Annotated in this window: 88 protein-coding genes (1 of these 88 cut by a window edge); 42 read left to right on the forward strand and 46 right to left on the reverse strand. The window is 71.3% G+C overall.

What is annotated here, in order from left to right:
• Positions 1 to 516, reverse strand: the 5' portion of a protein-coding gene (locus ACS5PV_RS02525; RefSeq protein ID WP_455393791.1) for a glutathione S-transferase family protein. The gene continues 108 nt to the left of window position 1, outside the view; only the first 516 of its 624 coding nucleotides appear in the window; it begins with the start codon at positions 514 to 516; its stop codon lies off the left edge, out of view.
• Positions 517 to 666: 150 nt separating this feature from the next.
• On the opposite strand from ACS5PV_RS02525, the gene ACS5PV_RS02530 reads away from it, so the two are divergent.
• Together ACS5PV_RS02530 and ACS5PV_RS02535 are read left to right on the forward strand one after the other, a co-directional pair.
• Positions 667 to 978 carry a hypothetical protein gene (locus ACS5PV_RS02530; RefSeq protein WP_455393792.1) on the forward strand — a complete coding sequence of 104 codons (312 nt, stop codon included), beginning with the start codon at positions 667 to 669 and terminating at the stop codon, positions 976 to 978.
• Between the two features lie 250 nt (positions 979 to 1,228).
• A complete protein-coding gene (locus ACS5PV_RS02535; RefSeq protein WP_455393793.1) occupies positions 1,229 to 1,582 on the forward strand; it encodes a hypothetical protein in 354 nt (117 codons plus the stop codon).
• A 195-nt stretch (positions 1,583 to 1,777) separates the two neighbouring features.
• Here the strand turns inward: ACS5PV_RS02535 and trxA are convergent, their stop codons facing one another.
• The 5 genes from trxA to ACS5PV_RS02560 form a co-directional block, all read right to left on the reverse strand.
• Entirely contained in the window at positions 1,778 to 2,098 is a 321-nt protein-coding gene (gene trxA, locus ACS5PV_RS02540) for a thioredoxin (protein WP_109959135.1), read from the reverse strand.
• Between the two features lie 139 nt (positions 2,099 to 2,237).
• Positions 2,238 to 5,693, reverse strand: coding sequence for a double-strand break repair helicase AddA (gene addA, locus ACS5PV_RS02545; protein WP_455393794.1), 3,456 nt, complete (start codon positions 5,691 to 5,693; stop codon positions 2,238 to 2,240).
• A 449-nt stretch (positions 5,694 to 6,142) separates the two neighbouring features.
• Positions 6,143 to 7,450, reverse strand: coding sequence for an HlyD family type I secretion periplasmic adaptor subunit (locus tag ACS5PV_RS02550; RefSeq protein WP_455393795.1), 1,308 nt, complete (start codon positions 7,448 to 7,450; stop codon positions 6,143 to 6,145).
• Positions 7,450 to 9,399: a type I secretion system permease/ATPase gene (locus ACS5PV_RS02555; RefSeq protein WP_455393796.1), complete on the reverse strand. Its 1,950-nt coding sequence runs from the start codon at positions 9,397 to 9,399 to the stop codon at positions 7,450 to 7,452. Before ACS5PV_RS02555 ends, ACS5PV_RS02550 begins: the two co-directional genes overlap by 1 nt.
• Before the next feature lie 359 nt (positions 9,400 to 9,758).
• Entirely contained in the window at positions 9,759 to 11,081 is a 1,323-nt protein-coding gene (locus tag ACS5PV_RS02560; RefSeq protein ID WP_455393797.1) for a carbohydrate-binding domain-containing protein, read from the reverse strand.
• 916 nt (positions 11,082 to 11,997) lie between these two features.
• Between ACS5PV_RS02560 and ACS5PV_RS02565 the strand changes: the two genes are divergently transcribed.
• The 5 genes from ACS5PV_RS02565 (at position 11,998) to ACS5PV_RS02585 (ending at position 21,596) form a co-directional block, all read left to right on the forward strand.
• The gene (locus ACS5PV_RS02565; protein WP_455393798.1) at positions 11,998 to 17,172 is read left to right on the forward strand and encodes a DUF4082 domain-containing protein; all 5,175 of its coding nucleotides are present in this window, start codon (positions 11,998 to 12,000) and stop codon (positions 17,170 to 17,172) included.
• Between the two features lie 141 nt (positions 17,173 to 17,313).
• Positions 17,314 to 17,613 (forward strand): hypothetical protein, encoded by a 300-nt coding sequence (locus tag ACS5PV_RS02570; protein ID WP_455393799.1) that lies wholly within the window; start codon positions 17,314 to 17,316, stop codon positions 17,611 to 17,613.
• Positions 17,614 to 17,639: 26 nt separating this feature from the next.
• A complete protein-coding gene (locus ACS5PV_RS02575) occupies positions 17,640 to 19,778 on the forward strand; it encodes a peptidase domain-containing ABC transporter (RefSeq protein ID WP_455393800.1) in 2,139 nt (712 codons plus the stop codon).
• Positions 19,775 to 21,226 (forward strand): HlyD family type I secretion periplasmic adaptor subunit, encoded by a 1,452-nt coding sequence (locus tag ACS5PV_RS02580; RefSeq protein WP_455393801.1) that lies wholly within the window; start codon positions 19,775 to 19,777, stop codon positions 21,224 to 21,226. Before ACS5PV_RS02575 ends, ACS5PV_RS02580 begins: the two co-directional genes overlap by 4 nt.
• A 157-nt stretch (positions 21,227 to 21,383) precedes the next feature.
• A complete protein-coding gene (locus ACS5PV_RS02585) occupies positions 21,384 to 21,596 on the forward strand; it encodes a DUF4287 domain-containing protein (RefSeq protein ID WP_455393802.1) in 213 nt (70 codons plus the stop codon).
• Between the two features lie 195 nt (positions 21,597 to 21,791).
• On the opposite strand, the gene ACS5PV_RS02590 is transcribed toward ACS5PV_RS02585, so the two are convergent.
• From ACS5PV_RS02590 to ACS5PV_RS02600, 3 genes are read right to left on the reverse strand one after another with little or no spacing between them, the layout of a single operon-like run.
• Positions 21,792 to 23,258, reverse strand: coding sequence for an oligosaccharide flippase family protein (locus ACS5PV_RS02590; protein ID WP_455393803.1), 1,467 nt, complete (start codon positions 23,256 to 23,258; stop codon positions 21,792 to 21,794).
• A gap of 27 nt (positions 23,259 to 23,285) precedes the next feature.
• Positions 23,286 to 24,179 (reverse strand): glycosyltransferase family 2 protein, encoded by an 894-nt coding sequence (locus ACS5PV_RS02595; protein ID WP_455393804.1) that lies wholly within the window; start codon positions 24,177 to 24,179, stop codon positions 23,286 to 23,288.
• Between the two features lie 5 nt (positions 24,180 to 24,184).
• Complete coding sequence (locus ACS5PV_RS02600; protein WP_455393805.1) at positions 24,185 to 24,835, reverse strand: NeuD/PglB/VioB family sugar acetyltransferase; 651 nt, start codon at positions 24,833 to 24,835, stop codon at positions 24,185 to 24,187.
• Between the two features lie 316 nt (positions 24,836 to 25,151).
• Between ACS5PV_RS02600 and ACS5PV_RS02605 the strand changes: the two genes are divergently transcribed.
• Positions 25,152 to 26,411: a glycosyltransferase family 4 protein gene (locus ACS5PV_RS02605; protein WP_455393806.1), complete on the forward strand. Its 1,260-nt coding sequence runs from the start codon at positions 25,152 to 25,154 to the stop codon at positions 26,409 to 26,411.
• Between the two features lie 142 nt (positions 26,412 to 26,553).
• Here ACS5PV_RS02605 and ACS5PV_RS02610 read toward each other — a convergent pair whose 3' ends face one another.
• Together ACS5PV_RS02610 and ACS5PV_RS02615 are read right to left on the reverse strand one after the other, a co-directional pair.
• The gene (locus ACS5PV_RS02610; protein WP_455393807.1) at positions 26,554 to 27,018 is read right to left on the reverse strand and encodes a GtrA family protein; all 465 of its coding nucleotides are present in this window, start codon (positions 27,016 to 27,018) and stop codon (positions 26,554 to 26,556) included.
• A gap of 109 nt (positions 27,019 to 27,127) precedes the next feature.
• The gene (locus tag ACS5PV_RS02615; protein WP_455393808.1) at positions 27,128 to 27,913 is read right to left on the reverse strand and encodes an SDR family NAD(P)-dependent oxidoreductase; all 786 of its coding nucleotides are present in this window, start codon (positions 27,911 to 27,913) and stop codon (positions 27,128 to 27,130) included.
• A 153-nt stretch (positions 27,914 to 28,066) separates the two neighbouring features.
• Between ACS5PV_RS02615 and carB the strand changes: the two genes are divergently transcribed.
• The 6 genes from carB (at position 28,067) to ACS5PV_RS02645 (ending at position 34,075) form a co-directional block, all read left to right on the forward strand.
• A complete protein-coding gene (gene carB / locus ACS5PV_RS02620) occupies positions 28,067 to 31,540 on the forward strand; it encodes a carbamoyl-phosphate synthase large subunit (RefSeq protein ID WP_455393809.1) in 3,474 nt (1,157 codons plus the stop codon).
• Positions 31,541 to 31,664: 124 nt separating this feature from the next.
• On the forward strand, positions 31,665 to 32,141 hold the full coding sequence (gene greA / locus ACS5PV_RS02625) for a transcription elongation factor GreA (RefSeq protein ID WP_455393810.1): 477 nt from the start codon (positions 31,665 to 31,667) through the stop codon (positions 32,139 to 32,141).
• 101 nt (positions 32,142 to 32,242) lie between these two features.
• Positions 32,243 to 32,746, forward strand: a complete 504-nt coding sequence (locus ACS5PV_RS02630; RefSeq protein ID WP_455393811.1) for a hypothetical protein — start codon at positions 32,243 to 32,245, stop codon at positions 32,744 to 32,746.
• Positions 32,747 to 32,820: 74 nt separating this feature from the next.
• Positions 32,821 to 32,934, forward strand: a complete 114-nt coding sequence (locus ACS5PV_RS02635) for a type II toxin-antitoxin system RelE family toxin (RefSeq protein ID WP_455393812.1) — start codon at positions 32,821 to 32,823, stop codon at positions 32,932 to 32,934.
• Between the two features lie 10 nt (positions 32,935 to 32,944).
• Entirely contained in the window at positions 32,945 to 33,316 is a 372-nt protein-coding gene (locus tag ACS5PV_RS02640; RefSeq protein WP_455393813.1) for a helix-turn-helix domain-containing protein, read from the forward strand.
• A gap of 246 nt (positions 33,317 to 33,562) precedes the next feature.
• A complete protein-coding gene (locus tag ACS5PV_RS02645; RefSeq protein ID WP_455393814.1) occupies positions 33,563 to 34,075 on the forward strand; it encodes an AAA family ATPase in 513 nt (170 codons plus the stop codon).
• Positions 34,076 to 34,115: 40 nt separating this feature from the next.
• Here the strand turns inward: ACS5PV_RS02645 and ACS5PV_RS02650 are convergent, their stop codons facing one another.
• The 3 genes from ACS5PV_RS02650 to ACS5PV_RS02660 form a co-directional block, all read right to left on the reverse strand.
• The gene (locus tag ACS5PV_RS02650) at positions 34,116 to 34,967 is read right to left on the reverse strand and encodes a peptidoglycan-binding domain-containing protein (RefSeq protein WP_455393815.1); all 852 of its coding nucleotides are present in this window, start codon (positions 34,965 to 34,967) and stop codon (positions 34,116 to 34,118) included.
• Positions 34,968 to 35,073: 106 nt separating this feature from the next.
• Positions 35,074 to 36,915, reverse strand: a complete 1,842-nt coding sequence (locus ACS5PV_RS02655; RefSeq protein WP_455393816.1) for an ATP-binding protein — start codon at positions 36,913 to 36,915, stop codon at positions 35,074 to 35,076.
• A 160-nt stretch (positions 36,916 to 37,075) separates the two neighbouring features.
• A complete protein-coding gene (locus ACS5PV_RS02660) occupies positions 37,076 to 37,306 on the reverse strand; it encodes a heavy-metal-associated domain-containing protein (RefSeq protein WP_455393817.1) in 231 nt (76 codons plus the stop codon).
• A 199-nt stretch (positions 37,307 to 37,505) separates the two neighbouring features.
• Between ACS5PV_RS02660 and ACS5PV_RS02665 the strand changes: the two genes are divergently transcribed.
• The 3 genes from ACS5PV_RS02665 to ACS5PV_RS02675 all read left to right on the forward strand — a co-directional run bounded on the left by ACS5PV_RS02665 (position 37,506) and on the right by ACS5PV_RS02675 (position 41,962).
• Positions 37,506 to 39,083 (forward strand): EAL domain-containing protein, encoded by a 1,578-nt coding sequence (locus ACS5PV_RS02665; RefSeq protein WP_455393818.1) that lies wholly within the window; start codon positions 37,506 to 37,508, stop codon positions 39,081 to 39,083.
• 173 nt (positions 39,084 to 39,256) lie between these two features.
• Entirely contained in the window at positions 39,257 to 40,933 is a 1,677-nt protein-coding gene (ade, locus tag ACS5PV_RS02670; protein ID WP_455393819.1) for an adenine deaminase, read from the forward strand.
• 132 nt (positions 40,934 to 41,065) lie between these two features.
• A complete protein-coding gene (locus tag ACS5PV_RS02675) occupies positions 41,066 to 41,962 on the forward strand; it encodes a TIGR01459 family HAD-type hydrolase (protein WP_455393820.1) in 897 nt (298 codons plus the stop codon).
• Positions 41,963 to 42,123: 161 nt separating this feature from the next.
• On the opposite strand, the gene ACS5PV_RS02680 is transcribed toward ACS5PV_RS02675, so the two are convergent.
• A complete protein-coding gene (locus tag ACS5PV_RS02680) occupies positions 42,124 to 42,708 on the reverse strand; it encodes a protein phosphatase CheZ (RefSeq protein WP_455393890.1) in 585 nt (194 codons plus the stop codon).
• A gap of 190 nt (positions 42,709 to 42,898) precedes the next feature.
• Positions 42,899 to 43,282: a response regulator gene (locus tag ACS5PV_RS02685; RefSeq protein ID WP_048452414.1), complete on the reverse strand. Its 384-nt coding sequence runs from the start codon at positions 43,280 to 43,282 to the stop codon at positions 42,899 to 42,901.
• A gap of 256 nt (positions 43,283 to 43,538) precedes the next feature.
• Between ACS5PV_RS02685 and ACS5PV_RS02690 the strand changes: the two genes are divergently transcribed.
• The gene (locus ACS5PV_RS02690; protein WP_455393821.1) at positions 43,539 to 44,534 is read left to right on the forward strand and encodes a bifunctional riboflavin kinase/FAD synthetase; all 996 of its coding nucleotides are present in this window, start codon (positions 43,539 to 43,541) and stop codon (positions 44,532 to 44,534) included.
• A gap of 48 nt (positions 44,535 to 44,582) precedes the next feature.
• Here the strand turns inward: ACS5PV_RS02690 and ACS5PV_RS02695 are convergent, their stop codons facing one another.
• A complete protein-coding gene (locus ACS5PV_RS02695) occupies positions 44,583 to 44,819 on the reverse strand; it encodes a hypothetical protein (RefSeq protein ID WP_455393822.1) in 237 nt (78 codons plus the stop codon).
• Between the two features lie 145 nt (positions 44,820 to 44,964).
• Between ACS5PV_RS02695 and ACS5PV_RS02700 the strand changes: the two genes are divergently transcribed.
• The 6 genes from ACS5PV_RS02700 (at position 44,965) to ACS5PV_RS02725 (ending at position 53,303) form a co-directional block, all read left to right on the forward strand.
• Positions 44,965 to 45,576, forward strand: coding sequence for a cadmium resistance transporter (locus ACS5PV_RS02700; protein ID WP_455393823.1), 612 nt, complete (start codon positions 44,965 to 44,967; stop codon positions 45,574 to 45,576).
• Between the two features lie 251 nt (positions 45,577 to 45,827).
• Positions 45,828 to 48,800 (forward strand): isoleucine--tRNA ligase, encoded by a 2,973-nt coding sequence (gene ileS / locus ACS5PV_RS02705; protein WP_455393824.1) that lies wholly within the window; start codon positions 45,828 to 45,830, stop codon positions 48,798 to 48,800.
• A 30-nt stretch (positions 48,801 to 48,830) separates the two neighbouring features.
• Entirely contained in the window at positions 48,831 to 49,328 is a 498-nt protein-coding gene (gene lspA, locus ACS5PV_RS02710; RefSeq protein ID WP_455393825.1) for a signal peptidase II, read from the forward strand.
• 131 nt (positions 49,329 to 49,459) lie between these two features.
• Complete coding sequence (locus ACS5PV_RS02715) at positions 49,460 to 50,119, forward strand: hypothetical protein (RefSeq protein WP_455393826.1); 660 nt, start codon at positions 49,460 to 49,462, stop codon at positions 50,117 to 50,119.
• Positions 50,120 to 50,543: 424 nt separating this feature from the next.
• A complete protein-coding gene (locus ACS5PV_RS02720; protein WP_455393827.1) occupies positions 50,544 to 51,914 on the forward strand; it encodes a M16 family metallopeptidase in 1,371 nt (456 codons plus the stop codon).
• A gap of 81 nt (positions 51,915 to 51,995) precedes the next feature.
• Positions 51,996 to 53,303 carry a M16 family metallopeptidase gene (locus ACS5PV_RS02725; protein ID WP_455393828.1) on the forward strand — a complete coding sequence of 436 codons (1,308 nt, stop codon included), beginning with the start codon at positions 51,996 to 51,998 and terminating at the stop codon, positions 53,301 to 53,303.
• 226 nt (positions 53,304 to 53,529) lie between these two features.
• Here the strand turns inward: ACS5PV_RS02725 and ACS5PV_RS02730 are convergent, their stop codons facing one another.
• The 15 genes from ACS5PV_RS02730 to ACS5PV_RS02800 all read right to left on the reverse strand — a co-directional run bounded on the left by ACS5PV_RS02730 (position 53,530) and on the right by ACS5PV_RS02800 (position 69,210).
• Positions 53,530 to 53,793, reverse strand: a complete 264-nt coding sequence (locus ACS5PV_RS02730; RefSeq protein WP_455393829.1) for a BQ00720 family protein — start codon at positions 53,791 to 53,793, stop codon at positions 53,530 to 53,532.
• A gap of 90 nt (positions 53,794 to 53,883) precedes the next feature.
• Entirely contained in the window at positions 53,884 to 54,318 is a 435-nt protein-coding gene (locus tag ACS5PV_RS02735) for an Hsp20 family protein (protein ID WP_455393891.1), read from the reverse strand.
• Between the two features lie 153 nt (positions 54,319 to 54,471).
• Positions 54,472 to 55,134 carry a DUF2939 domain-containing protein gene (locus ACS5PV_RS02740; protein ID WP_455393830.1) on the reverse strand — a complete coding sequence of 221 codons (663 nt, stop codon included), beginning with the start codon at positions 55,132 to 55,134 and terminating at the stop codon, positions 54,472 to 54,474.
• Positions 55,135 to 55,168: 34 nt separating this feature from the next.
• On the reverse strand, positions 55,169 to 55,702 hold the full coding sequence (locus ACS5PV_RS02745) for an RNA pyrophosphohydrolase (RefSeq protein ID WP_455393831.1): 534 nt from the start codon (positions 55,700 to 55,702) through the stop codon (positions 55,169 to 55,171).
• A 183-nt stretch (positions 55,703 to 55,885) separates the two neighbouring features.
• A complete protein-coding gene (locus ACS5PV_RS02750) occupies positions 55,886 to 57,091 on the reverse strand; it encodes a divergent polysaccharide deacetylase family protein (protein WP_455393832.1) in 1,206 nt (401 codons plus the stop codon).
• 134 nt (positions 57,092 to 57,225) lie between these two features.
• Entirely contained in the window at positions 57,226 to 58,566 is a 1,341-nt protein-coding gene (locus tag ACS5PV_RS02755; protein WP_455393833.1) for a S41 family peptidase, read from the reverse strand.
• Positions 58,566 to 59,873, reverse strand: a complete 1,308-nt coding sequence (locus tag ACS5PV_RS02760; protein ID WP_455393834.1) for a murein hydrolase activator EnvC family protein — start codon at positions 59,871 to 59,873, stop codon at positions 58,566 to 58,568. The genes ACS5PV_RS02755 and ACS5PV_RS02760 overlap by 1 nt, the downstream gene beginning before the upstream one ends.
• Positions 59,870 to 60,358 carry a 23S rRNA (pseudouridine(1915)-N(3))-methyltransferase RlmH gene (rlmH, locus tag ACS5PV_RS02765; protein ID WP_455393835.1) on the reverse strand — a complete coding sequence of 163 codons (489 nt, stop codon included), beginning with the start codon at positions 60,356 to 60,358 and terminating at the stop codon, positions 59,870 to 59,872. Before rlmH ends, ACS5PV_RS02760 begins: the two co-directional genes overlap by 4 nt.
• 48 nt (positions 60,359 to 60,406) lie before the next feature.
• Complete coding sequence (rsfS, locus tag ACS5PV_RS02770; RefSeq protein ID WP_455393892.1) at positions 60,407 to 60,706, reverse strand: ribosome silencing factor; 300 nt, start codon at positions 60,704 to 60,706, stop codon at positions 60,407 to 60,409.
• Positions 60,707 to 60,988: 282 nt separating this feature from the next.
• A complete protein-coding gene (locus ACS5PV_RS02775) occupies positions 60,989 to 61,612 on the reverse strand; it encodes a nicotinate-nucleotide adenylyltransferase (protein WP_455393836.1) in 624 nt (207 codons plus the stop codon).
• Between the two features lie 39 nt (positions 61,613 to 61,651).
• Entirely contained in the window at positions 61,652 to 62,953 is a 1,302-nt protein-coding gene (locus tag ACS5PV_RS02780) for a glutamate-5-semialdehyde dehydrogenase (RefSeq protein WP_455393837.1), read from the reverse strand.
• 187 nt (positions 62,954 to 63,140) lie between these two features.
• Positions 63,141 to 64,946 (reverse strand): translation elongation factor 4, encoded by a 1,806-nt coding sequence (lepA, locus tag ACS5PV_RS02785; RefSeq protein WP_455393838.1) that lies wholly within the window; start codon positions 64,944 to 64,946, stop codon positions 63,141 to 63,143.
• 472 nt (positions 64,947 to 65,418) lie between these two features.
• Complete coding sequence (locus tag ACS5PV_RS02790; RefSeq protein ID WP_455393839.1) at positions 65,419 to 66,504, reverse strand: NAD(P)/FAD-dependent oxidoreductase; 1,086 nt, start codon at positions 66,502 to 66,504, stop codon at positions 65,419 to 65,421.
• 97 nt (positions 66,505 to 66,601) lie between these two features.
• A complete protein-coding gene (locus ACS5PV_RS02795; protein ID WP_455393840.1) occupies positions 66,602 to 68,212 on the reverse strand; it encodes a phosphoenolpyruvate carboxykinase in 1,611 nt (536 codons plus the stop codon).
• Between the two features lie 230 nt (positions 68,213 to 68,442).
• Positions 68,443 to 69,210 (reverse strand): HugZ family pyridoxamine 5'-phosphate oxidase, encoded by a 768-nt coding sequence (locus ACS5PV_RS02800; protein WP_455393841.1) that lies wholly within the window; start codon positions 69,208 to 69,210, stop codon positions 68,443 to 68,445.
• Between the two features lie 311 nt (positions 69,211 to 69,521).
• Between ACS5PV_RS02800 and ACS5PV_RS02805 the strand changes: the two genes are divergently transcribed.
• The 5 genes from ACS5PV_RS02805 (at position 69,522) to ACS5PV_RS02825 (ending at position 73,573) form a co-directional block, all read left to right on the forward strand.
• Entirely contained in the window at positions 69,522 to 70,238 is a 717-nt protein-coding gene (locus tag ACS5PV_RS02805) for a response regulator transcription factor (protein ID WP_048430384.1), read from the forward strand.
• A gap of 133 nt (positions 70,239 to 70,371) precedes the next feature.
• Complete coding sequence (locus ACS5PV_RS02810) at positions 70,372 to 72,120, forward strand: stimulus-sensing domain-containing protein (RefSeq protein WP_455393893.1); 1,749 nt, start codon at positions 70,372 to 70,374, stop codon at positions 72,118 to 72,120.
• On the forward strand, positions 72,121 to 72,570 hold the full coding sequence (locus ACS5PV_RS02815) for an HPr kinase/phosphorylase (RefSeq protein ID WP_455393842.1): 450 nt from the start codon (positions 72,121 to 72,123) through the stop codon (positions 72,568 to 72,570).
• Positions 72,571 to 72,658: 88 nt separating this feature from the next.
• Entirely contained in the window at positions 72,659 to 73,060 is a 402-nt protein-coding gene (locus ACS5PV_RS02820; RefSeq protein ID WP_455393843.1) for a PTS sugar transporter subunit IIA, read from the forward strand.
• 183 nt (positions 73,061 to 73,243) lie between these two features.
• Positions 73,244 to 73,573, forward strand: a complete 330-nt coding sequence (locus tag ACS5PV_RS02825) for an HPr family phosphocarrier protein (protein WP_099904387.1) — start codon at positions 73,244 to 73,246, stop codon at positions 73,571 to 73,573.
• A 33-nt stretch (positions 73,574 to 73,606) separates the two neighbouring features.
• Here the strand turns inward: ACS5PV_RS02825 and ACS5PV_RS02830 are convergent, their stop codons facing one another.
• Together ACS5PV_RS02830 and ACS5PV_RS02835 are read right to left on the reverse strand one after the other, a co-directional pair.
• A complete protein-coding gene (locus tag ACS5PV_RS02830) occupies positions 73,607 to 74,566 on the reverse strand; it encodes a hypothetical protein (RefSeq protein WP_455393844.1) in 960 nt (319 codons plus the stop codon).
• A gap of 99 nt (positions 74,567 to 74,665) precedes the next feature.
• Entirely contained in the window at positions 74,666 to 75,772 is a 1,107-nt protein-coding gene (locus ACS5PV_RS02835; RefSeq protein ID WP_455393845.1) for a CobW family GTP-binding protein, read from the reverse strand.
• Between the two features lie 163 nt (positions 75,773 to 75,935).
• Between ACS5PV_RS02835 and ACS5PV_RS02840 the strand changes: the two genes are divergently transcribed.
• Together ACS5PV_RS02840 and ACS5PV_RS02845 are read left to right on the forward strand one after the other, a co-directional pair.
• On the forward strand, positions 75,936 to 76,226 hold the full coding sequence (locus tag ACS5PV_RS02840; RefSeq protein WP_455393846.1) for a type II toxin-antitoxin system RelE/ParE family toxin: 291 nt from the start codon (positions 75,936 to 75,938) through the stop codon (positions 76,224 to 76,226).
• 9 nt (positions 76,227 to 76,235) lie between these two features.
• Positions 76,236 to 76,568, forward strand: coding sequence for a HigA family addiction module antitoxin (locus ACS5PV_RS02845; protein ID WP_455393847.1), 333 nt, complete (start codon positions 76,236 to 76,238; stop codon positions 76,566 to 76,568).
• On the opposite strand, the gene ACS5PV_RS02850 is transcribed toward ACS5PV_RS02845, so the two are convergent.
• Positions 76,528 to 77,343 carry a hypothetical protein gene (locus ACS5PV_RS02850; RefSeq protein ID WP_455393848.1) on the reverse strand — a complete coding sequence of 272 codons (816 nt, stop codon included), beginning with the start codon at positions 77,341 to 77,343 and terminating at the stop codon, positions 76,528 to 76,530. The two genes, ACS5PV_RS02845 and ACS5PV_RS02850, sit on opposite strands and share 41 nt — an antisense overlap.
• A gap of 68 nt (positions 77,344 to 77,411) precedes the next feature.
• Positions 77,412 to 78,902 (reverse strand): D-alanyl-D-alanine carboxypeptidase family protein, encoded by a 1,491-nt coding sequence (locus ACS5PV_RS02855; RefSeq protein WP_455393849.1) that lies wholly within the window; start codon positions 78,900 to 78,902, stop codon positions 77,412 to 77,414.
• Between the two features lie 370 nt (positions 78,903 to 79,272).
• On the opposite strand from ACS5PV_RS02855, the gene queE reads away from it, so the two are divergent.
• The 8 genes from queE to recF all read left to right on the forward strand — a co-directional run bounded on the left by queE (position 79,273) and on the right by recF (position 86,040).
• Positions 79,273 to 79,905 carry a 7-carboxy-7-deazaguanine synthase gene (gene queE / locus ACS5PV_RS02860; protein WP_455393850.1) on the forward strand — a complete coding sequence of 211 codons (633 nt, stop codon included), beginning with the start codon at positions 79,273 to 79,275 and terminating at the stop codon, positions 79,903 to 79,905.
• 96 nt (positions 79,906 to 80,001) lie between these two features.
• Positions 80,002 to 80,358 (forward strand): 6-carboxytetrahydropterin synthase QueD, encoded by a 357-nt coding sequence (gene queD / locus ACS5PV_RS02865; RefSeq protein WP_099906393.1) that lies wholly within the window; start codon positions 80,002 to 80,004, stop codon positions 80,356 to 80,358.
• Entirely contained in the window at positions 80,355 to 81,029 is a 675-nt protein-coding gene (locus tag ACS5PV_RS02870; protein ID WP_455393851.1) for a nucleotidyltransferase family protein, read from the forward strand. The genes queD and ACS5PV_RS02870 overlap by 4 nt, the downstream gene beginning before the upstream one ends.
• Positions 81,030 to 81,532: 503 nt before the next feature.
• On the forward strand, positions 81,533 to 83,026 hold the full coding sequence (gene dnaA / locus ACS5PV_RS02875) for a chromosomal replication initiator protein DnaA (protein ID WP_455393852.1): 1,494 nt from the start codon (positions 81,533 to 81,535) through the stop codon (positions 83,024 to 83,026).
• Between the two features lie 149 nt (positions 83,027 to 83,175).
• Positions 83,176 to 84,297 (forward strand): DNA polymerase III subunit beta, encoded by a 1,122-nt coding sequence (gene dnaN / locus ACS5PV_RS02880; RefSeq protein WP_455393853.1) that lies wholly within the window; start codon positions 83,176 to 83,178, stop codon positions 84,295 to 84,297.
• A 43-nt stretch (positions 84,298 to 84,340) separates the two neighbouring features.
• Positions 84,341 to 84,589 carry a type II toxin-antitoxin system ParD family antitoxin gene (locus ACS5PV_RS02885; RefSeq protein ID WP_455393854.1) on the forward strand — a complete coding sequence of 83 codons (249 nt, stop codon included), beginning with the start codon at positions 84,341 to 84,343 and terminating at the stop codon, positions 84,587 to 84,589.
• Complete coding sequence (locus ACS5PV_RS02890) at positions 84,586 to 84,882, forward strand: type II toxin-antitoxin system RelE/ParE family toxin (RefSeq protein WP_455393855.1); 297 nt, start codon at positions 84,586 to 84,588, stop codon at positions 84,880 to 84,882. The genes ACS5PV_RS02885 and ACS5PV_RS02890 overlap by 4 nt, the downstream gene beginning before the upstream one ends.
• 12 nt (positions 84,883 to 84,894) lie before the next feature.
• Entirely contained in the window at positions 84,895 to 86,040 is a 1,146-nt protein-coding gene (gene recF / locus ACS5PV_RS02895) for a DNA replication/repair protein RecF (RefSeq protein WP_455393856.1), read from the forward strand.
• Positions 86,041 to 86,046: 6 nt separating this feature from the next.
• Here recF and ACS5PV_RS02900 read toward each other — a convergent pair whose 3' ends face one another.
• Both ACS5PV_RS02900 and ACS5PV_RS02905 read right to left on the reverse strand, forming a co-directional pair.
• The gene (locus tag ACS5PV_RS02900) at positions 86,047 to 86,448 is read right to left on the reverse strand and encodes a type II toxin-antitoxin system VapC family toxin (protein WP_455393857.1); all 402 of its coding nucleotides are present in this window, start codon (positions 86,446 to 86,448) and stop codon (positions 86,047 to 86,049) included.
• A complete protein-coding gene (locus tag ACS5PV_RS02905) occupies positions 86,448 to 86,687 on the reverse strand; it encodes a type II toxin-antitoxin system VapB family antitoxin (protein WP_048465327.1) in 240 nt (79 codons plus the stop codon). Before ACS5PV_RS02905 ends, ACS5PV_RS02900 begins: the two co-directional genes overlap by 1 nt.
• A gap of 86 nt (positions 86,688 to 86,773) precedes the next feature.
• Between ACS5PV_RS02905 and recQ the strand changes: the two genes are divergently transcribed.
• Complete coding sequence (gene recQ / locus ACS5PV_RS02910; protein ID WP_455393858.1) at positions 86,774 to 88,621, forward strand: DNA helicase RecQ; 1,848 nt, start codon at positions 86,774 to 86,776, stop codon at positions 88,619 to 88,621.
• Positions 88,622 to 88,898: 277 nt separating this feature from the next.
• Here recQ and ACS5PV_RS02915 read toward each other — a convergent pair whose 3' ends face one another.
• Both ACS5PV_RS02915 and ACS5PV_RS02920 read right to left on the reverse strand, forming a co-directional pair.
• A complete protein-coding gene (locus tag ACS5PV_RS02915; protein WP_455393859.1) occupies positions 88,899 to 90,818 on the reverse strand; it encodes a M48 family metalloprotease in 1,920 nt (639 codons plus the stop codon).
• A gap of 12 nt (positions 90,819 to 90,830) precedes the next feature.
• Complete coding sequence (locus ACS5PV_RS02920) at positions 90,831 to 91,400, reverse strand: LemA family protein (protein WP_455393860.1); 570 nt, start codon at positions 91,398 to 91,400, stop codon at positions 90,831 to 90,833.
• Positions 91,401 to 91,563: 163 nt separating this feature from the next.
• Here ACS5PV_RS02920 and ACS5PV_RS02925 point away from each other — a divergent pair, with 163 nt between their 5' ends.
• Positions 91,564 to 92,220: a PspA/IM30 family protein gene (locus ACS5PV_RS02925; protein ID WP_455393861.1), complete on the forward strand. Its 657-nt coding sequence runs from the start codon at positions 91,564 to 91,566 to the stop codon at positions 92,218 to 92,220.
• A complete protein-coding gene (locus tag ACS5PV_RS02930) occupies positions 92,220 to 92,528 on the forward strand; it encodes a hypothetical protein (RefSeq protein WP_455393862.1) in 309 nt (102 codons plus the stop codon). Before ACS5PV_RS02925 ends, ACS5PV_RS02930 begins: the two co-directional genes overlap by 1 nt.
• A 218-nt stretch (positions 92,529 to 92,746) precedes the next feature.
• Here the strand turns inward: ACS5PV_RS02930 and ACS5PV_RS02935 are convergent, their stop codons facing one another.
• The 6 genes from ACS5PV_RS02935 to ACS5PV_RS02960 form a co-directional block, all read right to left on the reverse strand.
• Positions 92,747 to 93,064 carry a hypothetical protein gene (locus ACS5PV_RS02935; protein WP_455393863.1) on the reverse strand — a complete coding sequence of 106 codons (318 nt, stop codon included), beginning with the start codon at positions 93,062 to 93,064 and terminating at the stop codon, positions 92,747 to 92,749.
• A complete protein-coding gene (locus ACS5PV_RS02940; protein ID WP_455393864.1) occupies positions 93,061 to 93,831 on the reverse strand; it encodes an RlmE family RNA methyltransferase in 771 nt (256 codons plus the stop codon). Before ACS5PV_RS02940 ends, ACS5PV_RS02935 begins: the two co-directional genes overlap by 4 nt.
• A gap of 110 nt (positions 93,832 to 93,941) precedes the next feature.
• Positions 93,942 to 95,051, reverse strand: coding sequence for a Ppx/GppA phosphatase family protein (locus ACS5PV_RS02945; RefSeq protein ID WP_455393865.1), 1,110 nt, complete (start codon positions 95,049 to 95,051; stop codon positions 93,942 to 93,944).
• A 160-nt stretch (positions 95,052 to 95,211) separates the two neighbouring features.
• Positions 95,212 to 96,066, reverse strand: coding sequence for an ABC transporter ATP-binding protein (locus ACS5PV_RS02950; protein WP_455393866.1), 855 nt, complete (start codon positions 96,064 to 96,066; stop codon positions 95,212 to 95,214).
• Between the two features lie 4 nt (positions 96,067 to 96,070).
• Positions 96,071 to 96,886 (reverse strand): ABC transporter permease, encoded by an 816-nt coding sequence (locus tag ACS5PV_RS02955; protein WP_455393867.1) that lies wholly within the window; start codon positions 96,884 to 96,886, stop codon positions 96,071 to 96,073.
• 16 nt (positions 96,887 to 96,902) lie between these two features.
• Complete coding sequence (locus tag ACS5PV_RS02960) at positions 96,903 to 97,892, reverse strand: ABC transporter substrate-binding protein (protein WP_455393868.1); 990 nt, start codon at positions 97,890 to 97,892, stop codon at positions 96,903 to 96,905.
• Positions 97,893 to 97,961 lie beyond the last annotated feature (69 nt).

Genomic DNA, 97,961 nt, shown 5'->3' on the forward strand with positions numbered 1-97,961 from the left:
AAGGCGCAGGTTGTGGAAAGTCGTCACGACCGAGATGTCGGCGAGGCTGAAGGCGCCGCCGACCAGGAACGGTCCGTCGATCACCCCCTCGAGATAATCGAACAGCCGCGGCAACTCCTCGCCCATGCACTTGGCGACCACCGCCTCGTCGCCGGGCTTCTTCATCATGCGCGGCAGGAAGACCCGCTGCACGAAGGGCTTGATCAGCACCGGAAACAGCTCGCCGTCGCCGAACTTGTCGAACCACACCGCCCGGCCGAGGTCCCGGGCTCCCGTCGGCAGCAGGGCCGGCGCCGGATGCGCGCGATCCAGGTAATGGATGATCGCCGAGGAATCGGCGAGGCGGAAGTCGCCGTCCTCGAATGCCGGGATCTTGCCGCACGGGCTCGCCGCCTGGAAGTGCGGGTCGGGATCGTGGAAGATCAGCGGCACGTGCTCGGCCTCGATGCCCTTCTCGGCGAGGGCGACGAGGACCTTGCGGACGAAGGGCGACAGGCTGGTGCCGTAGAGTTTCATCGGGTCGTTTCTCCCACGCGGCCGATCGGCAACCGCCGGGGCGGATATCGGGCCGGAGCGGCCGGTTGGCACCCCTCCCCCGCCTGGAATCCGCGCGCGTGCCAGCCCATACTGCGGTCCGGCCGTTCCCGGCCCGGACGAGGCCGAACCGTGGACGATACCTTCGACTTACGCGAGCGCCTGTCGCGCGCCTGGCGGGCGGTGTTCGACAACGCCGTCGAGGCCGGCAGCCCGCCCGAGGCGGTGGTCGAGACGATGACAGCGGTGGCCCATGCGCGCTTCGCCGAATTGTTCGGCACCGCCGCGGCGGCGAGCTACCTCGCGCTGCTCGCCGAGCAGATGCGCGACGTCGACCACGACGAGGCCGAGACCCTGATCCGCGGCGAGGCGCCCGGCCCGGCGCCCTTCGACGAGGACATGACGGCGATGGACCCGGCCTGGATCGAGCGGGATCCGCCGTGAGAGCGTATCGGGGCTGGAGCCTGCAGAGTTGATACCCCGCATGTCGTCCCGGGCCGCGCTGCGGAGCCCGGAGTGACGCAGAGGGATGTCAGCCTACCGTCTGAAACGGCGACGCAACCGATCGGACATACACCGGCACCGTAAAGCTTCGTGCGCTCGCGCACATGACGGAGCGCACGAGCGGGAACATGGGTCGGCGCCGGCAATTTTTCGACGCAGGATCACCCCGTGCCCTTGCACGAGCGCTGCCATGATTATCCGGCCTCTCATCGTCGCTGCCGCTTGGGCAGCCTTCTGCTTCACCGCCCAGCCGCACCGCGAGCAGGCCTCGCCCCAGGATCCGGTGCTGCTCTCCGGCATCGAGGCCGATCTCGCCAGCCGCCGCTGCGACGGCGTGCGGATCGATGCCGAGCATTTCCGGGCATTCTCGTCGCAGGTCCACCTCAACCACGCCGACTTCTTCCAGAAGCCCCGCTCGGTCAGCCTCCAGGCCGCCCTCGACGACCTCGACGGCCGGCTGCGGAGCGACAAGCAGTCGGCCTGCGAGGCGATCTGGGTGGCGTACGGGCCGGGAAGCCCGTTGCAGCTGCTGCGGCGGGGGTGAGGCTGCCCGTTCGTCGTCCTTTGCCGATCCCACGCCCTCGTGGTCATTTCGGGACCGAGCAGCGGAGCCCGGAATGACCCTGGGAGGCGGAGGCCGAGATGCGATTCGACGGACGATCTCCGCCGCCGTCCGACCAGACGCAAGAAAGCCCGGCCTCACGGCCGGGCTCCCCAACATCGATCGATCCGGCGCCGGTCAGGCGCTGGTTTGGATCCAGCGCGACAGCTCGCCCTTCGGCTTGGCGCCGACCATCTGGCCGGCGAGCTCGCCGCCCTTGAAGATCATCAGGGTCGGGATCGAGCGGATGCCGTACTGGGAGGCGATGCCCGGGTTCTCGTCCACGTTGACCTTGGCGATCTTCACCCGGCCGTTCATCTCGCTGGAGATCTCCTCCAGGGCCGGGCCGATCGCCCGGCACGGGCCGCACCACTCGGCCCAGAAATCGACCACGACGGGCTCGGCCGATTGCAGCACGTCCTGCTCGAAGCTCGCGTCGGTCACCTTCACGGTTGCCATCGCCACATTCCTTTCGTCATGAAGCCGGCCGACGGCGCGGACCGGTTCGCGTGAGGGGGAAAGTAAGAACCGGGCCGGTGGCGATCAAGCGCGACGGCCAAGCCGTCCCCGCTCTACTCGTGTGCTCCCGCACCTCCGCTCACGCCAGCGTGCCGAGGGCGGCGCTGCACTCCTCCGGCGTCAGGCGGCGGATCACCGGGCCGGCGGTCCAGATCAGGAGCGGCACCAGGGCGCGGCCCGGATAGATCGCGCCGAGGAGGCGGGCGTAGAGCGCGACCTGCGCCGCCTGGCCCCGCGGCGTCGGCGCACCGGGCGCCGGCGGACGGCCGGTCTTGAAGTCGACGAGCCAGACCGCCTCCTCCGTCACCGCGATGCGGTCGACCCGGCCATGCACCGGGCGCAACACGCCACCGAGCGCGATGCTGCCGGCGAGCGTCACCTCGGCCTGCGCGAGGGGCCCGAACAGCACCGCGAGGTCGGGATCGGCGAGGAGCCGCAGCGCCTCCGCGGCGATGGCGGCGCGCCTGTCCGCGTCGAGCCCCGGGGCGCGGGCGGCGACGAAGGCCTCGGCCGCGGCCGGGCGCCGCTCGGGCGCGAGGCCCGGCAGGTGCTCCAGGAGGGCGTGGACCAGGACGCCGCGGCGGCGCGCCGCCGGGTCGCTGGAGCGGGCATCCGAGCGGCGCGGCTCGTCGGCGGCGCCGAGGCCCGAGGGGCGCAGCGGCGGCAGCGGCTCGGCCTCGGGCACGACCGGGCGGTGCAGCCAGTCCGGCACAGCCTCGGGCTCAGGGATCGGCACGGCGGTGACGGGGGTCTCGGGGAGCGCCGCGCCCTCGCGCCAGCTCTCGGCCGGACCGTAGGGCATCTCCGCCACCTCGACGCCTCCGAAGGCCGCGACAAGTCCGCGGCGGATCATCTCGCACCACGCCTCGGCCGGCGTCTCCTTGTCGTTGTTGGCGTAGGGCGCGACGACCAGCCGGTCCTTGGCCCGGGTCATCGCGACGTAGAGCAGGCGGTTGTGCTCCTCGCCGGCCTTGGCGTGCACCGCGTCGCGGGCAACCCCGATCGCCGGACTGTCATGGGCCTTGGCGCTCGACCAGACCGGCACGGTGCTGCCGTCGGGCAGCCGCATCGGGATCAGGGCCGGGTCGCGGCTGACGGCATCGCAGCCGTCGAGCACCAGCACCAGCGGCGCCTCCAGGCCCTTGGCGCCGTGCACCGTCATCACCCGCACCTCGTCGCGGGCGGAATCGAGGTCGCGCTTCACCGTATGGCCGCCGGCATCGCGCCCACCGCTGAGGGCGTAGCGGGAGAGGAAGCCGGTGAGCGAAGGCGCGTCGGGCCCGGCCTCGGCCTGGGCGGCGGCCGTCAGAAAGACGTCGATGGCGTCGCCCGCCTCGCCGCCGAGGCGCTGCACCAGGAGCGCCCGGCCGCCGCGGGGCCCGAGAAGCTCGGCGTAGAAGCCGAACGGCCCGTGCGCCCGGGCGAGCGCCGTCCAGCCGTCGAGGGCGGCGATGCCGCGCAGAGCCGCCGGGTCGCCCGCATCCCCGCGGCGGCGCAGGGCCGCGACCAGCGGCTCGGCCGGGTCGCGCCCGGCCGCGATGCCGACGAGGTCGTCGTCGGTCAGGCCGACGAGCGGCGTCTTGAGGGCGGTGGCGAGCGTCAGGTCGTCCTGCGGCAGCAGGGCGGCGCGGCCCGCCGCCACGAGATCGAGCACCGCGATGTGGGCTGCGATGTCGAGCCGGTCCTGGCCGGCCACCGGCACGCCCTCGGCCTTGAGCGCCCGGATCACCCCCTCGAAGGCCGCCGAGCGCTTGCGCACCAGGATCAGCACCTCGCCCGGCCGCCAGACCCGGCCGGATTCGTCGCCGGCCGTGGTCCAGAGCCGCACGGCCCGGGCGGCCCTTCGCGCGGTCACGAGGGCCGGCGCGCCGGCCTCGATCGCGTCGACCGGCTGGGTCCAGGCGTCGGGCTCGCCTTCCGCGCTCGGCCGCTCCACCGGCCATAGCTCGACCTGGCCCGGCGCCCGCACCCGGGCGGTGGAATGCACGGTGCCGACCGCCGTGTCGCCGAAGGACAGGCCGCGGTAATGGTCCTCAAGCGCGAAGGTGGCGTCGACCGCCCGCAGCACGCCGATCGCCGAGCGGAACGACAGGGTGAGGCCGACATCGGCGAAGGGCAGGCCGGCGGCGTCCGCGTCGCGCCGCCAGGCCCGCCGCGTGGTCTCGAACTCCTCGGGTGCGGCCCCCTGGAAGCTGTAGATCGACTGCTTGGGGTCGCCGACGGCGAAGCGGGTGCGGGCCAAGCCGCCCGCCGCCTCGCGCGCGCCCTCGCCGGCGCAGAAATCCTCGGTGATCCGGCGCAGGATCTCCCATTGCTGCGGGTTGGTGTCCTGCGCCTCGTCGATCAGCACGTGGTCGACGCCGCGATCGAGCTTGTACAGCACCCAGGCCGACTCGACCCGGGTCAGCAGGTCGAGCGTCTTGTGGATCAGGTCGTCGAAATCGAGGGCGCCGAGGCGCGCCTTCTGCGCCTCCATCCGGCGGTGGATCTCGGCCGCCAGCGTGAACAGGGCCTCGGTGCGGTGATAGGCCCGGGCCGCCTTGAGGCGGTCGCGCAAGGCGGCGAGCCGGGCCTGCTCGGCGAGCAGCGCCTCCTTTGCGTCGGCCGGGACCGCCTTGGTGCCGAGCGAGGCGGCGGCATAAGGATCGCCCCCGCCCTCGTCCTTGAAGAAGGCGGCGAGCGTCAGCGTCAGCCGGGCCGGGCCGGTGGCGGCCAGCGCCAGCGCGAGGGCGTCGGCGCGCTTCTCGTCGTTGGCCTTGGCCGTGCGCAGGGCCGCGATCAGGCCGGCGAGGTCGGGCCCGTGATCGAGCATCCGCGCCTCGATCGCCGCCAGGGTCTCGTCGGGAGACAGGCCGAGCGCCGCCCGCAGGGCGTCGAGGCGGGCGGGCAGCCCGTCCGGATGCCCGATCAGGCCGCGATGCTGCACCGCGGCCGTCATCGCCCGGCGCAGGGCCTCGCCCGCCGCCTCGGGGGCGACGAGCGAGAGCGCCGCGGCCAGGTCGGGGTGACGGGTATCGACCGCGTCGGCGAGCACGTTGTCGATGGTCTGGTCGATCGCCTCGCGGGTCTGCGCCTCGTCGAGCACCACGAAGCGGGCCGGCACGTTGGCCTCGAACGGCACGAGGTGGAGCAGGCGCTCGCAGAGCGCGTGCAGGGTCTCGATCTTGAGCCCGCCCGGCGTCTCGACCGCCCGGGCGAACAGGCGCCGCGCCCGCCGCAACGTGGCGCCGTCCGGCGCCTCGCCCTCGAGGGCGGTCAGCTCCTCGCGCAAGGCCGCCTCGTCGAGGGTGACCCAGCGCCCGAGGCGCTCGAACACCCGGATCGCCATGTTGGCGGCGGCCGCCTTGGTGAAGGTGAGGCAGAGGATCTTGGCCGGGGCCGCGCCGTGCAGCAGCAGGCGCACCACCCGGTCGGTGAGCACCTTGGTCTTGCCCGCCCCCGCATTGGCCGACACCCAGGCCGAGGCCCGCGGATCCGCCGCCCGCCGCTGCGCCGCCTGCGTCAGGCCGTCGACGACGAACCCCTCGATACCCATCCGAACTCCCGCTGCGGCCCGACGGCGATCCTGCCGCGGTCGCATTCAACGGGGCGTTGCCTCAAGCCGCGTCGGGGGGCGGCGCACAGGGATTTCGGGGAGCGTGGCGGCGGGGGCACAGGGGCGGCCCGGGACGACGTGCGCCGGCGCACGTTCCGACGTCCCCGTCCCAATCGGGCATGCAAGATTTGTGCGATGCGGTGAACTTTCCGCAGCGTCCGCCGTTTTACACAGGAGCCGCCCGACGGCGAATGGCGCGTCACTTGCGTCAGCCGCGGGCATCGACCAACCCGGCACAGCGAGATCCTCGATGCTCAAGACCATCACCTACGCGATGATCGGCGTCCTGGCCTGCGGGCTGATGGTGGCCGTTGTCGGCGCCTCCGGCGTCATCGGCGGCTAACGGAACAACCACGGGGCCCGTTCCCGCGAGCGAACGGGCCCCTCTCCTACTTCTCCCGGAAGGCCCGGGCGACCTGGTCGGCGAGCGGCTTGGTGAAGAAGCTCATCACCGTCCGGCTCTGCGTCTGGATGAACGCCTCGACCGGCATGCCGGGGGTGAGCCGCACCGTCCCGAGGCGCTTCAGCTCGGATTCCGCCACCGCGACCCGGGTGGTGTAGGCGCTCTGGCCGGTGCGCGGGTCGGTGGTGAGGTCGGGGGAGATCCGCGAGACCGTGCCGGCGATCTCCGGCGTGGTGCGCTGGTTGAAGGCCGAGAAGCGAAGCACCGCCGCCTGGCCGACATGGACTTGGTCGATGTCTTGCGGCGCGAGCTTGGCCTCGACGGTCAGGTGGTCGGCGGTCGGCACGATCTGCATGATCTCGGCGCCCGGCGCCACGACGCCGCCCACCGTGTGGACCGCGAGCTGGTGGACCAGCCCGTCCTGCGGCGCCCGGATCTCGACGCGCTTGAGCTGGTCCTCGGCGGCGATGCGCCGCTCGGCGTATTCCGACACCTTGCTCCGGATCTCCGCCAGCTCCTTGCCGACCTCGGTGCGCAGGTCCTGGTCGATCTGCAGGATCTGGAGCCGCGTCTCGGTGATGCGGCCGCGCACCTGGGCGATGGTGGAGACGAGCGTGCCCTTCTCGCCCTCCAGCCGCGAGAGGTCGCGCTCGAGCGCGCTCACCCGCTGGATCGGCACCAGCTTCTTCTCCCACAGGTCGCGCACCCCGCCGAGCTCCCGCTCGATCAAGGAAATCTCCCGGGCCTTGGCGGCGATCTGCTCGTCGAGGCCGCGGATCTGCTCGTCGAGCTGGCCGACCCGCTCGGCGAGCTGGGATTTCTGGCCCTCGCGGGCGCTCGCCCGCGTCTGGAACAGGCGGCGCTCGCCGCTCATCAGACCGGCCACCACCGGGTCGGCGGCCCGCGCCGTCAGCTCGGCGGGGAAGGCGACGTCGGCGGCGCCGTCGCGCTCGGCCTCGAGACGGGCGCGCCGCGCGGTCGATTCGTCGATCGAGCGGGTGACGATCGCGAGGTTGGCTTGCAGCACCGTCTCGTCGAGGCGCAGGAGCACGTCGCCGGCGGCGACCCGGTCGCCGTTCTTGACCCGCAGCTCGCCGACGACGCCGCCGGTCGGATGCTGCACCTTCTTGACGTCGGACTCGACCACGAGCGACCCGGCGGTGACGACGGCACCGGAGAACTCGGCGGTGGCGGCCCAGCCGCCGGCGCCGACGAACAGGAGCCCGCCGCCGAGCGCGCCCGCGAGCAGGTGACGGCGGATCGACCGCTCGGTCTCGGGGGTGATCGGGTTCATCACGCGCGCCCTCCCTGGGCGACCTTGAGGGAGAAGCCGGGGGCGAAGCTCGCCGAGCCGGCATGGGTCGGCGGGTGCATCGGGCGCGGCCGGTTGAGGGCGGGCAGCACCTCGTCGCGGGGGCCGAGCGCCTGGACGCGCCCCTGGGCCATCACCATCACCTGGTCGACCGCCGCGAGCGCGCTCGGCCGGTGGGCGATCACCACGACGATGCCGCCGCGCCCCCGCACCCCGGCGATCGCCTCGGTGAGCGCGGCCTCCCCCTCCTGGTCGAGGTTCGAGTTCGGCTCGTCGAGCACCACCAGGAAGGGGTCGCCGTAGAGCGCGCGGGCGAGCGCCAGACGCTGGCGCTGTCCGGCGGAGAGGAGCGCGCCGCGCTCGCCGATCTGGGTCTGGTAGCCCTCGGGCAGGGCGAGGATCAGGTCGTGGACCCGCGCGGCCTTGGCCGCCGCGATGATCCCCTCGGCCTCGGCGCCCGGGCGAAAGCGCGCGATGTTGGCCGCCACCGTGCCGGGAAACAGCTCGACCTCCTGCGGCAGGTAGCCGACGTGGCGGCCGAGATCCTGCGGCCGCCACTGGTCGAGGCGGGCGCCGTCGAGGCGCACCGCGCCACGCTCGGCCGGCCAGATCCCGACGAGGAGGCGGGCCAGCGACGACTTGCCGGAGGCGCTGTGGCCGACGACCCCGAGCCCCTGCCCCGGCGCGAGCGCCAGGCTGACGTCGAGCGCGGTGAGCCGCCGGCCCCCGGGCGGGCCGACGCTCGCCTGCTCGACGGTGAGGCTCGCATGCGGCGCCGGCAGGGTCAGGCCTTCCGGCTCGGGGCCTGCCGCCGACAGGGCGCTGCCGAGGTGGCGCCAGCACTCGCGGGCGGCGGAGAAGGTCTTCCAGTAGCCGATCGCCTGGTCGATCGGCGCCAGCGCCCGGGCGCTGAGGATCGAGCCGGCGATGATGACGCCCGCGGTCGCCTCCTGGCGGATCACCAGCAGGGCGCCGACGCCGAGCACCGCCGATTGCAGCACCACCCGCAAGACCCTGGAGGCGTTGTGGATCGCCCCCGTGATCTCGGCGGTCCGCTCCTGCGTGGCGTGCGAGGCGGCGTTGACCTTCGCCCACAGGCCGGCGAGGTCCGGCTCCATGCCCATCGCCCGCACGGTCTCGGCGTTGCGCCGGCTCGCCTCGGCGACGAAGCCGCGGGCGGCCGAGGCCTCGCGGGCGTCGCGGGCGTGGTGGCGGGTGAGGATCTCGGCGAGCGCCGTCAGCCCGACGAGGGCCAGCGCCCCGAGCAGCGCGGTCAGCCCGATCCAGACGTGGAAGGCGAAGAGCAGGCCGAGATAGACCGGGACCCACGGCAGGTCGAACAGCGCGCCGGGACCGCCGCCGGCGAGGGCTGAGCGGATCTGGTCGAGGTCGCGCATCGGGCGCAGGCCGTCGGCCTCCGCCCGCCCGCGCAAGGGAAGGGTGACGACGGCGCGGAAGACCTGGCGGCTCAGGGATTCGTCGAAGGCGCGGCCCGCCCGCAGGAGCAGGCGCGAGCGGATCAGGTCGAAGTAGCCCTGGCCGAGATAGAGCACCAGCACGATCAGGCTCAGGCCCACCAGCGTCGGCACGCTGCGGCTCGGGATCACCCGGTCGTAGACTTCGAGCATGTAGAACGAGCCGGCCAGCGCCAAGAGGTTGACCGCGCCGCTGAGCACCGCGACGCCGAGGACGACGTGGCGCAGCCGCGCCAGGGCCGCCACCATCGGCGGGGCGGACGCCACCCGGGAGCGGCCGAGGCCGAAGGCGGTGAGCGCGTCCTGGCGGAGGCCGTCCTCGGGAGGCGTGCCGTCCCCGGCGGGGGCGAAGATCTCGCGGATCCGGTGCAGAACCGGCGCGGCGTTCCGTCGGACGGCGGCGCGGGCGCGCCGGACGGCGCCGCCCGGCGAGATGCGGGGCGCGGAGGTGGTCATGGGATGGCGGGGCTCCGGTCGTCGGCGCGCGGCAACGGGCCCGGATCGGGGCGGGCGGCGCGGCGGATGCGAAGGGGAATGGGTTCTGCTCGAACCCGTCACGAAAAGATCGAGCGCGGGATCCCCTCTCCCGTTTGAGAGAGGGTAAGGGTGAGAGTGCTACGGAGCTGAGTTCAGCACTCGGTTTTTCGCTGCCGACACCACGCTCGACGCTTAAATACTGATGCGCGCCGCCCTCACCCCCGACTCCTCTCCCACTCGGGAGAAGGTGCGCTCGATCGTGACAGGATCGGCCTTAGCGGAAACCGCATGAAAGTCCGGACCCCGCCCGCCGACCGGCGGGCGGGGCGTCACGCGCCTCAGACGAGGTAGTCGTGGAAGGCGAAGTGCTTGGCGCCGTTGTTGGTCAAGGTGAGGTGCGCGCCCGGCACGTCCTGGCCGTGGTAGCTGGCGCTGTCGACGTAGAGGTTGCGGTCCGTGGCGTCCGTTCCGCCCCAGGCGTCGTTGAGGAACTTGACCGAGACGTCGTGGTTGCCCTCGCTCCAGTCGCCGCGCACCGAGATCAGGTCGGACTGGCCGGACCCGTGCAGGGACTTCGCGGTCTGGACGCCGCCGATCTGCTTGCCGTCCACCGAGATGGTGTAGTGCGCGCTGCCTTTATAGGCGTCCTGGCTGATCTTCAGCAGCAGCTGGTCGGTGCCGCTGCCGAGGCTGACGCTCGGCTGCGCGGTGCCGCCGGTCGTGGCGTGCGACGTGTCGGTGGTGGTGGTCGCCGGTGCCGTCGTGGTGGTGGCCGGAGGCGTCGTCGTGGTGGCCGGCGCGGTCGTGGTGGTGACCGGGGCCGCGGCAGCGGTCGTGCCGGTGACCGTGTGGTCGCCGCCGCCCGCCGGGGTCGCGGCGGTGTTGTTCGTCACCAGCTCGATATGCGAGCGGATGGCTTCCATGTCCTTGAACAGGTTGTCGACCTGGCTCTGGCTCACGCCCTTCTCGAGGTAGGCGAGCTGCACCGTGTTCGGGCCGGCGGTGTCGGTGACGTAGCCGCCGTAGTTCTGGTAGGCCTTGGCCAGCGCCATGCCCTCGGCGGTCGTGATGCCGATCTTGGTCAGGTCGACATCCTTGGGGATCGCGAACAGCGAGCCGAGCGGGATCGAGCCCGAGTAGCTGTCGCTGAAGCCGTCGGCGGTGGTCGCCGGCCAGACGTAAGGGGTCTTCGCGGAGCCGGCCTGGGTGGTCGAGATCGCCATCGCCACGGCGTGGTCGATGTGGCCGGCATCGAGATCCGCCTTCTGCACCACGCCGCCCATCAGCGACATGCCGGCGGCGCGGATGCCCTCGTGCGCGCCCGGCACGTTGGCGATGCCGTCACCCGTCAGGGTGTTCTCGACGACGTAGTTGGCGTGATAGCTGTTGGTGCCGGTCTTCGCGCCGAGCCAGGTTTCGACGTAGTGCTTGCCGTCCTCCGAGACGATGATCGCCCAGCCGTCGCTGGTGGCGAACTGGAGGGCGGCCGGCGTCTTCATCTGGAAGCTGCCGTTCGTCGACGAGGTGTTGCCGTAGGTCCAGTCGGCGTTGGTGCCGCGGCTGTCGTAGTTCCAGGTCGCGACCGGATCGCTCGCGCTCGCCTGGTAGATCGGAATCGCGTCCTGCTCGATCCAGGTGTTCACGCCGGCCTGATGCTGCATGGAGGCGGTCTGCGCTCCGGATGCAGCCTGGAACTGGGCGTTCGACCCGATCGGGGTGTTCCAGATGCTGCTCGGCGCAAAAGGCTGCGCGACCGTTTCATAAGCCATGTATCACGTCCAGATCTGTGGAAGGGATGCCGGACCGCAGGGCGCGGCGGCATGAATGCAGCATCGTGAGAAGATCAATGCCCGCCCGGGGCTCGATCCGATGTGCGAGGCGGACAATAAGTAGCAATGTTTGGCTGTCAAGCCTGGGTTAATAAATGTAGTCTTGTCGATATTTTATCAAATCATTCAACATTGATTTGGGATCGAGCGACGATTCGGCGATTCCCGTCGCTAAAATTAGCGCAGTGAATGGGGACTTGTGCGGCAGCCCGACGTCGCCGATGCAAGAGATGGCGGTCGACAACTCTCGGCGCCGTGATGCAGTGCAGCAACTCGGCCGTATTGTAAGCGTGTTGATTGGTCGGGACAGCTGCCGGTCGAGCCGTGATTGGCGCCCTACATAAGATGAATGATCATCCGGCAAACGGCCATGCCTCGGCAGCCGATGACGAGAGCCGGTGTTGCAGACAGCGAAGCTGCGCGTCGATTGCACGGTGGCCGGATCGGCCGCAGACCATCCCGGCCGCGCCCATAGTCGGCCCGGACGCGGTCACTTGCAGGGCCAAGACCATCCCCGAAAATATGTCCGTGACGACTTGCGACGACCGCCCTCTCCTTGCCGGCGGCGAGACCAGTTCCAGTCCGGTTTGTCGGCGACACAAGCACCGCGCGGACCAATCGTGAAGTACCCTCGAAAGGCGTAAGCGACAGTCGTCGCACGCATCGAAAGGCTGTGTGCGCAGCCGGCGTAAGGCTCCTTCCACAATCCGGGCCGGGATGTGACAGTGCCGGTCACCGCGATTCTTTCTTGTCGAAAGCAGACGCCATGCTCTATTCCGACGAGACGACCGTCGATCCAGTCCTCAATTCCCTCCAGACCGGCGACAAAGCCTCGTCCCCGGCCTCCGGTGCCGAGGATTCGGCCTCGGCGAGCAAGGTCGCGGCGCTGCTCGGCGCGAGCCCCGTCGGATCGAGCGGCGCGCCCGACCCGGCGGCGGCCCAGATCCTCCAGGGTCCGGCAGCGACCCCGGGCCCGTCGGCGGCCTCGAACGCGATCTTCTGCTGCGGCACCTGTGGCTACGTGAACTGCCCGACGCGGATCCTCGACCTGCCGTCGAGCACCATCCTGTCGGCGAGCGGGCAATTGCCGGGCTACGGCAGCAGCGCGCCGCTGGGCGCCGTCACCACGCTCCCCGGCGGGGCGGAGACCTCCACGACCGGCCCGTCGAAGTCCCAGATCGCCCGCTTGAGCGGCCCGATCACCACCGCGGCCGCCCCTTCGAAGACCGCGACCCCCAGCACCCTGGCCCCGAACTCGCTCACCGCCGCCGCGACCGCCTCGACCACCAACAAGATCGTCCTGGAGAACCAGAAGGTCGGCAACCCGGTCAGCGAGTGGGGCATCGACGGCTCGGGCGACGGCAACATCGAGGGCTTCGCCACCGACATCAGCACGAACGTCGGCAAGACCGTCAACTTCAAGATCAACACCAACTCGAACAACTACCGGATCGACATCTACCGGCTCGGCTATTACGGGGGCCTCGGCGCGCGCAAGATCGACACGCTCCAGCATACCGGGGTGCAGAACCAGCCGGATCCGTTGCGCGACGCCGCGACCGGCCTGGTCGATGCCGGCAACTGGTCGGTCTCGGCCTCGTGGACCGTGCCGGCGGACGCGGTCTCGGGCGTCTACATCGCCAAGCTGACGCGCCAGGACGGTACGGCGGGCGAGAACGAGATTCCGTTCATCGTCCGGGACGATTCGAGCCGCAGCGACATCATCTTCCAGACCGCCGACCAGACCTGGCAGGCCTACAACCAGTGGGGCGGCGCCAACTTCTACGGCGGCGACGGCCCGGCCACCGGCCAGGGCGCGGGGCGCGCCTACGCGGTGAGCTACAACCGGCCGATCACGACGCGCGGAGGCGGCTACGCGGCAGGACCCCAGGACTACATCTACGGCGCCGAGTTCCCGGCGATCATGTGGCTGGAGCAGAACGGCTACGACGTCTCGTACATGTCGGGGGTCGATGCCGACCGCAACGGTGGCCTGATCAAGAACCACAAGATGTACCTCGACGTCGGCCACGACGAGTACTGGTCGGGCCCGCAGCGCGACAACGTCGAGGCGGCGCGCGACGCCGGCGTCAACCTGGCGTTCTGGAGCGGCAACGAGGTCTACTGGCGCACGCGGTTCTCCAACAGCATCAGCAGCGACGCCACGCCGTACCGCACGCTGGTCTCCTACAAGGAGACCTGGGACGCCGACCAGAACGCCGACCCGACGAACCAGTGGACCGGCACCTGGCGCGATCCGCGCGGGCCGGCCGGCACGGTCGGCAACAACGACCCCGAGAATGCCCTGACCGGCACGATGTTCCAGGTCGATTCCTACAGGCTCGACACCATCACGGTGCCGTACGACGACGCCAACCAGCGGTTCTGGCGCAATACCAGCATCGCCGACCTGCAGCCGGGCCAGACCGCCTCGCTCAACCAGAACTATCTCGGCTACGAGTGGGACGAGGCGCCCGACAACGCCTCGGCCCCGGCCGGCCTGGTGCGCCTGTCCTCGACCACCCTCGATACGTCGTCCTATCTCCAGGATTACGGCAATACCACCGGCCAGGGCACGGCGACCCACAGCCTGACGCTCTACCGCGCCCCGAGCGGCGCCCTCGTCTTCGGCGCCGGCACCGTCTACTGGTCCTGGGGCCTGTCGGCCAACCACGACAACGAGGCGACGCCGACCGATCCGCGGATCCAGCAGGCGATGGTCAACCTGCTCGCCGACATGGGCGTGCAGCCCGGAACCCTCGATCCGAACCTGACACCCGCCACCGCCTCGACCGATCACACCGCGCCGACCTCGACCGTCGCCACGCCGACGACGGGATCGAGCGTCACGGCCTTCACCCCGGTGACGATCACCGGCACCGCCAGTGACGTCGGCGGCGGCGTGGTCGCGGGCGTCGAGGTCTCGACCGACAACGGGGCCACCTGGCGCGCCGCCACCGGCGACGAGAGCTGGAGCTACACCTTCGCGCCTCAGGTCGCCGGCACCTACCAGATCCGCACCCGGGCGACCGACGACAGCGTCAACCTGGAGATTCCGTCGACCGGGCGCAGCCTGACGGTGACGGCGTCCCCCTACCGCACCATCTTCCCCGGCTCGGCCAAGCCCACCGTCACCAACACCGTCGACAGCACCCCGGTCGAGCTGGGCGTGAAGTTCCAGAGCTCCACCGCGGGCACGATCAACGGCATCCGCTTCTACAAGAGCACCCTCGACCGCGGGACCCATGTCGGGACCCTGTGGTCGAGCACCGGCCAGAAGCTCGCCACCGTGACCTTCACCAACGAGACCACGGACGGCTGGCAGACCGCGACCTTCTCGAACCCGGTCCCGATCACCGCGGGCACGTCCTATACCGCCTCGTACTACTCGACGCTCGGGCATTATTCGAGCGACGTGAATTACTTCAACAGCAACGTGACGAGCGGCCCGCTCACCGCCAGCGGCGGCGTCTTTGCCTATGACCAGAGCCAGTTCCCGACCCAGACCTTCAACAACACCAATTTCTGGGTCGACGTGCTGTTCAATCCCGGCGGCACCACGACGAACCAGGCCCCGACCGCCGTCAACGACAGCGGCATTGCGGTGACGCAGAACACCGCCACGACCATCGCGGCCTCGACGCTGCTCGCCAACGACACCGACCCGAACGGCGATCCGCTGACGGTGACGAGCGTGAGCAGTCCCACCAACGGCACCGTCTCGCTCAACAGCCAGGCCGGCACCATCACCTTCACGCCGACGACCGGCTACACGGGTGCGGCCGGCTTCACCTACGCGATCTCGGACGGGCGCGGCGGTACCTCGTCGGCCAGCGTGGCGCTCACGGTGTCGCCGCCCGGCGCAGGCCCGGTCAGCCTGTTCCCGTCCTCGGCCACGCCTGCGGTCGCCAACGAGAGCGACACCGGCTCGGTCGAGCTCGGGGTGAAGTTCCAGGCCTCCTCGGCGGGCACGGTCAGCGCGATCAAGTTCTACAAGGGCAGCCAGAACACCGGGACGCATATCGGCACGCTGTGGTCGAGCACCGGCCAGGTGCTGGCGACGGCCACCTTCACCAACGAGTCCGCCAGCGGCTGGCAGACCGCCACCTTCTCGAGCCCGGTCGCGCTGACGCCGGGTGCGACCTATACCGCCTCCTACCACACCAATGCCGGGTACTACTCGAGCACAACCAACGGCTTCGCCAGCCCGGTGACGAGCGGGCCGCTGACGGCGCCGTCCACGGGCAACGGCGTCTACGCCTATGGCGGCTCCAGTCTGTTCCCGACCAGCACCTACCAGAACACCAATTACTGGGTCGACGTCGTCTTCAACCCGAGCGGCACCGCGACGAACCAGGCGCCGACCGCCGTCAACGACACCGGCCCCGCGGTGACGAAAGACACCGCCGTCACCTTCTCGACCTCGACCCTGCTCGCCAACGACACCGACCCGAACGGCGACACCCTGACGGTGACGAGCGTCAGCGCGCCGACTAACGGCACCGTCTCGCTCAACACCACCAACTCCACCATCACCTTCACGCCGACGACCGGCTACACGGGACCTGCCGGCTTCACCTACGCGATCTCGGACGGGCGCGGCGGCACCTCCTCGGCCAGCGTGGCGCTCACGGTGTCGGCGCCCGGCACCGGCCCGGTCAGCCTGTTCTCCTCGTCGGCGACGCCGGCCGCGACCAACACCAACGACACAAGCCCGGTCGAGCTCGGGGTGAAGTTCCAGGCCTCCTCGGCCGGCACGGTCAGCGCGATCAAGTTCTACAAGGGCACACAGGATACAGGCACCCATACCGGTACCCTGTGGTCGAGCAGCGGCCAGGTGCTCGCCACCGCGACCTTCACCGGCGAGACCGCCAGCGGCTGGCAGACCGCCACCTTCTCGAGCCCGGTGACGCTGACGCCGGGCGCGACCTACACCGCCTCCTACCACACCAATGCCGGCCGCTACTCGACGACGGCCAACGGCTTTGCCAGCCCGGTGACGAACGGGCCGCTCACCGCGCCCTCCACCGGCAACGGCGTCTTCGCCTATGGCGGCTCCAGCCTGTTCCCGACCAGCACCTACCAGAACACCAATTACTGGGTCGACGTCGTCTTCAATCCGAGCGGCACCACGACGAACCAGGCCCCGACCGCCGTCAACGACACCGGCCCCGCGGTGACGAAGAACACCGCCGCCACCTTCTCGACCTCGACCCTGCTCGCCAACGACACCGATCCGAACGGTGATCCGCTTTCGGTGACGAGCGTCGGCACTCCCACCAACGGCACCGTCTCGCTCAACACCACGAACTCCACCATCACCTTCACGCCGACGACCAACTACACGGGACCTGCCGGCTTCACCTACGCGATCTCGGACGGGCGCGGCGGCACCTCCTCGGCCAGCGTGGCGCTCACGGTGTCGGCGCCCGGCACAGGCCCGGTCAGCCTGTTCTCATCCTCAGCGACGCCAGCGGCGACCAACACCAACGACACCAGCCCGGTCGAGCTCGGGGTGCAGTTCCAGGCCTCCTCGGCGGGCACGGTCAGCGCGGTCAAGTTCTACAAGGGCACGCAGGATACCGGGACGCACACCGGCACCCTGTGGTCGAGCACCGGCCAGAAGCTGGCGACGGCCACCTTCACCAACGAGTCCGCCAGCGGCTGGCAGACCGCCACCTTCTCGAACCCGGTCGCGCTGACGCCGGGCGCCACCTACACGGCGTCCTACCACACCGATGCCGGCCGCTACTCGACCACCGCCAACGGCTTTGCCAGCGCGGTGACGAGCGGGCCGCTGACGGCGCCATCCACGGGCAACGGCGTCTTCGCCTACGGCAGTTCCAGCCTGTTCCCGACCAACACCTACAACAAGACGAACTACTGGGTGGACGTGGTCTTCAACCCGTCGGCGGCGGCGTAAGTCACCAGAGATCGTTCGATCCCGCCAACGACATTGCACCCCCCCGCGTCATTCCGGGCTTCGCTGCGCGGCCCCGGAATGACGCCGTCGATGTCAATTCTGCCGAGCCGATTGACACGGCTCATCATCGGAGAAAACCAGATGATCACCGAAACCTACACCGACGGCATCAGCGAGATCACCGTGACCGGCTCGATCGTCCGGGTCGACTTGATGAGCCTGTCGCCGTCCGAGCGCGACGCCAACGGCAACCCGGTGCCGATGCTGCGCCAGCGCCTGATCCTGCCCGCCGACGCCTTCGCCAACGCCGCCGACCTGATGCAGCAGGTCAAGAACAGCCTGATCGAATCCGGCGTCATCCAACCGGGCCAGCCCCCGCGGGAGGCCGTTCCCTTCGCCGGCGCCCGGCCGGGCCGCAACACCTCGCCGAATTTCTCCTGATCCTCAGACAACGCTCGGGCGCCGCCGTGGATACAGGACTGCACTGCCTCATCGCCGTCGCGCGCCACCACGGCGTCGACCTCGATTCTAATCGCCTCGCCCACGCCTACGCGGTGGGGGACGAGGCGGTCTCGACGCCGCGCCTGACCCGGATGGCGCGGGAGGTGGGCCTGCGGGCCGGCCGCACCCGCCTGTCCTTCGCAAGCCTCGCCGATCTCGGCGGCGCCTTCCCGGCGCTGGCGCATCTGCGAAACGGCAACTGGGTCGTCGTCACCGGCACCGACCGGAACGCCGAGACGCCGCGCCTGATCGTGTTCGACCCCAAGGCCGCCCGGCACGAGCCCTTCCTCCTCGACGAACCCGCCTTCTGCGCGGCCTGGGGCGGCGAGGTGCTGCTGGTGCGCGCCAAGGCCCGGCGGCGCACGTCCGACGGGCGCCGGCCGTTCGGGCTGTTGTGGTTCGTGCCCGAGATCCTGCGCCAGCGCCGGCTCTTCTCCGATGTGATCGTGGCGGCGCTGGCGCTCTACGCCGTCGGCCTCGCGGTGCCGCTGTTCTCGCAGCTCGTCATCGACCGGGTGCTGACCCACGAATCCTACGCCACCCTCACGGTGCTCGCCGGCGGCGTGGTGCTGGCGCTGGTCTTCGAGGCCTGCTTCACGTTCCTGCGCCGCTACCTCCTGCTCTACGCCTCGAACCGCATCGACATCCGCGTCGCGGTGCAGACCTTCGCCCATCTCCTTGGCCTGCCGCTCGCGCATTTCGAGCAGGTGCCGGCGGGCATCCTGGTCAAGCACATGCAGCAGGCCTCCCGGGTGCGGGAGTTCCTGACCGGGCGGCTCCTCACGACCGTGCTCGACGCCTGCTCGCTCCTGGTCTTCGTGCCGGTGCTGCTGCTCTACAGCCCGAAGCTGACCCTGGTGGTGCTGGTCTTCACCGGCCTCGTCGCGCTCACCATCCTGGGCTTGATCGGGCCGTTCCGGCGCCGGCTCCAGGCGCTCTACGACGCGGAAGGCGAGCGCCAGGCGCTGCTGGTCGAATCGGTCCAGGGCATGCGCACGATCAAGTCCCTGGCGATGGAGCCGCTCCAGGGCCGCCAGTGGGAGGATGCATCGGCGCAAGCGGTGCAGATGCGCTACGGCGTCGAGCGGATCTCGGCCATCGCCCAGGCCGCGACGGGGCTCCTCGAAAAGCTCACCTCGGTGGCGATCATCGGGCTCGGGGCGCTCGACGTGTTCGACCGCTCGATGACGGTCGGGTCGCTCGTCGCCTTCAACATGCTGGCCGGCCGCGTCTCGGGCCCGCTCGTGCAGATGCTCACCATGGCGCACGAGTACCAGGAGGTCGCGCTCTCGGTGCGGATGCTCGGCGAGGTGATGAACCGGGCGCCCGAAGCGGAAGGGCCGAGCCGCGGCCTGTGCCCGCCCCTGCGCGGCGAGATCACCTTCGAGGACGTGCGCTTCGCCTACGGGCCGGACCGCCCCCCCGCCCTCGATTCGGTGTCGTTCACGCTCGAGGCCGGCAGCATCGTGGGCGTGGTCGGGCGCAGCGGCTCGGGCAAGACCACCATCACCCGGCTGATCCAGCGCCTCTATCCCGTCCAGCAGGGGCTGGTGCGCCTCGACGGGCACGACATCCGCGAGATCGACCTCGCCCACCTGCGCCGCCAGGTCGGCGTGGTGCTCCAGGACAGCTTCCTGTTCCGCGGCACGGTGCGGGAGAACATCGCGGCGGCCAAGCCCTCGGCGAGCTTCGAGGAGATCGCCGAGGCCGCCCGCGCCGCCGGCGCCGACGAATTCATCGAGCGCCTGCCGCGGGGCTTCGAGACGATGCTGGAGGAGAACGCCCAGAACCTGTCCGGCGGCCAGCGCCAGCGGCTCGCCATCGCCCGGGCGCTGGTCACCGATCCGCGCCTGCTGATCCTCGACGAGGCGACGAGCGCGCTCGATCCCGACAGCGAGGCGATCATCCGGCGCAACCTGCGCCGGATCGCCCGGGGGCGCACGGTGCTGATCGTCTCGCATCGGCTGGCCACCCTGGTCGACGCCCACGCGATCCTGGTGATCGACGCCGGCCGCCTCGTCGCGACCGGGCGCCACGACCAGTTGCTCACCTCCTGCACGACCTACCGCCACCTGTGGAACCAGCAGACGAGGCAGGCCGCATGAGCGCCACCCAGCCTGACGATGCGGCCCGGCCGCCGCTCGCCGCCGTGCCGCCATCCGACCCCGCTCCCGCGAAGGCCCCGCCCCGCGGCGAGGTGGTGATCCTGCCAGCCCGGCGCCGGCCGGCCGTGGTGTCGGAGTTCCAGCCCGACGCGCTCGCGGTCGAGGAGCGGGCGCCGCCCCGGATCGCCCAGGCGACGCTCTACGCGGTCGCCGCCCTCCTCGCGACGGGCGTGGCCTGGTCGTGCCTGTCGGAGATCGACGAGATCGCCAGCACCCGGGGCCGGCTCGTCACCACGGTGCCGAACATCGTCGTCCAGCCGCTGGAGACCGCGGCGATCCGCGCGATCACCGTCACGGTCGGCCAGTCGGTCAAGGCCGGCGAGACCCTGGCGGTGCTCGATCCGACCTTCAGCGAGGCCGACGTGCAGCAGCTCACCGCCCGGCTCGCCGCGGCGGAGGCCCTGGTGCGGCGGCTCGAGGCCGAGGACGCGGACCGCGACGCCGCCTTCGACCTGAAGCGCCCTGAGCAGGCGCTGGAGGCCCGCCTCGCCCGGCAGCGCCGGGCGCTGCGCGACAGCCGCCTGCGCGGCCTCGACGAGGAGCTGGCCCGGGCCGAATCGAGCCTCGCCCGCAACCGCCGCGAGGAGACGGTGCTGCTCGCCCGCCTCGACGGCCTGCGGGAGATCGAGGGGATGCGCACGACGCTCCTGGAGCAGCAGATCGGCTCGAAGCTCAACCTGCTCCAGACCCGCGACGCCCGCCTCGACGTCGAGGCCTCGCTGGTGCGCACCCGCGGCGCGCAAACGGAGGCCCGCCACGACCTCGCCAAGGCGACGGCCCAGCGCCAGGCCTTCCTCGACGAGACTGGCCGCACCATCCTCGAAGCCCTGGCCGAGGCGCGCGAGAAGCGCACGGTCGCAGCCGAGGAGCTGCGCAAGGCGACCCTGCGGCGCGAGCTGGTGACGCTGACCGCACCGGCCGACGGCACGGTTCTCGACATCGCGCAGCGCGGCGCCGGCTCGGTGGCCAAGCAAGCCGAGGCGCTGTTCACCCTGGTCCCGGCGGGCAGCCCGCTGGAAGCCGAGGTGATGATCCACCCGCGCGACATCGGCCACGTCGCGGTGGGCCAGCCGGCCCGCATCAAGCTCGACGCCTTCCCGTTCCAGAAGCACGGCACGATCTCGGGCCACGTCCGCACGGTGAGCCGCGACGCCTTTCCGGCCGACGGCGAGGGCCGCGGCAATCCCGGGCCCGGCCAGCCGCCGGCCCTGTTCTACCGCGCCCGCCTCAGCCTCGACGACACGAGTCTGCGCGCCCTGCCGGCGGGCGCGGGCCTCATCCCCGGCATGGCGGTGCAGGGCGAGGTCCGGGTCGGCCAGAAGCGGGTGATCGCCTACTTCCTGTACCCGCTGATGCAGGTGGCGGATGAGGGGATCCGGGAGCCGTGAGGGTCGAGACCCGATCGGGGTGACCATGCCTGCGCCGGCATCCGCACCGGTTCGGGCATTGACGCGCGACCCGCCCGGCGTCGTAGAGTGCCCCCGCGATGCGCGTCGTCCTGTGACCTCGCGCAGTCGGGGCCTGTCGGCCGGAGCCCGCCTCTCGATGTCGTCCGAACCCGTCAAAGGGCCCGCTTCCTACTTCCCCTCCATCGAGAAGAAGTACGGCCGCCCGATCGGCGAGTGGCAGGACCTCGTGCGCAGCAGGCTGCCAGCCAAGCACATGGAACTGGTCGCGATGCTGAAGACCGACCATGGGATCGGTCACGGGCACGCCAACGCCATCGTGGCGCATGTTCTGGCGACGGAGAAGGGGTGATCGCGCGTTCGCGCAAACCTGCCCCGAGCGGCGCTCCGGCACGGACGCCTCTGCCCGAGGTCGAGCCGGACGACGTCGCTCTCTAGACAACAGCTTCCGCGTCCTGGATCCGGGCTGGCTGAAGCCGTGAGGAGGCCGAAAGGATCTCACCTGCGCGTGTGCAGGGCTTGTGGGAGGAGCAAACCCGCGCCCTTCTCAGCGCACGGGCCGCGTCCGCGCCCGCAGCATCACCACCGCCGACCGGATCGTCTCGCGCGCGTGCCCGGCGACCGGATGGTCGAGGAGCAGCATCGCGACGAGCCAGGCGCCCGCGCCGCCGAAGCCCGCGAGCACGCCCTGCGGGATGGTGAGCGCGAAGCCGCGGCCGGCGAGCGCGATGACGGCGAGCGGCGGCAGGGCTGTGGCGACCGTGACGAGGGCGCTGATCCGCAGCGCGCCGGCGAGATCCTTGAGGCCGAGCGGCACGCGGCGGCGGATAAAGTACAGGGCGATCCCGACCTGGAGCGGGACGGTGATGCATTGCGTCGCCGCCACCGCCAGCGGCCCGCCGGAGGCCGATGCGGCGATGATCGCGGCGCTCGGCGGCAGGCTGATCAGGCTCGTCGTCAGGGTATCGCGAAGCCCCCCGCTCGCCAGCAGCACCGGATAGGTCAGCATCGCCGGGAAGGTCATCATCGAGGCGAGCGATAGGACCTGGACGATCGGCACGCTGGCGAGCCATTGCGCGCCGAGCAGCACCAGCACCAACGGCTGGGCGATGAGCGCGAGCAGCAGCGCCACCGGCCAGAGCACCACCGTGATGTTGCCGATCGAGGCGAGATAGGTCGGCGCCAGGGCCCGGCCGTCGCGGCGGTCGGCGGCGAACATCGGCAGGATCACCGCGCCGAGGCTGCCGAGGATCATCTTGTCGGGAAGCTGGCTCACCACCTGCGCCCGGCCGTAGAGGCCGACGAGGTCGGGCCCGCCGACGCGGCCGAGAAGGAAGATCGGCAGGAGGTCGTAGGCGCGGTTCAGCAGCGTCGTCAGGCTGGAGACGCCGCCGATCGCGAGCGCCGTGCGCCAGCCGTGGAGGCAGGGCCGGTAGATCCCCGGCTCCGGCCGGCCGGCGAGGCTCGCGACCACGGTCGCCGCCGCGCTGGCGACGGTCGCCCAGGCAAAGCTCATCGCCCCGAAGCCGAGGAACGCGAGCACGACCAGCATCACGGCGTAGGTCAGGCAGGTGCCGACATTGACCCACATCAGGGCGGCGAACTGGAAGTCGCGGCGCATCAGGGCCATCAGCGGCCCGGAGAACGGTACCAGCAGGAAGGTGAGCGCCAGCACCCGCAGGTAGGATCGCAGCAGCGGCTGGCCGTAGATGTCGGCCCACAACCCGGCCGAGGCGAACAGCACGCCCGCGAAGACCAGCGACAGGGCGAGGAGCACCGTGAAGGCGGTGCGCGCGCTCTGCCGCGAGGTCGCCGGCTCGTGGATGATGTAGTTGGTGGTGCCGAAATCGCGCAGGCCGTCGATGAGCTGCACCAGCGCCACCCCGAGCATCGACAGGCCGACCTCCTCCGGTGTGAGCAGGCGCGAGACCAGGGCGGTCTGGCACAGGGTGATCGACAGGACGAGGTAGCGCTCGCCCGAGACGAGCAGGACGGCGCGCTTGACGAGGCTCATCAAGAAACCCTTGCGTTGGCGGGCGAATCAGGGCGAGCCGGCGAGCGCCCCGGGCGCCGGCCAGGGGCCGGCCCGCCAGGTGCGGGCGAGCACCGCGAGGTAGCGGGCCGGGTCGAGGCCCGGGATGCAGTCCCGCGCCAGCACCGCCCGCGCCTCGGCCGGGCGGCCGAGATCGGCGAGGCGTCGGGCATGGGCGAGGAGCAGCCGGTTGCGGCAGCGCCGGGCGGACGAAGCGAGTTCGGCCGGCACCGCGCCCTCGTCGAGGAGCGCCTTCAGGGTGGCGGCGAGGAGCGGGGACGCCGGCACGCGCCGCGACGGAGCGGCCGGCCCCAGTACCGCCGTCGGCCGGGCGACGTAGCGAAACGGTCCCTGGAGAGCGAGGCGGCCCCACAGGTCGAGCTCCGGCCCGCCGCCGCAGCGGGTCGGAAACAGCCCGGCATCGATCGCCGCCGCCCGCTCGATCAGGACGGCGCTCGCCCGCAACGGGGCGGCGCCGATCCGAAGCGCGAAGTCGAACGGGTCCGAAACCCGGCCCGAGGGCACGCTCATCGGCAGGAGCGGCCGGCCGCCCTGCCCCAGGACCGGATTGCCGAACACCGCGACGGCGTCGCCGAAGCGGGTCGCGGCGACGAGTTCGGCGAGGTGGTCCTCGCGCCAGGCATCGCCGGAATCGAGGAACGCCACCCACTCGGCCCGGGCAGCGGCGACGCCCCGGTTGCGCGCGGCGCAGCGGCCGGATTCACCCTCGCGCAGGGCCCGCACCCGCGGATCGGCGGCGAGGGACGCGACCGCGCCCGCCCCCTCCCCGACCGCCAGGACCTCGTAGTCGCCGAAGGTCTGGGCGCGGAGGGACGCGAGCGCCGGCCCGGCGGGGACGCCCGCGCGCAACGCGAGCACGACCGAGACGCGGGGAGCTCTCATCGCCGTCACGCCCCCGTCCGCAGGGTGCGGGCGGGATTGCCCACCACGGTGGCGCCCGGCGGCACGTCGCGCAACACCACGGCGCCGAGGCCGACCAGCGCCCGCTCGCCGACGGCGACGCGCTGGCGCACGGCGCTGCCGGCCCCGACGTAGCAGGACCGCCCGAGCCGCACGAAGCCGCTGACGAGGCAGCCCGGGGCGAGCACCGCCCCGTCCTCGATCACCGTGTCGTGCCCGACGATCGCGCCCGGCCCGACAGCGACATGGGCCCCGACCACGACGTTCCCGGCGAGGCTGGCGCCGGCATGGATGCAGGTGCCAGGACCGAGAACCGCCCGCGGCGAGACGAACGCCCCGGCATGGACCAGGGTGGCGAAGCGGTCCTGGTCGAGCCCGGTCCCGGCGACGATCGCCAGGCGCTCGCGGTGGCTGGCCTCGCTGCCGATGGCGTTGACGAAGCCCGCGCCTGGATCCCCGGCGAAACGCCGCGCCTCGGCGAGGCGCCCGAGAACCGGCAGCCCGGCGACGCGCGCGCCCTCCGGCCTGGCGTCGTCGAGGAAGCCCGCGACCCGCCAGGGACCGGCCCGGCTCTCGACGAGATCGAGAATGTCGAGGGCGTTGCCGCCGGTGCCGAGGATGATGAGAGGGCGCTGCATCGCTGTGCCGGGGCTCTAAGCCGGGTCGTTCCGCGGCTTCTCAGCAGGCTAGCCGGCCGGGTCCGCAGGGTAAGCGTCGCAATCGGCGGCGGCGGGATCCTCGAAAGGCGTAGACCGGCCCGCCCTTCTGGGCGGGGGTGCCGCCGATTTCCGCCGCTCCCGTGCGTGGATGCAGTCCCTAGGCTGCGCCTCAACGATCGCGCGGCGCGGGAACGCCGCTCCCGCGCGCGACGGTATCTCGGGAGCGTCGTCGCCCATGACATCAAGGACCATGACATCAAGGCCCAGGGCAACCGGCCCACAGAAACCCGGCTCGATGACCATCGCCTACCTGGTCAACACCGCCCCGGTGACGAGCTCCACCTTCATCCGGCGCGAGATGGCGGCGCTGGAGGCGCAGGGCGTGACGGTGCGGCGCTTCGCGCTGCGGCGCTGGCACCAGCCTCTCGTCGATCCCGACGACGTCGCCGATCAGGCACGCACCCACTACGTCCTCAGCGGCAACCTGCGCGGGCTGGCGCTCGCCGCCCTGCGCCAGGCGGTCACCGGCCCGGTCGCCTTCGCCCGGGGTGCCTGGCTCGCCGCGCGGCTTCGCCGCTCGGCCGGCGGGGCGGTGCGGCACGCGGCCTACTTCCTGGAGGCGGTGTACTTCCTGCGCGCCTTGCGCCGGGAGGGCATCGCCCACACCCACGTGCATTTCTCGTCGAACGCCGCCGCGGTGGCGCTGATCGCCCGCGCCATGGGCGGTCCGAGCTACAGCTTCACCGCCCACGGGCCCGACGAGTTCCTGACCGCCGCCGAAGACGGCCTGGCGCTGAAGCTCTCCGGCGCCACCTTCGCGGTGGCGATCTCGGATTTCTGCCGCGGGCAGCTCCTGCGCTTCGGCGGCGCGCAGTACCGCGACCGGATCGCGGTGGCGCGCTGCGGGCTCGACCTCAAGGACTTCGTGCCCTCGGAGCGCCCGGCGGGAGAGAGCCGGACGCTGGTCTGCGTCGGCCGGCTCTGCCCGCAGAAGGGGCAGGTCTACCTGCCCGCGGCCGTCGCGGCCCTGCGTGCGACCGAGGCGCCGTTCCGCCTGGTGCTGATCGGCGACGGCGAGAGCCGCCCGGCGGTCGAGGCCGAGATCGCCCGCCACGGCGTCGGAGACCTGATCGAGTTGCGCGGCTGGCAGGGCAGCGCCGAGGTGCGCGCGGCCATCGCCGAGTCCCGTGCCCTGGTGCTGCCGAGCTTCGCCGAGGGCCTGCCGATCGTGCTCCTCGAGGCGCTGGCCCTGGAGCGGCCGGTGGTGACGACCACGGTGGCGGGCATCCCGGAACTGGTCGACGAACGCTGCGGCCGCATCGTGCCTCCGGGCGACGCGGCGGCCCTGGTCGCCGCCCTGCGCGACATCCTGCGGGCCGACGACGCGACGCTTGTCGCGATGGGCCGGGTCGGCCGCGCCCGCGTCGCCCGCCACCACGACCTCGCGCGGCTGGCGACGACGCTCAGAGGGCTGTTCGCGGCGGCGATCGCCCGCGAGGGCGGGGCTGGGGTGCGGGTGGTGATGGGTCGGGAGGCGGCGGAGGTGGAGACGTGAGGGGATGAATGTCGAAGCGGCGTTGCTTCTCCCATCCGGCCCTTTCCCGGATCTCCTTCCGCTGACGCTGCAGTCGTCCGGGAAAGGGCAGAGGGGTACGAGGGGCTCCGATCCACGCATGCGCGGATCACAGGCCAACGCGTCACCGCACTCCCGGCACCTCGTCCGACAACACCGGCACCGGCCTGACCGCGAAGGTCCACACCCGGTGGCCGAGGAAGTTCCAGAACACCACCACCCCGGTCGCCAGCACCTGCGCGGCGAGGTAGGGCAGGCCCAACCCCCGGCTGAGCCCCGCCATGATGAGCCAGGTCAGCCCGAAACCGATCGCCGCCACGACCCCGAAGCGCCAGGTCGCCTCGGCATGGGGCCGCGCGCTGGCATAGGTCAGGCGGCGGTTGAGCCCGTAGGAGACCACGGCGCCGGCCAGATAGCCGGCGAGCGCGGCCCGCACCGGATCGGCGCGGCCGGTCTCGACCAGGGCGGCGAGCAGGGCGTAGTGCACGGCGAGCGCCGCGAGGCTCACCCCGACATACGACAGGAACTGCCGCGCCAGGGCCGCCAGCGCGGCGACGTTCCGGACATTCGCTCTCGTTTCGCTCGCCACGACGCCACTCGACCACGCAACGGATTCATCGGGGCGGCCGATGCCGCCCCGCCTCCACGTCTAGCGCCCGGCACTGAACCGAAGATGACCTGAATCCGGCGGTTTGCGTTCATCCTTGCAGGCGAGCCGCCACCTTCCGGCTGAGCCAGCGCGGCATCAGCCGGGCGCCGATCACCGCCGCCCGGTTCGCGGTCCCCGGGATCACGACCGCCCGCCCCGCGAGATGGCCGGCGACCGCCGCCTCGGCCACGGCCTCCGGCATCATCACGTTGCCGGTGAAGCGCTTGGTGCCCCCGACATCGGCCCGTGCCGAGAACTCCGTCGCGGTAGCGCCCGGGCAGACCGCCGTCACCACGACGCCGTGGGGCCGCGCCTCCTCGTAGAGGGCTTCCGACAGCGACAGCAGGTAGGCCTTGCTGGCGTAGTAGGCCGCCATGTTGGGCCCCGGCAGGTAGGCGACGACGGAGGCGACGTTGAGGATGCCGCCGGCGCGCCGCGCGATCAGGCCAGGCAGCACCAATCGGCTGAGGATCGTGGGCGCGGTGACGTTCACCGCCACCATCTCGGCCTGGTCCTTCGCCGGGAGTGCCGCGAAGCGGCCGCGCAGGCCGAAGCCGGCATTGTTGACGAGGGTATGGAGGGGGATACCCCTTGCCTCGACCGCCGCGAACAGTTCCTCGGCGGCACCCGCGGCCGAGAGATCGGCCGGCACCACGACGGTCCGAACGGGCAGTTCCGCCGCCAGCGCCTCCAGCCGCTCCGTCCGCCGCGCGCTCAGGACCAGCGGGCGCCCGCGCCGGGCAAAGGCCCGGGCGATCTCCACACCGATTCCGCTCGACGCGCCCGTGACCAGCGTCCAGCGCGCATCTCCCCTCGTGTCCACGTCCTCGGCCACGCCCTTCCCCTGATCTGCACGCCTATGCTAAGGGCGCCCAACGCAATCCCCGCCGCTCCCGACCGTTCCGCTCCCGCCTCGACAGCCCCGACCGGGCCGAGATGCCGGATCCGAGGAACGAGGCAGCGCGCCGCACGAGTCTGAAGCAGCCCGATGCCCAAGCGCACCGATCTCTCCTCCATCCTCATCATCGGCGCGGGTCCGATCGTCATCGGGCAGGCATGCGAGTTCGACTATTCCGGCACGCAGGCCTGCAAGGCCCTGCGCGAGGAAGGCTACCGGATCATCCTGGTCAACTCGAATCCGGCGACGATCATGACCGATCCGGATCTCGCCGACGCCACCTACGTCGAGCCGATCACCCCGGAGATCGTCGCCCGCATCATCGAGAAGGAGCGGCCCGACGCCCTCCTGCCGACCATGGGCGGCCAGACCGCGCTGAACTGCGCCCTCTCGCTCAAGAAGATGGGCGTGCTGGAGAAGTTCGGTGTGCAGATGATCGGCGCCACGGCGGAAGCGATCGACAAGGCGGAGGACCGCAGCCTCTTCCGCGACGCGATGACGAAGATCGGGCTCGAGACCCCGAAATCGGCGCTCGCCAACGCCTCGGCCGCCAAGAAGGCCGACCGGGAGAAGTACCTCGCCGAGGTCGCCCGCATCGAGACCGCCGAGAGCGATCCGGCGGCGAAGGCGAGCGCGCTCGCCGCCTTCGAGAAGAAGTGGGCGTCCGGAGAGAACGACCGGCGCAAGCGCTACGGCGAGCACGCGCTCGGCCAGGCGCTCGTCGCGCTCGCCGAGGTCGGCCTGCCGGCGATCATCCGGCCCTCGTTCACGATGGGCGGCACCGGCGGCGGCATCGCCTACAACCGCGAGGAATTCCTCGATATCGTCGAGCGCGGCATCGACGCCTCGCCGACCAACGAGGTCCTGATCGAGGAGTCCGTCCTCGGCTGGAAGGAGTACGAGATGGAGGTCGTCCGCGATCGCGCGGATAACTGCATCATCGTCTGCTCGATCGAGAACGTCGACCCGATGGGGGTGCATACCGGCGACTCGATCACCGTGGCGCCTGCGCTGACGCTGACCGACAAGGAATACCAGCGCATGCGCGACGCCTCGCTCGCGGTGCTGCGCGAGATCGGCGTCGAGACCGGCGGCTCGAACGTGCAGTTCGCCGTCGACCCGGCCACCGGCCGGATGATCGTGATCGAGATGAACCCGCGGGTGTCGCGCTCCTCGGCGCTGGCCTCGAAGGCGACCGGCTTCCCGATCGCCAAGGTCGCGGCGAAGCTCGCCGTCGGCTACACCCTCGACGAGATCGCCAACGACATCACCGGCGGGGCGACGCCGGCCTCGTTCGAGCCGACGATCGACTACGTCGTCACCAAGATCCCGCGCTTCGCCTTCGAGAAGTTCCCGGGCGCCGAGCCGACCCTGACCACCGCGATGAAGTCGGTCGGCGAGGCGATGGCGATCGGCCGGACCTTCGCCGAGTCGCTCCAGAAGGCCCTGCGCTCGCTGGAGACGGGGCTGACCGGCCTCGACGACATCGAGATCGAGGGCCTGGGGAAAGGCGACGACCGCAACGCCATCAAGGCGGCGATCGGCACGCCGACCCCGGATCGCCTGCTCAAGGTGGCGCAGGCCCTGCGCCTCGGCGTCAGCCACGAGGAGGTCCACGCCTCGTGCAAGATCGACCCGTGGTTCCTGGAGCAGCTGCAGGGCATCATCGACCTCGAGACCAAGGTGAAGCGCTTCGGCCTGCCGAAGACCGCCGGCGCCTTCCGCCAGCTCAAGGCGGCCGGTTTCTCGGACCAGCGCATCGCCGTGCTCGCCGGCATGGATGAGGGCGCCGTGCGCGCCGCCCGCCGGGCGCTGTCGGTGCGGCCGGTGTTCAAGCGGATCGACACCTGCGCGGCCGAGTTCAAGTCGCCGACCGCCTACATGTACTCGACCTACGTGGCGCCCTTCGCCGGGACCGTCGCCGACGAGGCCCAGCCGACGGACGCCAAGAAGGTCATCATCCTCGGCGGTGGCCCGAACCGGATCGGCCAGGGCATCGAGTTCGACTATTGCTGCTGCCACGCCTGCTTCGCGCTGACCGACGCGGGCTACGAGACCATCATGGTCAACTGCAACCCGGAGACGGTGTCGACCGACTACGACACCTCGGACCGGCTCTACTTCGAGCCGCTGACCGCCGAGGACGTGCTGGAGATCATCGAGACCGAGCGCCAGGCCGGCACGCTGCACGGCGTGATCGTGCAGTTCGGCGGCCAGACCCCGCTGAAGCTGGCGCGCGCGCTGGAGGAGGCCGGCGTGCCGATCCTCGGCACCTCGCCGGACGCGATCGACCTCGCCGAGGACCGGGACCGCTTCAAGCGCCTGCTCGACAAGCTGCACCTCAAGCAGCCGAAGAACGGCATCGCCTACTCGGTCGAGCAGAGCCGGCTGATCGCCGCCGATCTCGGCCTGCCCTTCGTGGTGCGCCCCTCCTACGTGCTCGGCGGGCGCGCGATGGCGATCATCCGCGACGAGACCCAGTTCGCCGACTACCTGCTCGACACCCTGCCGAGCCTGATCCCGTCGGACGTCAAGGCGCGCTACCCCAACGACAAGACCGGCCAGATCAACACGGTGCTGGGCAAGAACCCGCTCCTGTTCGACCGCTACCTGTCGGACGCGATCGAGGTCGACGTCGACGCGGTCTCGGACGGGAAGGACGTGTTCATCGCCGGCATCATGGAGCACATCGAGGAGGCGGGCATCCATTCGGGCGACTCCGCCTGCTCGCTGCCGCCGCGCTCGCTGTCGCCGGAGACCATCGCCGAATTGGAGCGCCAGACCCGCGGGCTGGCGCTGGCGCTGGAAGTCGGCGGCCTGATGAACGTGCAGTACGCGATCAAGGACGGCGACATCTACGTCCTGGAGGTGAACCCGCGCGCCTCGCGCACCGTGCCGTTCGTCGCCAAGGTGATCGGCGAGCCGATCGCCAAGATCGCCGCGCGCGTCATGGCCGGCGAGCCCCTCGCCTCCTTCGGCCTGAAACCCAAGACGCTGCCCCACATCGCCGTCAAGGAAGCGGTCTTCCCCTTCGCCCGCTTCCCCGGGGTCGACGTGCTGCTCGGGCCGGAGATGCGCTCGACCGGCGAGGTCATCGGCCTCGACCGCGGCTTCGGCGTCGCCTTCGCCAAGAGCCAGCTCGGCTCGGGCACGAAGGTGCCGAAGGCCGGCACGGTCTTCGTCTCGGTGCGCGATGACGACAAGGCGCGCATCCTGCCGGCGATGAAGCTGCTGTCCGATCTCGGCTTCACGGTGCTCGCCACCACCGGCACGCAGCGCTACCTCGTCGAGAACGGCGTCGCTTGCTCGCGCATCAACAAGGTGCTGGAGGGCCGGCCGCACGTGGTCGACGCGATCAAGAACGGCGAGATCCACCTGGTATTCAACACCACGGAGGGCGCCGGCGCGCTGTCCGACTCCCGGTCGCTGCGCCGGGCCGCCCTCTTGCATAAAGTGCCGTACTACACCACTCTCGCCGGAGCGATGGCGGCCGCAGAGGGGATCAAGGCCTATCTCGGGGGTGATCTCGAGGTGCGGGCCCTGCAGGAATATTTCGCGGCTTAAGTCGAAAGACTGCGGACGCGCCCTATCTCAGTTCCTCGCGCCCGCGCGAGACAATCGGAAACAGGCCCGGTCGGGAGGCGCACCCTCCCGCCGGGCCGATTATTTGTGACGCGAGACGACGACGATGGACAAGGTTCCGATCACGGTACGGGGATTCGCGGCTCTGGAGGCGGAGCTGAAGCGCCGCCAGCAGGAGGAGCGTCCGCGGATCATCCAGGCGATCGCGGAAGCCCGCGCGCTCGGCGACCTGTCGGAGAACGCCGAGTACCACGCCGCCAAGGAGGCTCAGTCGCACAACGAGGGCCGGGTGCTGGAGCTGGAGAGCCTGATCTCCCGCGCCGAGGTCATCGACGTGGCGAAGCTGTCCGGCTCGAAGGTCAAGTTCGGTGCCACCGTCAAGCTGATCGACGAGGATACCGAGGAGGAGAAGACCTACCAGATCGTCGGCGAGCCCGAGGCCGACGTCCATGCCGGCCGGGTCTCGATCACCTCGCCGATCGCGCGCGCGCTGATCGGCAAGGGCGTCGGCGACACCGTCGAGGTCGTCACCCCGGGCGGCGGCAAGTCCTACGAGATCACCGGCATCCAGTTCGGCGCGTAAGGCGCCAACGATCGGGCGATCGAAGCGTTGCCGGAGCGGCATCCCGGGGCTATCTCGGCTGTCACGAGGTGGCCCGACCGGGCGCCGTGGAGACGACGCCGATGCTGCGCTGGAGCCAGTCCCTGATCGCGGCCGCCCTGCTGGCGGCCGTGCTGCCCGCGAGCGCCCAGGACGCGACCCTGCCGCCGGGTACGCGCTTCTCCGCCATCCGGGTTGATGTCGGCCCCCTCCTCGCCCGCGGCCTCGGCCCCTACGCCGAGAACGTCCGGGGCGAGTTGCAGGCCGCACTCGCCAAGACCTTCGCCGACCGGGTCGGCGGCCCCGGCCCGACCCTCGTCGTCCGGGTCACCGGCGTGTCGTTCAACCCCTATGCCGGCAGCGAGACCCGCTTCGGCGGCGGCAACGCCACCAACAGCGACTATCTCGAGGGCGAGGCCCTGGTGGTCGACCGCGCCGGCGCCGTGCTGCTGCGCCACCCCCAGCTCTCGGCCACCAATGCCAGCGCCGGCGGCGCCTGGTACGACCCGGCCTCGGAGCAGAGGCGGGTGACGTACATCGCCGGGCATTACGCGGCGTGGCTCAAGCGGGGATTGGGGCTGGATTGAGGGCAGGGCTCAGCAGGCGTGATCCATGGATCGCGGCCGAGGAGGCCGACGCGCGATCGCGCGATGCTTGAGCAATGATCCGCCCTGGTGCGCGCCTGCGGGTGGGGGATTATCGGGTCGTGTTCACCGAGACGGATGACGCGATCCAGATCTACGCCATCGGCCACCGCCGCGACATCTACGAATGACGAAGGGCACATGATGACCGCGCAGATCATCACCACCCCGGCCGGCGAAGAACTGGTCATCCTCCCGCGCCGCGATTACGACGCGCTGCTCGCGCGCCTTGGTGACGAGGCGGCCGAGGACCGCGCCACTGCCCGCATCGTCGACGAGGCGACCGAGGAGGCCAGCGTGCCGCACTGGTTCGTCATGCTCTTGGCCGAACACGGCTCTCCGGTGACGGCGGCGCGCAAGCACCACGGCTGCACCCAGGCCGAGCTGGCGTCGGTGCTCGGGATCTCACAGGGTCACCTCTCCGACATCGAACGGGGCCGCCGCGCCCTGACGCAGGCGCAGGCGCATCAAGTCGCCAGCCACACTGGCATCCTCGCCGAGTGGCTGGCCTGACGTGTAGCCTCGCCACATTGTGTTCTTTAGCAGGCGAGAAAACAGGTGCAGAGGGCGGTAACGGCGACCGTCCATGGAAACACTGCCAAAGCGTCGTCCGATGGCGCTGCAATCGGATACTGCTCCAGGTTTTTGATTTTACAACGCCGCACGATGACCGGCACCCGCTCCGTCGGACAATGCTCCTGGCATCCTGTGTTCCGGGACGTCTCTGGTTTCCGTTCCGAGCGCATTGAGGCTTGAGCGATGGCGACGGCCCACCTCCTGTTCGGCTTCCTGGGCTCCGGCAAGACGACGCTGGCGCGCGACCTCGAACATCGGCACCGCGCGGTGCGCTTTACGCCCGACGAGTGGATGGCGCGCCTGTTCGGGGAGGACCCGCCGGCCGAGGCCTTCCCGCTCCACGCCGCGGCGATCCTCGACCTGATGGAGCCGATCTGGACCCGCTGCCTGCGCCTCGGCGTCGACGTGGTGCTGGATTACGGCTTCTGGCGGCGCGCCGAGCGCGACCATGCCAGACGCCTCGTCGCGGAATGCGGCGCCCGCGCTCTCCTCTACAGGGTCGAATGTCCGGACGAGGAGGCACGGCAGCGGGTGGCGGCGCGCAACGGGCGGGCGGAGCGCAGCCTCTACATCGCGCCGGAGACGTTCGATGCCCTGAAGCAGCGGCTCGAACCCCTCCAGGCGGACGAGATCGTTCTCGCGGTCGAGCCGGGCCGCACCCGATCGCACCGGAGACCGGAGCCGCCCCACGACTGACCCTAGGGGAAGAGCGGACGGCAGAACGCCCCCTCCCCTCCTATTCCGGCTTGAGCCCCGAGCGCGCTTCGAGTTCCTGCAAGGTCCGGCGCGCCACGCTGGCGCCGGGCAGGCGGCGCTCGCGCTCGAAACGGGCGAGCGCCGCGCGGGTGGTCGGGCCGGCGATACCGTCGACCGTGAGCGGGCCGTAGCCGAGCTTGACCAGCGCGCGCTGCGCGTAGGCGACCGCCTTGTCGGGCTTGGCGCCGGGCGCCGGCGCGGCGTGGAGCGCCGAGGCCTTCACGGGCTCCGCCGCCCTCGCCTCCCGGACGGGCGCCTGGGCGACGGGCGCGGCCTTCCCGGCGGCGTCCTTGGAAGCGTCCTTGGCGGGAGCTTCCTTCGCCGGCATCGTCTTCGCGGCCCTGGCCGGCGCGGCCTTCGGGGGGAGCGAGGCGGTCGCGTGATCCTCGCCCCGGATCAGCGCGCCGATCCCGTCCGGCTTCGCGGTCCGCGACACGCCATCGCCCGCGTTGCGCGGCGCCTCGGCCTTCGCCGTCGCGGTGGGTGGGACCTCGCCGGCCGGCGGGGGGCCCGGGAGCGCCGGCGCCTTGGCGAAGAGGGGGGCGGGATGGCGCCCGGTCTGGAAGCTGAGGGCGTTCGCCGCCACCGCCGCCACCGCCCCGAGGACGAGGAGGCCGCCGACGATGCCGGCCGGATGGCGCAGGATCCGGTCGGCCCGGACCCTCAGGCGGTCGAGGGGACCGGCGGGGCGCGGGGCGCTTCTCGACGCGCGCGGCGCCCGGGGGGCCGGCCGCGGACGCGGGGCCGGCCGCGCCTCGGCGGTCAGCGCGACGTCGGGATCGTGGCGCCGGGCTGTCGCCTCGGCGGGCTTCCGGGCCGGCGCCTCGGACATCGCGTCTCCTTCCGGCTTCGGGCGGTCCGGTCCGGACCGGTCCGCCTTCGTGCGATCGGACTTCGTTCGGACCAGGGGCGGCGGGAGCGGGGGCGGCTCGCTCACGTCAGGCCGTCAGCCGCATCGTGGCGGGCCGCTCGTCGGAGAAGGTCCTGGCGAGGGCGCCGGTACGGATCGGCACTGGGCTGCCCGGCAGCGCGCGGGCGCCGCGGCAATCGAGCGGCAGGGCGACCACCACGCGCGTGCCGCAGGACGGGCTGCTCTCGATCGTCAGCTCGCCGTGATGCAGCCCGACGAGGCCGCGCACCACCGAGAGCCCGAGGCCGGTGCCCTCGTGCGGGCGGCCATAGGCGGCCCCCGCGCCGATTCCGGCCTGGAAGAACGGGTCGCCGAGGCGCGGCAGGTCGGCCTCGGCGATGCCGATCCCGGTATCGACCACCGCCATCTCGATCCGGTCGAACACCCGGCGCACCGAGAGGACCACCTCGCCGCCGCGGGGCGTGAACTTCACGGCGTTCGACAGGAGGTTGATCAGCATCTGCCGGCAGGCGCGGGCATCCGCCGTGACCTCCGGCAGGTCGGCGCCGATCTCGCGGCGCAGGCGCACGCCGCCCTGGTCGGCGCGGATCTGCATCAGGTCGCAGACACCGCGGGCGAGGCCCGCGAAGTCGAACGGCTCGGGCGCGTAGTCGAAGTTGCCGCTCTGGATCCGCGACATGTCGAGGAGCGCGTTGACCACCTCCAGCAGGTGCCGGCCCGAGGAATGGATGATGCCGGCATATTCCCGCCGCCGCTCGGGGCCGAGCGCCAGGGTCGGCTCGGCCTCCAGCATCTCCGAGAAGCCGATGATGGCGTTGAGCGGGGTGCGCAGCTCGTGGCTCACGGTGGCGAGGAAGCGGCTCTTGACCTCGTCGGCGCGCTCGGCGGCGGCCCGGGCCTGGTCGAGCTCCTCGGCCCGGCGCTTGTGCTCCGAGACGTCGCGGGTCACCGCCACCACGGCGGCCTCGCCGGCGAGCGCCGGCATCGCCGATCCCGGGACGCGGTGAGCCCGCATCTCGGCCCAGATCACCCGGCCGGCCCCGCCCGCCTCGCCGGCGGCGTGCAGGCGGAACTGCACCGTCACCGGCTGGGCCTGGCCGGCGGCGTCGCTGAGCGCGGTCAGGAAGGCCGGCCGGTCGGAGACGTGGACGCGGTTGAACAGGCCGCGGCCTTCGAGCGCGTCCGGCGTCGTGCCGGCGAGCGAGCGGGCGGCGGGGCTCGCCTGGAGCACGCTGCCGTTGCGGTCGTGCCAGGTCACGAGGTCGTCGATGGCGTCGAGGAGGAGCGCATCGCGCACGGTCGCGGCGGTGAGCCGGTCGCTCCAGCGGCCCTCGCGGCGGCGGTGCTCCAGCGAGAGCGCCAGGACGTGGCAGATCGCCGTGATGGCGAAGACCGGCATCGCCAGGGCCGCCGGCCAGGCGAAGACGCCGAAGCCCGGCGCGGGCTCGATCACCGCGACCGCCACCGCCCCCAGCACCGCGAACAGGGCCGCCACCACGGCGGCGCGGTGCGAGCCGGCGAGCAGGGCCTCGACCGGGATCATCACCAGCCAGATCGCGGCCGCCGAGGTCGGTCCGCCGGTGAGGCTCGCCAGGCAGACGACGAGCCCGGTCAGCGCCGCCGAGGACAGGCCGTGGGCGAGCGTGAGGTTGCCGGTGCGCGCCAGCAGCAGGGCCGCCACCACCGGGAGCATCAGGCAGGCCGCCGCCGCCGCCTCGACCAGCGTCGGAACGCCGCGCCAGAGCAGGTAAGGCGGCAGCATCGCCATCAGCACGGCGCCGGTGGCGAGCCGCGAGATCAGGAACCGCTCCTGGCGGGCCCGCTCGGCGGGATCGCCCGCCGCGGATTCATGGACGAGGCCCGTCAGCCGGGCATCGATCAGGGACGCAAAGGCACTGTTGATACGCACACCGCCACGCCAGCGCGGGAGACCTCGCGGCCCCGGCGCCCCTACACTGCGAACTGTCGAAACCCTCGCAGAGCCGGCTTAAACGAACGTTGCAGCGCGCCGGTGCCGGGCGCGTTGTCCCCCGTTCGCCCGGCACCGGCGCGATCTCACCCCGTCGTTCCTACCCCGTCATGGCCTCCGCCTCGTACCCGGCGCGGCCGAGCGCCTCGGCCACGTCGAGGGCCTGGGCGTCGGTCACGACCGCGACCCGGCCGGCCTCCAGGTCCACGCTCACCTCCGCTGCCGGGTCGAGGCGCTGGATCGCCTTCGTCACCGCCGCGACGCATCCCTGGCAGGTCATGCCCTCGACCTTCATCAGGAGTTCCATCCGCTCACCGGACCGATCCGTCATCGCCACGCGCTCCTTTGCCGCTGCGGCACGCCAGGGCCGCGCAAGCCATCTCGGGTATTGGGGCATTACGGACAAGGGTGCCGCGAAATCCGTGGGCAGCCCGAGGCGGCGTCTTGCGGGTCCGCGGCGCCTCGGCGACAACCGACAGGGCCGGGATTTGCGGAACCCGCCCTGTTCTCGATGCGTAAGAGGTATCGCGATGGCCCTCATCACCGGCCGGCGCGCCGGCGGGTCGTCGGTGAGCCGGATCGCCCTCAGCCTCTGCTTCCTCGTGGCCGGCGGGCTCTGCCTGACGGTCGCGTTCCTGTCCGCGCCGGTCCTCGGGGCCGTGGCCGGCACCGCGCTCGCGGCCGCCCTTCTCGGCGCGGTGGCGACCGGGCTCGCCTTGCGCCGCGCCGGCCGCCTCGCCCGCCAGGTCGAGAAGATGTCGGGCGAGATCGACCTGCTCTCGCGCCGCCTGGTGACGCTGGAGCAGCGGGAGTCGCCGGCCGCCCCGGCGGCGAACATGGAGAACGGCCTGTCCGAGGTCACGGCCGAGATCGGCCTGCTCGGCGGCATCGTGCGCGAACTCGCCATGGCGGTGGCGGCCCAGGACGAGGACCTGACCCGCCTGAAGGCCGGGCCGGCCGCGGCAGCCCCCCCGGCCGCGCAGGCGGCGCCGGCTCGTGCCCCGTCGGCACCCGTGCCGCCGGCGCGGGTCCAGGCGGCACCCGACTGCGCCCCGGCTTCGGCGCCTGCGGCCGCGCCCATACCGCCCGCCCGCCCCGAGGTGCGGGCTCACGCGGCCCCGTCCGCCGGGCTGTCGCAGGCCCCGTTCGCCGCCCAGCCGGCCGCGCCGTCCTGGCTCGCCGAACTCGCGGCGACGCCGCTCGCCCCCGCCCCCGCGGCGCTCGCCGACCCGATCCTGCCGCGGGAGGCTGCGCCTGCGCCGCGCCGCTCCTTCGTGCCCGAGCCCGCCGCCGAGACCCATTCCGAGGCCGAGATCCTCGCCGCTCTCGCCCAGGGGCTCGAGGTCCATCTGCAGCCGGTGGTCAGCCTGCCGCAGCGCAAAGTGGCGTTCTACGAGGCCCTGGCCCGCCTGCGCGTCGGCGAGGCCCTGCTGTCGCCGGCGGAGTTCGTCCGGGTGCTGGAGCGGCACGGGCGCACCACCGAGCTCGACCGGCTGATGCTCGCCCGCGTCACCGCGATCGGCCAGCACCTCGCCTCCCGCGGCAGCGAGACGCCGGTGGCCTACGCCCTGTCGCCGGGCTCGCTGTTCGAGCCGGGCTTCCTGCGGGCGGTCGGCCGCCTGATCGACCTGCACCCGGAGCTCGCCGGCCGGATGATCCTGGCGCTGCCGCAGCGCAGCTGGCGCAGCCTCGACGCCGAGCAGGCGAGCGCGCTGCGCTCCCTGCGCGAGCGGATTGGCCTCGCGGTCGACCGGGTGGTGGAGCCGCGCCTCGACGCCGCCGCGCTCGCCGCCTGCGGCGCGAGCTACGCCAAGATCGGCCTCGACGCCCTGCTCGGCGAGCACGGGCCGGCCCTCACCCTCTCCCTCGCCCGGTCCGGGATCCGGCTGGTGGCGGAGGGCGTCGAGCGCGAGGCCGACGTGCCCGACCTGATCGACCTCGACCTGCCGCTCGCGCAGGGCTCGGTGTTCTCGCCCCCCCGGGTGGTGCGGCCCGAGGTGCTCTCGCCCCCCGCCCCGGAGCCCGCGCCCGAGACGCCGCCGCCGGCGGACGACCCGCCCCCGCCGGCGCGCCGCGCCTTCCGGGACACGCTGCGCCGGGCGGTGTAGCGGGTGACGAAGCGGTAGCGGCGCCCGCTTCTTACGCCTGGAGCACTTCACGATCGCGCTGCAATCGCGAAGCTGTCTAAGTACTTGCTTTGCCGCATACCTTCGACGAACCGGTATCCACTTCGTCGGAAAATGCTCTAGCATCGGGGCTCCTCGCAGCAGAAAGGCCCCCGATGTCGGACCTCATCGCCCGCCGGATCGCGCAAGGTGCGGGCCGCGAGCCCGCCGATCTGGTGATCCGCGGCGCCCGCCTCCTCGACCTCGTCACCGGCGAACTGGTCGAGACCGACATCGCGGTCTGCGGCGACACGGTGGTGGGCACCTACGGCCGCTACGAGGGAGCTCGGGTGATCGAGGCGAAGGGGCGCATCGCCGTCCCGGGCTTCATCGACACCCATCTCCACGTCGAATCCTCGCTCATCACCCCGCACGAATTCGACCGCTGCGTGCTGCCGCACGGGGTCACCACGGCGATCTGGGACCCGCACGAGATCGCCAACGTGCTCGGCACCGCCGCCTTCGACTACGCGCTCGCCGCCGCCGGCGAGACCGTGATGGACATCCGGGTCCAGCTCTCCTCCTGCGTGCCGGCGACCGACCTCGAGAGCGCCGGCGCCCGGATCGAGGCGGCGGACCTGGCGCGCTACCGCGACCACCCGCGCTCGCTGGGTCTGGCCGAGTTCATGAACTTCCCCGGCGTGGTCGGGGCCGATCCCGGGTGCCTGGCGAAGCTCGCGGCCTTCGAGGATCGCCACGTCGACGGCCACGCGCCGCTCCTGTCGGGACACGCCCTCAACGCCTACGCGGCCGCCGGCATCCGCACCGACCACGAGGCGACGAGCGCCGCGGAAGCGCTGGAGAAGATCCGCAAGGGCATGGTCGTGCTGATCCGCGAGGGCTCGGTCTCGAAGGACCTGCACGCGCTCAGCCCCCTCCTCACCGAGCGGACCGCCCCGTTCCTCGCCTTCTGCACCGACGACCGCAACCCGCTCGACATCGCGGAGGAGGGCCATCTCGACCACCTGATCCGCACCGCCATCGGCCTAGGCGTGCCGCCGCTCGCCGCCTACCGCGCCGCCTCGCTCAGCGCGGCCGCCGCCTTCGGGCTTACCGACCGCGGGATGATCGCGCCGGGCAAGCGGGCCGACATCGTGCTCCTCGACGACCTCGAAACCTGCGCGGTCTCGTCCGTCGTCTCCGCCGGCCGCCTCGTCGAGGAGGCCCTGTTCGCCGCCCGGACCGTGACCCCGCCGCCGGGCCGCGGCAGCGTGCGGGCCGAGCCGGTCTCGGCCGCCGACCTCGCCGTGCCGGCGCCGGCGGGCGAGACCTCGGTGATCGGCGTGGTGCCGGGCCGGATCATCACCGAGCACCGGCGCCTGACGCTGTCGGCCGTGCCGGACTTCGCCCAGGACGTCGCGATGGTGGCGGTGGTGGCGCGCCACGGCACCCGCAGCATCGGCCGCGGCCTCGTCCAGGGCTTCGGGCTCACGCGCGGCGCCATCGCCTCCTCGGTCGGGCACGACAGCCACAACCTCTGCGTCGTCGGCGCCGATCCCGATTCCATGGCGCGGGCCGTCGGCCGGCTGATCGAGCTGCAGGGCGGATTCGTGGTCGCCGACGAGAGCGGCATCCTGGCCGAATTGGCGCTGCCGATCGCCGGCCTGATGAGCGACCTGCCGTTCGAGGCGGTGCGCGACGCCCTGCCGTCCCTGCGCGAGGCGGCCCGCGGGCTCGGCTGCACCCTGCCCGAGCCGTTCCTCCAGGTCGCCTTCCTGCCGCTGCCGGTGATCCCGCACCTCAAGATCACCGATCGCGGCCTCGTCGACGTCGACCGGATGGTGATCCTGTGATCCGCCCACGTCCGTGATCGGGATTTGTAAACGATTTCATGCCGGGCGTTGCGTTCGGGGCGAACCGCCTTTAAGCCCGGGGCGACCTCCTGCTGCGATGCAGCGAGGACGAGGCGGGCAGGAGTGGCAGAGATGATCCGCGCGAGCCATCCGGGCGAGGTCGCGATCCTGAACGGGATCGCCGGGATCGCGCCGGACTTCGACCTGATCCTGTGCGACGTCTGGGGCGTGCTGCACGACGGCGTTCACGCCCACAAGGGCGCGAGCGACGCGCTGACGCGGTTTCGCGCCCTGCCGGGCGAGCGGCCGCGCCGGGTGGTGCTAGTCTCGAACGCGCCACGGCCGGGCAGCGCCGTGCTGGCGCAGCTCGACGCGTTCGGCGTGCCCCGCACCGCCTACGACACCATCGTCACCTCCGGCGACCTCACCCGCCGGCTGCTCGCCGAGCGGGCGGGCGCGCCGATGCACCATCTCGGGCCCGACCGCGACCTGCCGATCTTCGAAGGTCTCGACCTTACCCGCGGCGGGCCGAATGATGCCGCCCACGTCGTCGTCACCGGCCTCCTCGACGACGAAGTCGAGTCGGCGGCGGATTACCGCGGCGTGCTGGAACCCTGGGCCGCCCGCGGCGTGACCCTGATCTGCGCCAATCCCGACCTCGTGGTCGAGCGCGGCGAGCGGCTGATCCCCTGCGCCGGCGCGATCGCGGCGCTCTACGAGGAGATGGGCGGCGCGGTGGTCTATGCCGGCAAGCCGCACTTTCCGGTCTACGAGGCGGCGCTCGCGACCGCGGAGGCGCTCAATCACGGCGCTCCCCTCCCCCGCGACCGGGTGCTCGCCGTCGGCGACGCGATCCGCACCGATGTCGCCGGCGCGCGGGCCTTCGGGGTCGCGGCGCTGCTGGTGGCGCGCGGCATCCACGCCGAGGAGCTGGGCGTCGCGGCGGGTGCCCCGCTCGGCGACATCGCCCACTGGCTCGCGGCGCAGGCCGTGCACCCGGACGGCGTGATCGACCTGCTGCGCTGGTAGCAGCGGCGAGAGACCGGGCGCGGCCAGAGCATTTTCCGACGAAGCGGATATCGGTTCGTCGAAGAAAATGCGGCAAAGTCAAAAAGACAGAGCGCCGTCCGATCACGTTGTGATCGGACGGCGCTCTGTCCGCATCCCGGTCTCGCACGTCATCGATGCTCTCAGGAGAACAGGGCGTCGATCGCGTCCTGCGGGGTCTCCGGACCCTTCAGCTGCGGGCCGTTGAGCAACAGCTTCTCGGCGCGGGCCTTGCGGCGTGCCTCCTCCGGGTCGTGCTCGGCCTCGCCGTCGCGCACGTTCACCACGGTCGAGAACTGCGACAGGCGCTTCTCGAGCTGGCCCAAGGCCTCCACCACCTTGGAGATGCGCTGGCCGGTGATGTCCTGGAAGGTGCAGGCCTCGAAGATGTCGCCGATATGCGCCTCGACCTGGCTGCGGTAGTCGTCGAGGGTCTTGGCCTTGATGGCCATCATCGCCTCGGCCGATTCCATGATCCGGTTGGTCGCGCTGGCGGTGGCGGCGACGACGCTGCCGAGCTCGTCATGCGCCATCGGGATGCGGTCGCGGGTGAGTTCCTGGGCCCGCAGAGCCGCGATGCCGCGCTTGAGCTTGGTGATGTAGTCGGCGATCTCCCGCAGCTCGTTCACCGCGGCCGCCTGATTCACCGGATCGGCCTTGGTCTCGCGGGCCTCCGCCTCCTGGCCGCCCAGCAGCCGGTTGAGGGCGGATCGCGGTCCCGCCGTCATCTGCCTGAGCACGTGATCGCTCCCCGCGAGTTGGTTGTCCTCGGATCGGATGTCCTCGGATCGGCTATCCTGGGACCGGGCATCTCGGGCGCGGGTCTCACACGACAGGGACGAGGAAGGTCCGTCCGGCGCGGGGAGGCGCGGCCGCCCCCGCGCCCGGGGGACGCCGCCCGTCACCGCGCCGGCGCGATCACGCGCCGCAGACCGCCTCGATCTTGGTCTTCAGCGTCTGGGCGTTGAACGGCTTGACGATGTAGTTGTTCACGCCGGCCTTCTTCGCCGCGATGACGTTCTCGGTCTTCGACTCCGCGGTGACCATGATGAACGGCGTGGTGCGCAGGGCGTCGTCGGCCCGGACGTGGCGCAGCAGCTCGTAGCCGGTCATCGGCTCCATGTTCCAGTCGGAGATGACGAGGCCGTACTTCTTCGTCTTCAGCTTCGCCAGGGCGCCGGTGCCGTCGGAGGCGTCGTCGACGTCCTCGAAGCCGAGCTGCTTCAGCAGGTTGCGGATGATGCGAACCATCGTCTGGTAATCGTCCACGACGAGGATCGGCATGCCGAGGTCAAGGGCCATGGCTTACGGCTCCGGTGGCGGGCGCGACGCATCCCCGTGCGCGACGAACCCCGCTTGGATCATCAGGGGAAGCACCGGGTGGCGCTTCTGGTCCGAGGTTGTACTTCCACCCCCCTTGAGAAGGCGTTAATCCGCTCCAGGCCCCACCGGGCGCCTCGCCCGGCCGGCCCTTGCGGCTTGACCCAAAGGGCGGATTTCGACAGGGTCCGGCCGCCTTTACAGAAGCCCCCGCCCCCCTTCGAGCCAAGGACCGTCGATGCCGCGCGACGAGACTGCCCCGCGCCCCGTCGCGCCGCCCTTCTCCGTCCACCGCGACGGCGAGCCGGTGCCGGCGGGCCTGACGGGCGCGGTCGCGGCGCTCGGCAATTTCGACGGCATCCACCAGGGCCACCGCGCCCTGATCGGGGCGGTGCGGGCGATGGCGGCGGATCTCGGCCGGCCGAGCGCGGTCGTCACCTTCGAGCCGCATCCCCGCGCCTTCTTCTCGCCCGATGCGGCGATGTTCCGCCTCACCGGCGAGGGCGAGAAGCTCGCGGTCCTGCGCCGGCTCGGCCTCGACGGCGCCTTCGTGCGCCGCTTCGACGCGAGGCTCGCCGGCACCGGGGCGGCGGCCTTCGTCGCCGAGACGCTCAAGGGCGAGCTCGGCCTGTCGGGCGTGGTGATCGGGCACGACTTCCATTTCGGCCGCGGCCGCGAGGGCACGCCGGCGATGCTGGAGGCGCTCTGCGCCGAGAACGGCCTCGCCTGCCGGATCGTGCCGGCGGTGGCGGCCGGCGGCGGCGAGGCGCCGGTCTCGTCGAGCGCGATCCGCACCGCGCTCGAGGCCGGCGACATCGCCACCGCCAACCATCTGCTCGGCTATCGCTGGTTCGTCGAGGGCGAGGTGCGCCACGGCGACAAGCGCGGCCGCACCCTGGGCTTTCCCACCGCCAACGTCGCGCTCGATGCCTGCGCGCTCGCCCACGGCATCTACGCGGTGCGTGCGCGTCTCGGTGACGGCGGCGTGCGCGACGGGGTCGCGAGCTACGGCCGGCGCCCGACCTTCGACGACGGCGCACCGCTGCTCGAGACCTACCTGTTCGACTTCTCGGGCGACCTCTACGGCCAGCGCATCGCGGTCGAGTTCGCCGGCTTCATCCGCGGCGAGGCGCGCTTCGACAGCGCCGAGGCGCTGGTCGCCCGCATGCACGAGGACGCCGCCGAGGCGCGGCGGATGCTGGCCGCGGACCGCACGCCCTCGATGCTCGGATGACCTCGGCTCGCGTGATCCGTCAGGGGTTAGGTCCTGGTTATCCGGGCACTATTCCGGGATGAATTCGCGGATCGGCGCGTCGTCGCCATCCCGCCCGCGTGGGCGCTTGGCGCGACGCATCGTGCCGGGATCCTCGTCGGGGATCAGCAGCGGGTCTGCCGGCGTCACCGAACCGGTGGCGTCGACATCCGCCGGGATCGGCCGCTGCGGCGCATGCCGCTCGAGGGCGACGGCCGGGACCGTCGACAGGGCGGCGAGCGCGAGGGCGGAGAGCAGGATCTTCATGTGAAGCTCCGAAGCGACTGAGTGTCTCTCACAAAACTCCCGGTCACCGGCCTTGTTCGATGTGGCAGCGCCAGTGCAGCGGGAGTTTTGTGAGGTGCACTGAGCCTGTCCTTCAACCGTGCGAACCCGCGCCCCGTTCCTTTGAATGACCATGGCTCTGCTGACCGATCTCGGCGTCGCAATCGTCCTGTTCGCTTCGACCAACCTCGACGACATCGTCGTGCTGATCGGCTTCTTCTCCGATCCGCGCTACCGCCCGCGCCAGATCGTCGTCGGGCAGGCCTTGGGCATCGCCGTCCTGGTGCTGGCGTCGCTCGCCGGCGCGCTCCTGTCCCTCGTCGCGCCGCCGGCCTGGCTCGGCCTGCTCGGCCTCGTCCCGATCACACTCGGCTGCCGCCGCCTCCTCGCCCTGCGGGACGACGACGTGGACGAGCCCGCAGCAACCTCCGCCTCGCTCGGCAACGCGCTCGCCGTCGCCGGGGTGACGATCGCCAATGGCGGCGACAATCTCGGCATCTACACGCCGGTCTTCGCTACCTCGCCGGCTTCCCGGCTGATCCTGTTCGCCGCGGTCTTTGCCGCCATGACCGCGCTCTGGCTCGCACTTGCCCACTGGCTCGTGCGGCATCCGGATTTCGGCGCCCCGATCCGCCGCTTCGGCCGGGTCGCGACGCCGTTCGTGCTGATCGGGATCGGCGCGATGGTGCTGGTCGAGGCGGGGACGGTATCGTGGGTCATGGAACGGAGATGGGGATGAGGTGCATGGCGCCGGGTACCGCGCACAAGCTCGGCACTGCAACACCCCGCTTCCCCCGCCCGCCCGCCGCTGCTAGAAGCGCCGGATGACCGAATCGCACCCGCGCCGCGTCGCCATCCGGCGAATTACGAGCCCGGCTTCCGCCTGAGGGCCGCTCGCGGCCGCGCGGAAGGCCGGGTTGCTGCCGTTTCGCCGCTGCGATTCCTGCTAATGGGCTGCGCCTCGCGCCCCAGACGAGCCTTGAACCTCCCATGACCGAGCACAAGCCCGCCGCCGGGCGCGACTATTCCGAGACCCTGTTCCTGCCGGTCACCGAGTTCCCGATGCGGGCCGGCCTGCCGCAGCGCGAGCCGGAGATCCTGGAGCGCTGGGCGCGCACGAACCTCTACGCCCGCATCCGCGAGGCCGCCGCCGGCCGGCCGAAATTCGTGCTGCACGACGGCCCGCCCTACGCCAACGGCCACATCCACATCGGCACGGCGCTCAACAAGATCCTGAAGGACATCATCGTCCGCACGCAAGGCGCGCTTGCCTACGATTCCAACTACGTCCCGGGCTGGGACTGCCACGGCCTGCCGATCGAGTGGAAGATCGAGGAGCAGTACCGCGCCGCCGGCCGCAACAAGGACGAGGTGCCGGTGGTCGAGTTCCGGCGCGAGTGCCGGACCTTTGCCGAGCACTGGCTGTCGGTGCAGCGCGAGGAGTTCAAGCGCCTCGGCGTCACCGGCGACTGGGACCATCCCTATCTCACCATGGCCTACCCGGCCGAGGCCGCGATCGCCCGCGAGCTGATGACCTTCGCCACCACCGGCCAGCTCTATCGCGGCTCGAAGCCGGTGATGTGGTCGGTGGTCGAGAAGACCGCGCTCGCCGAGGCCGAGGTCGAGTACGAGGACCACGTCAGCGACACCATCTGGGCCGCCTTCCCGGTCGTCGAGGCAAAGTCGGCCCCGGACTTGCAGGACGCCCGCGTCGTCATCTGGACCACCACCCCCTGGACGATCCCGGCCAACCGGGCCGTCGCCTACTCCAAAAAAGTATCATACGGACTGTATCGTGTCGTTGCTGCGCCTCAAGAGAACTGGTCTCAACCTGGTGTTCGTTACGTTGTTGCTGACAAACTGGCGGGCGACGTCTTCAAGGCAGCGCGGGTCGAGAGCTACGAGCGACTGAGCGACGTCTCAGGCGAAGACCTCGCCGGCCTGACGCTGGCGCATCCCCTCGCCGCCTGGAACCCCGGCTACGGCTACGCCGTGCCGATGCTGGAGGGCGAGCACGTCACCGACGACGCCGGCACGGGCTTCGTCCACACCGCCCCGGGCCACGGCCGCGAGGATTTCGAGGTCTGGATGGCGAACGGCCGCGGCTTGCGCGAGCGCGGCATCGAGACGGCGATCCCCTACACGGTCGATGCCGACGGCAGGCTGACCGAGGCCGCGCCCGGCCTCACCGGCACCCGCGTCCTCGACGAGAAGGGCCAGAAGGGCGACGCCAACAAGGCGGTGATCGCCGCGCTCACCGCCGCCGGGACGCTCGTCGGCCGCGGCACGCTCAAGCACAGCTACCCGCATTCCTGGCGCTCGAAGAAGCCGGTCATCTTCCGCAACACACCGCAATGGTTCATCGCCCTCGACAAGCCGGTGGCGACGCTGAACGACGCGACCTTGCGCGAGGTGGCGCTGCGCGAGATCGCCGTCACCCAGTGGGTGCCGCCGCAGGGCCAGAACCGCATCACCGGCATGATCGCCAACCGCCCGGACTGGGTGGTATCGCGCCAGCGCGCCTGGGGCGTGCCGATCACGGTCTTCGTGCACCGCGAGACCGGCGAGATCTTGCGCGACGAGACGGTGAACGCGCGCATCCACGACGCCTTCGCGGCGGAGGGGGCCGACGCCTGGTTCACCGACGCCGACGGTGCCCGATTCCTCGCCCCCGAGCACGATCCGGCCCACTACGAGAAGGTGATCGACGTCCTCGACGTCTGGTTCGATTCGGGCTCGACCCACGCCTTCACGCTCGACGATCCGGAGGCCTTCCCGGGACTGGCCGGCATCCGTCGCCGCCGCGACGGCGGGCAGGATACGGTGATGTATCTCGAGGGCTCGGACCAGCACCGCGGCTGGTTCCACTCCTCGCTGCTCGAATCCTGCGGCACCCGCGACCGCGCGCCCTACGACGTGGTGCTCACCCACGGCTTCGTCCTCGACCCCAAGGGGGAGAAGATGTCGAAGTCGAAGGGCAACGTCGTCGCGCCCCAGGACGTCATCAAGGGCTCGGGCGCCGACATCCTGCGCCTGTGGGTGGCGGCCTCGGACTACACCGACGACCTGCGCATCGGCCCGGAGATCATCAAGACCTTCTCCGAGACCTACCGCAAGCTGCGCAACTCGCTGCGCTGGATGCTCGGCACGCTCGCCCATCACCGGCCCGAGGACCGCGTCGCCCCCGACGCGATGCCGGAATTGGAGCGCTTCATCCTGCACCGCCTCGCCGAGCTCGACGGCGAGATCCGCGATGCCTTCCGCACCTTCGACACGAAGCGCGTGGTGGCTCTGCTCAACGGCTTCATGACCGGCGACCTGTCGTCGTTCTACTTCGACGTGCGCAAGGATGCGCTGTACTGCGATCCGATCTCGTCGCAGACCCGGCGGGCGGCGCTCACCGTGGTCGACGAGGTCTTCAAGCGCGTCACGGTCTGGCTCGCCCCGGTCCTCGCCTTCACCGCAGAAGAGGCCTGGCTCGCGCGCTATCCCTCGGAGACGGCTTCCGTCCACACCGAGACCCTGCCGGAGACCCCCGCCTCCTGGCGCGACGAGGCGCTGGCCAAGCGCTGGGCCAAGATCCGCCGGGTGCGCCGGGTGGTGACGGGCGCGCTCGAGATCGAGCGCGCGGGCAAGCGCATCGGCGCGAGCCTGGAGGCGGCGCCGAAAGTGTTCGTCGCCGATCCGGAGCTGCTGGCGAGCCTCGACGGCATCGACTTCGCGGAGGTCTGCATCACCTCGGACATCGCGGTCGAGGCCGGCGAGGGTCCGGGCGACGCCTTCCGGCTCGACGAGGTCAAGGGTGTGGCGGTGGTGCCGGCGCTGGCACAGGGCCGCAAATGCGCCCGCTCGTGGAAGGTGCTGGAGAGCGTCGGCAGCGATCCGGACTATCCGGACGTGACGCCCCGCGACGCGCAGGCCCTGCGCGAGTGGGACGCGCTCCACGCCAAGGCCGCCGAGTAAGGGGCGAGGACGAGGGCGAGGAACAATCTGATGCGTCCCCTCCCCTTCGGCGTGCTGGTCGCGCTCGTCACCCTGGTCCTCGACCAGGCGACGAAGCTCGGCCTGCTGTTCCTCGCCGACCTGCCCGTGCGCGAGCCGGTGGTGCTCGCGCCCTTCGCGCAGCTGATCGTGGTGTGGAACCGCGGCGTCTCCTACGGGCTGTTCCAGCAGGATTCGGCGCTCGGGCGCTGGGTGCTGGTGGGCGTGTCGCTGGTGGCGACGGTCGCGCTCTCGGTGTGGATGGCCCGGGCCGGCAGCCGGTGGCTCGCCGGCTCGCTCGGCCTCATCGTCGGCGGGGCGGTCGGCAACGCGATCGATCGCGCCGCCTACGGCGCGGTGTTCGACTTCGTCCACCTCCATGCCGGGGCCTGGTCCTGGTACGTGTTCAACGTCGCGGATGCCGGCATCGTCTTCGGCGTGGTCGGGCTCCTCTACGACGGCCTGGTGCTGGAGCGCCGGCGGGCGCCGGCAACGGGGGAGCCAACCTGAAAACCCCTGTGTGTCGCGGGCGCAACGCCGGCCCGGAGCGTTGCGCCCCCTCCCGGCCACGCCATACCTTCGCCCGAAACCGCCACCACCCAAGCTGGTAAATCACGGGGCGGAACAGGCAGGGGGCCAGCATGCTCGACAAGCGCACGATACTCGCCGCGATGACGGTCGCGGGCCTCGGCCTGCCGGCCGGGGCGCAGGCCCAGGAGGGCGTCGCGATGAAGAACGCCCTCTCGTCGATCGGCCTGATCGAGCCCGAGCGGCCGACGATCACCTATCGCGAGCGCGCGCCGCTGGTGCTGCCGCCGCACATGGACAAGGCCGCCCTGCCGCCGCCGGTCGACCGCCGCGCCGTGCGCGAGGCCAACCCGCAATGGCCGACCGATCCCGAGACCGCCGCCCGCGATCGCCGCGCCGCCGAGGACCGCAAGCCGATCACCCGCGGCTATAGCGGCCGGATGAGCGACAACAACGCCACGATCTCGGTCCAGGAGATGCGGGCCGGCCGGCGCGAGGGCGCCAGCATGACGACGGAGCCGACCTACAAGCCCGGCGACAACGTCAAGGAATCGTTCTGGCTCAACCCGATGCAGCTGCTGGCCGGCAAGAAGGCGGACGAGGATCCGAACCTCCCCGACGTCGAGCCCTCCCGCGATTCGTTGACCGAGCCGCCGACCGGCTACCGCAAGCCGCCGAACGGCAAGCTCGCCCGCACCGAGAAGGGGCCGAACGGCATGAAGTCCGACCGCGAGGAAGCCGATCCCGGCGCCTATCTGCGCTCGCGCCAGTAACGTTTCCGAGACCATCGTCGAGTTTCCGACCCCGGGCCGCCCCAGCGGCCCGGGGTTTTCGTTGGTCGAGACCCGCACGCCGTGCAGGGCTTCGCGCCCGATTGCCCCAAGGACCGCTCCGGCGGCGGATAAGCCAAGCTTTCGGATGAATGTCCGTTCACGCTTCGACTAAGCCATAACGGGGCCGATCTGCGTCGAGTGCATTTCTCCGCAGTTCTCGGGTCGCCCCTGCCACAAAATGCTCTAGAACAGGGTCTCTAACGGTCGGCGACCCCGGTGGCTGGCCCACCGGCCGGCTCGGACGCCCCGCTGGCCCGTGACTCGCATGAGCCGCAAGCCTCTCTTAAGTGAGCCGGTTCACGATCCAACACGGGTGGCCCGTCCGGCCGCCCGGCTAAGGTAGATCAGGATGCCCCCAGTCAGGATGCGCCCCGCCCCCGGCCTCGTCTGCCCCGTCAGCGCCACCCTGCGCACCGACGCGGCGCCCTTCGGCCGAGCGGAGGCGGGCGGTCCCGAAGTGGCGTCCTTCGTGCTCGACAACGGCCTCGACGTGGTGGTGGTGCCAGACCACCGCGCGCCGGTCGTCACCCACATGGTCTGGTACCGCAACGGCTCGGCGGATGATCCGCTCGGCCAGTCCGGCATCGCCCACTTCCTCGAGCACCTGATGTTCAAGGGCACCGAGGCCCATCCAGTCGGCGCCTTCTCGAAGGCGGTGTCGAGCCTAGGCGGCCAGGAGAACGCCTTCACGTCGTTCGACTACACCGCCTACTTCCAGCGCGTGGCGCGTGAGAACCTGAAGACCATGATGAGCTTCGAGGCGGACCGGATGACCGGCCTGATCCTCGACGACGCCGTGGTGGCGCCCGAGCGCGACGTGGTGCTGGAGGAGCGCCGGATGCGGGTCGAGACCGACCCGGCGGCGCAGCTCTCCGAGGCGATGGCGGCCTCGCTCTTCGTGCACCATCCCTACGGCATCCCGATCATCGGCTGGATGCACGAGATCGAGGAGTTGAACCGCACCCACGCCCTCGACTATTACCGCCGCTTCTACACCCCGGAGAACGCCATCCTGGTGGTCGCCGGCGACGTGACGGCCGACGAGGTCCGGCGGCTGGCCGACGACACCTACGGCGTGGTGACGCCGCGCGGCGCCCGGCCGCAGCGGGTGCGGCCGCGGGAGCCGGAGCCCCGCGCCGCGCGCCGTCTCAGCGTCGCCGACCCGAAGGTCGAGCAGCCGACCCTGCAGCGGCTCTACCTCACCCCGTCCTGCATCACCGCCCGCGACGGCGAGAGCCACGCCCTGGAGCTGCTCGCCGAGGTGCTGGGCGGCGGGCCGACCTCCTACCTCTACCGCAGCCTGGTGCTGGAGCAGGGCGTCGCGGTGAATGCCGGCGCCTGGTACATGGGCTCGGCGATCGACGACACCCGCTTCTCGGTCTACGCCGTGCCGGCGGAGGGCGTGAGCCTCGAGAAGCTGGAAGAGGCCCTCGACCGGGCGCTCGCCCGCGCGCCCTCCGAGGCGCTGTCGGCCACCGCGATCGAGCGGGCGAAGACCCGCCTCGTCGCCGAGACGGTCTACTCCTCCGACAGCCAGTCGTCGCTCGCGCGCATCTTCGGCTCGGCGCTCGCCATCGGCGAGAGCATCGAGGAGGTGCGGCGCTGGCCCTCCGAGATCGAGGCGGTGCAGGCCGCCCATCTGGCGGCGGTGGCGGAGCGCTACCTGGTGCCGGCCCGCTCGGTCACCGGCTACCTGACCAAGGGACCTGCGGCGGGACCTGCGGCCGCGGCCTGACCCCTCCGCCATGACACCGCCCGGGGCGCTCTCGCGCCGCCGGGCGGACTTCTTTCTTCCAAGACACAACAAGAGGTCCTCATGACCCCGGCCGACGCCGTCTCCCGCACTGCCGCCCCGTCGTCCTCGACGTCGTCCTCGCCGACCCAGGCGCGCCCCGTCCTCTCGGCCCGCGGCATCGAGGCCTGGCATGTTGCGTCACCCATCGTCCCCCTGATCGCGCTGGCCTTCACCTTCGAGGGCGGCGCCGCGCAGGATCCCGAGGGCAAGGCCGGCACCGCCCAGATGCTGGCGCGCCTCCTCGACGAGGGCGCCGGCCCGCACGATTCCGACGCCTTCCAGGAGCGGCTCGCCGCCCGCGCCATCGAGCTGAGCTTCCATGCCGGGCCGGACGCGATCGGCGGCTCGCTCAAGATGCTGGTCAAGCACGCCGACGAGGCGATCGAGCTCCTGGCGCTCGCGCTCGCCCAGCCGCGCTTCGACCAGGCGGCGATCGAGCGGGTGCGGGCGCAGATGCTCGCCGGCCTGCGCTACCAGCAGAACGATCCCGGCGTGATGGCCTCGCGCCGCTTCTTCGCCGAGGCCTATCCGGGCCACCCCTACGGCCGGCCCTCCTCGGGCACGATCGAGAGCGTGTCGTCGATCACCCGCGACGACCTCGTGGCGATGCACCGTCGGCTCATCGCCCGCGGCCGGGTCAAGGTCGCTGCCGTCGGTGCCATCGACGAGGAGACCCTCGTGCGTGCCCTCGACGCGGCCTTCGGCGCCCTGCCGGAGGGCGGCGCACTGACGGCCGTCCCGGCGACCGCGATCACCGGTCTCGGGCGGCGCATCGTCGTCGATCTCGACGTGCCGCAATCGGTGCTGCGCTTCGGCACCGACGGCGTGGCGTGGCGCGACCCCGACTTCATCCCGGCCTACGTGCTCAACCACATCCTGGGCGGCGGCGCCTTCACCTCGCGGCTGTTCCAGGAAGTGCGCGAGAAGCGCGGCCTCGCCTACTCGGTCGGCACCTCGCTGGTGAGCCACCGCGCCGCCTCGATGACCTGGGGCTACACCGCGACCAAGAACGAGCGCGTCGCCGAGTGCCTGACGGTGATCGCCGACGAGATCGCCCGACTCACCAGCGACGGCCCCTCCGACGACGAGTTGCAGAAGGCCAAGGACTACCTCACCGGCTCCTACGCGCTCGGCTTCGACACCTCGACCAAGATCGCCCACCAGCTGGTGCAGATCGCCTTCGAGGGGCTGGGGATCGACTACATCGCCCGCCGCAACGGGCTGATCGGCGCAGTGACGCAGGCCGACATCCGCCGCGCGGCGGCCCGGACGCTGGGCGACGGCAAGCTGCTGGTGGTGGCGGCCGGGCGGCCGACGGCGATGGACTGAAACAAAGGGGCGATCCGGCGGATCGCCCCCCTTCTGCCGGTTTGCCGTTTCCCGGCCTGGACGACCGGTCGGGCCGAGGTGGCAGCCTGCCTCCATCTGGCCCGCTCTAACAAACAGGGCGCTCCGCTCCCGGACGGGAGCGGAGCGCCCTTTTTCGATTCCCACGAGCCTGACGATGAGCAGGCGTGGGAGCGACACCACGCACGCGCTCCCGGAGCGGCCCGGATCAGTGGACGCTGAGCGCCTGCAAGTCATGCGCCCACGCATTGGCGAAGGCCGCATCGCGGCTGTCGGTCAGCAGGATCGGGGCGCCGCTCGCCGAGAGCAGGGCGAACAGGTCGAGACCGGGGGTGAGGTCCGGGGCCTCGGGGAAGAGACGCTTGACCTCCTCCGAGCGCATGGCGCGGACATAGGCCACGTGACCCTCGCCGAGCGCCGCGAGCGCGCCGGGGTCGAGGGTGGTGTCGAGGTTCAGGGTGGTGTCGGACATGATGCGCCCTCCTCTCAAAGGCAGCAGGACGGTGGATCGGCCAGGCCCCGAAGCGGCCCGACGACCGGTGTGACCCCGATATGGGGATGCTCAAACGTCGTCGCGCGACCCGATGTCGATCCGTCGCACGATGCGCTCCGGCTCGGGCCGGGCGAGGTCGATCGAGAGCAGGCCGTTCGACAGGTCGGCGCCCAGCACCTCCATGCCGTCGGCGAGCAGGAACGCGCGCTGGAACTGCCGCGCGGCGATGCCCCGGTGCAGGAAGGTCCGGCTCTTGTCGTCGGCCTGGCGGCCCCGGACGATGAGCTGGCTCTCCTCCAGGGTCACGTCGAGCTGGTCGCGGGTGAAGCCGGCGACCGCCAGCGTGATGCGCAGGCGTTCCGGCTCCCGCTCGGTGCGGGGCAGGCGCTCGATGTTGTAGGGCGGATAACCGTCGTTGGCGGCTTTGGCGACGCGGTCGAGCGCCTGCTCGATCTCGTCGAAGCCCAGCAGGAACGGATGCCCGAACGGCGAAGGACGCGTCATGGTGTCGGCGAAGCCCTGTTGCGAAGGCACTTCGGTCAGATCCGAGCCCGCTCAGCGCAGCGCCCGTCGGGGCCGACCGCAACTCCGCCGGCCCAGGCAAAGATATGAGGGGCGCGGGGCGGCGCATCAAGGGGACGACGCGCGCGCGGAAAACTAGCGCTGCATCGCTCCGGTAAGGCGCTGGCTGATGCGCTCGCGCAACGCGCCCGGCAGTTCCAGGTCGACGAGGCGCCAGGTCCAGCCGCGCAGGCGCAGGCGCAGGCGGAAGCGGTTCTCGAGCGGCCGGTCGGGCGGGTAGCTCACCACCATCCCGCGAAACCCCCGCGGCTCGGCCGAGCGGAACAGGGCGAAGAGCTGGCTGATCGTCGAGGCGTGCAGGCCGAGGCCGTTCTTGCCGGACGCATCCCCGGCCTTCGGCGCCGCGGCCGTGGTGTCGCCGGGCGCCGCCTCCCGGGTGCCGCCGTCGCGGGCGAGGCCCGCGCGCACCGGCCAGCCGTCGTCGAGGAGATCGATCAGGGTCTCGGGCGTGACGAGGGATTCGACCAGAGGCTCGGCCAGCGCCCCGCTCGCCTCGGTCAGGATGGTGCGCTCGCGGGGCGACAGGTCGCGGCGGGCCGCGATGCCGTCGACGGCCGCGGCCAGCGCCTGCTTGGTCAGGGACAGCCGCAGGGTGCGGAAGTTCACCCGCTGCGCCACGGCCGCCGCGTCGTGCGCCTGCACCGCCTGCGACAGGCGGTAGAGCGCGACGTAGGGCGAGATCCCGTAGGCGACCCACAGGAGCACGACCGCCAGGCCCGCGAACCACCAGCGGGTCATGGAAAGGCGCCGGCGGTTGGGCGCACGGCGCCGGTCACGCCGGGCGCGCGAGGTGGGCGAAGGCGGCGATCACCTGCTCGTAGACCGGACGCTTGAACGGGATGACCAGCGCGGCGAGGTTCGCCAGCGGCTCCCAGCGCCAGCCGTCGAACTCCGCCCTGTGGGCGCCGCCGCCCGGCCGCAGGATGTCGATCTCGCGCTCGTCACCCTCGAACGCGAAGGCGAACCACTTCTGGGTCTGGCCGCGGTAGCGCCCCTTCCAGGGCTTGCCGGCGGCGAAGGTCGGCAGGTCGTAGGAGTACCAGCCCGGCGCCTCGGCGAGCAGGCGCACCGAGCCCGGGGCGACGTTGGTCTCCTCGTAGAGCTCGCGCAGGGCGGCGTCCCGCGGCGCCTCGCCCTCGTCGATGCCGCCCTGCGGCATCTGCCAGGCATGGGCGCCGAGATCGGCCGATTCGTGCCGCCGGTGGCCGGCGAAGACGAGCCCGTCGCGGTTGAACAGGGCGATGCCGACGCACGGCCGGTAGGGAAGGCTGGCCAGGGCGGATGCGGGGCGGTGAAGCGATGCCATGGGGTGACCTTAGAGCATTTTCCGACGAAGTGGGCACCGCTTCGTCGACGAAAATGCGGCAAAAACAAACACCTAGAGTACCCGCCGATCGCGGTGCGATCGGCGGGTACTCTAGAGCAATTTCCCTGCCTGTGGACCGACCATCCGGCAAAAATGCGGGGTGAGCGCGGTCTTGGACGCAATTCAGGGCGCGGAACGCATGGCTCGGCTCGCCGGCACCAGCAGGATGCCGCGGGATTCGAGGTCCTTCGCCCAGCGGGCGATGCGGTCGATCGAGAGCGGCTGGCCGGTGGCCGAGCCGAGCACGAAGCCCGACTTGCGCGCCGCCTCCTCCAGGCGGGCGAGTTCCCGATCGATCGCGTCCGGGCGCGGCACCGCGTCGACGACGATCTCGGCCCGGGCCGCCGGCACCTTGGCCTTGCGAGCGAGGTCGCGGGCGAGCGAGCGCGGCGAGGTGCCGTCGTCGAGGAAGCCGAGGCCGCGGCCGCCGACCTCGCGCAGGACGGGCTCCAGGGCGCCGGCCTCGCCGGTGAGGCGCGCCCCCATGAAGTTCATCACCCCGACCGCGCCCTGCACCCGGGCGAGCACGAAGGCGAGGCGGTCGAGGTTCTCGGCGGGCTTGGCACCCGCCAGCAGGGTCTGGGGGCCGGGATCGTTGTCGGGATAGTCGAACGGCTCCATCGGTACCTGCACCAGCACCTCGTGCCCGGCCTCGCGGGCGCGGGAAGCGCTGCGCGGCACGTCGGCGCCGTAGGGCGCGAAGGCGAGGCTCACCGCCGGCGGCAGGCGCTGGATCGCGTCCTGAGTCGCGGCCTGGCCGATGCCGAGGCCCGACACCACGAGGGCGATGCGGCCGGCGACCGCCCCGCCCCGTTCCAGGCCCGAGGCCTCCGGGCGGGCATAGACGTCGAGGGGCCGGGCGCCGTCCGCGCCGACCTTCGGCAGCGGGCCGTAGCGGCCGCGCTCGGAAAGGCGCGGGTCGGGGGCGGGGTTGAGCTGGATCGGGCCGTTGCCCGGCACCCGGATCACAACCGAGTTCGGCGCGCTGGTGCCGTCCGGCCGGCTCACCACGACGCCGGAGGACCGCTCGACCTCGCCGGCGCTGCGGCTCGCCGGATCGGGACGGACTGGGGCTGGGACCGGGACCACCGGCTCCGGCACCGGGGCGACCGGCGCCCGGACCTCGATCGCCGCGACGGCGTAGGGCTCGCCGGCGAGCGGATCCTCGCCGAGGATCAGGACGGCGATGAGCGCGAGCGTCCCTGCACCGAGGGCGAGGGCCGCGATCACCTTGGGCCGCAGGGCGGCGCGCCAGTGCGTGACACGGGCGGTCGCCTCGTCCCTCAGCCCGAGGGGGCGGGTCAGGATGGTGTCGGACGCGAGCGGCACAGGCGTGAGGTCCCGCGACCGTGTCGCTGCCAAAAAAGCGGAAGGCCCGCAGCGCCGGTCGTTCGACCGGTATTGCGGGCCTTCGTGGTAAATGCCGGGTTAAGGCGGGGCCTCGAGCGGCGCCCGCGTCACCGTCAGTTCGGCTTCGGGTCCGTCGCCTTGTCGGTGCTCTTTGCGGTGTTGGCGGCGCCCTTCTGCACGCCGTGCAGGAAGTCGACCGCGGCGATCAGCTGCTTGTCCTTGGCCGGGTCCGGCGGGACGTAGGCCGATGAGCCGCCGCGCTCCTCGGTATCCTTCTGCTTAAGGTGGCCCTTCAGGCCGGCCTCGCCCTTGGTCTCGTCCTTGCCCTTCAGCTCGTCGGGCACGTCCTGGAGCACCTCCTGGTCCGGCTCGATGCCCTTGGCCTGGATCGAGCGGCCGGACGGGGTGTAGTAGCGCGCGGTGGTGAGCCGCAGCGCCCCGTTGCCGCCGAGCGGGATGATCGACTGCACCGAGCCCTTGCCGAAGGAGCGGGTGCCGAGCACGGTCGCGCGCTTGTGGTCCTGGAGCGCGCCGGCGACGATCTCGGAGGCCGAGGCCGAGCCGCCGTTGACCAGCACCACCACCGGCTTGCCCTTGGTCAAGTCGCCGGACTTGGCCGAGAAGCGCTGGGTCTCGTCCGGGTTGCGGCCACGGGTCGAGACGATCTCGCCGCGGTCGAGGAAGGCGTCGGAGACCATCACCGCCTGGTCGAGCAGGCCGCCCGGGTTGTTGCGCAGGTCGATGATGAAGCCCTTGAGCTTGTCGCCCGGCAGGTCGGTCGAGAGCTTGTCGACGGCGGCCTTCAGGCCGTCATAGGTCTGCTCGTTGAACTGGGTCAGGCGGATGTAGCCGATGTCGCCGCCCTCGGTGCGCGAGCGCACCGGCTTGATCCGGATCAGGTCGCGGTTGAGCGTGACCTCGAGCGGATCCTTGGCCTCCTTGCGGGTGATCTTCAGCTTCACCGGCGAGTTGACGGGGCCGCGCATCTTGTCGACGGCCTGGTTGAGGGACAGGCCCTGGACCTGGTCGCCGTCGATCTGGGTGATGATGTCGTTGGCGAGCAGGCCGGCGCGGGCGGCGGGCGTGTCGTCGATCGGGGTGACGACCTTGATCAGGCCGTCCTCCATCGTGACCTCGATGCCGAGGCCCCCGAACTCGCCCTTCGTCTGCACCTGCATGTCACGGAAGCTCTTGGCGTCCATGTAGCTCGAATGCGGGTCGAGCGAGGTTAGCATGCCGTTGACGGCCGCCTCGATCAGCTTCCCCTCGTCGGGCTTCTCGACGTAGTCGGTGCGGATCTTCTCGAACACGTCGCCGAACAGGCTCAGCTGGCGATAGGTCTCGGCCGAGGCGGCCACCGCGCTCGTGCTCGAGAGCAGGTGGGTCTGGGTCGCCACCGTGGCCGTCCCGGCGCCCAGGACGGCTCCGAACAGGACGAGGGAAACTTTGCGCATTATCCGCGAACCTTCTCGCTTGACCCTTTGGCCCACCAAGGATCCGGGTCGATGGAGCCACCGTCTTTCTTGAACTCGACGTACAGGACGGGATCGTTCCGCCCACCGGCTCCTGCCGAAGGTGCGGAGCCCGTGTCTCCCATCACGGCGACCGGCTCCCCCGCGAGCACGAACTGACCGACCTCGACGTTGATCTGGTCCATGCCCGCCAGGAGGAGATAGTAGCCGTCGCCCGCGTTGATGATCAAGAGACGACCGTAGGAGCGGAACGCTCCCGCATAAGCCACCCAGCCGTCGGCCGGAGAGGAGACGACGCCGCGCGGGCGCGTCATGAGCGATATGCCGCGGCTCGTGCCCCCGGCGCCGTCGGGGCTGCCGAAGGTCCGCACCACCTCGCCGCTCACCGGGCGCGGCACCAGGCCGCGCACCTGGGGGAACGGCACCTTGGGGGAGAGCCGGGCCGGATCGCGCAAGGCGGCGGCGGCGAAGCGCTCGCGGGTCTCGCGGCTCTCGGCCTCCGCCGCCTCCTTCGCCGCACCGGCGGCGCGGCGGGCATTGGTCAGGTCGCCGTCGAGGCGATCGACCAGGTCCTTGAGCGAGCGGGCCTGGCCGGCGAGCCCCGTGGCGCGGTCGCGCTCGGCGGTCAGCCCGCTCTCGGCCTCGCCGAGACGGGCCTGGCGGGCGTTGACGAGGGCGGTGAGGCGCTGGCGCTCGGCGGCCCAGCCCTTGATGTCGCCGCGCAGGGTCTCCTGGTCGGCGGCGATGAGGCCGCGCAGGCGCACCAGCTCGGCGAGGTCGCCGGCCAGGGTCTCGGCCTCGCCCTGCAATTCGGGCACCACGGCGCCGAGCAGCATCGAGGTGCGGATCGCCGCCAGCACGTCCTCGGGCCGCACCAGCACCGCCGGCGGTGGGCGCCGGCCCATGCGCTGGAGCGCCGCCAGCACCTCGGCGATCACTCCGCGGCGGGCCTCGAGCGAGCGGCGCAGGGCCGTCTCGCTGCCCGCCATGGTCTGGAGGCGGGCCTCCAGCTCGGAGATGCGAGTCTCGGCTTCCTGCGCCTTGCGGGCGGCGTCGATCAGCGCCTGGTTGAGGCGGGCGCCGTCGCCCTTGATTTCGGCCACCTCGCGCTCGAGCCTGGCCTTCGTCTCGTTGCTGGCCTGAAGCGCGCTCTCGATCGCCCGCAGGCTCTCGGCGCGCCGGTCCTTCTCGGCCTGCGCCTTCGCCACCGGGTCGGGCTCCGGCGCCGTCTGGGCTTGCGCCGGCAGGGCGAGCGCCGCGAGGAGAAGGGCGAGGAGCGCTCGGGTCACGGGGCGCCGCGGTGATAGGGGTGGCCGGAGAGGATCGTCATGGCCCGGTAGAGCTGCTCGAAGGCCAGGACCCGGACGAGGCCGTGCGGCAGGGTGGCGGCGCCGAAGGCGAAGACCAGGTCCGCCCTGGCCCTGACACTAGGATCGAGGCCGTCGGCGCCGCCAATCACGATGGCGAGACCGGGCCGGCCGCCGTCGCGCCAGGCGCCGAGCTGGGCCGAGAAGTCGAGGCTCGTCACCGCCCTCCCCCCCTCGTCGAGGACGAGCGCGGCGGCGCCGGGCGGGATCGCCGCCAGGATCGCGGTGGCTTCCTCGGCGCAGCGGTCCGGCGCGCGCCGGGCCCGGCTCTCCGGGATCTCGGTGAGGTGGACGGAGGAGAAGCCGAGGCTGCGGCCGAGCGCGTCGGCGCGGCCGCGATACTCTTCGGCGAGGTCGCGCTCAGGGCCGCGCTTGAGGCGGCCCACCGCGACGAGGGCGAGCCGCATGGCGGCGGTTCCGTCCGTCTGCGCTGCGTGGAGTCAGGCTGGGTCGGGTCAGCCGGCGAGGCGGTCGGCCGGCCGGTCGGCGCCCCAGATCTTCTCGAGGTTGTAGAAGTGGCGCACCTCGGGCCGGAAGATGTGGACCAGGATGTCGCCGGCATCGATCAGCACCCAGTCGCAGGCCGGCATGCCCTCGACCCGGGGGTTGCCGAAGCCGCGGCCCTTGAACTCCTGGATCACCTTGTCGGCGATCGAGCCGACGTGGCGCTGCGAGCGGCCGGACGTGATGATCATGGCGTCGGCGATCGAGGTCCTGCCGACGAGGTCGATCTCGACGGTGTCCTCGGCCTTCATGTCCTCGAGGCAGGCGAGGGCAACCGACCTCATGTCCGCGGCCTCGGGCGCGCCGATCGTGGAATCCTGCGCCTCGGGCTGCACGGGAAGCTCGGTCTCCTGAGCTTCGTGAGAGATTGCGTCGTTCAGTGCCGGCCCCTGTCGATGAAGGCACCCGATGGCGCCACGAGACGATTGATGCCCGCGGCATGCGCGGTGCCGATGCCATTAGAGGATGACAGTGGCGAACCGATGGCGGATTTTCAAGCTGGCGCGGTGCAAATCCCGAGCGATCACCCGCGATCAGCGCGCCGGCCCGACCGTGGCAGCCCGCAACGCCGTCGAGGACAGGCTGTTGCGCGGCCCGTGCAGGAAGACCCAGGCCGGCGGCGCCCGGTCGGCGAGGGTCGGGGCGGCGGGCTCTGCGATGCGGGAGGCGCTGAGCAGGCGCGCGGCGGGCGAGGCCATCGCCTTCAGGGTGTAGCCCGGGCGGTCGATCACCGCGAAGGGCATCCGGGCGGCGATCTCGCGAAAGCCCTTCCAGCGGTGGAACGTGGCCAGGCTGTCGGCGCCCATGATCCAGACGAAGCGGACCTCCGGATGCCGCTCCGTCAGCCAGCGCAGGGTGTCGACGGTGTAGCGGATGCCGAGGCGCCCCTCCCCGAGGCCCGCCTCGAAGGCGGTGACGGCGATCCGCGGATCGGCGGCGACCGCCCGGGCCCCCGCGGCGCGGGCCGCCGCCTCGGGCAGGTGCCGACGGTCCTTCAGCGGGTTGCCGGGGCTCACCAGCCACCACACCCGGTCGAGGGCGAGGCGCCGCAGGGCCAGCCGGCTGACATGCCGGTGCCCGGCATGGGCCGGGTTGAACGAGCCGCCGTAGAGGCCGACCCGCAAACCCGGCGCGAGGGGCGGCAGGCGCACGATCACGCGCGCGAGGTCCGGACCGTGTCGCTTCGCGTCAGGCGGTCACGGGCGGATCTGCCCGGTGCCGCGCACCCGGTACTTGAAGGTAGTGAGCTGCTCGACGCCGACCGGGCCGCGGGCGTGCATCCGCCCGGTGGCGATGCCGATCTCGGCGCCGAAGCCGAACTCGCCGCCGTCGGCGAACTGGGTCGAGGCGTTGTGGACGACGATCGCCGAATCGACCTTGGCCATGAAGCGCTCGGCGGCCGTCAAGTCCTCGGTCAGGATCGAGTCGGTGTGGTGCGAGCCATAAGTCTCGATGTGGTCGATCGCGGCCTCGAGCCCGTCGACCACCCGCACCGAGATGATCGCATCGAGGTACTCGGTGCGCCAATCCTCCTCGGTCGCCGGCGTCACCCGGGGATCGACGGCGCGTGCCGCCTCGTCGCCGCGCACGGCGCAGCCGGCCTCCAGGAGGTCGGTCACCAGCGGCGCCAGGTGGGTGGCCGCGCAGGCGCGGTCGACGAGCAGGGTCTCGGCGGCGCCGCAGACGCCGGTGCGGCGCAGCTTGCTGTTGCGCACGATCTCGCGTGCCATGGCGAGGTCGGCGGCCGCGTGCACGAAGACGTGGCAGATCCCCTCCAGGTGGGCGAAGACCGGCACCCGCGCCTCGTCCTGCACCCGGGCGACCAAGCTCTTGCCGCCGCGGGGCACGATCACGTCGATGGCGCCGTCGAGGCCGGTGAGCATCGCGCCGACCGCCGCCCGGTCCTTCGTCGGCACGAGCTGGATCGCGTCGGCCGGCAGGCCGTGGCGGGTCAGCCCCTCGATCATCGCCTTCGCGATCGCGGTGGCGCTGCGGTGACTCTCGGAGCCGGCGCGCAGGATCGCGGCGTTGCCGGCCTTGAGGCAGAGCGCGCCGGCATCCGCCGTCACGTTGGGACGGCTCTCGAAGATGACGCCGACGACGCCGAGCGGCGTCGCCACCCGCTCGATCGTCAGGCCGTTCGGCCGCTCGTAGGTGGCGAGCAGGCGCCCGACCGGATCGGGCAGGCCGGCGATGCTCTCGACGGCCTCGGCGATCGCCGCGACCCGGGCGGGGTTCAGCGCCAGGCGGTCGAGGGAGGCGGCGGGCAGGCCCTTGGCCTGCGCCTCGGCCATGTCGGCGGCGTTCGCCTCCAGGATCGCGGGCGCGGCGGCCCGCAGGCACGCGGCCGCCTCGCGCAGGGCTGCGTCCTTCACCGGGCCTGGGACCATCGCCATCCGACGCGCGGCGGCGCGAGCCTGCCGGCCGATCTCGCGCATCAGCGCGTCGACATTTTCGGAGACGGTCTCTTGGCGGGGTTTCAGGCTCAGCACGGACACGGTCGTCTTCCTGGCCGCCTGGGGCGGCGATGTGTCGGGCGCTCCTCATGCCACGCAGGAGCGCGCGGCGACAAGCGCCGGCGCGGGCGTGATGCGTGAGGGCGCACAATGCGCGCGACCCAAAAAAGAGAGCGCCGCCGGGACGGCCGGCGGCGCTCGCGTACGGATCGATCCAGGGAGAGGGGCGTCAGCTGTCCATCTTGAGCGCGGCGATGAACGCCTCCTGCGGGATCTCGACCTTGCCGAACTGGCGCATGCGCTTCTTGCCCTCCTTCTGCTTGTCGAGGAGCTTGCGCTTGCGGGAGATGTCGCCGCCGTAGCACTTGGCGGTGACGTCCTTCGACAGGGCCCGGATGGTCTCGCGGGCGATGATCTTGCCGCCGATCGCCGCCTGGACCGGAATCTGGAACAGGTGGCGCGGGATCAGGTCCTTGAGCTTCTCGCACATCGCCCGGCCGCGATGCTCGGCGCGGGTGCGGTGGACCAGCATCGAGAGCGCGTCGACCGGCTCGGCATTGACCAGGATCGACATCTTCACCAGATCACCCTCGCGGTAATCCGAGATGTGGTAGTCGAACGAGGCGTAGCCCTTCGAGATCGACTTCAGGCGATCGTAGAAATCGAACACCACCTCGTTGAGCGGCAGGTCGTAGACGACCATGGCGCGCTTGCCGACGTAGTTGAGGTCGATCTGGGTGCCGCGCCGGTCCTGGCACAGCTTGAGCACGCCGCCGAGATACTCGTCCGGGGTCAAGATCGTGGCGCGGATCCACGGCTCCTCGATCGAGGCGATCTTCATCACGTCGGGCATGTCGGCCGGGTTGTGCAGCTCCTTCTGCTCCCCGTCTTGCATGTTGAGGTGGTAGACCACGCTCGGTGCGGTCGAGATCAGGTCGAGGTTGAACTCGCGCTCCAGCCGCTCCTGGATGATCTCGAGGTGGAGAAGGCCGAGGAAGCCGCAGCGGAAACCGAAGCCGAGCGCGGCGGACGTCTCCATCTCGTAGGAGAACGAGGCGTCGTTGAGCCGGAGCTTGCCCATCGCGCCGCGCAAGCTCTCGAAGTCGGCGGCATCGACCGGGAAGAGGCCGCAGAACACCACCGGCTGCACCGGCTTGAAGCCCGGCATCGCCTCCTTGGTCTGGCGCTTGTCCTCGGTGATGGTGTCGCCGACGCGGGTATCGGCCACTTCCTTGATCGAGCCGGTGAAGAAGCCGACCTCGCCGGGGCCGAGCTCGGCCTTGTCCTGCATCTTCGGCCGGAACACGCCGAGACGCTCGACGCCGTAGGCCGCATCCGCGCCCATCATGCGGATCGTCATGCCCTTCTTGAGCACGCCGTCGACGATGCGCACGAGGACCACGACGCCGAGATAGACGTCGTACCAGGAATCGACCAGCAGCGCCTTCAGCGGCGCGCTCCGGTCGCCCTTCGGCGGCGGCAGGCGGGTGACGATCGCCTCCAGCACCGCCTCGATGTTGATGCCGGTCTTGGCCGAGATCGGCACCGCGTCCTTGGCGTCGATGCCGATCACCTCCTCGATCTGGTCCTTGACCCGGTCGGGCTCGGCCGCCGGCAGGTCGATCTTGTTGAGGACCGGGACGATCTCGTGGTTGGCATCGAGGGCCTGGTAGACGTTGGCGAGCGTCTGCGCCTCGACGCCCTGGGAGGCGTCGACGACGAGCAAAGACCCCTCGCAGGCGGCGAGCGAGCGCGAGACCTCGTAGGCGAAGTCGACGTGGCCGGGCGTGTCCATCAGGTTGAGGACGTAGTCGCGCCCGTCCTGCGCCTTGTATTCCAGGCGCACGGTCTGCGCCTTGATGGTGATGCCGCGCTCCTTCTCGATGTCCATCGAGTCGAGCATCTGCTCGCTCATGTCGCGCGCCGCGACCGCGCCGGTGATCTGGATCAGCCGGTCGGCCAGCGTCGACTTGCCGTGGTCGATATGGGCGACGATCGAGAAGTTGCGGATGTTGTCGATGGGGGACGCGGTCATCGTGGGGCTGTCTCCGGCGCACGGGCGCGGCGATGCGCGGGGCGCACGGCGTAAGGGAAAAGTCGCCCGGAGATAGCAGCGGCACCCCGCCGCGCCAAGACGGCGGCCGGACGCACGCGATTCTTGCTGCGCAGCCTGCGCAGATGCGGAAGGAGGACCAGCGTGCTCGATCCCTCCCCCCTCTGCGGGGGAGGGTGGCCGGCGGAGCCGGGCGGGAGAGGGGCAGCGCGACGTTGATCCAGTGAGCGCCCTTCAATCAAGCGCGCGACCTCTCCGGAAGCGTGGCTCCCCTCTCCCGGCTCGCTCCGCTCGCCACCCTCCCCCGCAGAGGGGGGAGGGTTCAGGCGCACCGGCCGTCGCTCCTACACCGCGCAGCCTGTTGTATCGTGTGCCGTGGGAGACACCTCAAGGAATGTTCGAGACGCACTACGGTCAAAAGGGAGCACAGCCCAGCACTCACCCTTAGCGAGTCTCACGCCCCCAGCCGGTCCGCCACGTCCTCCGCCAGCGACAGGCTCGAGGTCAGGCCCGGGCTCTCGATGCCGAACAGGTGCACCAGCCCCGGCAGCCCGTGCTCGGCCGGGCCGTCGATCAGGAAGTCGGCCGCCCCCTCCCCCGGGCCGGACAGCTTCGGGCGGATGCCCGCGTAGTCGGGCACCAGCGCCCCGTCGGGGAGAGCGGGCCAGTAGCGGCGGATCGCGGCGTAGAACAGGGCGCCGCGGCCGGGATCGACCTCGTAGTCGGGCGCGTCGATCCACTCGACGTCGGGGCCGAAGCGCATCCGGCCGGCAAGATCGAGGGTGAGGTGGATGCCCAGCCCCCCCTCGACGGGCGCCGGGTAGATCAGCCGCGAGAAGGCCGGCCGGCCGGTGCAGCCGAAATAGTTGCCCTTGGCGAGCACCAGGCGCGGCACCCGGGCCTCCGGATAGCCCTCAGTCGCCCGGGCGAGCATCTGTGCGCCGAAGCTCGCGGTGTTGACGACGGCGTCGACCGCGAGGGCGTCGTCGCCGAAATGCGCGACCCAGCCCTCGCCCGAGCGGGTCAGGCGGTCGACGGAGGTATGGAAGGCCAGCGCCCCGCCCGCATCCTCGATGTCGCCTTGCAGCGCCAGCATCAGGGCGTGGCTGTCGACGATTCCGGTCTCGGTCGAGAGGAGCGCGGCGTTGCAGGCGAGGTTCGGCTCGAGCCGCCGGGCCTCCTCGCCGTCGAGGAGCGACAGGCCCTCGACGCCGTTCTCGACCCCTTGCGCGTGGATCGCCGCGATCTTAGGCCCCTCCGGCTCGGTCGCCGCGACGATCAGCTTGCCGATCTTCGCGTGCGGCACCCCGTGGCTCGCGCAGAAGGCGTAGAGCCGGCGCCTTCCCTCGACGCAGTGGCGCGCCCGGAGGGACCCGGTCGGATAATACATCCCGGCATGGATCACCTCGGAATTGCGCGAGGACACGCCGGTCCCGATGCCTCCTGCCGCCTCCGCCACGACCACCTCGTGGCCGCGCAGGGCCAGTTCCCGACCGATCGCGAGGCCGACCACGCCGGCACCGACGACGAGCACCATCATCGGCCGCTCCTCCCTGTTTCTTGGTTCGTGCTTCTACAACGAAAAGGGCCCCTCTCCGGGGGGAGAGGGGCCCTGAAGTTCACCGAGCGCCGGCTGTTTAAGCGGCGATCGACATGGTCGGCTCGGCGGCGCGCACGTCGGCGTCGACGTGGGCCTCGAAGCGCTTGAAGTTGTTCTGGAACATCTCGACCAGGCTCTTGGCCGTCTCGGCGAAGGCGGCCTTATCCTGCCAGGTCTTCACCGGGTACAGGATGTGCGGCTCGACGCCGGGCACCGAGGTCGGGACCGCGAAACCGAAATACGGGTCGCGGCGGAAATCCGCCTTGGCGAGCGAACCGTCGAGCGCCGCGGTCAGCAGCCGGCGGGTGACGCGGATCGGCATGCGCCGCCCGGTGCCGACGCCGCCGCCGGTCCAGCCGGTGTTGACCAGCCAGCAATCGACGTGGTGACGGGCGATCAGGTCGCGCAGCAGGTTGCCGTAGACCGAGGGGTGACGCGGCATGAACGGCGCGCCGAAGCAGGTCGAGAACGTCGCCTCCGGGCCCTTCAGCCCCTTCTCGGTGCCGGCCACCTTGGCGGTGTAGCCCGAGAGGAAGTGGTACATCGCCTCGGCGCCGGTCAGCTTGGCGATCGGGGGCAGCACCCCGAAGGCGTCGCAGGTCAGCATGACGATGTTCTTCGGGTGCCCGGCCTGGCCGGTGGCGCTCGAGTTGCTGATGAAGGGCAGCGGGTAGGCGCAGCGGGTGTTCTCGGTGCGCGAGGCGTCGTCGAAGTCCGGCTGACGGGTGACCGGATCGATGACGACGTTCTCCATCACGGTGCCGAAGCGCTCGGTGGTGGAGTAGATCTCGGGCTCGGCCTCCCGCGACAGGCGGATGGTCTTGGCGTAGCAGCCGCCCTCGAAGTTGAAGATGCCCTTCGGGCTCCAGCCGTGCTCGTCGTCGCCGAGCAGCACCCGGTTCGGGTCGGAGGACAGGGTGGTCTTGCCGGTGCCCGACAGGCCGAAGAACAGCGCCGAGTCACCCTCGTGGCCGACGTTGGCCGAGCAGTGCATCGGCATGACGTGAGCCTTGGGCAGCACGTAGTTCAGGTAGGTGAAGACCGACTTCTTCATCTCGCCGGCGTAGGAGGTGCCGCCGATCAGCACGATCTTGCGCGAGAAGTCGACCGCGATGACGGTCTCGGTGCGGCAGCCGTGCCGGGCCGGGTCGGCGCGGAAGCTCGGCAGGTCGATGATGGTCAGCTCCGGCTCGAAGGTCGCGAGGGTCTCGCGCTCCGGGCGGATCAGCAGGTTGCGGATGAACAGCGAGTGCCAGGCATACTCGGTGAAGACCCGGGCGCGGACCCGGTGGCCGACCTCGGCGCCGCCGACGAGATCCTGGGCGAAGAGCTCCTTGCCCTCGGCATGGGCGAGGAAGTCCTCGAACAGGGTCTCGAATTGCGGGCGGGTGATGCCGCCGTTGTTCTCCCACCACACCTCGTTCTCGGTGTCCGCGTCGCGGACCACGAACTTGTCCTTGGGCGAGCGGCCGGTATGGATGCCGGTCTCGGCGACCAGGGCGCCGCCGGCGGCCAGCTGGGCCTCGCCGCGCTGGAGCGCGTGCTCGTAGAGGCTCGGGGCCTCCAGGTTCCAGTTGACGCGTTTGAGGTTGCGGAAGCCGATCTTGTCGGCGCCGAACGCCTCGTTGAATACGCCGATGTCGTTCACGCCTGTTCCTCCTGGCGCCGACCGTAGGGAACCCGGCCGCCTGCCGGTCCGGATCGGGCCGATTGACTTCTACCCTCGCGTCCGGTGCGGTGACCATGCCTGTCCTAGCAGGTCGCACGTCGCCGCGCCGAGGCCGATCAACGGCCCTCGGTGGGCTGCTTTAGTAGGTGGCGAAACTTCGCGGTTCAATCGAATTCGCGTCGCGCCGCCGTGACAAGCTCGACTTTGTGTCATGAACTGGGGACGGCGCGGGCCTGGGCCGCCATCGCCACCAGGGTCGGGCGCAGGGCGGCCGGGTCGGCCAGACGCTCCGGGAAGAGCACCCGGGCGGTGCGGTCGCCGGCCATCAGGTCGAGCCCCTCCGGGTCGAACCCGGTGAGCCGCCACGGGCCCGGCTCCTCGCCGGCGAGCCGCGTGGCGTAGAGCGCGACGGCGTCGGCGTGGTCCTCGTTCATGTGGGCGACGGCGCCGGGCTCGGATTCGGCGAGCGCGTCGAGCCCGGTGAGATCGGTGAGGAGTTCCGGCGCCGTCAGCGTCGCGGCCTTGGCAAAGCCGCCGTTGAGGTGGCCGGCCCGGACGGCGAGGCGGAAGAACGCGAAATCGGGAAAATCCGCGTAGAGCGCGGCCTTCGGGTGGCGGGCGAGGAAGCGCGCCCGCACCCGCGCCGCGTCGCTGCGCCGGGCCTCACCGGTCACGGTCAGGCGCGGATGGGCGAGCGGGTCGCCCTTGCCGCCGGGGCTCAGCAGCAGCGAGCAGCGCGGATCGGCCTCCAGGTTGAGGGTGTGGGCCGAGAGGCGCGAGAGCAGCAGCAGCGGCGTTCCGTCGGCGTCCGTCGCCACGGTGACGAGGGAGGCGAAGGGCGCACCCCCCTCCCGCTCCAGGGTCGCGAGGGCGCCCGAGCGCACCTTTCGCAGCAGGGACTTGGCGAGGCCGACGGCATCGAACGGCGCCTCGGCGGCCGGCAGCGGCGCGGCCTGATTCCTCGCTCCCTCGGTCATGCCGTCCCCCCTCGCCGTGCATGGTCCCCGGACCTACCTTGGCGCCGGTGCGCGGGCCCGTCCAGGCCGCGCGACGCCGCGGCCCGCGGGATCGAATCTCGCTGCGTCTGTGGCCGCCTCGCCACGGGTGCTCGCTTTTTCGGCGCGATGGCCTTAAGGGAGTCCGAATCGTGGCGTCGCGGCCACTGTCCAGCCTTTTTCCGGACGGGGGCAGCGGCACGCGAGTTCTGCCCCGGAACCGGTTTCAGTCGGGTGGCGTTCAGCAGGGCCGGTATGTCCTGCGGGCGACGCCCGCGCCCCAGGGAATGCCCATGCCGACCATCGCCCTCGTCGATGACGACCGCAACATCCTGACCTCCGTGTCGATCGCCCTGGAGACCGAGGGCTACCGGATCCAGACCTACACCGACGGAGCCTCGGCGCTCGACGGGCTGAAGCACTCCCCGCCCGATCTGGCGATCTTCGACATCAAGATGCCGCGCATGGACGGGATGGAGCTCCTGCGCCGCCTGCGCCAGAAATCCGACCTGCCGGTGATCTTCCTGACCTCGAAGGACGAGGAGATCGACGAGCTGTTCGGCCTCAAGATGGGCGCCGACGACTTCATCCGGAAGCCGTTCTCGCAGCGCCTCCTCGTCGAGCGGGTCAAGGCGGTGCTGCGCCGCTTCGCCGCCAAGGAGGCCGGGCCCGGCGCCTCGGCCCGCGAAGCGGAGGCGGCGGCCGCCCGCTCGCTGGAGCGCGGCCAGCTGATGATGGACCCGGAGCGCCACACCTGCACCTGGAAGGGCGAGCCGGTGACGCTGACCGTGACCGAGTTCCTGATCCTCCAGGCGCTGGCGCAGCGCCCCGGCGTCGTGAAGAGCCGCAACGCCCTGATGGACGCTGCCTACGACGACCAGGTCTACGTCGACGACCGCACCATCGACAGCCACATCAAGCGCCTGCGCAAGAAGTTCAAGGTGACCGACAACAGCTTCGACATGATCGAGACGCTGTACGGCGTCGGCTACCGCTTCAAGGAAATGTAAGCCGCTTGACCAGCAGAGATTTGACCGCGTGAGCGACGGATCGGCTCTCGGCGCCGTGCGCCGCCTGCTCGCCAACAGGGGTTTCGTCGCCGGCCGCGTGCCCGGCGGCCCCGGCCCGAAGCCGTCGAGCGAGATCGACCCCGACGCCGAGGCCGCGCGCGAGCCGTTCGGCCCGCGGACGGTCCGGCGCTGGATCGCGCAGCGCTTCGCCTCGAGCCTGACCCGGCGCATCGTGGTCCTGAACCTCGCCGGGCTGATCGCGCTCCTGATCGGCTTCCTCTACCTCAACCAGTTCCGCCAGGGCCTGATCGAGGCCCGGGTGCAGAGCCTGCTGACGCAAGGCGACATCATCGCCGGCGCCATCGCGGCCTCGGCCACCGTCGACACCGACGCGATCACCATCGATCCCGACCGCCTGCTCCAGCTCCAGGCCGGCGAGGGCGGCAATTTCGGCGACGAGACGCCCTCGGGCCTCGAATTCTCCCTCAACCCGGAGCGGGTCGCCCCGCTCCTGCGCCGCCTCATCACCCCGACCGGCACCCGCGCCCGGGTCTACGACCGCGACGGCACGATGCTGATCGATTCGCGCGGCCTCTACATCCGCGGCGACCTCAGCCGCGATCCCCCGCCGAGCCGCAAGGACAGCCCGAGCCTGGTCGAGCAGGCCTGGAACGCCGTGCGCACCCACGTGCCGGGCCTCGGGCGCCCCTCTTCCGCCGACGAGCCGGGCCCCGCCGACGGGCGCACCCTGCCGGAGGTGCAGCGCGCGCTCGCCGGCGCCCGCGGCACGCTGGTGCGGCGCAACGGCCCGGGCGAGACCATCGTGTCGGTGGCGGTGCCGATCCAGCGCGGCCGCACGGTGCGCGGCGCCCTGCTGCTCTCGACCCAGGAAGGCGACATCGACAAGATCATCGCCGCCGAGCGCTTCTCGCTGCTCCAGGTCTTCATCATCGCGGCGCTGGTGATGGTGGTGCTGTCGATGCTGGTCGCCGGCCAGATCGTCGGCCCGGTCGGGCGCCTGGCCGAGGCCGCCGAACGCGTGCGCACCGGCATCAAGTCGCGCCAGGAGATCCCCGACTTCACCCGGCGCACCGACGAGATCGGCCACCTCTCGGGCGCCTTGCGCGACATGACCCAGGCGCTCTACCGCCGCCTCGACGCGATCGAGAATTTCGCCGCGGACGTCTCGCACGAGTTGAAGAACCCGCTCACCTCGCTGCGCAGCGCCGTCGAGACCCTGCCGCTCGCCAAGACCGACGAATCGCGCGGCCGGCTGATGCAGGTGATCCAGCACGACGTAAAGCGCCTCGACCGGCTGATCAGCGACATCGCCGACGCCTCGCGCCTCGATGCCGAACTGGCCCGGGCCGAGGCCGGCCGGGTCGATCTGAAGAAACTCATCACCACGGTGGTGTCGGTGGCCAACGAACGCCGGCGCCGGGGCGACGCGGCGATCGACCTCACGGTCGAGCCGGCCCCCGCCGGGATCGACGACCCGTTCGCGATCCTCGGCCACGACAGCCGGCTCGGCCAGGTGGTCAACAACCTCCTCGACAACGCGCGCTCGTTCTCGCCGAAGGGCGCGAGCGTGCGGGTGAACCTGCGACGCCGGCGAAACGCCGTCGAGCTGACCGTCGAGGATGACGGCCCGGGCATCCCGCCCCACGCCCTGGAGCGGATCTTCGAGCGCTTCTACACCGACCGGCCCGAGCAGGGCTTCGGGCAGAATTCGGGGCTCGGCCTGTCGATCTCGCGCCAGATCGTCCAGGCCCACCGCGGCACGATCCGGGCCGAGAACCGCCTCGGGCCGCTGGGCGAGGACGGCGAGCCGGCCCTGCTCGGCGCCCGCTTCATCGTCCGCATTCCGGCCCAGAGCCGCTGAGTGGGCGCCGTCCACGCCAGCTGCGTGGTGCTGGGCGAGGACGGCATTCTCATCCGAGGACCGGCGGGGAGCGGCAAATCGACCCTGGTGCGTGACCTGCTTGGCCTCGGCGCTATCTCCGGCGTCTTCGCGGCCCTCGTCGGCGACGACCGCGTGACCCTGACGCAGCGGCATGGCCGCCTCGTCGCCGCACCGCACCCGGTGCTCGCCGGGCTCCTGGAGATCCGCGGCCTCGGCCTGCAACCCGTTGACGCGACGGTGCCTTCCGCGGTCCTGCGCCTCGTCGTCGACCTCGCGGAATCCTCTCCGAGGATGCCCGAGGAGGGGGCGGAGACGATCCGTCTCCGGGACGTGGCACTGCCGAGGATGGTCCTGTCGCCGGACCCCGGCCGGGCCGCAACGGTGATGTGGCGTTGGCGCCGCCTCCGTGTCATGATGATGACCGATTGATGCGGATTTCGCCGCATTGCTCTTGCGCTCGCCTTTGCGCTGCACAAAATGGCGGCTCGGCTCCAACGGGGCGTCGGAACTCGTGTCGATGATTGGAATGGTGCTCGTCACCCACGGCCTGCTCGCGACGGAATTCAAAGCCGCGCTGGAGCACGTCGTCGGGCCGCAGGAGCAGATCGAGACGATCACCATCGGCCCCGAGGACGACATGGAGGTCCGGCGCAAGGACATCATGTCGGCGGTGTGCCGGGTGAATACCGGGGACGGCGTCGTCGTGCTGACCGACATGTTCGGCGGCACGCCCTCGAACCTCGCGCTCTCCTGCATGAACGGCGGCTCGGTCGAGGTCGTCGCCGGCATCAACCTGCCGATGCTGATCAAGCTCGCCAGCGTGCGCGACGAGGAATCCCTGGGCGAGGCGGTGCTCCACGCCCAGGAGGCGGGGCGCAAGTACATCAACGTCGCCTCGCGGGTGCTCGCCGGCAAGTAGGGTAAGGCAAGTAGGACCGGCAAGCAGGCCGGACCGGGCTCGCGGGCGCTCGATTCCCGCGATCATCGCCCTAGCTTTCCGCGGGCGCCCGGTTACCGTAACCGGCCGTTTCCCGATGATGCGCGCGAGAGCCGGACGACCGAGAGGCCGGTCCGAACCGGTTCCGAGCAGGTGCCCCCGACGATGACGCCCTTTGCCGACACAGACGACGAGGACGGCGAGCTGCCGCCGGTTCCCGAGGGCGCGAGCGCCCGCGACCTGCCGATCATCAACCGCCGCGGCCTGCACGCCCGGGCCTCCGCCAAGTTCGTCCAGACGGTGGAGAAGTTCGGCTCGGAGGTCACGGTGAGCCGGGGCGGCGAGACGGTCGGCGGGCGCTCGATCATGGGCCTGCTCACCCTCGGGGCGGCGCAGGGCACCAGCATCCGGGTCACGGCGCTGGGGCCGGACCAGGATTCCTGCATGGAGGCGATCACCGCCCTCCTCGCCAACCGCTTCGGCGAGGACGAGTAGGCGCCGCCACGCCCCTCGAGGGGCCGGACGGGATCAGGCCCGCAGGCGCATCAGGCGGCGCAGGCCCGTCCGCTCCGGCTTCGGCCGAGCGGCGCCCGCGGCCACCACCGTCACCACGGCCTCGACGCGGGCGGGCGCCGCCGGCGCCGGCCCTTGCGCCAGGCACAGGCCGGCCTGGCGCCAGATCGTGTCGTGCTGCCCGGTCGCGAGGTGCACGGCCGCCGCCACCACCTCCCCGTCCCGCCGCACGAGGTCGACGCAGGCCTGCCGCCGATGGGCGAAGCGCCGGGTCACCACCCGGAACGCCGTCGCGGCCGCCGGATCGGCGAGCAGGCTCCCGGGGCCGCGCCGCGCATCCAGCACCAGGAAATGCTCGACCGCGTCGCGCAGGCGGCCCGGATCGCGCACCCGCTCCAGCGAGGTCCGGCCGGCGGGCAGGGTCAGCGGGGCCGGCTCGGGCGTCGGCGCGTCGGCCTGGTCGGCGATCGCGAGCCGCCGCCCGGTGCCGCCGGCAGCCTCGCCGAGGGCGACCGCCAGCCCCGAATCCGGCCGCAGGTCCGGCCAGTGCAGGTCGACGAGGCGCAAGCGGGACCCGCGCAGGTGGTCGAGGGCGACGCGCAGCACCGCGGCGGCGTGGCCGGCATCGACCGCCGCCTCGGCGGTGCCGGCGAGCGGCAGGCGCCAGAGCCGGGCCCGGCCGGCGAGGCCCTGGCGCGCCGGCAGGCGTAAAGGGAGCACGCCGCGCAGCGTCGGCGCGCGCAGGCCGTCCTGCCACACCATCAGCAGGGCCAGGGTCTGCCCGTCGGCGAGGTGCTGCGCCATCGTCAGGGTGAAGTCGGGATCGGCGTAGACGCTCGGATCGAGGGCACGCGGCATCAGGCTGCGCCACGCCTCGACCTCGGGCTCGCGCAGCGAGGCGGGGTGGCGCAGCTCCGCCCGCAGACTCGCCGCATCGGCGAGACCACCCTCGATCAGCGTGAAGGACGTGCCCATCGCAGCCTCGTTCCGGGTCAACCGTCCCGGAACGGGACAGCTGCGCGGCCCCAGCGGCCGCGCCGGGCAAGACGGTTCAAGCGCCGTGCCGGCGTGACATCAGCCGCCCGGGATCGCCAGGGGATTGCCGGTCAGCGCCGCGGCGTCCGGCGCGTCGATGCCCGGGCGGCCGAGGAAGGCGTCCCACAGCCGGCGCACGAAGGCGGGGTCGAGGTCGCGCACGATCAGGACCAGCCGCGAGCGGGTGTCGCCGTCGGGCCAGGCTGGCAGGGTGGCGGGCGTGTGGACGACGTGCTGCACCCCGTGCACCACCACCGGGCGGCCGGGATCGTCGGCGAGCGCCACCAGCCCCTTCAGGCGCAGGAGCTTGGGGCCGTGGGCCGAGCGCAGCAGGTCGAGGAACATCTCGAAGGCGGCGCGGGGCACCGGCTCGTCGCTCACCAGGTGGAAGGCCCGGATCGCCGCGTCGTGCCTGTTGACGTCGTGGTGGTGGTGACCGTGGTGATGGTCGTGACCGTGCTGGTGGTCGTGGTGCCGGTCCTCCGCCCCGAGCCAGGCCCGCACGTCGGCGACCTTGCCGTCGAGGTCGAACAGGCCGCCGAGCATCCGGTCGGCCGGGGCGTCCGGCGCCAGGATCGCGGCGCCGGGGTTGATCCGGGCGAGGCGCGCGCGCAAGGCATCCGCCTTGTCGCCCGCGAGATCCGCCTTGGCCACGACCAGCCGGTCCGCCACCGCAACCTGGCGCAGGGCCTCGGGATGCGCGTCGAGGGTGCCCTCGCCGTTGACCGCGTCGACCACTGTGACCACCCCCTGGAGCGCGTACCGCATCGCCACGTAGGGATGGTAGAGCAGCGCGTGCAGGATCGGCGCCGGATCGGCGAGGCCGGTGGTCTCGATCACCACCCGGCGGAACGGCTGGATGCGCCCGTTGTCGCGCTTGCGCAGCAGGTCCTCCAGCGTCGCGATCAGGTCGCCCCGCACGGTGCAGCACAGGCAGCCGGCCCCGAGCAGGATCATCCCCTCATCCACCGTCTCGATCAGCAGGTGATCGAGCCCGACCTCGCCGAACTCGTTGACGATCACCACCGTGTCGGCGAGCTCCGGCGACTGGAGCAGCCGGTTGAGCAGGGTGGTCTTTCCGGCGCCGAGGAAGCCGGTGAGGATCGTGAGCGGGATCGGGGCCGGGGGGCCGGGGGTGTCGGTCATGAGGGCGGTCTCGGTCGTCAGGAACCCGCAGATGGGGAGCCGGGCGGACATGCGGGATGGGTGGGGCGGATGTCGAGGGCTTGACGGATTTGCGGCAAGTCGAACCACCTGCCGACCGTAAAGCGTAACTTGACAGGCAACAGCTGTTCGCTTATCCGAATCCATGCGCATTCGGAACGTTCTCCATCGTGGCCTACGCCGCTTCATCGAGGACGATGACGCCTCCGGAATGCCGTCCACGATCGTGCCGAAGCTGCGGCGCATGCTCTCTTTCATCCAAGACATGAAGAACGAGGATGAGTTGCGGGCCGTACCGAGCTGGAAGCCGCATCAGCTATCGGGACATCGCCGCGGCGTCTGGAGTCTATCGGTTACCAGGAATTGGCGTCTGACGTTCCGCATCGACGAGGACGGCGTCGAAATCCTGGACTTGAACTACGAGGATTATCATTAGGAGACGATCATGAGCCCAGAGCAAGGATTGCGGATGAGGAGCCCCGCTCATCCCGGCGGGTTCGTGCGGGCCGAGATCGTCGAGGCCTACGGGCTCTCCGTGACCGACGCCGCGCAGGTGCTCGGCGTGACCCGCCCTGCCCTGTCGGCGCTGCTCAACGAGCGGTCGTCCCTATCGCCCGAGATGGCGCTCCGCATCGAGAAGGCGTTCGGCGTCTCCATGGACACCCTGATGCGGATGCAGACCAGCTTCGACATCGCGCAGACGCGCCTGCGCGATGGCGAGATCCGGGTCGAGCGGTTCACCGGACCGCCGGTCGATCCGCAAGCTGCGGTGGAGTGAGCGGCACCCGCTCCAGCACCCCGCCGTCGAGCACCTGGTCGTCGGTGGCCCAGAGCAGCCACAGCGCGTCGAGGGTGAGGCGCAGGATCGGCCGGTCCCACCAGCGCTCGATGAGCGCGGCGAGGCTCGCGGCCTCCGGGGGATCGAGGTCGTCGGTGAGCGCGTGCAGGCCGACGACGGTGAGGCCGCTCGGCGGGCGGCCCATGATCCGCTGGATCTCCGCCAGCCGGTCGACTCCGTCGCGGCACTCGGGATAGACCCGCAGGTAGAGCCGGCCGACATTGATGATGCCCGAGAACAGCCCGCGCAGCTCGACCGTGAGCGGACCGAACGCCGCCAGGGCCGCCCGCTGCTCCGCCGTGAGTACCGGCCCCGCCTCCGGCCCGATCGCGAGCGAGCCGCACAGGGTGGCGTGCAGGCGCTCCGTGCGGCGCGCGGCGATGTCCCAGGCGATCTTGTGGGCGAAGGGCGCGGCGCGCAGCTCCCGCTCCAGCTCGGCATGGGCCGGAGCGGCGGCGAGGGCGGCCCACGGGACCGGCAGCACCAGCGACACGACCCGGGGATGGCGCCCGCGGATGTAGTACCGGCCCTCTCTTTCCGGGATCACGCCCGGATGATCGGGCGCGACCAGGGGCAGGTGCGCGAGGCGGTAGGCCTCGTCGAGGGCAAGGCCCTGGCCCGGCACGAACGGGGTCCGGCTGCGGCGATAGGCCAGGGCCTCGTCGGGGCAGAAGACCGGCGCCGCGGGTGCGGCCACCGGCTCAGTGTCTCTCACGACACTCCCGGTCACGGACGTCGCCCGCTCCGGCGACGTCGCTGCGGCGGGAGTGTCGTGAGATGCACTCAGTCGTCTTTCTTGCGGGCCGACTTCACGGTCGGCTTAGCCGCCGCCTTGGCCTCGGGCTTTACCGGCTTCGCGTCCTTGGCGGCGGGCTTCGCCGCGGGCTTCACGGCGGCCTTGTGGGCCGCCTTCGGCTCGGCGATCACCGAGGTGGCCGGGCCGGTGGATGCGAAGGCAGAAGCCGAGGCCGGCGCCGCGCCCTTCTTCCGGGCGAGGAGCTTGGGCTGCGGCACCGTGGCGCCGGTCGCCGCGATGCTGCGGCTCGGGGCGGGCTTGTGGGGGGCGGGCTTCGCCACCTTCACCCGCGGGGTGACAGGCTTGGCCGGCGCCGCCTCGTCGGTCGCCGCGATGGTGCTCTCGGCCGGGTCGCGGCCGGTCCAGACCAGCACCGGCTGCAACGGCGCCCGGGGCGGCAGGGCGCGGTTGCGCAGGGCCGCGCTGTTCATGGTGGCGAAGGCGAGCGCCGAGGAGGGCTGCGCGCCCACGGCCATCAGCTGGGCGTTGGCGTTGTCGGCGTTGCCCCCGGCGCCGGCGCCGGCGGTCACGGCGGAGGAATCCGAATCGGTCGGCATCGGCCGGCGCTTGTCGCAGATGTAGGGCCGCATGTCCGGCGGGCTGGCGATGCTCGAGGTCGGCAACTCGTTGAGCGTCTGGCCGCCCCAGCCGAAGGTCGACTGGCCGAAGCCGTAATCGAACAGGTCGGCGGCCTTCAGGTCGCGCTCGCGGGCGCTCGCCTGGCCCATCACCACCGTGAGGATGCGCCGGCCGTTGCGGTTGGCGCTCGCCACCACGTTGAAGCCGCCCGAGCAGATGAAGCCGGTCTTCATCCCGTCGACGCCGGCGTAGCGGCCGAGCAGGCCGTTGTGGTTCGGCATCACCGCGCGGCCGAACTGGATCGCCGAGATCGAAAAGAGGTCGCGGTTCTCGGGGAAGTCGCGCAGGAGGGCGCGGCCGAGGACCGCCATATCCCGGGCCGAGGTCCATTGCCGCGGGTCGGGCAGGCCGTTGGGGTTGTACCAGTGGCTGTCGCGCATGCCGAGGCGCTGCGCGGTCTCGTTCATCCGGTCGGCGAAGCCCTCGATCGAGCCACCAAGATTCTCGCCGATCGCCCAGGCGACGTCGTTGGCCGACTTCACCATGATGATCTTGAGGGCGTTGTCGAGGGTGAGCTGGGTGCCGGGCCGAAAGCCCATCTTGGAGGGCGGCTCGGCCGCGGCGGCCTCCGAGATGGTCAGCAGCTGGTCCATCGAGGCGCGGCCCTGGCGCACCATGTCGAGGGCGACGTAGGTCGTCATCAACTTGGTGATCGAGGCCGGGTACCACGGATCGGTGGCGCCCTGGCTGTAGAGCACCTTGCCGGAATCGACGTCGACGACCAGCATCGGCGCGGTGACCGCCCCCGCCGTTCCGGCGGCGAGGGATCCGGCCACCACAAGGGCGCCGAGGCCGAGGAGGCGTCCGGCGAGGCGCGGCAGCAGCGCAGCTGTGAACATTCCGATGGGTTCCCGTCGTGCCGGTGCCGCCCCGCGGCGCCTCCCGCGACCGTCCGGCCCTCGAAGGCCGTCCGGTCACGCCGCCCCGGGCACCGCACGGCGGACCGACCGTGATTGTAGGGCAACGGCACAGCTTTTGACAGCGCCGCGCGACGCCCCCATGAACGCATCATCCGTGGCGGGAGCATGGCGGCGCTGCCATCCTCCGCCCGCCCACAGGCCCGTCCACAGCGACGGATGAGGCTTGCGACGTGCGCAGGAGGCTTGCGCCCGGTGCCCTTGCCGGCGCGATCCCCATCTGACACGGCAGGACGACCGTTCGAAACGACATGGAGCAACGCGCGCCGCCGACCGGCGCCGCCACGACATCATGAGCTACGCCGTCAAGGAGATCTTCCACACCCTCCAGGGCGAGGGCGCCCAGGCCGGGCGCGCCTCGGTGTTCTGCCGCTTCGCCGGCTGCAACCTGTGGAGCGGGCGCGAGGCCGACCGCCCGGGGGCCGTCTGCCGCTTCTGCGACACCGATTTCGTCGGCACCGACGGTACCGGCGGCGGCCGCTTCTCCGACGCGGAGGCGCTGGCCGCGGCGATCGAGCGGACCTGGAACGGCGCGCGCGGGCGGCGCTACGTGGTCTTCACCGGCGGCGAGCCGCTGCTGCAGCTCGACGAGGCGCTCCTCGCCGCGGTCCATGCCAGGGGCTTCGAGGCGGCGGTGGAGACCAACGGCACGCAAGCCCCGCCGGCGGGGATCGACTGGGTCTGCGTCAGCCCCAAGGCCGGTGCGCCGCTGCACCTCACCCGCGGCGACGAGCTGAAGCTCGTCTTCCCCCAGCCCGGCCTCGACCCGGACCGCCTCGCCGACCTCGACTTCCGCCACCTCTGGCTCCAGCCGATGGACGGGCCGGACCGGGTCGCCAACACCGAGGCCGCCGTCGCCCACTGCCTGCGCGACGCGCGCTGGCGCCTGAGCCTGCAGACCCACAAGCTGATCGGGATCCCGTGAGGCCTCGAAGGCCGTGAGCCTCGCATGATGGTTCGCCCGCCGGGCCAACGGTGCTAAGGGGCTGCCCGACAACCCGATCCCCAGAACCATGCACAGATGAAGATCACCCAGGCCTTCACGTTCGAGGCGGCGCACCGGCTGCCGAACGTGCCCCCGACCCATCGCTGCCACCGCATGCACGGCCATTCCTACCGGGTGGAGCTGACCCTCGACGGGCCGGTCGACCCGGAGACCGGCTGGGTCGTCGACTTCTTCGACGTCGAGGCCGCCTTCGGGCCGGTGTTGGAGCGCCTCGACCATTACTGCCTCAACGAGGTGCCGGGCCTCGAGAACCCGACCGCCGAGCACATCGCGGTCTGGATCTGGGAGAAGACCCGCCCGGCCCTGCCGCTCCTGTCCTCGGTCAAGGTGTTCGAGACGCCGATGTCGTGGGCGGAGTATACCGGCGCGTGAACGACGAGGACGCGGAGCATCGGCGGCTCGCGGCGATCGTCCGGGCCGATCCGGACCTGATGCGGCTGCTCGCCGCCGCCCGTAGCCTCGCCCTGCCGCAATGGCGCCTCGTCGCCGGCTGCCTCTACCAGACGGTCTGGAACGTCCTGACCGGCCGGCCGCGCGGCCACGGCATCCGCGACTACGACCTGATCTACTTCGACACCGACCTGTCCTGGGAGGCCGAGGACGCGGTCCTGCGCCGTGCCGCCCCCGTCCTCGGCGCTTGCGTCGGCCCGGTCGAGATCCGCAACCAGGCCCGGGTCCATCTCTGGTTCGAGGGCCGCTTCGGCTCGCCCTACCCTCCCCTTCCGTCGGCCGACGCGGCGCTCTCCCGCTACGCGGCGGTCGTCCACGCGGTCGGGGTGCGGCTGGAGGCCGACGGCCGCCTCTCGATCGCCGCGCCGTTCGGCCTCGCCGACCTGTTCGATCTGGTGCTGCGCCCCAACCCGGTGCTCGCCAACGCGCCGGCCTACACCGCCAAGGCGGAGCGGATGCGCGCGCTCTGGCCCGAGCTGACGGTGCTGCCCTGGCCTGGGGCGGAGCACGCCCCTGTCAAGTGCGGGAAGGACACGGCGGCGGTTTCCACCGGCCTGTCCCCGGCGCCCTCCCCGCTCTCGACAAGCTCCTGAACCCGCAGGGATCTTTCAGGAGCCGCACGCACACTTCAACGAAACGGTCACGATTCCAGGCCCTTGCCGCCGGACAGGCTGTGGACGGTGCGTGGGCGGGGGAGCGGGATAACGATCGGTTCACCCTGCCGCCGATCGTTCCTGTTGCGAAGCGTCCCCCGCGAGCCATAATTTTCCCCATGCCCGCCGCTCGCGCGGGTCTCGTCCCGCTCTCGATCGACGAACCGGCCCCGACCGCGGCACGCCTTTTCCGCGGGATGTCCCAGTCGTGCCGCCAACCCGCGGCGGCGCCTCGCGGATTCAAGGCGCCGGGGTCTTTAAGAGAAACGAGACCAGTTGTTGATAGACCGGGATGAACCACGGGGAAAACGGCCGGGACGGAGTTGACTTCCCGAGCCATCGACCCGGCCGCTCACAACCCCTCGTCCGGGGCCATGGCGGCAAGCGTATCTGCGTACGGGCCGGGAGCGGGCAGCCGCCACCGGGCCGAGAAGGGACCAGTCATGCGTGTGGACGGCAGCTTGGCGGAAGGGGTCGGCTCCGGCCGTGGCGGCAACGGCGACGACGGCCGCGGCGAGATCACGGGGGCCTGGCAACGGGTGAAGCGCCGCCTGCGGGCGGAACTCGGCGAGGACGTGTTCGCGAGCTGGTTCGCCCGGCTCGAATTGCAGGAGGTCTCCGGCGGCGTCGCCCGCCTGACGGTGCCGACGCGCTTCCTGAAGAGCTGGATCGAGTCGCACTACCTCGACCGGGTGCTCGCCACCTTCCGCAGCGAGGCCGACGGCATCGAGAGCCTGGAGGTCGGGGTGCGCGGCGCGATGGCGCCGGCCCGTCCCGGCGCCGCGGCGCTGACGAAGCCCGCCCCGAGCCCGCGGCCCGCCGCTAGCCCCGCGGGCCCGGCCGCCGAGTTGCCCGAGCCCGAGCGCGCCGCCCGCGGTCCCGCGCCCGAGGGCGATCTCGGCGGCGCGCCGCTGGACGCGCGCCTGACCTTCGAGAGCTTCGTCGTCGGCCGCTCGAACGCGCTCGCCCACGCCGCCGCCGAGCGGGTCGCCCGGCACGACGGGGGCCCCGCGCTCTACAACCCGCTCTACTTCCATGCCGGCGTGGGCCTCGGCAAGACGCACCTTCTCCACGGCATCGGCCACGCGGTGAAGAATGCCGGCCGGCGGGTGATCTACCTCACCGCCGACCGCTTCATGTACGGCTTCGTCAACGCGCTGAAGACGCAGAGCGCGCTGGCCTTCAAGGAGAAGCTGCGGGCGATCGACGTCCTGATCCTCGACGACGTGCAGTTCATCCAGGGCCGCTCGATCCAGGCCGAGTTCGGCCACACCCTCAACGCCCTCATCGATGCCGGGCGCCAGGTGGTGGTCGCCGCCGACCGGCCGCCGACGGAGCTCGAGGCCCTCGACGAGCGGGTGCGCTCGCGGCTCGCCGGCGGCCTGGTGGTCGAGATCGGCACCCTCGACGAGGCCCTGCGCGCCTCGATCCTGCAATCGCGCCTCGAGGCGGTGCGGGCCTCGCACCCGGCCTTCGAGGTCGGTCCTGCGGTCGCCGAGTACGTGGCGAAGGCGATCACCGCCAACGGCCGCGACCTCGAAGGCGCGGTCAACCGGCTCTTGGCCCACGCCACGCTGACCGGCGCCCCCGTCACCCTCGACACCGCCGAGACGGCGATCCGCGACCTCGTGAAGAACCGCGAGCCGAAGCGGGTCAAGATCGAGGACATCCAGAAGCTGGTGGCGAGCCGCTACAACGTCTCGCGCTCTGACATCCTCTCCGAGCGCCGCACCGCCGCGGTGGTCAAGCCGCGCCAGATCGCGATGTACCTCTCGAAGGTGCTGACCTTGCGCTCCCTGCCGGAGATCGGCCGGCGCTTCGGCGGGCGCGACCACACCACGGTGCTCCACGCGGTGCGCAAGATCGAGAAGGCGATCGGCGAGGACACGGCGCTCTGCGACGAGGTCGAGCTCCTGAAGCGCATGCTCCAGGATTGAGACCAGAGGACGAGCCGGGGCCCGCGCGGGGCCCCGGCTTGCCTTCGGGATGCGCCTTCGCCAAAGTTCCGCTCCCGTGCGTGCACGGGGCAACTTTTGCCTTTGCCGGCCTTCGCTGAGGCCGGTCGTACGAGACACGGATCACCCTGATGAAAGTCACCGTCGAGCGCGCGGCCCTCCTTCGGTCGCTCGGCCACGTGCACCGCGTCGTGGAGCGGCGCAACACGATCCCGATCCTGTCGAACGTGCTGCTGCGCTCCGGGCCGGACGGCCTCCAGCTCAAGGCCACCGACCTCGACATCGAGGTGACCGAGACGATTCCCGCCGACGTGGTCGATGGCGGCGCCATCACGGTGCCGGCCCACGTCATCTACGACATCGTGCGGAAATTGCCCGACGGCGCCCAGGTCTCGCTCGAAACGAGCGGCGAGACCGGCCAGATGCTGATCCGGTCGGGCCGCTCGCGCTTCACACTCGGCGCCCTGCCGGAGGCCGATTTCCCCGATCTCGCCGCCGGCGAGCTGCCGCACCGCTTCGAGCTGCCGGCCGCCGATCTCAAGCGCCTGATCGACAAGACCCAGTTCGCGATCTCCACCGAGGAGACGCGCTACTACCTCAACGGCATCTTCTTCCACACCATCGAGGCGGAGGGCTCGCTCAAGCTGCGGGCGGTCGCCACCGACGGCCACCGCCTCGCCCGCGTCCAGATGGAGGCGCCCGACGGCAGCGGCGGCATGCCGGGCATCATCGTGCCGCGCAAGGCCGTGGCCGAGATCCAGAAGCTCGTCGAGGATGGCGGCGAGACCGTCGGCGTCGAGATCTCGTCGGCCAAGGTGCGATTCAGCTTCTCGTCGGGCGTCACCCTGATCTCGAAGCTCATCGACGGCACCTTTCCGGACTACGCCCGCGTCATCCCGACCGGCAACGACAAGCGCCTGACGGTCGAGCGCGACCAGTTCGCCAAGGCGGTCGACCGCGTCTCGACCATCTCCTCGGAGCGCGGCCGCGCGGTGAAGCTCGCGATGACCGACGGGCGCCTGTCGCTCTCGGTCAACAACCCGGATTCGGGCTCGGCGACGGAGGAGCTCGACGTCGACTACGAATCCGGTCCCCTCGATATCGGCTTCAACGCCCGCTATCTCCTCGACATCACGGCCCAGCTCGACGGCGACACCGCGCTCTTCCGCCTCGCCGATCCGGGCTCGCCGACGGTGATCCAGGACCGCGAGGGCGCGCCGGCGCTCTACGTGCTGATGCCGATGCGGGTGTGAGGGCGGGATTGCGCGCGGCGACCGCCGCGCGCACATTCGTGACATGTCGAAATCCGTCTCCCTCGATTCCCCTTCCGCATCCCTTCTCGATGCTCTCGTCGGAACCGGCCGGTACGGTTCGGAGAGCGAGGTCGTGGAAGAGGCCCTGCGTCTCTTGAGCAGCCGGGAGGCCCGGATCGCGCGCCTCCGGCAGGCGTGGAGCGAAGGTGTGGAGGGCGGCAACTATCAGCCGGCCGAGGTCGTGTTCGCCGAGTTGGAAGAACGCTACAGGATACCGGATAGTGAGGCGTGAGGCGCGTCGTCATCTCCGCGCCCGCAGCCAGGGATCTCAGGGATGTCGGCGACTATATTGCGACCGATAGCCCTGTTCGGGCTCGACGATTCGTCGCCGCGCTCAAGGAGCGCTGCCTCAGCCTCGCGTTCCATCCGTTCCGCGGCAAACCTGCTCCCGAGATCGGCCTTGACGTACGTATGCTGGTCGCGGGCAACTACCTGATCCTGTACCGCGTCCAGACCGAAATCGTGATGATCGATCGGATCATCCACGGCGCACGCGATATCGCGGGTCTCGACGACGACCTGTGATATGGCGCAGGCATGACCGAGCCCACCGCCCTGCGCGTCACCCGCCTCATCGCCCGCGACTTCCGCAACCACGCCGATCTCGACCTCGCGGTCGCTCGCCGCTTCGTCGCGCTGGTGGGGGAGAACGGGGCCGGCAAGACCAACATCCTGGAGGCCCTGTCGCTGTTCGCCCCCGGTCGGGGCCTGCGCCGGGCGGACTTTTCCGTGATGGCGCGCGAGGGCGGAACCGGCGGCTTCGCGGTCTCGCTGACGCTAGAGGGCCCGAGCGGCGACCACCGCATCGGCACCGCCTGGGAGCCGCCGCGGGGGCGCGAGGAGCGCGGCGGCCGGCTCTGCCGCGTCGACGGGGCTACCGCCCCCTCGCCCACGGCGTTCGCCGAGCAGGTGCGGGTGGTCTGGCTCACCCCCGACCTCGATGCCCTGTTTCGCGGCCCCGCCGGCGACCGGCGCCGCTTCCTCGATCGCCTGGTGCTCGCCGTCGATGCCGGCCACGGCGCCCGGGTGAGCGCGATGGAGCGGGCGCTCCGCTCGCGCAACCGCCTCCTGGAGGAGCGGCCCGACGATGGGCCGTGGCTCGACGCCGTCGAGCGCGAGGTGGCCGAGCTCGCGGTCGCGGTAGCGCTCGCCCGGCGCGAGACCGTGGAACGGCTCGACAGCCTGATCCTGTCGACCCGCGACGAAGCCTCGCCCTTCCCCTGGGCCGGGGTGCGGTTGGAGGGCGACATCGACGACCTCGTGGCGGTGTGGCCGGCGGTCGATGCCGAGGACCGCTACCGCGCGACCCTGCGCCAGAACCGCTTTCGCGATCGCGCCGCCGGCCGGACGCTCGCCGGGCCGCAGGCCTCCGACCTCGTGGTCCGCCACGGCCCCAAGGACGTGCCCGCCGCCACCGCCTCGACCGGCGAGCAGAAGGCGCTGCTGATCGGCCTGGTGCTGGCCCATGCCCGCCTCGTCACCGGGATGAGCGGCCTTGCTCCCCTCGTCCTCCTCGACGAGGTCGCGGCCCATCTCGATCCCCGCCGCCGCGCCGGGCTGTTCGATGCGCTCGAAGCGCTCCCAGGGCAGGTCTGGATGACCGGGGCCGACCCGGCGATGTTCGGGGAGCTGGGCGGGCGGGCGGACGTGGTGCAGGTGGCGGAGGGGAGCGTGCGGGCTTGAACGGCCTCAGAGGGTCGGCGGCAGCGCCGTGCGGCTGAAATCATTGCCGACGAAGAGGATCGGCAGGCCGCGGACGGCCGCGCATGCATAGGAGAAGCAGTCGCCGAGATTGAGCCGCGCGGGATGTCCACGCCCCTTCCCGTAGCGGGCGTAAGCCACCAGAGCGCCGTTAACCTCGGCCTCCGCCACGGGCACGAGCCCGATGCGGCTGATCGCCATGAATCCCCTCACCTGCCGCTCGGCATCCTCGACGGACAGGCCGGTCTCGCGGCTGATCGCCGTCACGGCCTCGAAGACCGCGAGGGTGGAGGTGACCGGATCCGACGCCGCGTCGATCTGGTTGGTCAGATCGATCGCCCCGGCTTCCTTGAGCAGGATCGCGACGATCGCCGAGGCATCGACGAACATCAGGGTTCGCCGTTCAGATCGTCGAAGAAAGCCTTGTCCGCCTTCAACCCGGTGCGGGGGAACGACGCGATATAGTCCTGGATCGGCTTGATGCGCTCGACGAGCGGGACGGATTCCTCGCGGCGGGCGATCTCGGCGGCCAGCGCCATGCGGACCGCTTCCGTCTTGCTCACGCCGGCCATCGTCGCCAATTTGTCAGCGAGCTGATTCACCTCCTGGCTGCGGATGTTGAGCGACATGGGACGCGATCCTGTGTAGACACCGTCGCCAATATGTCTACACGCCTCGCGCTCCGTCGCAAGGCCGCGCAGAGCGATCGAATCCCATGACAGACCGCCTCGACGAGGCCCGCGCTGCCCTTCGCAAGACCTTCGGCTACGAGGATTTCCGTCCCGGCCAGGCCGAGGTGATCGGCGCCGTGCTCGACGGGCGCGACGTGTTCGCGGTGATGCCGACGGGCTCGGGCAAGTCGATGACCTACCAGCTCCCCGCCCTGGTGGAACAGTCGCTCACCGTCGTCGTGTCGCCGCTGATCGCCTTGATGCACGACCAGGTCAAGCAGATGGAGGCCTTCGGCGTCGCCGCCGGCACGCTCAACTCGACGGTGTCGGAATCGAGCGCCCGCGAGACCTGGCGCGGCATCCGGCAGGGCTCCTTGCGCCTGCTCTTCGTCTCGCCCGAGCGGCTGTTGATGGAGGGCCTGATCGAGGCGTTGCAGGGCGCCGGCGTGCGGCGGCTCGCCGTCGACGAGGCGCACTGCGTCTCGCAATGGGGCCACGATTTCCGGCCCGAGTACCGCGACCTCGCGCGCGCGCGCGAGGCGCTCGGCGACGTGCAGACCGTGGCGCTCACCGCCACGGCCGACGCCGCGACCCGGGCCGACATCTCCGAGCGGCTGTTTCCCCGCGGGCGCAAGCCCGAGCTGTTCGTCCACTCCTTCGACCGGCCGAACATCCGCCTGACCTTCGCGCCGAAGGAGCACCCGACGCGCCAGCTCTCGCGCTTCCTGCGCCCGCGCAAGGCCGAGAGCGGCATCATCTACTGCTCCTCGCGAAAACGCACCGAGCAGATCGCCGAGATCCTGCAGCAGGACGGCTTCAACGCGCTGGCCTACCATGCCGGGCTGGAACAGACCGTGCGGATGCGCAACCAGGACACCTTCCTCCAGGAGGACGGGGTCGTGGTGGTGGCGACCATCGCCTTCGGCATGGGCATCAACAAGCCGGACGTGCGCTACGTCTGCCACGCCGACATGCCGTCCACCATCGAGAGCTACTACCAGGAGATCGGCCGCGCCGGCCGCGACGGGCTGCCGGCCGACACGCTCACCCTCTACGGCCTCGACGACATGGCGCTCCGCCGGCGCCAGATCGACGAGAAGGAGGTGCCCGACGACCGCCGCCGGGTCGAGCGCCGCAAGCTCGAGGCGATGATCGCGCTCTGCGAGGGCGCGACCTGCCGGCGCCAGTCGCTGCTCGGCTATTTCGGCGAGCAGAGCCAGCCCTGCGGCCGCTGCGACCTGTGCCGCGGCGGCGTCTCGCTCATCGACGGGACGGTGGCGGCGCAGAAGGTTCTGTCCGCGGTGGTGCGCACCGGCCAGCGCTTCGGCGCGGCCTATATCTGCGATCTCGTCCACGGCAAGGAGAGCGACCAGATCCGCCGCAACGGCCACGCCCAGCTCAAGACCTTCGGGGTCGGCTCCGACAAGCCGGTAGCGGCCTGGCGGGCGATCCTGCGCCAGCTCTTCGCGGCGGGCGCCGTGGCGGAGAACGGCGACGGCTACGGCGGCCTCTCGCTCACCGACAAGGGCGAGGCGATCCTGTTCGGCCGCGAGCCGGTGCAACTGCGCCCCGACCCCGAGCCGAAGGCCCCGAAGGAGCGCCGCCGCGGGGCGACGGACCGCGACGACACGCTCGGCTTGTCGGAGGCCGACGAGGCCCTGTTCCAGCACCTGCGGGGCCTGCGCGCGACCCTCGCCCGCCAGGAGGGCGTGGCCGCCTACATGATCTTCCCCGACCGCACGCTGATCGAGATGGCGCGCGCGAAGCCGGTCGACATGTGGGCCCTGCGCTCGATCCACGGGGTGGGCGAGCGGAAGCGGGATGCCTATGGGCAGCCTTTCGTGGAGGCGGTGGCGGAGTTCCTAGCGGATGCGGCGAAGCGAGCAGGGTGAGAGGGGCTTCTAACGGGAAACCCCTCAGGCGATGTTTTCGCACATTCTCTCAATCCGGCAGGGTTTGTCACACATCCTCTACGGTGGAGGTCGGTGCATTTCGTGGTTGACGGCCTCTCCTGTCTGCAAACACATGTTTTCCGTATACAGGCTTGCACCTGCCGAATGACCGCGTGGGATCGCAGACCCTCGCGTGATCACCACGAACCTGGGTTCCGTATCGGCTCCGGCTTGAACGACCCGACTGGATCCGCCTCTGTCGCATCGGCGCGCGTTCTCAAGGTTCACCGGCCGCCATCCGGGCGCGGGCCATGCAGGTAACGAAGGCCTCCGGGTTGGTGGCGAGGAGCCGCGCTTCGGCGAGCGCAACGGGCCCTTGAGCCGCTGCCCAGCGCGGATCGGCGAGACGCTCGCGCAGGCGCTCCAGGGCCCGTCTGTGGGCGGGAGAAGCGTAGGCCGCGCGCAGGACGGTGAGACCGGGCTCGCCGAAGAAGTGGTCGACCTTCTCGTAGAAGAGCTTGCGCGCCTCGATGTACTCCTTGAGGGGCTTGTCGGCCGCGTCGCCCGCAGCCGCGCCGGCGGCCTCCGCGCGGTCCTCGGCGTGGGCCAGCCAGCGCCGGATGTTGAAGGCGCCGTCGTGCCGCGGCGGGGCGTCGACCCGGTGCCAGCCCTCCTCGCCCGGCGTGTAGCCCCGGGTGCGGAAGCAGCGCTTCGACTGCACCTCGGCCGCCTCGACGGCTGGGGGCGGCACGGAACTGAACGTCCCGAACCCGAGGCTGTACATGCCCTCGGGCGGCTCGGCCATCGCCTTGAGCATCGCGCCCGCCGGCCCCGCGACCGCCGCCTGCGCGATCCTGGCGTTCTGCATCGCCTCAGCCTCGCAGCGGGCGGGCAGGGGCAGGGCGAGAGCTTGCTGTCCGAGGATTGCGACGCTGCAGGCCGTCCCTTGCGCCGCCACCGTGAAGATCGCCGCGGCCGGGCGCGGGTCGAGCGCGGTGACGAGCGCCTCGGGCCGGCCGAGATCGCGCCAGTGCAGGCCGAGGAACAGCGCAGCCGCCAGCACCGCGCCGACGGTCATGGCCGGCGTCAGCCCCAGCCAGTTCCGCGGGTCGTCCGCCCCGATCCGTGCGAGCGCGCCGCGCTCCGGGACCCTGACGGCCGTCCCATACAGGCTCGCCCGGATTGGCGAACACGCCGGGCTTTGCAAGCCGCGGGCCCGCGTGTCGCGCCGGGGCGGCGCCACGAAGGCCAGCGATCCGGTGACGGCCACGATCGCCGCGACGCGCCGGGCAATGGGGGGATGGGTCGCGAAGGCGCCCTCGCAGGCCCCGTCGATCATCATCGCGTCCTGGCCCGGCCGCAGGGCGGCGAGCCCGCTCCGGCCCTCGATCCGCTCCAGGGCGGACAGGAGCGCGGCCGGGTTCTGGGTGACCTCGACGGCGCGGGCATCCGCCACGAACTCGCGCGAGGCCGTGATGAGCAGCCGGATCAGGCGGCTGCCGCGCAGGATGCACTGCCCGCAGAACCCCAGGGACAGGATGAACAGGAGGAGCGGCGGCATCACCACGACCACCATCGGGAAGGCCAGCACCTCCCGCAGGCGGTTAGCCTCCCAGCGCTGGGGCAGGACCAGCCAGTCGATCATGCGCAGGCAGGCATTGGCGGCGGCCAGGAGGCGGATGTCGCCGTTGGCGATGTGGGCGAGCTCGTGGGCGATGACCGCGGCGAGCTCGTCGTCGTCGAGCGCTTCGATCAGGCCGCGGGTGACCACCACCACGGCGTTCCGGCGGCTCAGGCCGCACGCGAAGGCGTTGAGCGCCCGCGTTTCGATCACCCCGACATAGGGCGTCGGCAGGCCCATGGTGATCGCGAGCGGCTCGACGAGGCGGCAGAGCCGAGGCTCCTCGGCGTCATCCACGAACGCGAAGGCGACCGAGCGCTGGACCGTCTGGACGTGCCAGAGCAACTGAAGCCCGAAGACGCCGGCGGCCGCCAGGGTGACGACCGGGACGTAGCGGACGGCGTAGCCCGCTGGGGCGAGGCTCGGCGCGTGCGCGGGGTCGAAGGCCAAGAGAGGCAGCCAGAGCACGAAGGCCGCCGCCACGTTGAGCGCGGCGAGAAAGCCGCAGAACAGCAGGATCGTGCGCCGGTCGTTGGCCTGGATCCAGCCGAAGAGGCCGTTGACTCGCAGGAACATCGGTGCCTCCCGTCAGAACTTGAACGCGACGGGCTCGTCGATGAGGATCCGCTCAATGCCGAGATCGAAGGGCTCTCGCGGGGTGAGGCCGCGCAGGCGCGCGACGAGGCTGCCGGGGAATTGGCGCAAGGTCGCCCCATACTCGCCGACGGCGAGATTGTAGAAACGCCGCGAGGCTGTGATGCGGTTCTCCGCGCCCACGAGTTCGTCGCGCAGGGCCGTGAAGTGGCCCGAGGCGCGCAGCTCCGGATAGCGGTCGGCCATCCCGATCAGGGTGTTGATGTTCTGGGTCAGGTTCTTCTCTGCGCTGAGCCGTGCCTCGGGCGCGACCGCGGCCAGCGCCTCCGAGCGGGCGCGGGTGAGGCCGAGCAGGATCTCGTGCTCGTGGTTCGCGAAGCCCCGAACGGTCTCGACGAGGCCCGGGATCAGGTTCTGGCGGTGCTTGAGATGGACGTCGATGTCGGCGAACGCTGTCTCGCAGCGTTGATCGAGGGCGACGAGCCGATTGTAGGTGGCGAAGAGGATGAGGATCGGGAGAAGTACGGCTCCGGCGATCACGGCGAGCACGATGGTTGACGACATGGACTGCCTCGTCAGTTGTGCCGTCCCACCGGCAGCGTGAGGTTTGATTGCAATGACGTAGTAGACATTCGATTTTTTCGTTGGCTGGATAATTCATGTTTCCCGTTAAACAGGATTTAATCCGCGGATCGTAACATAGGGTCATCAGTTGGTGGAGCGCAATGTGGCTGAATCGATCTTTAATCGCATCTCTCGCATTCTCACGGCCAGCGTGGAGGACTCGGTTGACCGCCTCGAGCAGGCCGGTGGCGAGGCGGTGATGCGCGAGGCGATCCGCGAGGCCGACCGCGCCGTCGACCGGGTCGCGGCCGAGCGCGAGGCTGCCCTTGCGCGCCGGCTCCAGGCCGCCCGCCAGCAGGCGCTGCTCGCCAAGCGCATCGAGGCGCTGACCGAGAAGGCGCGCTTCGCGCTGGAGAGCGGTCGCGAGGATCTTGCGGAGGCGGCCCTGTCGCAGCAGTTCGACTTCGAGGCCCAGGCTGTCACCCTCGCCGAGGCGCAGGTCGAGGCGCAGGCCGAGGAGGCGCGAATCGAGGAGGGCCTCGCCGCCCTGAAGGCGCGCAAGGCCCAGATGGAGGACACGCTGTCGGCCTACCGGCAGGCCCGGACCGAGGCGGCGGGCGGCAGCAGCAGCGCGGAACGGTCGGCGGAGCGGCAGGTCGATGCCGCCGAGCAGGCCTTCGCGCGGGCGATGACGGGTGCGGGCGCACCGGTTCGGGCCGACGCCGCCTCGCTCCGCGGCGTCGCCGAGATTGATGTCCTGCAGAGGCGTGCGGCGATCGCCGAGCGCCTTGCCGCCCTCAAGGCCGCGAGGGCGGCCTGATGATCCGCAAGCCGCCCGCCGGGTTCGGCCGCAAGAGCGCCGGCGCCCTCCGGCTCGAGGATCTGCAGACCGCCGCGCGGCACGGCTCGGCCCTCGCCCAGGCAGGCCGCTACTACCTCGCCGGCCTGGTCTGCTGGGGCTTCGCGCTGCTTTGGGGCTTCGCGGCCCTGGCGGCCGGAGCCACCGGCAGCGGGCTGCCGACTTTCGTCGGCGTCGGCGGCATGGCGGCTGCCATGGCCTGGAACGGCCGGCGCTTGTTCGCCAAGGCGCGAGCGGCGCGGTGCACAGCGGCTCCCGCCGCGTCCTGACGCGCCGGGGCTCCGGGCTCTCAGGCCGTCATGCGTCGATCGACCCGGCCCCGAACGTCACCGGCGCCCGCGATCCTGGATGTCGGAAAACACCTGTTTTCCGACATTCGCGCGCGAGATGAGGAGCGGCCGCAATGTATTTGAAGCGGTCACTCACGCAGCCGAGCTGACGGGGTTGGGACGCAAACCCTCCACTCGATGAGAACGGGAAAGCGTCATTACCTTACAGACGCCAGGGTAGCGCGACCAACATCGTCAGCCGATCCCTGCCGTGCCTGGAAATCCCTTAGCGTCGCGCCCAGCCGCTCCCGCAGCGCCTCGTCCGACAACGGCCCCGTCACCACGAGGCTCGCGACCACCTCCGGATGCTTGAGCCGCTGCTTCGGCGTGCGGGCGTGGTTCGCCACCCGCAACTGCCCGTCGGTACCGGGCAGCACGAAGTAGAAGCTCTCGCCCCGCGTGCCCTGCCCGACCTCCACGAATCCGTCCGCCAGGAGGAGCGCCCGGGCCCGCGCGATCGCCGCTGCCGGCGTCACGGCCGCCAGCCCGCCTCGTCCTCCTCATCGCCGTCATCGGTCTCGCGATACGGCCCGTCGGTCGCCTCGGCGCCGCGGTAGCCGGTCGCCAGCACGTAGAGCTCGCTCGAGTCCGCCCGGCTCGCCGCCGGCTTGACGTGGCGCACGCTCGAGAAATCGCGCTTCAGGTCGGTGAGCAGGCCGCCCTCGGTGCCGCCCTGCAAGACCTTGGCGAGGTAGGTGCCGCCCGGCGCCAGGATCTCGCGGGCAAACGCCAGGGCCGTCTCGGCGAGCCCCATGATGCGCAGGTGGTCGGTCTTCTTGTGGCCGGTGGCGTTGGCGGCCATGTCCGACATCACGACGTCGGCCGGTCCGCCCAGCATCTCGGTGAGGAGGCCGGGCGCGGTCGGATCGAGGAAGTCGAGGGTGACGAAGTCGACGCCCGGCATCGGCTCGATCTCGAGGAGGTCGATGCCGACCACCCGGCCCCGCGGCGAGGCGGCGCCCGGATGGCTGCCGACCTTGGCGGCGGCCACCTGCGACCAGCCGCCGGGCGCCGCGCCGAGATCGACCACCCGCTGTCCCGGCTTGAGCAGCCGGAAGCGGTCGTCGATCTCCATCAGCTTGAAGGCCGCCCGCGAGCGGTAGCCCTCGCGCCTGGCGCGGGCCACGTAGGGGTCATTGAGCTGGCGCTCGAGCCAGAGCTTGGAGGAGACCGTGCGCCCGCGCCCGGTCTTGACCCTCTGCTTCAGGTCGCCCCGGAGGCCGCCGCCGCGACGATCGCTCATATCCCTTGACCTTCGATGATCGAAAAAAATCGTTCGCGGTCAATGACGCCCCGGGCTTGCGGGCGCAAGCCCGCTTCTTGAAAGCCGGCCGGCGCAAGCCCGGCGCATCGTCAGCCCGGCCGCACGCCCCGGCGCCAGACCCCGTCCTCGCGCATCATGTTCATCAAGAGGCCCTCGCGCAGGCCGCGATCGGCGATGCGCAGGCGCTCGGACGGGAAGGCGCGGCGGATCGCCTCCAGGATGGCGCAGCCAGCGAGCACCAGATCGGCCCGGTCGCGGCCGATGCACGGGTTCTGTGCCCGGTCCGACAGGCGGGTCGCGAGCAGGCCGTCGATGGCGTCGGTGACCTCGCGGTCGCGCATCCACAACCCGTCGATCCGCCGCCGGTCGTAGCGCGGCAGGCGCAGATGGGTGGCTGCGAGCGTCGTCACCGTGCCGGAGGTGCCGAGCAGGTGGAAGTTCGGCGCGTGCGCCGCAGCACCCGCGATCAGCGCGAACTTGGTGAGGCGGTCGGCGACCTCCTCGACCATGCCCTCGAAGACCGGCCGGGTCACGTCGGCCCCGCCATAGCGCTCGGCCAGGGTGACGACCCCGACGGGGAGCGAATCCCAGGCCCGGATGCGCAGGGTCGGGTCGGCGCTGCGGGCGAGCGCGGCCGAGCCGTCGAGCCAGACGATCTCGGTCGAGCCGCCGCCGATGTCGAAGATCACCACCGACTCCGCGTGCCGGTCGGCGAGCGCCGCACAGCCCGTGACCGCGAGGTAGGCTTCCGTCCGCCGGTCCACCACCTCGAGGTCGAGGCCGACCTCGCGATGCACCCGGTCGACGAAGGCCGGCCCGTTCACCGCGAGCCGGCAGGCCGCGGTGGCGATCGACTTCGCCCGCACCACCCCGCGCGAGCGCATCTTGCCGAGGCAGACCGCCAGGGCGTCGACCGTCCGCTCGATGGCGTCGTCGCTCAGGCGGTCGGTGCTCCCTAAGCCCTCGCCGAGGCGCACGATGCGCGAGAAGGCGTCGATCACCCGGAACCCGTAGGGCGCCGGCTCGGCGATCAGGAGCCGGCAATTGTTGGTCCCGAGATCGAGCGCCGCGTAGGCGCGCCGCTCCGGGCGCCGTGGAGGATCATCCCCCGCCGCGTGCGGCGGGGGCGCGGTCGCGCGCGCTGTCTCGGCGTACTCCGCGGCGCGCGCCGGCACGGAGACGGCCGTCTCATCCCTCATCGGCTGTGCCGATATCCCTCAGATCCGCACCCTCGCGGGGCGAAAAGTCCATCACATGATGGGGAGCTTACGTGGCTCCGGGCGGAACGCAAAGCCGCGATCGTGCCGCGGCCGCCGTCCCGTCACCGGGACAATCGCGAGGCCATCCAATGAATTGCGCTCAATCGACCGCCGTTCCGTGCAGCTCGGCCTGGGTGAAGCGCTGTTGCTCCTCCATCACCAGCCCGGCGAGCTCGCGCTTGAGCGCGTTGAACTCGGCCGAGGCCGTGTCGCGCGGGCGAGGGAGCGGCACGATCAGGTCGCGCTTCATCCGGCCCGGGCGGTAGGTGAGCACGACGATGCGGTCGGCGAGGTAGATCGCCTCCTCGATCGAGTGGGTCACGAACACGATGGTCTTGCGGTACTCGGCCCAGATCCGCAGCAATTCGTCCTGGAGCGTGCGCCGGGTCAGCGCGTCGAGGGCGCCGAACGGCTCGTCCATCAGCATCACCGGCGGGTCGAGGGCCAGGATGCGGGCGATGGCGACGCGCTGGCGCATGCCGCCGGACAATTCCTTCGGGAAGCGGCCGAGGAAGTCAGACAGGCCCAGCGTCCCGGCGATGCGGGCGACGACCGCGTCGGCTTGCTGCCGCGCCACGCCCTTGATGTCGAGGCCGAAGCGGATGTTCTGCTCCACCGTCATCCAGGGAAACAGCGCGTATTCCTGGAAGACCATGCCCCGGTCGGGGCCCGGGTCGACGACCGGGCGCCCGTTCATGCGGATCTCGCCCGAGGTCAGGGCCGAGAAGCCCGCGATGGCGTTGAGCAGGGTGGACTTGCCGCAGCCCGACGGCCCGAGCAGGCAGACGAACTGCCCGCTCGGGATCGACGCGGTGACGTTCTCGAGCGCCACCACGGCGCCGTCGCCGGAGCCGAACACCTTCGAGGCGTTCGCGATGGTGATCTCGGCGGCGCCGGGCACGGTGGCCGTGGCGGCCGCTGGCTCAGGCCGGAGGAGGGTTGCTGTCGCGGTCATGGTCCTAGCGCTCCAGGCCGCGGTGCCAGCGCAGCAGATGGTCGTTGAAGCGCGACATCGCGCCGTCGATGACGAGGCCGAGGATGCCGATCGTTAGCATGCCGCCGATGATCTTATCCGACCACATGTATTCGCGCGCCTCGAGGATCCGGTAGCCGAGCCCGTCCGACACCGCGATCATCTCGGCGACAATCACCACGATGAAGGCGGTGCCGATGCCGATGCGCATGCCGGCGAGCACGAACGGGCTCGCCGCCGGCAGGATCACCCGCCGGAACATCGTCCACGAATTCGCCCCCAGGTTGCGGGCGGCGCGGACGTAGATCGAATCGACCTGGCGTACCCCCGCGATCGTGTTGACGAGAACCGGGAAGAAGGTGCCGAGCGCGATCAGGAACAGGGCCGGCGGGTTGCCGAGGCCGAACCACACGATGGCGAGCGGGATGTAGGCGATCGGCGGGATCGGCCGCAGGATCTGCAAGAGCGGATTGACAAGGCCGTAGAGCCGGTCGCTCGTGCCCATCAGCAGGCCGACGGGCAGGGCGAGGCCGACGCCGATGGCGAAACCCGCGACCACGCGGCTCAGGCTCGCCACCGCGTCGTGCGGCAGTTCGCCCGAGAACAGCCAGGCGGTGTAGCTCTGGCTGGCGGGGTCGTATGGCAGGGCCGGCACGAGGCTGGCGAACCAGCGGGAGGCCACCGCGCTCGGCGGCGGCAGCACGACGGCCGAGAACAGGCCGGCGCGGCTGGCGATCTCCCAGAGGATCAGCAGCCCGACCGGCAGCAGCGCGCCGCGGAAGGCGGAGAGGCGGGTCACCATAGATCTCCGGGACGGCTCAGTTGGTCTTCGTCGTCTTGGCGCCGAGTTCGGCTTTCGCCTTCTCGAGCAGGTCGAGCTTGACCCATTCGGCGTCGCTCTTCGGCGGGTTGACCATCTTGCCGAGCCCGTACTTGTGCATCAGGTCGGCGGTGATCTGCATGTGGCCGGCCGGCATGTCGTAGGTATAATCCGCGTTGTCCATCGAATCGCGGAAATCCTTGCTGCTGAGCTGGCCCTTGAACACCTGCTCGCGCACGTATTTTTCCGCGAGGTCCGGCTTCTCGATGAAGGTCTTCGTCGCCTCGACGAACAGCTTGAGCACCCGGGCGGCGACCTCGGGCTTCTCGGTATACATCTTCTCGGTCATGACGAGCGGCCGGTAGGGCACGCCGATCGGGGTGTCGTAGGGCTTGACGATCTCGTAGCCCCAGCCGTTCGAGATGGCCTGCGTCGATTGCGGCTCGCTCTGGCAGATCACGTCGACGTACTTCTGCGCCAGGGCCTGGTTCAGGTCGGCGTAGTTGTTGAAGTAGACGAGCTGCACGTCCTTGCCCGCACGCTCCGACCAGGTCAGGCCGTTCTTCTCCAGCTCGGCGAGCAGCATCAGGTCCTGGGTGCCGCCGCGCACCACCGCGACCTTCTTGCCCTTCACGTCGGCGAGCGTCTTGGCGCCGAGATCGGGCCGGCCGAGGATGCGCACGCCGCCATTGGCGAAGCCCGCCACCACCAGGAGCTTCACGCCGTTGCCGCGCGCCGCCACCGCGCCGTCGGCGCCGGACGCCGCGATGTCGATCTGGTCGACGGCCATCGCCGGATAGATATCGGCGCCCTTGGCGAACTGCTTCTCGTCGATCTTGAGGTTATATTTCGCGGCGATCTCCTTCATGTAGGAGATCGCGCCGTAATGGGCGAATTTCAGGTTGCCGAGACGAACGACGTCCTGGGCGGCGGCCGGGCCGGCGAGGGCCGCCAGGAACGTGGCGGCGACGGCGAGGCGCTTGAGCATGCTTCACTCCCTGTCCGAAAACCCGGTCGCAGAGCCGGTTCGTTTCGGAGGGAGATATTGGACAAAAGT

The sequence above is a fragment of the Methylobacterium sp. Gmos1 genome (assembly GCF_053764715.1).

What these genes read in the sequence shown, in the direction of transcription:
- ACS5PV_RS02535 (WP_455393793.1), top strand. Translation starts at nt 1,229, where the DNA reads ATGATTATCCGGCCTCTCATCGTCGCTGCCGCTTGGGCAGCCTTCTGC.
- trxA (WP_109959135.1), bottom strand. Translation starts at nt 2,098, where the DNA reads ATGGCAACCGTGAAGGTGACCGACGCGAGCTTCGAGCAGGACGTGCTG.
- addA (WP_455393794.1), bottom strand. Translation starts at nt 5,693, where the DNA reads ATGGGTATCGAGGGGTTCGTCGTCGACGGCCTGACGCAGGCGGCGCAG.
- ACS5PV_RS02550 (WP_455393795.1), bottom strand. Translation starts at nt 7,450, where the DNA reads ATGAACCCGATCACCCCCGAGACCGAGCGGTCGATCCGCCGTCACCTG.
- ACS5PV_RS02555 (WP_455393796.1), bottom strand. Translation starts at nt 9,399, where the DNA reads ATGACCACCTCCGCGCCCCGCATCTCGCCGGGCGGCGCCGTCCGGCGC.
- ACS5PV_RS02560 (WP_455393797.1), bottom strand. Translation starts at nt 11,081, where the DNA reads ATGCAGCATCAGGCCGGCGTGAACACCTGGATCGAGCAGGACGCGATT.
- ACS5PV_RS02570 (WP_455393799.1), top strand. Translation starts at nt 17,314, where the DNA reads ATGATCACCGAAACCTACACCGACGGCATCAGCGAGATCACCGTGACC.
- ACS5PV_RS02580 (WP_455393801.1), top strand. Translation starts at nt 19,775, where the DNA reads ATGAGCGCCACCCAGCCTGACGATGCGGCCCGGCCGCCGCTCGCCGCC.
- ACS5PV_RS02585 (WP_455393802.1), top strand. Translation starts at nt 21,384, where the DNA reads ATGTCGTCCGAACCCGTCAAAGGGCCCGCTTCCTACTTCCCCTCCATC.
- ACS5PV_RS02590 (WP_455393803.1), bottom strand. Translation starts at nt 23,258, where the DNA reads ATGAGCCTCGTCAAGCGCGCCGTCCTGCTCGTCTCGGGCGAGCGCTAC.
- ACS5PV_RS02595 (WP_455393804.1), bottom strand. Translation starts at nt 24,179, where the DNA reads ATGAGAGCTCCCCGCGTCTCGGTCGTGCTCGCGTTGCGCGCGGGCGTC.
- ACS5PV_RS02600 (WP_455393805.1), bottom strand. Translation starts at nt 24,835, where the DNA reads ATGCAGCGCCCTCTCATCATCCTCGGCACCGGCGGCAACGCCCTCGAC.
- ACS5PV_RS02605 (WP_455393806.1), top strand. Translation starts at nt 25,152, where the DNA reads ATGACCATCGCCTACCTGGTCAACACCGCCCCGGTGACGAGCTCCACC.
- carB (WP_455393809.1), top strand. Translation starts at nt 28,067, where the DNA reads ATGCCCAAGCGCACCGATCTCTCCTCCATCCTCATCATCGGCGCGGGT.
- greA (WP_455393810.1), top strand. Translation starts at nt 31,665, where the DNA reads ATGGACAAGGTTCCGATCACGGTACGGGGATTCGCGGCTCTGGAGGCG.
- ACS5PV_RS02630 (WP_455393811.1), top strand. Translation starts at nt 32,243, where the DNA reads ATGCTGCGCTGGAGCCAGTCCCTGATCGCGGCCGCCCTGCTGGCGGCC.
- ACS5PV_RS02635 (WP_455393812.1), top strand. Translation starts at nt 32,821, where the DNA reads ATGATCCGCCCTGGTGCGCGCCTGCGGGTGGGGGATTATCGGGTCGTG.
- ACS5PV_RS02640 (WP_455393813.1), top strand. Translation starts at nt 32,945, where the DNA reads ATGATGACCGCGCAGATCATCACCACCCCGGCCGGCGAAGAACTGGTC.
- ACS5PV_RS02645 (WP_455393814.1), top strand. Translation starts at nt 33,563, where the DNA reads ATGGCGACGGCCCACCTCCTGTTCGGCTTCCTGGGCTCCGGCAAGACG.
- ACS5PV_RS02650 (WP_455393815.1), bottom strand. Translation starts at nt 34,967, where the DNA reads ATGTCCGAGGCGCCGGCCCGGAAGCCCGCCGAGGCGACAGCCCGGCGC.
- ACS5PV_RS02660 (WP_455393817.1), bottom strand. Translation starts at nt 37,306, where the DNA reads ATGACGGATCGGTCCGGTGAGCGGATGGAACTCCTGATGAAGGTCGAG.
- ACS5PV_RS02665 (WP_455393818.1), top strand. Translation starts at nt 37,506, where the DNA reads ATGGCCCTCATCACCGGCCGGCGCGCCGGCGGGTCGTCGGTGAGCCGG.
- ade (WP_455393819.1), top strand. Translation starts at nt 39,257, where the DNA reads ATGTCGGACCTCATCGCCCGCCGGATCGCGCAAGGTGCGGGCCGCGAG.
- ACS5PV_RS02675 (WP_455393820.1), top strand. Translation starts at nt 41,066, where the DNA reads ATGATCCGCGCGAGCCATCCGGGCGAGGTCGCGATCCTGAACGGGATC.
- ACS5PV_RS02680 (WP_455393890.1), bottom strand. Translation starts at nt 42,708, where the DNA reads ATGACGGCGGGACCGCGATCCGCCCTCAACCGGCTGCTGGGCGGCCAG.
- ACS5PV_RS02685 (WP_048452414.1), bottom strand. Translation starts at nt 43,282, where the DNA reads ATGGCCCTTGACCTCGGCATGCCGATCCTCGTCGTGGACGATTACCAG.
- ACS5PV_RS02690 (WP_455393821.1), top strand. Translation starts at nt 43,539, where the DNA reads ATGCCGCGCGACGAGACTGCCCCGCGCCCCGTCGCGCCGCCCTTCTCC.
- ACS5PV_RS02695 (WP_455393822.1), bottom strand. Translation starts at nt 44,819, where the DNA reads ATGAAGATCCTGCTCTCCGCCCTCGCGCTCGCCGCCCTGTCGACGGTC.
- ACS5PV_RS02700 (WP_455393823.1), top strand. Translation starts at nt 44,965, where the DNA reads ATGACCATGGCTCTGCTGACCGATCTCGGCGTCGCAATCGTCCTGTTC.
- ileS (WP_455393824.1), top strand. Translation starts at nt 45,828, where the DNA reads ATGACCGAGCACAAGCCCGCCGCCGGGCGCGACTATTCCGAGACCCTG.
- lspA (WP_455393825.1), top strand. Translation starts at nt 48,831, where the DNA reads ATGCGTCCCCTCCCCTTCGGCGTGCTGGTCGCGCTCGTCACCCTGGTC.
- ACS5PV_RS02715 (WP_455393826.1), top strand. Translation starts at nt 49,460, where the DNA reads ATGCTCGACAAGCGCACGATACTCGCCGCGATGACGGTCGCGGGCCTC.
- ACS5PV_RS02720 (WP_455393827.1), top strand. Translation starts at nt 50,544, where the DNA reads ATGCGCCCCGCCCCCGGCCTCGTCTGCCCCGTCAGCGCCACCCTGCGC.
- ACS5PV_RS02725 (WP_455393828.1), top strand. Translation starts at nt 51,996, where the DNA reads ATGACCCCGGCCGACGCCGTCTCCCGCACTGCCGCCCCGTCGTCCTCG.
- ACS5PV_RS02730 (WP_455393829.1), bottom strand. Translation starts at nt 53,793, where the DNA reads ATGTCCGACACCACCCTGAACCTCGACACCACCCTCGACCCCGGCGCG.
- ACS5PV_RS02735 (WP_455393891.1), bottom strand. Translation starts at nt 54,318, where the DNA reads ATGACGCGTCCTTCGCCGTTCGGGCATCCGTTCCTGCTGGGCTTCGAC.
- ACS5PV_RS02740 (WP_455393830.1), bottom strand. Translation starts at nt 55,134, where the DNA reads ATGACCCGCTGGTGGTTCGCGGGCCTGGCGGTCGTGCTCCTGTGGGTC.
- ACS5PV_RS02745 (WP_455393831.1), bottom strand. Translation starts at nt 55,702, where the DNA reads ATGGCATCGCTTCACCGCCCCGCATCCGCCCTGGCCAGCCTTCCCTAC.
- ACS5PV_RS02755 (WP_455393833.1), bottom strand. Translation starts at nt 58,566, where the DNA reads ATGCGCAAAGTTTCCCTCGTCCTGTTCGGAGCCGTCCTGGGCGCCGGG.
- rlmH (WP_455393835.1), bottom strand. Translation starts at nt 60,358, where the DNA reads ATGCGGCTCGCCCTCGTCGCGGTGGGCCGCCTCAAGCGCGGCCCTGAG.
- rsfS (WP_455393892.1), bottom strand. Translation starts at nt 60,706, where the DNA reads ATGAAGGCCGAGGACACCGTCGAGATCGACCTCGTCGGCAGGACCTCG.
- lepA (WP_455393838.1), bottom strand. Translation starts at nt 64,946, where the DNA reads ATGACCGCGTCCCCCATCGACAACATCCGCAACTTCTCGATCGTCGCC.
- ACS5PV_RS02790 (WP_455393839.1), bottom strand. Translation starts at nt 66,504, where the DNA reads ATGATGGTGCTCGTCGTCGGTGCCGGCGTGGTCGGCCTCGCGATCGGT.
- ACS5PV_RS02800 (WP_455393841.1), bottom strand. Translation starts at nt 69,210, where the DNA reads ATGACCGAGGGAGCGAGGAATCAGGCCGCGCCGCTGCCGGCCGCCGAG.
- ACS5PV_RS02805 (WP_048430384.1), top strand. Translation starts at nt 69,522, where the DNA reads ATGCCGACCATCGCCCTCGTCGATGACGACCGCAACATCCTGACCTCC.
- ACS5PV_RS02820 (WP_455393843.1), top strand. Translation starts at nt 72,659, where the DNA reads ATGATTGGAATGGTGCTCGTCACCCACGGCCTGCTCGCGACGGAATTC.
- ACS5PV_RS02825 (WP_099904387.1), top strand. Translation starts at nt 73,244, where the DNA reads ATGACGCCCTTTGCCGACACAGACGACGAGGACGGCGAGCTGCCGCCG.
- ACS5PV_RS02830 (WP_455393844.1), bottom strand. Translation starts at nt 74,566, where the DNA reads ATGGGCACGTCCTTCACGCTGATCGAGGGTGGTCTCGCCGATGCGGCG.
- ACS5PV_RS02835 (WP_455393845.1), bottom strand. Translation starts at nt 75,772, where the DNA reads ATGACCGACACCCCCGGCCCCCCGGCCCCGATCCCGCTCACGATCCTC.
- ACS5PV_RS02840 (WP_455393846.1), top strand. Translation starts at nt 75,936, where the DNA reads ATGCGCATTCGGAACGTTCTCCATCGTGGCCTACGCCGCTTCATCGAG.
- ACS5PV_RS02845 (WP_455393847.1), top strand. Translation starts at nt 76,236, where the DNA reads ATGAGCCCAGAGCAAGGATTGCGGATGAGGAGCCCCGCTCATCCCGGC.
- ACS5PV_RS02855 (WP_455393849.1), bottom strand. Translation starts at nt 78,902, where the DNA reads ATGTTCACAGCTGCGCTGCTGCCGCGCCTCGCCGGACGCCTCCTCGGC.
- queE (WP_455393850.1), top strand. Translation starts at nt 79,273, where the DNA reads ATGAGCTACGCCGTCAAGGAGATCTTCCACACCCTCCAGGGCGAGGGC.
- queD (WP_099906393.1), top strand. Translation starts at nt 80,002, where the DNA reads ATGAAGATCACCCAGGCCTTCACGTTCGAGGCGGCGCACCGGCTGCCG.
- dnaA (WP_455393852.1), top strand. Translation starts at nt 81,533, where the DNA reads ATGCGTGTGGACGGCAGCTTGGCGGAAGGGGTCGGCTCCGGCCGTGGC.
- dnaN (WP_455393853.1), top strand. Translation starts at nt 83,176, where the DNA reads ATGAAAGTCACCGTCGAGCGCGCGGCCCTCCTTCGGTCGCTCGGCCAC.
- ACS5PV_RS02885 (WP_455393854.1), top strand. Translation starts at nt 84,341, where the DNA reads ATGTCGAAATCCGTCTCCCTCGATTCCCCTTCCGCATCCCTTCTCGAT.
- recF (WP_455393856.1), top strand. Translation starts at nt 84,895, where the DNA reads ATGACCGAGCCCACCGCCCTGCGCGTCACCCGCCTCATCGCCCGCGAC.
- ACS5PV_RS02900 (WP_455393857.1), bottom strand. Translation starts at nt 86,448, where the DNA reads ATGTTCGTCGATGCCTCGGCGATCGTCGCGATCCTGCTCAAGGAAGCC.
- ACS5PV_RS02905 (WP_048465327.1), bottom strand. Translation starts at nt 86,687, where the DNA reads ATGTCGCTCAACATCCGCAGCCAGGAGGTGAATCAGCTCGCTGACAAA.
- recQ (WP_455393858.1), top strand. Translation starts at nt 86,774, where the DNA reads ATGACAGACCGCCTCGACGAGGCCCGCGCTGCCCTTCGCAAGACCTTC.
- ACS5PV_RS02915 (WP_455393859.1), bottom strand. Translation starts at nt 90,818, where the DNA reads ATGTTCCTGCGAGTCAACGGCCTCTTCGGCTGGATCCAGGCCAACGAC.
- ACS5PV_RS02920 (WP_455393860.1), bottom strand. Translation starts at nt 91,400, where the DNA reads ATGTCGTCAACCATCGTGCTCGCCGTGATCGCCGGAGCCGTACTTCTC.
- ACS5PV_RS02930 (WP_455393862.1), top strand. Translation starts at nt 92,220, where the DNA reads ATGATCCGCAAGCCGCCCGCCGGGTTCGGCCGCAAGAGCGCCGGCGCC.
- ACS5PV_RS02940 (WP_455393864.1), bottom strand. Translation starts at nt 93,831, where the DNA reads ATGAGCGATCGTCGCGGCGGCGGCCTCCGGGGCGACCTGAAGCAGAGG.
- ACS5PV_RS02945 (WP_455393865.1), bottom strand. Translation starts at nt 95,051, where the DNA reads ATGAGGGATGAGACGGCCGTCTCCGTGCCGGCGCGCGCCGCGGAGTAC.
- ACS5PV_RS02950 (WP_455393866.1), bottom strand. Translation starts at nt 96,066, where the DNA reads ATGACCGCGACAGCAACCCTCCTCCGGCCTGAGCCAGCGGCCGCCACG.
- ACS5PV_RS02955 (WP_455393867.1), bottom strand. Translation starts at nt 96,886, where the DNA reads ATGGTGACCCGCCTCTCCGCCTTCCGCGGCGCGCTGCTGCCGGTCGGG.
- ACS5PV_RS02960 (WP_455393868.1), bottom strand. Translation starts at nt 97,892, where the DNA reads ATGCTCAAGCGCCTCGCCGTCGCCGCCACGTTCCTGGCGGCCCTCGCC.